Origin of the sequence: Lebetimonas sp. JH292 (genome assembly GCF_000523275.1) — a bacterium.
Taxonomy (GTDB): domain Bacteria; phylum Campylobacterota; class Campylobacteria; order Campylobacterales; family Nautiliaceae; genus Lebetimonas.
In genome coordinates this window covers 707,064-821,888 of the sequence record NZ_ATHQ01000001.1, presented here as the reverse complement: position 1 = coordinate 821,888, position 114,825 = coordinate 707,064, and the positions used below count along the sequence as shown (strand labels likewise).

Annotated in this window: 132 protein-coding genes and 17 pseudogenes (2 of these 149 running past the window's edge); 17 read left to right on the top strand and 132 right to left on the bottom strand. The window is 30.0% G+C overall.

Annotated features, from left to right (window positions below; all coding sequences use genetic code 11):
* The 39 genes and pseudogenes from rpsJ to DZ64_RS10715 form a co-directional block, all read right to left on the bottom strand.
* Positions 1–226: the 5' portion of a 30S ribosomal protein S10 gene (gene rpsJ / locus DZ64_RS0105165; RefSeq protein ID WP_024787530.1), read on the bottom strand. Its footprint begins 83 nt before the window's first position; the window shows 226 of its 309 coding nt (coding positions 1–226); it begins with the start codon at positions 224–226; its stop codon lies beyond the left edge, outside the window.
* Between the two features lie 311 nt (positions 227–537).
* On the bottom strand, positions 538–1,194 hold the full coding sequence (locus tag DZ64_RS0105160; RefSeq protein ID WP_024789694.1) for a TIGR00730 family Rossman fold protein: 657 nt from the start codon (positions 1,192–1,194) through the stop codon (positions 538–540).
* Positions 1,195–1,250: 56 nt separating this feature from the next.
* Positions 1,251–2,330, bottom strand: coding sequence for an ABC transporter permease (locus DZ64_RS0105155; protein ID WP_024789693.1), 1,080 nt, complete (start codon positions 2,328–2,330; stop codon positions 1,251–1,253).
* On the bottom strand, positions 2,327–3,433 hold the full coding sequence (locus DZ64_RS0105150) for an ABC transporter permease (protein WP_024789692.1): 1,107 nt from the start codon (positions 3,431–3,433) through the stop codon (positions 2,327–2,329). Before DZ64_RS0105150 ends, DZ64_RS0105155 begins: the two co-directional genes overlap by 4 nt.
* A gap of 53 nt (positions 3,434–3,486) precedes the next feature.
* Positions 3,487–5,154 (bottom strand): ATP-binding cassette domain-containing protein, encoded by a 1,668-nt coding sequence (locus tag DZ64_RS0105140; RefSeq protein ID WP_084029341.1) that lies wholly within the window; start codon positions 5,152–5,154, stop codon positions 3,487–3,489.
* Positions 5,155–5,174: 20 nt separating this feature from the next.
* The gene (locus DZ64_RS12740) at positions 5,175–5,678 is read right to left on the bottom strand and encodes an HlyD family secretion protein (RefSeq protein WP_201768473.1); all 504 of its coding nucleotides are present in this window, start codon (positions 5,676–5,678) and stop codon (positions 5,175–5,177) included.
* Between the two features lie 19 nt (positions 5,679–5,697).
* Positions 5,698–6,129 carry a biotin/lipoyl-binding protein gene (locus DZ64_RS12735; RefSeq protein ID WP_051429996.1) on the bottom strand — a complete coding sequence of 144 codons (432 nt, stop codon included), beginning with the start codon at positions 6,127–6,129 and terminating at the stop codon, positions 5,698–5,700.
* Between the two features lie 48 nt (positions 6,130–6,177).
* Positions 6,178–7,458 carry a TolC family protein gene (locus DZ64_RS0105130; protein ID WP_024789690.1) on the bottom strand — a complete coding sequence of 427 codons (1,281 nt, stop codon included), beginning with the start codon at positions 7,456–7,458 and terminating at the stop codon, positions 6,178–6,180.
* Between the two features lie 29 nt (positions 7,459–7,487).
* Positions 7,488–7,700: a hypothetical protein gene (locus DZ64_RS13230; RefSeq protein WP_236618657.1), complete on the bottom strand. Its 213-nt coding sequence runs from the start codon at positions 7,698–7,700 to the stop codon at positions 7,488–7,490.
* Between the two features lie 15 nt (positions 7,701–7,715).
* Positions 7,716–8,954, bottom strand: coding sequence for a DHA2 family efflux MFS transporter permease subunit (locus DZ64_RS10735; RefSeq protein WP_255327547.1), 1,239 nt, complete (start codon positions 8,952–8,954; stop codon positions 7,716–7,718).
* A gap of 19 nt (positions 8,955–8,973) precedes the next feature.
* Positions 8,974–10,095: an HlyD family secretion protein gene (locus DZ64_RS0105120; RefSeq protein ID WP_024789689.1), complete on the bottom strand. Its 1,122-nt coding sequence runs from the start codon at positions 10,093–10,095 to the stop codon at positions 8,974–8,976.
* 53 nt (positions 10,096–10,148) lie between these two features.
* Positions 10,149–11,621 carry a nucleoside-diphosphate sugar epimerase/dehydratase gene (locus DZ64_RS0105115; RefSeq protein ID WP_304412270.1) on the bottom strand — a complete coding sequence of 491 codons (1,473 nt, stop codon included), beginning with the start codon at positions 11,619–11,621 and terminating at the stop codon, positions 10,149–10,151.
* A 369-nt stretch (positions 11,622–11,990) separates the two neighbouring features.
* The gene (locus tag DZ64_RS12340; RefSeq protein ID WP_156922624.1) at positions 11,991–12,128 is read right to left on the bottom strand and encodes a hypothetical protein; all 138 of its coding nucleotides are present in this window, start codon (positions 12,126–12,128) and stop codon (positions 11,991–11,993) included.
* Positions 12,129–12,330: 202 nt separating this feature from the next.
* Positions 12,331–13,395, bottom strand: a pseudogene (locus tag DZ64_RS10730) (DegT/DnrJ/EryC1/StrS family aminotransferase).
* Between the two features lie 554 nt (positions 13,396–13,949).
* Positions 13,950–14,300 carry an ATP-grasp domain-containing protein gene (locus tag DZ64_RS0105095; protein WP_162147535.1) on the bottom strand — a complete coding sequence of 117 codons (351 nt, stop codon included), beginning with the start codon at positions 14,298–14,300 and terminating at the stop codon, positions 13,950–13,952.
* Positions 14,278–14,514, bottom strand: a complete 237-nt coding sequence (locus tag DZ64_RS0105090) for a hypothetical protein (protein WP_024789686.1) — start codon at positions 14,512–14,514, stop codon at positions 14,278–14,280. The genes DZ64_RS0105095 and DZ64_RS0105090 overlap by 23 nt, the downstream gene beginning before the upstream one ends.
* Before the next feature lie 111 nt (positions 14,515–14,625).
* Positions 14,626–14,736 carry a sugar transferase gene (locus DZ64_RS14110; protein WP_156922623.1) on the bottom strand — a complete coding sequence of 37 codons (111 nt, stop codon included), beginning with the start codon at positions 14,734–14,736 and terminating at the stop codon, positions 14,626–14,628.
* A gap of 8 nt (positions 14,737–14,744) precedes the next feature.
* Positions 14,745–14,822, bottom strand: coding sequence for a hypothetical protein (locus DZ64_RS14105; protein ID WP_369792115.1), 78 nt, complete (start codon positions 14,820–14,822; stop codon positions 14,745–14,747).
* Positions 14,823–14,978: 156 nt separating this feature from the next.
* A pseudogene (locus DZ64_RS12325) lies at positions 14,979–15,700 on the bottom strand (glycosyltransferase); the annotation flags it as partial.
* A gap of 61 nt (positions 15,701–15,761) precedes the next feature.
* A pseudogene (locus DZ64_RS14100) lies at positions 15,762–15,941 on the bottom strand (asparagine synthase-related protein); the annotation flags it as partial.
* 44 nt (positions 15,942–15,985) lie between these two features.
* Positions 15,986–16,147: a hypothetical protein gene (locus DZ64_RS12315; protein WP_156922622.1), complete on the bottom strand. Its 162-nt coding sequence runs from the start codon at positions 16,145–16,147 to the stop codon at positions 15,986–15,988.
* Between the two features lie 65 nt (positions 16,148–16,212).
* Positions 16,213–16,350, bottom strand: a complete 138-nt coding sequence (locus tag DZ64_RS12310) for a hypothetical protein (RefSeq protein ID WP_156922621.1) — start codon at positions 16,348–16,350, stop codon at positions 16,213–16,215.
* Positions 16,351–16,398, bottom strand: a pseudogene (locus DZ64_RS14095) (hypothetical protein); the annotation flags it as partial.
* Complete coding sequence (locus tag DZ64_RS12305; protein ID WP_236618726.1) at positions 16,395–16,499, bottom strand: asparagine synthase-related protein; 105 nt, start codon at positions 16,497–16,499, stop codon at positions 16,395–16,397. The gene DZ64_RS12305 and the pseudogene DZ64_RS14095, both read right to left, overlap by 4 nt.
* 86 nt (positions 16,500–16,585) lie before the next feature.
* Positions 16,586–16,798, bottom strand: a complete 213-nt coding sequence (locus tag DZ64_RS0105040; protein WP_369792114.1) for a hypothetical protein — start codon at positions 16,796–16,798, stop codon at positions 16,586–16,588.
* 453 nt (positions 16,799–17,251) lie between these two features.
* Positions 17,252–17,521, bottom strand: a complete 270-nt coding sequence (locus DZ64_RS0105030; protein WP_024789682.1) for a hypothetical protein — start codon at positions 17,519–17,521, stop codon at positions 17,252–17,254.
* On the bottom strand, positions 17,496–17,855 hold the full coding sequence (locus DZ64_RS0105025) for a hypothetical protein (RefSeq protein ID WP_024789681.1): 360 nt from the start codon (positions 17,853–17,855) through the stop codon (positions 17,496–17,498). Before DZ64_RS0105025 ends, DZ64_RS0105030 begins: the two co-directional genes overlap by 26 nt.
* Positions 17,856–17,981: 126 nt before the next feature.
* Entirely contained in the window at positions 17,982–18,716 is a 735-nt protein-coding gene (locus tag DZ64_RS0105020; protein ID WP_024789680.1) for an STT3 domain-containing protein, read from the bottom strand.
* A gap of 162 nt (positions 18,717–18,878) precedes the next feature.
* Positions 18,879–19,022: a hypothetical protein gene (locus DZ64_RS12300; RefSeq protein ID WP_156922619.1), complete on the bottom strand. Its 144-nt coding sequence runs from the start codon at positions 19,020–19,022 to the stop codon at positions 18,879–18,881.
* A 157-nt stretch (positions 19,023–19,179) separates the two neighbouring features.
* Positions 19,180–19,344 (bottom strand): asparagine synthase-related protein, encoded by a 165-nt coding sequence (locus tag DZ64_RS14090; RefSeq protein ID WP_369792113.1) that lies wholly within the window; start codon positions 19,342–19,344, stop codon positions 19,180–19,182.
* Between the two features lie 19 nt (positions 19,345–19,363).
* Positions 19,364–19,567, bottom strand: a complete 204-nt coding sequence (locus tag DZ64_RS12725) for an asparagine synthase-related protein (protein ID WP_024789678.1) — start codon at positions 19,565–19,567, stop codon at positions 19,364–19,366.
* A gap of 166 nt (positions 19,568–19,733) precedes the next feature.
* Positions 19,734–20,390: an asparagine synthetase B gene (locus tag DZ64_RS10720; protein ID WP_255327546.1), complete on the bottom strand. Its 657-nt coding sequence runs from the start codon at positions 20,388–20,390 to the stop codon at positions 19,734–19,736.
* 184 nt (positions 20,391–20,574) lie between these two features.
* Positions 20,575–20,763 carry a hypothetical protein gene (locus DZ64_RS0104985; RefSeq protein WP_024789676.1) on the bottom strand — a complete coding sequence of 63 codons (189 nt, stop codon included), beginning with the start codon at positions 20,761–20,763 and terminating at the stop codon, positions 20,575–20,577.
* 100 nt (positions 20,764–20,863) lie between these two features.
* Positions 20,864–21,360: pseudogene (locus tag DZ64_RS14085) on the bottom strand (glycosyltransferase).
* A 1,039-nt stretch (positions 21,361–22,399) separates the two neighbouring features.
* Complete coding sequence (locus DZ64_RS0104975; RefSeq protein WP_236618655.1) at positions 22,400–22,627, bottom strand: hypothetical protein; 228 nt, start codon at positions 22,625–22,627, stop codon at positions 22,400–22,402.
* 284 nt (positions 22,628–22,911) lie between these two features.
* Positions 22,912–23,145: an ATP-binding cassette domain-containing protein gene (locus tag DZ64_RS0104970; protein ID WP_024789673.1), complete on the bottom strand. Its 234-nt coding sequence runs from the start codon at positions 23,143–23,145 to the stop codon at positions 22,912–22,914.
* Positions 23,146–23,244: 99 nt separating this feature from the next.
* A complete protein-coding gene (locus DZ64_RS0104965; protein WP_162147533.1) occupies positions 23,245–23,436 on the bottom strand; it encodes a hypothetical protein in 192 nt (63 codons plus the stop codon).
* A gap of 50 nt (positions 23,437–23,486) precedes the next feature.
* Positions 23,487–23,696 (bottom strand): hypothetical protein, encoded by a 210-nt coding sequence (locus DZ64_RS0104960; protein WP_024789671.1) that lies wholly within the window; start codon positions 23,694–23,696, stop codon positions 23,487–23,489.
* Positions 23,650–24,923, bottom strand: a pseudogene (locus DZ64_RS10715) (nucleotide sugar dehydrogenase). Before DZ64_RS10715 ends, DZ64_RS0104960 begins: the two are co-directional and overlap by 47 nt.
* A gap of 46 nt (positions 24,924–24,969) precedes the next feature.
* Between DZ64_RS10715 and DZ64_RS0104950 the strand changes: the two are divergent.
* The 3 genes from DZ64_RS0104950 to DZ64_RS14080 all read left to right on the top strand — a co-directional run bounded on the left by DZ64_RS0104950 (position 24,970) and on the right by DZ64_RS14080 (position 25,992).
* Positions 24,970–25,302, top strand: a complete 333-nt coding sequence (locus tag DZ64_RS0104950) for a Wzz/FepE/Etk N-terminal domain-containing protein (RefSeq protein ID WP_024789670.1) — start codon at positions 24,970–24,972, stop codon at positions 25,300–25,302.
* Between the two features lie 437 nt (positions 25,303–25,739).
* Entirely contained in the window at positions 25,740–25,904 is a 165-nt protein-coding gene (locus tag DZ64_RS12720; protein WP_201768472.1) for a hypothetical protein, read from the top strand.
* A 1-nt stretch (position 25,905) separates the two neighbouring features.
* Positions 25,906–25,992 (top strand): hypothetical protein, encoded by an 87-nt coding sequence (locus tag DZ64_RS14080; protein WP_369792112.1) that lies wholly within the window; start codon positions 25,906–25,908, stop codon positions 25,990–25,992.
* A gap of 1,207 nt (positions 25,993–27,199) precedes the next feature.
* Here the strand turns inward: DZ64_RS14080 and DZ64_RS14075 are convergent.
* The 54 genes and pseudogenes from DZ64_RS14075 to flgB form a co-directional block, all read right to left on the bottom strand.
* Complete coding sequence (locus tag DZ64_RS14075) at positions 27,200–27,397, bottom strand: helix-turn-helix domain-containing protein (protein ID WP_369792111.1); 198 nt, start codon at positions 27,395–27,397, stop codon at positions 27,200–27,202.
* A gap of 102 nt (positions 27,398–27,499) precedes the next feature.
* Positions 27,500–27,712, bottom strand: a complete 213-nt coding sequence (locus DZ64_RS11820; RefSeq protein ID WP_255327545.1) for a HipA domain-containing protein — start codon at positions 27,710–27,712, stop codon at positions 27,500–27,502.
* A gap of 225 nt (positions 27,713–27,937) precedes the next feature.
* Positions 27,938–28,228 carry a HipA N-terminal domain-containing protein gene (locus DZ64_RS0104915; RefSeq protein ID WP_024789669.1) on the bottom strand — a complete coding sequence of 97 codons (291 nt, stop codon included), beginning with the start codon at positions 28,226–28,228 and terminating at the stop codon, positions 27,938–27,940.
* A 249-nt stretch (positions 28,229–28,477) separates the two neighbouring features.
* On the bottom strand, positions 28,478–28,603 hold the full coding sequence (locus tag DZ64_RS12710; RefSeq protein WP_201768471.1) for a hypothetical protein: 126 nt from the start codon (positions 28,601–28,603) through the stop codon (positions 28,478–28,480).
* Between the two features lie 122 nt (positions 28,604–28,725).
* The gene (locus DZ64_RS14070) at positions 28,726–28,896 is read right to left on the bottom strand and encodes a WecB/TagA/CpsF family glycosyltransferase (protein WP_369792110.1); all 171 of its coding nucleotides are present in this window, start codon (positions 28,894–28,896) and stop codon (positions 28,726–28,728) included.
* A 1-nt stretch (position 28,897) separates the two neighbouring features.
* Complete coding sequence (locus DZ64_RS14065; protein WP_369792109.1) at positions 28,898–29,038, bottom strand: hypothetical protein; 141 nt, start codon at positions 29,036–29,038, stop codon at positions 28,898–28,900.
* 171 nt (positions 29,039–29,209) lie between these two features.
* Positions 29,210–29,665, bottom strand: a complete 456-nt coding sequence (locus DZ64_RS0104900; RefSeq protein WP_024789666.1) for a glycosyltransferase family 4 protein — start codon at positions 29,663–29,665, stop codon at positions 29,210–29,212.
* A 1,720-nt stretch (positions 29,666–31,385) separates the two neighbouring features.
* A pseudogene (locus DZ64_RS14060) lies at positions 31,386–31,690 on the bottom strand (UDP-galactopyranose mutase); the annotation flags it as partial.
* 281 nt (positions 31,691–31,971) lie between these two features.
* A complete protein-coding gene (locus tag DZ64_RS14055) occupies positions 31,972–32,190 on the bottom strand; it encodes a hypothetical protein (protein WP_369792108.1) in 219 nt (72 codons plus the stop codon).
* Between the two features lie 162 nt (positions 32,191–32,352).
* Positions 32,353–33,038, bottom strand: a pseudogene (locus DZ64_RS10710) (3'(2'),5'-bisphosphate nucleotidase CysQ).
* Positions 32,993–33,458 (bottom strand): annotated as a pseudogene (locus DZ64_RS14050) (adenylyl-sulfate kinase). The pseudogenes DZ64_RS10710 and DZ64_RS14050 overlap by 46 nt, the downstream one beginning before the upstream one ends.
* 86 nt (positions 33,459–33,544) lie before the next feature.
* Complete coding sequence (gene cysC, locus DZ64_RS0104845) at positions 33,545–34,270, bottom strand: adenylyl-sulfate kinase (RefSeq protein ID WP_024789659.1); 726 nt, start codon at positions 34,268–34,270, stop codon at positions 33,545–33,547.
* A 184-nt stretch (positions 34,271–34,454) separates the two neighbouring features.
* A pseudogene (locus tag DZ64_RS14045) lies at positions 34,455–35,545 on the bottom strand (sulfate adenylyltransferase subunit 1); the annotation flags it as partial.
* 36 nt (positions 35,546–35,581) lie between these two features.
* Positions 35,582–36,493 carry a sulfate adenylyltransferase subunit CysD gene (gene cysD / locus DZ64_RS0104830; protein WP_024789658.1) on the bottom strand — a complete coding sequence of 304 codons (912 nt, stop codon included), beginning with the start codon at positions 36,491–36,493 and terminating at the stop codon, positions 35,582–35,584.
* Positions 36,483–36,923 (bottom strand): annotated as a pseudogene (locus DZ64_RS14040) (hypothetical protein); the annotation flags it as partial. The gene cysD and the pseudogene DZ64_RS14040, both read right to left, overlap by 11 nt.
* A gap of 81 nt (positions 36,924–37,004) precedes the next feature.
* The gene (locus DZ64_RS0104815) at positions 37,005–37,235 is read right to left on the bottom strand and encodes a DUF1016 domain-containing protein (RefSeq protein WP_236618653.1); all 231 of its coding nucleotides are present in this window, start codon (positions 37,233–37,235) and stop codon (positions 37,005–37,007) included.
* Between the two features lie 117 nt (positions 37,236–37,352).
* Positions 37,353–37,565, bottom strand: a complete 213-nt coding sequence (locus DZ64_RS11785) for a hypothetical protein (protein ID WP_024789655.1) — start codon at positions 37,563–37,565, stop codon at positions 37,353–37,355.
* 40 nt (positions 37,566–37,605) lie between these two features.
* Positions 37,606–38,394: pseudogene (locus tag DZ64_RS14035) on the bottom strand (GDP-mannose 4,6-dehydratase); the annotation flags it as partial.
* Positions 38,395–38,441: 47 nt separating this feature from the next.
* Positions 38,442–38,624, bottom strand: a pseudogene (locus tag DZ64_RS0104790) (four helix bundle protein); the annotation flags it as partial.
* Between the two features lie 17 nt (positions 38,625–38,641).
* Positions 38,642–39,706 (bottom strand): annotated as a pseudogene (locus tag DZ64_RS14030) (sugar phosphate nucleotidyltransferase).
* A 20-nt stretch (positions 39,707–39,726) separates the two neighbouring features.
* A pseudogene (gene glmS, locus DZ64_RS14025) lies at positions 39,727–41,444 on the bottom strand (glutamine--fructose-6-phosphate transaminase (isomerizing)).
* 1 nt (position 41,445) lies between these two features.
* Positions 41,446–42,258, bottom strand: a complete 813-nt coding sequence (gene galU, locus DZ64_RS0104765) for a UTP--glucose-1-phosphate uridylyltransferase GalU (RefSeq protein WP_024789648.1) — start codon at positions 42,256–42,258, stop codon at positions 41,446–41,448.
* 355 nt (positions 42,259–42,613) lie between these two features.
* Positions 42,614–43,681 carry a UDP-glucose 4-epimerase GalE gene (galE, locus tag DZ64_RS0104755; RefSeq protein WP_051429992.1) on the bottom strand — a complete coding sequence of 356 codons (1,068 nt, stop codon included), beginning with the start codon at positions 43,679–43,681 and terminating at the stop codon, positions 42,614–42,616.
* A gap of 1 nt (position 43,682) precedes the next feature.
* Positions 43,683–43,916, bottom strand: a complete 234-nt coding sequence (locus DZ64_RS10675; RefSeq protein ID WP_201768469.1) for a four helix bundle protein — start codon at positions 43,914–43,916, stop codon at positions 43,683–43,685.
* Between the two features lie 140 nt (positions 43,917–44,056).
* On the bottom strand, positions 44,057–45,097 hold the full coding sequence (locus tag DZ64_RS0104745) for an NAD-dependent epimerase (protein ID WP_024789646.1): 1,041 nt from the start codon (positions 45,095–45,097) through the stop codon (positions 44,057–44,059).
* A 78-nt stretch (positions 45,098–45,175) separates the two neighbouring features.
* Entirely contained in the window at positions 45,176–46,342 is a 1,167-nt protein-coding gene (locus DZ64_RS0104740) for a nucleotide sugar dehydrogenase (protein WP_024789645.1), read from the bottom strand.
* Positions 46,339–46,812: a hypothetical protein gene (locus DZ64_RS0104735; protein ID WP_024789644.1), complete on the bottom strand. Its 474-nt coding sequence runs from the start codon at positions 46,810–46,812 to the stop codon at positions 46,339–46,341. The genes DZ64_RS0104740 and DZ64_RS0104735 overlap by 4 nt, the downstream gene beginning before the upstream one ends.
* 13 nt (positions 46,813–46,825) lie before the next feature.
* Positions 46,826–47,266 carry a Sua5/YciO/YrdC/YwlC family protein gene (locus DZ64_RS0104730; protein WP_024789643.1) on the bottom strand — a complete coding sequence of 147 codons (441 nt, stop codon included), beginning with the start codon at positions 47,264–47,266 and terminating at the stop codon, positions 46,826–46,828.
* A complete protein-coding gene (locus tag DZ64_RS0104725) occupies positions 47,263–47,664 on the bottom strand; it encodes a flagellar export protein FliJ (RefSeq protein ID WP_024789642.1) in 402 nt (133 codons plus the stop codon). The genes DZ64_RS0104730 and DZ64_RS0104725 overlap by 4 nt, the downstream gene beginning before the upstream one ends.
* A 159-nt stretch (positions 47,665–47,823) precedes the next feature.
* A complete protein-coding gene (locus DZ64_RS0104715; RefSeq protein ID WP_024789641.1) occupies positions 47,824–49,065 on the bottom strand; it encodes an adenylosuccinate synthase in 1,242 nt (413 codons plus the stop codon).
* Positions 49,058–49,867 (bottom strand): ATP phosphoribosyltransferase regulatory subunit, encoded by an 810-nt coding sequence (locus tag DZ64_RS0104710; protein WP_024789640.1) that lies wholly within the window; start codon positions 49,865–49,867, stop codon positions 49,058–49,060. The genes DZ64_RS0104715 and DZ64_RS0104710 overlap by 8 nt, the downstream gene beginning before the upstream one ends.
* On the bottom strand, positions 49,868–50,965 hold the full coding sequence (locus DZ64_RS0104705; RefSeq protein ID WP_024789639.1) for an alanine--glyoxylate aminotransferase family protein: 1,098 nt from the start codon (positions 50,963–50,965) through the stop codon (positions 49,868–49,870). It abuts the gene before it with no gap.
* A complete protein-coding gene (gene tkt, locus DZ64_RS0104700) occupies positions 50,962–52,821 on the bottom strand; it encodes a transketolase (protein WP_024789638.1) in 1,860 nt (619 codons plus the stop codon). Before tkt ends, DZ64_RS0104705 begins: the two co-directional genes overlap by 4 nt.
* A 328-nt stretch (positions 52,822–53,149) precedes the next feature.
* The gene (locus DZ64_RS0104690) at positions 53,150–53,998 is read right to left on the bottom strand and encodes a polyprenyl synthetase family protein (protein WP_024789637.1); all 849 of its coding nucleotides are present in this window, start codon (positions 53,996–53,998) and stop codon (positions 53,150–53,152) included.
* Positions 53,999–54,001: 3 nt separating this feature from the next.
* Complete coding sequence (locus DZ64_RS0104685; RefSeq protein WP_024789636.1) at positions 54,002–54,892, bottom strand: hypothetical protein; 891 nt, start codon at positions 54,890–54,892, stop codon at positions 54,002–54,004.
* On the bottom strand, positions 54,889–55,176 hold the full coding sequence (locus tag DZ64_RS0104680) for a YbaB/EbfC family nucleoid-associated protein (protein WP_024789635.1): 288 nt from the start codon (positions 55,174–55,176) through the stop codon (positions 54,889–54,891). The genes DZ64_RS0104685 and DZ64_RS0104680 overlap by 4 nt, the downstream gene beginning before the upstream one ends.
* Positions 55,177–55,456: 280 nt before the next feature.
* Positions 55,457–55,831: an aspartate 1-decarboxylase gene (gene panD, locus DZ64_RS0104675; protein ID WP_024789634.1), complete on the bottom strand. Its 375-nt coding sequence runs from the start codon at positions 55,829–55,831 to the stop codon at positions 55,457–55,459.
* Positions 55,832–55,955: 124 nt separating this feature from the next.
* Positions 55,956–57,158, bottom strand: a complete 1,203-nt coding sequence (locus tag DZ64_RS0104670) for a UDP-N-acetylmuramoyl-L-alanyl-D-glutamate--2,6-diaminopimelate ligase (RefSeq protein ID WP_024789633.1) — start codon at positions 57,156–57,158, stop codon at positions 55,956–55,958.
* The gene (locus tag DZ64_RS10670) at positions 57,155–57,520 is read right to left on the bottom strand and encodes a hypothetical protein (RefSeq protein WP_024789632.1); all 366 of its coding nucleotides are present in this window, start codon (positions 57,518–57,520) and stop codon (positions 57,155–57,157) included. The genes DZ64_RS0104670 and DZ64_RS10670 overlap by 4 nt, the downstream gene beginning before the upstream one ends.
* Positions 57,495–57,791, bottom strand: coding sequence for a NifU family protein (locus tag DZ64_RS0104660; RefSeq protein ID WP_035003127.1), 297 nt, complete (start codon positions 57,789–57,791; stop codon positions 57,495–57,497). The genes DZ64_RS10670 and DZ64_RS0104660 overlap by 26 nt, the downstream gene beginning before the upstream one ends.
* A 68-nt stretch (positions 57,792–57,859) precedes the next feature.
* Positions 57,860–58,228 carry a 50S ribosomal protein L17 gene (gene rplQ / locus DZ64_RS0104655; protein WP_024789630.1) on the bottom strand — a complete coding sequence of 123 codons (369 nt, stop codon included), beginning with the start codon at positions 58,226–58,228 and terminating at the stop codon, positions 57,860–57,862.
* Positions 58,228–59,220: a DNA-directed RNA polymerase subunit alpha gene (locus DZ64_RS0104650; protein WP_024789629.1), complete on the bottom strand. Its 993-nt coding sequence runs from the start codon at positions 59,218–59,220 to the stop codon at positions 58,228–58,230. The genes rplQ and DZ64_RS0104650 overlap by 1 nt, the downstream gene beginning before the upstream one ends.
* 13 nt (positions 59,221–59,233) lie before the next feature.
* Positions 59,234–59,860 (bottom strand): 30S ribosomal protein S4, encoded by a 627-nt coding sequence (rpsD, locus tag DZ64_RS0104645; protein WP_024789628.1) that lies wholly within the window; start codon positions 59,858–59,860, stop codon positions 59,234–59,236.
* A 2-nt stretch (positions 59,861–59,862) separates the two neighbouring features.
* Positions 59,863–60,255 (bottom strand): 30S ribosomal protein S11, encoded by a 393-nt coding sequence (gene rpsK, locus DZ64_RS0104640; protein ID WP_024789627.1) that lies wholly within the window; start codon positions 60,253–60,255, stop codon positions 59,863–59,865.
* A gap of 10 nt (positions 60,256–60,265) precedes the next feature.
* A complete protein-coding gene (gene rpsM / locus DZ64_RS0104635; RefSeq protein ID WP_024789626.1) occupies positions 60,266–60,634 on the bottom strand; it encodes a 30S ribosomal protein S13 in 369 nt (122 codons plus the stop codon).
* Positions 60,635–60,637: 3 nt separating this feature from the next.
* Positions 60,638–60,751, bottom strand: coding sequence for a 50S ribosomal protein L36 (gene rpmJ, locus DZ64_RS0104630; protein WP_024787455.1), 114 nt, complete (start codon positions 60,749–60,751; stop codon positions 60,638–60,640).
* A 258-nt stretch (positions 60,752–61,009) separates the two neighbouring features.
* Positions 61,010–62,296: an NCS2 family permease gene (locus tag DZ64_RS0104620; protein WP_024789625.1), complete on the bottom strand. Its 1,287-nt coding sequence runs from the start codon at positions 62,294–62,296 to the stop codon at positions 61,010–61,012.
* 153 nt (positions 62,297–62,449) lie between these two features.
* Complete coding sequence (locus DZ64_RS0104615) at positions 62,450–62,872, bottom strand: Hsp20/alpha crystallin family protein (RefSeq protein ID WP_024789624.1); 423 nt, start codon at positions 62,870–62,872, stop codon at positions 62,450–62,452.
* A gap of 80 nt (positions 62,873–62,952) precedes the next feature.
* Complete coding sequence (locus DZ64_RS0104610) at positions 62,953–64,206, bottom strand: hypothetical protein (RefSeq protein ID WP_024789623.1); 1,254 nt, start codon at positions 64,204–64,206, stop codon at positions 62,953–62,955.
* 44 nt (positions 64,207–64,250) lie between these two features.
* Complete coding sequence (locus DZ64_RS0104605) at positions 64,251–65,321, bottom strand: mechanosensitive ion channel family protein (protein ID WP_236618650.1); 1,071 nt, start codon at positions 65,319–65,321, stop codon at positions 64,251–64,253.
* The gene (locus tag DZ64_RS0104600; RefSeq protein ID WP_024789621.1) at positions 65,305–67,035 is read right to left on the bottom strand and encodes a penicillin-binding protein 2; all 1,731 of its coding nucleotides are present in this window, start codon (positions 67,033–67,035) and stop codon (positions 65,305–65,307) included. The genes DZ64_RS0104605 and DZ64_RS0104600 overlap by 17 nt, the downstream gene beginning before the upstream one ends.
* Positions 67,035–67,325: a flagellar hook-basal body complex protein FliE gene (fliE, locus tag DZ64_RS0104595; protein WP_024789620.1), complete on the bottom strand. Its 291-nt coding sequence runs from the start codon at positions 67,323–67,325 to the stop codon at positions 67,035–67,037. The genes DZ64_RS0104600 and fliE overlap by 1 nt, the downstream gene beginning before the upstream one ends.
* 10 nt (positions 67,326–67,335) lie before the next feature.
* Positions 67,336–67,833 (bottom strand): flagellar basal body rod protein FlgC, encoded by a 498-nt coding sequence (gene flgC, locus DZ64_RS0104590; RefSeq protein WP_024787448.1) that lies wholly within the window; start codon positions 67,831–67,833, stop codon positions 67,336–67,338.
* A gap of 78 nt (positions 67,834–67,911) precedes the next feature.
* The gene (gene flgB / locus DZ64_RS0104585; RefSeq protein ID WP_024789619.1) at positions 67,912–68,319 is read right to left on the bottom strand and encodes a flagellar basal body rod protein FlgB; all 408 of its coding nucleotides are present in this window, start codon (positions 68,317–68,319) and stop codon (positions 67,912–67,914) included.
* A 185-nt stretch (positions 68,320–68,504) separates the two neighbouring features.
* On the opposite strand from flgB, the gene DZ64_RS0104580 reads away from it, so the two are divergent.
* Both DZ64_RS0104580 and murG read left to right on the top strand, forming a co-directional pair.
* On the top strand, positions 68,505–69,644 hold the full coding sequence (locus tag DZ64_RS0104580) for an FtsW/RodA/SpoVE family cell cycle protein (protein ID WP_024789618.1): 1,140 nt from the start codon (positions 68,505–68,507) through the stop codon (positions 69,642–69,644).
* 48 nt (positions 69,645–69,692) lie between these two features.
* Positions 69,693–70,715 (top strand): annotated as a pseudogene (gene murG / locus DZ64_RS14020) (undecaprenyldiphospho-muramoylpentapeptide beta-N-acetylglucosaminyltransferase).
* On the opposite strand, the gene gmhA reads toward murG, so the two are convergent.
* From gmhA to DZ64_RS0104440, 20 genes and pseudogenes are all read right to left on the bottom strand, one after another.
* A complete protein-coding gene (gene gmhA / locus DZ64_RS0104565; protein WP_024789616.1) occupies positions 70,693–71,226 on the bottom strand; it encodes a D-sedoheptulose 7-phosphate isomerase in 534 nt (177 codons plus the stop codon). The pseudogene murG and the gene gmhA sit on opposite strands and share 23 nt — an antisense overlap.
* Before the next feature lie 165 nt (positions 71,227–71,391).
* Positions 71,392–72,765, bottom strand: coding sequence for a D-glycero-beta-D-manno-heptose-7-phosphate kinase (rfaE1, locus tag DZ64_RS0104560; protein WP_024789615.1), 1,374 nt, complete (start codon positions 72,763–72,765; stop codon positions 71,392–71,394).
* Positions 72,762–73,757 carry an ADP-glyceromanno-heptose 6-epimerase gene (gene rfaD / locus DZ64_RS0104555; protein WP_024789614.1) on the bottom strand — a complete coding sequence of 332 codons (996 nt, stop codon included), beginning with the start codon at positions 73,755–73,757 and terminating at the stop codon, positions 72,762–72,764. Before rfaD ends, rfaE1 begins: the two co-directional genes overlap by 4 nt.
* Positions 73,754–74,196: pseudogene (locus DZ64_RS14015) on the bottom strand (D-glycero-alpha-D-manno-heptose-1,7-bisphosphate 7-phosphatase). The gene rfaD and the pseudogene DZ64_RS14015 overlap by 4 nt, the downstream one beginning before the upstream one ends.
* Before the next feature lie 84 nt (positions 74,197–74,280).
* On the bottom strand, positions 74,281–75,174 hold the full coding sequence (gene waaF / locus DZ64_RS0104545; RefSeq protein ID WP_024789613.1) for a lipopolysaccharide heptosyltransferase II: 894 nt from the start codon (positions 75,172–75,174) through the stop codon (positions 74,281–74,283).
* Complete coding sequence (locus DZ64_RS0104540; RefSeq protein ID WP_236618649.1) at positions 75,158–76,234, bottom strand: glycosyltransferase family 4 protein; 1,077 nt, start codon at positions 76,232–76,234, stop codon at positions 75,158–75,160. Before DZ64_RS0104540 ends, waaF begins: the two co-directional genes overlap by 17 nt.
* A 1,179-nt stretch (positions 76,235–77,413) precedes the next feature.
* Positions 77,414–77,500, bottom strand: a complete 87-nt coding sequence (locus DZ64_RS14010; protein WP_369792107.1) for a hypothetical protein — start codon at positions 77,498–77,500, stop codon at positions 77,414–77,416.
* Positions 77,501–77,929: 429 nt separating this feature from the next.
* Entirely contained in the window at positions 77,930–78,409 is a 480-nt protein-coding gene (locus DZ64_RS0104515) for a glycosyltransferase family 9 protein (protein ID WP_024789609.1), read from the bottom strand.
* A 41-nt stretch (positions 78,410–78,450) separates the two neighbouring features.
* Positions 78,451–78,717, bottom strand: coding sequence for a hypothetical protein (locus DZ64_RS0104510; protein ID WP_156922615.1), 267 nt, complete (start codon positions 78,715–78,717; stop codon positions 78,451–78,453).
* Between the two features lie 2 nt (positions 78,718–78,719).
* Positions 78,720–79,034: a glycosyltransferase family 9 protein gene (locus DZ64_RS12675; RefSeq protein WP_024789607.1), complete on the bottom strand. Its 315-nt coding sequence runs from the start codon at positions 79,032–79,034 to the stop codon at positions 78,720–78,722.
* On the bottom strand, positions 79,024–79,179 hold the full coding sequence (locus DZ64_RS12670; RefSeq protein ID WP_201768466.1) for a hypothetical protein: 156 nt from the start codon (positions 79,177–79,179) through the stop codon (positions 79,024–79,026). Before DZ64_RS12670 ends, DZ64_RS12675 begins: the two co-directional genes overlap by 11 nt.
* Before the next feature lie 543 nt (positions 79,180–79,722).
* Positions 79,723–79,869 (bottom strand): hypothetical protein, encoded by a 147-nt coding sequence (locus DZ64_RS12525; protein WP_173391329.1) that lies wholly within the window; start codon positions 79,867–79,869, stop codon positions 79,723–79,725.
* Positions 79,862–80,236 (bottom strand): glycosyltransferase, encoded by a 375-nt coding sequence (locus DZ64_RS11415; protein WP_255327539.1) that lies wholly within the window; start codon positions 80,234–80,236, stop codon positions 79,862–79,864. The genes DZ64_RS12525 and DZ64_RS11415 overlap by 8 nt, the downstream gene beginning before the upstream one ends.
* Before the next feature lie 347 nt (positions 80,237–80,583).
* The gene (locus DZ64_RS12665; RefSeq protein WP_024789605.1) at positions 80,584–80,778 is read right to left on the bottom strand and encodes a hypothetical protein; all 195 of its coding nucleotides are present in this window, start codon (positions 80,776–80,778) and stop codon (positions 80,584–80,586) included.
* A 339-nt stretch (positions 80,779–81,117) separates the two neighbouring features.
* Positions 81,118–81,354: a glycosyltransferase family 9 protein gene (locus tag DZ64_RS12660; RefSeq protein ID WP_024789604.1), complete on the bottom strand. Its 237-nt coding sequence runs from the start codon at positions 81,352–81,354 to the stop codon at positions 81,118–81,120.
* The gene (locus DZ64_RS12655; protein ID WP_236618648.1) at positions 81,348–81,497 is read right to left on the bottom strand and encodes a glycosyltransferase family 9 protein; all 150 of its coding nucleotides are present in this window, start codon (positions 81,495–81,497) and stop codon (positions 81,348–81,350) included. The genes DZ64_RS12660 and DZ64_RS12655 overlap by 7 nt, the downstream gene beginning before the upstream one ends.
* 2 nt (positions 81,498–81,499) lie before the next feature.
* Entirely contained in the window at positions 81,500–82,258 is a 759-nt protein-coding gene (locus DZ64_RS0104460; RefSeq protein ID WP_051430034.1) for a glycosyltransferase family 2 protein, read from the bottom strand.
* Between the two features lies 1 nt (position 82,259).
* On the bottom strand, positions 82,260–82,766 hold the full coding sequence (locus DZ64_RS0104455; protein WP_084029321.1) for a lysophospholipid acyltransferase family protein: 507 nt from the start codon (positions 82,764–82,766) through the stop codon (positions 82,260–82,262).
* A 50-nt stretch (positions 82,767–82,816) separates the two neighbouring features.
* Complete coding sequence (locus tag DZ64_RS12265) at positions 82,817–82,975, bottom strand: hypothetical protein (RefSeq protein ID WP_156922614.1); 159 nt, start codon at positions 82,973–82,975, stop codon at positions 82,817–82,819.
* Positions 82,976–83,073: 98 nt separating this feature from the next.
* Positions 83,074–83,991, bottom strand: coding sequence for a glycosyltransferase family 9 protein (locus DZ64_RS0104440; RefSeq protein ID WP_024789601.1), 918 nt, complete (start codon positions 83,989–83,991; stop codon positions 83,074–83,076).
* Positions 83,992–84,038: 47 nt separating this feature from the next.
* Between DZ64_RS0104440 and DZ64_RS0104435 the strand changes: the two genes are divergently transcribed.
* Positions 84,039–85,736 (top strand): ABC transporter ATP-binding protein, encoded by a 1,698-nt coding sequence (locus tag DZ64_RS0104435; protein ID WP_024789600.1) that lies wholly within the window; start codon positions 84,039–84,041, stop codon positions 85,734–85,736.
* On the opposite strand, the gene DZ64_RS0104430 is transcribed toward DZ64_RS0104435, so the two are convergent.
* From DZ64_RS0104430 to tig, 8 genes are all read right to left on the bottom strand, one after another.
* Complete coding sequence (locus DZ64_RS0104430) at positions 85,726–87,108, bottom strand: bifunctional ADP-dependent NAD(P)H-hydrate dehydratase/NAD(P)H-hydrate epimerase (protein ID WP_024789599.1); 1,383 nt, start codon at positions 87,106–87,108, stop codon at positions 85,726–85,728. The two genes, DZ64_RS0104435 and DZ64_RS0104430, sit on opposite strands and share 11 nt — an antisense overlap.
* Positions 87,108–87,716, bottom strand: coding sequence for a tyrosine-protein phosphatase (locus DZ64_RS0104425; RefSeq protein WP_024789598.1), 609 nt, complete (start codon positions 87,714–87,716; stop codon positions 87,108–87,110). The genes DZ64_RS0104430 and DZ64_RS0104425 overlap by 1 nt, the downstream gene beginning before the upstream one ends.
* On the bottom strand, positions 87,713–88,951 hold the full coding sequence (locus DZ64_RS0104420) for a YifB family Mg chelatase-like AAA ATPase (protein ID WP_255327538.1): 1,239 nt from the start codon (positions 88,949–88,951) through the stop codon (positions 87,713–87,715). Before DZ64_RS0104420 ends, DZ64_RS0104425 begins: the two co-directional genes overlap by 4 nt.
* A gap of 1,913 nt (positions 88,952–90,864) precedes the next feature.
* The gene (locus tag DZ64_RS11400; RefSeq protein WP_024789596.1) at positions 90,865–91,185 is read right to left on the bottom strand and encodes a magnesium chelatase domain-containing protein; all 321 of its coding nucleotides are present in this window, start codon (positions 91,183–91,185) and stop codon (positions 90,865–90,867) included.
* Entirely contained in the window at positions 91,149–91,673 is a 525-nt protein-coding gene (def, locus tag DZ64_RS0104395) for a peptide deformylase (RefSeq protein WP_024789595.1), read from the bottom strand. The genes DZ64_RS11400 and def overlap by 37 nt, the downstream gene beginning before the upstream one ends.
* Positions 91,673–92,677 (bottom strand): diguanylate cyclase domain-containing protein, encoded by a 1,005-nt coding sequence (locus DZ64_RS0104390; RefSeq protein WP_024789594.1) that lies wholly within the window; start codon positions 92,675–92,677, stop codon positions 91,673–91,675. Before DZ64_RS0104390 ends, def begins: the two co-directional genes overlap by 1 nt.
* Positions 92,677–93,264, bottom strand: coding sequence for an ATP-dependent Clp endopeptidase proteolytic subunit ClpP (clpP, locus tag DZ64_RS0104385; RefSeq protein WP_024789593.1), 588 nt, complete (start codon positions 93,262–93,264; stop codon positions 92,677–92,679). The genes DZ64_RS0104390 and clpP overlap by 1 nt, the downstream gene beginning before the upstream one ends.
* Before the next feature lie 3 nt (positions 93,265–93,267).
* Positions 93,268–94,548 (bottom strand): trigger factor, encoded by a 1,281-nt coding sequence (gene tig, locus DZ64_RS0104380; protein ID WP_024789592.1) that lies wholly within the window; start codon positions 94,546–94,548, stop codon positions 93,268–93,270.
* Positions 94,549–94,607: 59 nt separating this feature from the next.
* Between tig and fliI the strand changes: the two genes are divergently transcribed.
* Positions 94,608–95,906: a flagellar protein export ATPase FliI gene (gene fliI, locus DZ64_RS0104375; RefSeq protein WP_024789591.1), complete on the top strand. Its 1,299-nt coding sequence runs from the start codon at positions 94,608–94,610 to the stop codon at positions 95,904–95,906.
* Between the two features lie 965 nt (positions 95,907–96,871).
* The gene (locus tag DZ64_RS0104365) at positions 96,872–97,660 is read left to right on the top strand and encodes an EAL domain-containing protein (protein ID WP_024789590.1); all 789 of its coding nucleotides are present in this window, start codon (positions 96,872–96,874) and stop codon (positions 97,658–97,660) included.
* A 214-nt stretch (positions 97,661–97,874) separates the two neighbouring features.
* On the opposite strand, the gene DZ64_RS0104360 is transcribed toward DZ64_RS0104365, so the two are convergent.
* Positions 97,875–98,771: an RluA family pseudouridine synthase gene (locus DZ64_RS0104360; protein WP_024789589.1), complete on the bottom strand. Its 897-nt coding sequence runs from the start codon at positions 98,769–98,771 to the stop codon at positions 97,875–97,877.
* Between the two features lie 2 nt (positions 98,772–98,773).
* Positions 98,774–99,220, bottom strand: a complete 447-nt coding sequence (gene tatB, locus DZ64_RS10635; protein ID WP_236618647.1) for a Sec-independent protein translocase protein TatB — start codon at positions 99,218–99,220, stop codon at positions 98,774–98,776.
* Between the two features lie 125 nt (positions 99,221–99,345).
* On the opposite strand from tatB, the gene purB reads away from it, so the two are divergent.
* From purB to DZ64_RS0104320, 7 genes are read left to right on the top strand one after another with little or no spacing between them, the layout of a single operon-like run.
* A complete protein-coding gene (purB, locus tag DZ64_RS0104350; protein ID WP_024789587.1) occupies positions 99,346–100,683 on the top strand; it encodes an adenylosuccinate lyase in 1,338 nt (445 codons plus the stop codon).
* The gene (locus DZ64_RS0104345; protein ID WP_024789586.1) at positions 100,667–101,359 is read left to right on the top strand and encodes a carbon-nitrogen hydrolase family protein; all 693 of its coding nucleotides are present in this window, start codon (positions 100,667–100,669) and stop codon (positions 101,357–101,359) included. The genes purB and DZ64_RS0104345 overlap by 17 nt, the downstream gene beginning before the upstream one ends.
* Positions 101,356–101,964 (top strand): protein-L-isoaspartate(D-aspartate) O-methyltransferase, encoded by a 609-nt coding sequence (locus DZ64_RS0104340; RefSeq protein ID WP_024789585.1) that lies wholly within the window; start codon positions 101,356–101,358, stop codon positions 101,962–101,964. Before DZ64_RS0104345 ends, DZ64_RS0104340 begins: the two co-directional genes overlap by 4 nt.
* 37 nt (positions 101,965–102,001) lie before the next feature.
* On the top strand, positions 102,002–102,394 hold the full coding sequence (locus DZ64_RS0104335) for a Fur family transcriptional regulator (protein WP_024789584.1): 393 nt from the start codon (positions 102,002–102,004) through the stop codon (positions 102,392–102,394).
* The gene (locus tag DZ64_RS0104330) at positions 102,363–103,166 is read left to right on the top strand and encodes a metal ABC transporter solute-binding protein, Zn/Mn family (protein WP_024787395.1); all 804 of its coding nucleotides are present in this window, start codon (positions 102,363–102,365) and stop codon (positions 103,164–103,166) included. The genes DZ64_RS0104335 and DZ64_RS0104330 overlap by 32 nt, the downstream gene beginning before the upstream one ends.
* Positions 103,163–103,891, top strand: a complete 729-nt coding sequence (locus DZ64_RS0104325) for a metal ABC transporter ATP-binding protein (protein ID WP_024787394.1) — start codon at positions 103,163–103,165, stop codon at positions 103,889–103,891. The genes DZ64_RS0104330 and DZ64_RS0104325 overlap by 4 nt, the downstream gene beginning before the upstream one ends.
* Positions 103,872–104,651, top strand: a complete 780-nt coding sequence (locus DZ64_RS0104320; RefSeq protein WP_024789583.1) for a metal ABC transporter permease — start codon at positions 103,872–103,874, stop codon at positions 104,649–104,651. Before DZ64_RS0104325 ends, DZ64_RS0104320 begins: the two co-directional genes overlap by 20 nt.
* On the opposite strand, the gene DZ64_RS0104315 is transcribed toward DZ64_RS0104320, so the two are convergent.
* The 4 genes from DZ64_RS0104315 to DZ64_RS0104300 form a co-directional block, all read right to left on the bottom strand.
* Positions 104,638–105,369, bottom strand: coding sequence for a patatin-like phospholipase family protein (locus tag DZ64_RS0104315; RefSeq protein WP_024787392.1), 732 nt, complete (start codon positions 105,367–105,369; stop codon positions 104,638–104,640). The two genes, DZ64_RS0104320 and DZ64_RS0104315, sit on opposite strands and share 14 nt — an antisense overlap.
* Positions 105,359–106,102, bottom strand: coding sequence for a UDP-2,3-diacylglucosamine diphosphatase (locus DZ64_RS0104310; RefSeq protein ID WP_024787391.1), 744 nt, complete (start codon positions 106,100–106,102; stop codon positions 105,359–105,361). The genes DZ64_RS0104315 and DZ64_RS0104310 overlap by 11 nt, the downstream gene beginning before the upstream one ends.
* Positions 106,103–106,142: 40 nt before the next feature.
* The gene (locus tag DZ64_RS0104305) at positions 106,143–108,806 is read right to left on the bottom strand and encodes a bifunctional YncE family protein/alkaline phosphatase family protein (protein ID WP_024789582.1); all 2,664 of its coding nucleotides are present in this window, start codon (positions 108,804–108,806) and stop codon (positions 106,143–106,145) included.
* Between the two features lie 62 nt (positions 108,807–108,868).
* Positions 108,869–110,566: a lysophospholipid acyltransferase family protein gene (locus tag DZ64_RS0104300; protein WP_024789581.1), complete on the bottom strand. Its 1,698-nt coding sequence runs from the start codon at positions 110,564–110,566 to the stop codon at positions 108,869–108,871.
* Positions 110,567–110,631: 65 nt separating this feature from the next.
* On the opposite strand from DZ64_RS0104300, the gene DZ64_RS0104295 reads away from it, so the two are divergent.
* On the top strand, positions 110,632–111,267 hold the full coding sequence (locus DZ64_RS0104295) for a TrmH family RNA methyltransferase (RefSeq protein WP_024789580.1): 636 nt from the start codon (positions 110,632–110,634) through the stop codon (positions 111,265–111,267).
* On the opposite strand, the gene DZ64_RS0104290 is transcribed toward DZ64_RS0104295, so the two are convergent.
* The 3 genes from DZ64_RS0104290 to DZ64_RS0104280 are packed head-to-tail and all read right to left on the bottom strand — an operon-like array spanning position 111,254 to position 112,884.
* A complete protein-coding gene (locus DZ64_RS0104290; RefSeq protein ID WP_024789579.1) occupies positions 111,254–111,949 on the bottom strand; it encodes an MBL fold metallo-hydrolase in 696 nt (231 codons plus the stop codon). The two genes, DZ64_RS0104295 and DZ64_RS0104290, sit on opposite strands and share 14 nt — an antisense overlap.
* The gene (locus DZ64_RS0104285; RefSeq protein ID WP_024789578.1) at positions 111,946–112,551 is read right to left on the bottom strand and encodes a methyltransferase domain-containing protein; all 606 of its coding nucleotides are present in this window, start codon (positions 112,549–112,551) and stop codon (positions 111,946–111,948) included. Before DZ64_RS0104285 ends, DZ64_RS0104290 begins: the two co-directional genes overlap by 4 nt.
* A gap of 3 nt (positions 112,552–112,554) precedes the next feature.
* Entirely contained in the window at positions 112,555–112,884 is a 330-nt protein-coding gene (locus DZ64_RS0104280) for a helix-turn-helix transcriptional regulator (RefSeq protein ID WP_024789577.1), read from the bottom strand.
* Positions 112,885–112,977: 93 nt separating this feature from the next.
* Between DZ64_RS0104280 and DZ64_RS0104275 the strand changes: the two genes are divergently transcribed.
* Positions 112,978–113,340, top strand: coding sequence for a DsrE/DsrF/TusD sulfur relay family protein (locus DZ64_RS0104275; protein WP_035003118.1), 363 nt, complete (start codon positions 112,978–112,980; stop codon positions 113,338–113,340).
* Positions 113,341–113,358: 18 nt separating this feature from the next.
* Here the strand turns inward: DZ64_RS0104275 and DZ64_RS0104270 are convergent, their stop codons facing one another.
* The gene (locus DZ64_RS0104270; RefSeq protein ID WP_024789575.1) at positions 113,359–114,156 is read right to left on the bottom strand and encodes a sulfite exporter TauE/SafE family protein; all 798 of its coding nucleotides are present in this window, start codon (positions 114,154–114,156) and stop codon (positions 113,359–113,361) included.
* A gap of 32 nt (positions 114,157–114,188) precedes the next feature.
* On the bottom strand, positions 114,189–114,825 hold the 3' portion of the coding sequence (locus tag DZ64_RS0104265; RefSeq protein WP_024789574.1) for an anaerobic ribonucleoside-triphosphate reductase activating protein. It continues 41 nt past the right edge of the window; only the last 637 of its 678 coding nucleotides appear in the window; the start codon falls outside the window, past its right edge — the gene reads right to left on this strand; it ends in the stop codon at positions 114,189–114,191.

Genomic DNA, 114,825 nt, shown 5'->3' with positions numbered 1-114,825 from the left:
TCACAACATCAACAAGTCTTCTGTGAATTCTAATTTCAAATTGCTCTCTAGAATCTTTATTGACATGAGGTGATCTTAATACTGTATATCTTCTGATTTTTGTAGGTAACGGTATTGGTCCCTTTACTTCAGCTCCAGTTCTTTTAATAGCGTCAGTAATTATTCCAACGGCTTTATCAAGCACTCTGTGATCATATGCTTGAAGTTTAATTCTGATTTTTTCCATTTTCTTCCTTTTTAAAGATCTCGTGGTTTTTCCACGCATTTTGGAATGAAATTATAAACGATTTTATGGGATTTTACAAGATAAAAATAGGTTAATTTTTCCTTTTTTAAAGGAAAAGTCGGTATAGGTTCTAGTTCAATAATAAAAAAACATAAAATTTATTTTGAATTTTTACTTTCCATCATGGCCGCTTTTCAAGCAGCCAGATGAGCAGGGCTCATTTTTAACTCTTCACTTGGTCAGTTGGGCTCTTGACAACTCACTACTCACTACTCACTTTAATACTAAAAGCTTGTCCACTTGGAACGTGGCTACTTAACATTAGGCTTTATAGCATTATTATATATATATTCAACCGCCTCGTCTACATCATCTGTAACAATAAATAAGTCTAAATCTTTTTTATCAATATGTTTATATTCAAGCATCTTATCAAAAAAATCCAAAAGTGGCTTATAATATTCAGTGCCGAAAAAAACAATTGGAATCTGGCTCATTCTGCCTGTTTGCGCAAGTGTTAAAACTTCGCTTAATTCATCCAAAGTCCCATAACCTCCCGGCATCATAACAGTACCTACACTATATTTTAAAAATGTCACTTTTCTTGTAAAAAAATATCTGAATTTAAGAGGTATTTTTACATAAGGATTGGTAACTTGTTCGTGAGGCAAAAGAATATTAAGCCCAACACTTATTTTTGCTCCCTTATTTGCAGCTTCCATAATACCAGGACCGCCTCCTGTAATTATCGCATATCCTAAACCGCTCAGTTTCTTTGATATTTCAGTAGCTTTTTCATAATAATAACTACCTGGTTTTTCCCTTGCACTACCAAATATAGAAATTCCGGGAGGCAGATCGTCAAGTTCTTCAAAGGCATCTGTAAAATCACTTATTACCCTGAACATCCTCCACAAATCTTTTGTAGGATTACGGTTATCCAGAAACTCTTTTTGTATATCTTTCATTTTTTACCTTCTCACAATATTTATCATTTTTCACTTTCAACTTTACACTTTTAATTTTAAAACAGTCTTCCCATTTTTCTGTACCCGTATATAAATAAAATAATACCCAAAAATGTAAGCGCCGCATAAAATTGCCATAAATGAATCATATCAGCGCCTCTAAACATTATACTTTCACTTCCCTCGATATAATACCTTAAAGGAGAAAACAAAGATAAAAACTGCAATATTGGATGCATAGCATAAATAGGTGTCCATGCACCGCTCAAGAAAATAAGAGGCATCATTATGAGCATGGAATACTGCCCCACCTGCAAAGCGCTTTCGCTGATTGCAGCGATAAAAAGCCCGAGTCCCGCCGCCGTTATGGAATAAAGAAGAGTTAATATTAAAAAATCAAAAAAACTTCCGTTCATCGGTGCGTTAAAAACGCCAAAAATTACAAAACCAAATGCTAAAATAACACCTCCAAGCAAAATAACAACTTGAGAAAATATTTTTGCAAAAATAATAAGTTTGGAACTAACCGGCATTAAAAGCATAATATCCCATGTACCGTCTTCTTTTTCCTTTACAAAAACCATTGCGCTTAATATCACCCCAAGCAATGTAATTACGGATAAAAGCTCGGTAAAAGCCATAAACCATTTTGAATTACTGTTTTGGTTAAAAAGTTTATGTATGGCCAAATCAACGGGTAATTTTATATTGCTCATATTTAAAATTATATTTTGAAGGTAACTAAGCGTTACATAAGCCTGGCTTGCCGCAGTGGAATCAATTAATACATTTATTTTAGCAGTCCTGCTTTTATAAATATTTTTTTCGAAATTATTATCAAACACAATTCCGACCATTATTTTTTTGTTAAAAATCGCATCACTTAACTCTTTTTGAGATTTAAAAATAACCGGTGTTTTAAATTCCGGTTTATGCAGATGTGAGAGAATTTTTTTAGAAACAACACCTCCCGAATAATCCACATATCCTATAGATACATTTCTCGGTTTTACCTGAATTCCGTTTCCCGCAATATAAATATCAAAGGTAAAAGAATACAAAACCACCGCCACAAGCCCTACATTTCTTAAAAAGCTTAAAATTTCCTTACTGAAGATACTCAAAAACTGTTTCATTTCAGACCTTTTTTCAAAAACAATCTTCCAAGAATCAGTAAAACAACAGCATAAACAATTAAGATACAAAAATAGAATATGTTTTTAAAAGAACCGAAACCCTGACCTATCAAAAATGTATCATAAACCAGATGGTTATAATACATTACCGGAAACAGATGGGCTTCAATATACGACTCCCCTTTCATAGAGGAGATGGGCATAAGCATTCCGGAATATAAAAATCCTGGAATTATGGTAATAATAATGGTAAGAACAAGAGCCACAATCTGTCTTGAAGAGACTATACTTACCAAAAGCCCTATTCCCAGAGATATTAAAATATATATTTCGCTTGAAAAAAAATAAATTAAAAAATTGCCTTTAAAAGGAACTTTAAAAATATAAACAGCCACTAAAAAAAGATTAAATATATTAAATGAATGCAAAAAAAACACAGACGTTAATTTTGCTATTAAAAAATCTATTTTCCCTACAGGAGATGAATAAAAATTAAAAATAGTCCCTTCTTCTTTTTCCTTTACAATCAAAAGTGCAGCCAAAATTGCAGGCGCAACCAATAAAATAAGCCCTATTAACCCCGGGACTATTGCATTTGCGTCTTTTAGAGACTGGTTAAAAAGCATTCTTTGATTAATAGTTATTAAATTTTTTAAATTAGGATTTAAACTTTTAGCTGTGTCGAAAATCAACCCCTCGGCATAACTTTGCATAGTGAGAGCCCTCATAGGATATGCACCGTCTATAAAAACCCCGATCCCAGTTTTTTGGTTTTTCAAAATATTTTTTTCAAATGAGGGGGGAATAATAAAAATCATATCAATTTTTCCTATTTTCATTTGTTTTAGAGCTTCTTTTTCACTCATTTTCGGTAATAGTTTAAAATACTGGGAATTTTTCATTTTTGAAATAAGCTCAAGTGAAATTTTACTTTTATCATAGTCAACCACCACACTTCGCGCATGTTTTACATTCATTTTAATGCCGTAACCGAACAAAATAAGTATCATCAAAGGCACCAAATAAACCATAAATATCATTTTGCTTCTTATTAAATCTTTGAACTCATTTAATATGTAAGCCCTAATTACCCCTATATTCATTAACTTCCTTCAATATTACACTTTTCATTTTACACTTTTCACTTTTCACTTTTTCACTTTTCACTTTCATAAAACCTTACAAATATATCTTCAAAACTCTCAGCCTCAGGAAATTTTTGATGCAGATTCTTTACTGTGTCATCCACTATTTTTTTGCCTCTTTTCAATACCACTACCCTGTCGCAGTATTCCGCTTCGCTCATATAATGTGTCGTAATAATTATAGAAATTCCCCATTTAACTTTAAGCTGATGCAAAATATCCCAAAACTGGGCTCTTGCAATTGTATCCACCCCGCTTGTAGGCTCATCCAGAAACAAAACAACAGGCTCATGCATAATAGCTGCCGTTAATGAAAACCTCTGATTTATACCAAGAGGCAAATCTTTTGGAAAAGAGCTTAAATATTCTTCAAAACCGAGAGACTTTGCATATTCTTTTATTAAATTATAGGTTTTAAGTAAATCAATTTTATGCATATTCGCAAAATACAAAAGATTTTCCCTTACCGTCATATCTTTGTAAAGGGCAAAAAGCTGGGACATATATCCGATTTGACTTTTTAAAGATATTCTGTCTTCATACGATTTAATCTTTTTACCAAGCAAAATAAGCTCCCCCTCATCAATGGGATAAAGCCCCAGAAGCATTTTAATAAGAGTTGTTTTCCCCGCCCCGTTTGCCCCGAGAAGCCCTAAAATTTCTCCTTTTTTAAGCTCTAAATCAATATGGTCATCCGCTGTAAAATTCCCGAATCTTTTAGTCATTCCCCTTGCTTTAAGCACCACATCCGGCAACGTTTTTTTATTTTCTTTAATAATCATTTTCGGAGGTATTTTACCCCTTTTAAGTGCATTTACAAAAAAGAGCCCCTCCAATGCAGGCTCTTTATGCGAAGCATTTAAAGATTTTAATGAATAAGTGGTTTTATTAAATGTTATACATTCACTGCACTCAGTCTCTTCATAAACATATTCTTTTATTGAATTAATCAGTTCTTTCGGTTTTCCGCCGGCGATAATTTTACCCTCGTCAAAAAGATATACCCTGTCCATCAAAGCGGCCTCATTCATATAAGCGGTACTCACAATCGTAAGACCGCTTCTGGTTTCATCCAGTATTTTCCAAAGCTCCCTGCGGCTTAGAGGGTCAACCCCGGTAGTTGGCTCATCAAGTATTAAAAGTTTTGGCTTATGAATAAGCGTGCAAATTAATGAAAGCTTTTGTTTCATTCCTCCGCTTAAATTTTTGGCAAGCCTATTTTGAAATTCATAAAGCCCAGCCATTTTAAGAAGTCTATTTCTATATTCATAATATTCGTCATCTTTTTTTACATTTCTTATATCGCTGAAAAAATCAAGATGTTCTTTTACACTTAGATTTTTATAGAGAACTAGCCCTAAACCCTGAGGCATAAAACCGATATTTTGTTTTAATTTCTCAGCCTCTTTTATATTTTTATAAGCAAAATTATAAAAGCTGATTTCCCCCTCAAAATCTTTAACCCCGCTTATGGCATACATAAAAGAGCTCTTTCCCGCCCCGTCAGCCCCGATAAATCCTATTATCTCTTTTTCATATCCTTCAATAGAAGCTTTTTCAATGGCAGTTTTGTTTTTATATTTTACAGTTACGTTTTTAACTTCAAATATTAACTTTTCATCGTGGCCGCTTTTCAAGCAGCCAGGTGAGTTTAATTCGATTTGCTCATTTACACTCATTTTCCATTATACATTTTAACTTACAGTTTTGGCAGTTCATCCAAACTCTTCGGTAACCTGCCCCCTATACTTATAACCCCAATTCCCGGAAGCCCGAATTTAATTAATGGATTAGGATTTACCGGTTTTATATCAACCTCATAAACCCTTTGAATCCTGTCTTCCCTCACCTCAACCTCTTTTGGAGTAAATTCGGCTCTTTGGGCAATTTTGATTACTCTTGCCTTAATAGGTTTGTTTGGATAAGCATCCAAAAATATAACCGCCCGCTCCCCTATTTCTATTTTTCCGTTATTAATTTCGTCAACATACATTTTTAAATAAAGTTTTTGGGAATCTATTGCAGTGGCCACGCTCATACCAGCACCCAAAACTTCCCCTATATTTGCTACTTTGTCTACAATATGCCCGTTTATAGGAGATTTTATTGTAAGTTCATTGATTACACTCTGTATTTCATCTTTTTGTACTTTTAAAGCCGAAACGGCATTTTTAAGAGCTTTAATGTTAGCTCTCGCTGCCATGGCCGTATTTAAATTTTCTTTAGTTTTTATCCTGAGCAATTACCGCTTTTAAGATTTCTATATTTTTTTCCAATGCATTTAATTCATCTTTTTTACCCCCGTAAGCCAGTTCGGCCTGTTTTATACCGTTTTTTATTTTAGCGGCTGTAAAATTTAATTCATTTTCTTTAGCCTTAATCTCAGCTTCAATAGCTTTTAATTTGTCTTTATACTCATCGCTGTCAAGAACGGCAATAATACCGCCTTTTTTAATATTGCTACCGTCATCAACATTGATTTTTACAATCCTTCCCGGATATTTTGTATTTATGTTTATCAAATCACCATCAAAATTTCCAACCCCTGCAATAATTCCAGGAGGCATTTTTTTCGCATTCAAGGCTTTGTAAATTAAAACTCCTCCAACTGCCACTAATATAATTAAAACTATTCCTACAATATTTTTTTTCATTTTATACCTTTTATATGAAAAATTTCATTATCCATTTTCCATTTTCCATTAAAAACTGTTTCCCCCATCTAAATTGGCTTTTATTGTATAAAAGAAAATTTGGGATTTTACATCTTCTTTTTTAGCCCTAGCAGCAGCCAATTTGGCAATGGCGTCCGTCAAATCGGCTGAATCCGCCAAGCCTTCTTCAAATTTAGCATTAATATATTCATAATAACTAAGCCTTGCACTGACTTCTTTTTTTGCAGAAACCAACATACCATTCAAAGCCTTAAGTGTTAATAAATCGTTCTTATATTCTGTTTTTGCGGTATTCAAATAGTTTTTATAATAAATAAGACTTTGCAGTTTTGCTATTTTGGCTTCTTCTATATTGGCCTTATCGGCGCCTCCGTCAAAAATATTATAATTTAATTCAACAGCTCCGTAAGATTTATCTCTGTTTTGATAATAGTTTTTATCCAGTCCGAATGTGTTTGCTTCCTTTTTTAATCCTATTTCAATACCGATTTGAGGATAAAATTTTGATTTCGCTAAATTTATCATTGTTTCGCTTAAATTAAGATTTTCTTTTATGGCTAAAATATCTGCTCTTTGGGAAATATTTTCTTTTTTTAAAGAAGAAACATTTAAACCGTCAATTTTTTTAATTTTTTTATTGACAAGATTTGAGAAAATATTTAAAAGTGCTTTTTTTTGCGAAATGGCACTGTCTATTTTCGCATTTATTTCATAATATTTCGCATTAATTTCATTTGCCTCTGATTTATTCAAAAGCCCTTCTTTATAAAACGAAAAAGCCTTTTCTTTTGCACTCGTTACAGCCGTCTTAGCTTTGTTTAGTGCGTCAATTTTCGCGTTTAGGGCATAAATATTTGAATATAATTTTGCGGCATTTAATAATAAAACCCTTTTGGTGTTTTTAAGTTCCAGCTTTTTTTGCATCAATTCTATTTTTGATTTTTTAATTAAATTAGTTATAGCAAAACCTGTAAAGAGTGGATATGAATATTTCAAAATCCCCGTAAAATTATTTTTTCTTCCTGCCTGAATTTCAGTGTTCACATTTTGATAAATCAGTGGATAAACCGGGGCACTTCCCGCGTTTTGCGCTCCAACGGCTACATCTGTGTTCATTTTCATAACAGGATTTTGATGAAGCCTAACATAAGCATAACTTAAATCAACACTCCCGTAATTCTTTGCTTCGCTGAGTTTTAATTTTTTTTCATAAATTTCCACCTGTTTTTTTGCAAGTTTATAATTCAAAGAATTTGTTATAGATTTTGCAATATCGTTAAAACTCTCGGCACTAAGTATTAGAGGCAATAAGCAAGCCTTTTCATTTTTATCCTTTTTTATTTGAAATATTTTATCAGAGAAATATTGATGCTGTCAGGCAGCAAAAACACAAATACACTACCTAACAGTCCCCAGAAAGCGGCATTTAGCCAGACATACTTAAACCCGTAATTCATAGCCATAAACTCCTGTAGGTTTCTTAAAATAACTTCACCTGTTTCACCGAAAACATATTTCATTTTTTCAAAAATATCACTGACCATGGTCATAATTTTGCAGGGTTACTATCCCTCGTACTCTTTTGCCTGGTAATAAAACATAGAATTTGTAGCAATTGCGGTACCGAAACTCCCTCCCACAAACCTCACATAATCCATAACCACAATTGCCTGTTCACCTTTGTTTTTAGCGGCATTCATAATAAGCACCGTGACAGGCGCAAAAAACATTCCCATAGATATTCCAAAAGGCATTGTCCTTAAAACCGCTTCGCTAAAACTCATATAGTAATTAATCGGCGGAAAAAGATAAAAAGATGTTATCAGATAAATTATAACCGCAACCGTAAGCACAGGAATGGGACCGGTTTTGTCGCTTACATTCCCCGCAATTATACTCACAATCCCTATCCATATTCCAAATCCCAAAACCCCTAGCCCTGCCTGAATGGAACTAAGCCCTTTTATATGCTCGTAAAATACAGGTATCATATAAAAATACTGATACATCGAAAAACCGAGTAAAACAAAATAGATTAAAATTCCCAGTGTATAAAAGGGGTTTTTAAATAACGAATAATCAAACAGTTTATTTTTTGAAAAATATTCGCTGATTAAAAAAAATAAAAAAGCCATCCAGGAAGCAAATGCCAAATAAACTATAAAAGAAGAATTAAACCATCCATACTGCTGGCCTTTACTAAGCATTATCAAAAGAGCCACGGTAGAAATTGAAAGAAAAGCAAAAGAGATTATATTTAGCGGATAATTTTCTTTTTCCCCAATATCCGGTAAAAGCAGACTGCCGAAAATAACCAAAACTATACCTATAGGCACATTTACAAAAAATACGGCCCTCCAGCTAAACCATTCGGTCAGATACCCGCCGAGCGTCGGACCAACTGCCGGGGCAAAAGCCACGCCTAAAGCAAAAATACCCATTGCCACACCTTTTTTATCAGCAGGAAAAAGAGAAAAAATCATCATATGGCTTGTAACCATAATAAGAGCCTCTGCAAATCCCTGAACTACCCTTGCACTTATAATAAACCCGAGTGAATTTGAAATTCCGCAAAGAAAAGAAGCCAGACTAAAAAGTCCAACCCCTACTATATAAACCCATTTGTTCCCGTATCTTTTAATAAGCCACTCTACCACCAAAAGTCCGGCCGCAGCAGCCGTCATATATGCCGTAATCACCCATTGAACCCCGTACATATCGGTTGATAGCGGTCCTTTTAAGCGAGGCACCACAATATCCACTATCGTGGTATCCAAAACAGCCATAAAAGCACCGGTAATGATTAAAATGTAAAGTGTAAAGTTAAAAGTGAAAAGTTGCTATTTCAACTTCCCCGCTCATCCCAACAAGCACATCATCTGGAATTTTTTTAAATTTAATCCTTACATAAAACCTCTGGGCTAATTTTGTAAACTCTCCGCTGCTTATGTCTCTTGGGACGAGCGCAAATGTAGCAGCACTTGCCGGCAAAATTTTATTTACATATCCGTTATAATCCTTGCCCGTTGCATCTATATGGATTTTTGCATAGTTTCCTTTTTTTATACCTTTTAATTTAGTCTCTTCAAGCAAAACCAATACATACAAATCCTCTGGATTTACAATACTTAAAATCTTACTTCCGGAATTTACAACTTCATCGGGGTTTTCAAATTTTTTGGCTATTTCCCCGTTAAAAGGAGCATATATAAAACTCTCTTTTATATGCTGGTTTACAAAAGAGAGTTTATCATTCAAAGCTCTTAACTGAGATTTCATTGAATCAGTTAACTTAGCTAATCTAATTACTTCTTTTTTGTTATTCTCTGCAATATTTAATTTTATAAACAATGCATTTTTATCTTCATTCATACTTTCCAAAATTTTTTTATCCGCATTTATTTCATTTTGCAAAGCAAAAAAAGCTGTTTTTACATTTTCATATTTTTCATATGAAATTTTTCTGTTTTTATATAGTCTGCTAAATCTTTTATAATCATTTGCAAGTTTTTGAAGTTTGCTTTCTTTTGCCTTAATTTCATACTTTTTTGCTTCAATCAGTTTATCAAGCTTCTTAATCTGAGTATTTATTAAATTTATATTTTCATCTATATCTTTACTTAATTTATCTTTTTGGATAATACTTGCCTGAATTTTTTGCTTTAAAGCGTTTATCTGATTAATAAGCCCGTTTTTTTGAATTTCCAAATCTTTTGTATCAAGTTTCGCCAGCAATTTCCCTTTTTTTACACTATCACCCTCTTTTACATAAATATTTTCTATTTTCCCGGGAATTTTAAAAGAAAGATTTGTAAGAGAATCGGTTTTTACAAACACGGCATTTGAAGTGGCATAATTATGTGAAAATATAATATATTTAATCAGTAAAAAAACTGAAACTGCCAATAGTATTCCAAAAACAATTAAAGCTATTCTTTTTTTCATTTATTCCCCTGTTTTTTAGAAATTTTATCACAGGAGAATTGATATGTCAAATATTAATCCCTATGTTCAAATTCGGGGACTATTTCTTTTAACTTTTTAACAATCTCTTTTTTATTATTTAATTTTATTAATTCATCAATTTTTTTCATTAAATAATTAATATCAATAAAAGTAGGTTTTGCCACAAAAATATCTTTATATTTAGTTTTTTTATCAGCTTCATCTATTAAAAGTTCTTCATAAAGTTTTTCGCCGGGCCTGAGACCTACAAACTCAATACTGTTTTCATCTTTTCCGTAAAGTCTAAGCATTTTTTTAGCTAAATCTACAATTTTTACCGGCTCTCCCATATCCAAAATAAATATTTCACCCCTTTTTGCCATACTTCCGGCCTGCAATACCAGCTGACAGGCTTCCGGAATTAACATAAAATAACGGGTAATTTCCGGGTGGGTGACGGTAAGAGGCTTATTATATTCAATCAGTTTTTTAAACTTTGGCACAACACTTCCGCTGCTGCCCAACACATTTCCAAACCTTACGGCAGAGATTTTTGTATCTTTACTGTCAATATTCTGTGCATACAGCTCACATATTCTTTTGGTCGCACCCATTGTATTAGTCGGTCTGACGGCTTTGTCGGTTGAAATTAAAATAAAATCTTTTACACTATATTTTATAGACAAATCAATTACGTTTTTTGTTCCCATGATATTATTGATAACAGCACTTTTCGGATTATATTCACACATAGGCACATGCTTGTATGCCGCCGCATGGATTACAATTTGAGGCTTTTCGTTTTTAAATATTTCTTCCAAATCGTTTCTTTTGGTTACATCCGTTAAATAAAGCTTTCTTTTTATATTCAGCTCTTCATTAATCGAATATAAGTTAAATTCGCTGTTATCCACCAAAACAAGCTCACTTGAGCCGTATTTCTCACACTGTCTCGCTATTTCACTTCCTATACTGCCACCCGCACCGGTGATTAGGATTTTTTTATTCTTTACAAATTGTTCAATAGCGTTTTTGTCCAAATCTTTCGGTTTTCTAGCCAATAAATCTTCAATAGAGACATCTTTTATTCTATTTTCAAAAGGATTGTATATTTTAATTTCTTCAATCCCTCTATTTTGCAAAAATCCTACCAGCCCGTCAAGTTCTTTTTGACTCATCTCCTTTGTAATAATTGCCGTTTTAATATTGCCGTCAATTTCTGAAATATCTCCAACCTTATATCCGTAAAGATATGTCCCCACTATATTTTTTTCATTATCATAAATTTCCAAAACTGAATAAGGAATATTTTGTTTTAGAAGAGAAACACTCTTTTCATTAGCCCCTATTATGATAGCCGGTTTTTTATCGGTTGAGAGTTTTTCTATTAAAAGCCTTTTGGAAATTCTGAAAAATCCTATAAAAAGAATTGAGAGAAAATAATCGATTATAATTACACTTCTTGGAAAAGGAATAAAATAATACCTAAAAACAAGTAAAACACTCCCTCCTGCCAAATAAGCCAAAGTGGTGGCAAATAGCAGAGATTTAAGCTCCTTAAGAGAAAAAAACCTCCAGCTTACAAAATAGAGTTTAAAAAAATAATAAAAAAGTACTTTACAAAAAATAAAAACTAATGCAATTTCAAAAAAATTGTTTAAATACTCTTTTGGTATGGAAAAATTAAACCTCAAAAGATACGCTAAAAAAAGAGTAAATATAGAAATTAAAATATCACCCGCTAAAAAAAACAGAGCTCTTTTTAATTTTGTGGGCTTAAGAAGATTTTGATAAATAGTTTGAAAGTAATTGGAAATAAATTAATCCATTCATCAGCTTCAATTATTTCTAATTTTTCTAAAATATCTAAAACATCCCTAAAAGGAATAGCAAAACTATCTATTTCCTGAAGATCTTCTATTTTCCACATCCTCTAAAAAATCCGAATCAATTTCTTTTTGAAGTAAAGCATTATAATCAATTAAAGCATAAATGTATTTATCGCTATACGCTAACTCTTTTAATTCTTCCATAATAATATACCTTTTTTTGCATTTTTCTCAATAAGCCCTTTTTTATTTATTACTACATCAATTTTTCTATCACCTATTAACTTTTTTAGATGAAGCTAAAAATTCTGTCTTTTTCTAAATTAGCGTTTGAAGAAACAATATACAAATCTATATCACCGCCTTTTAAATTATCATCTACTCTACTGCAGATAAAATCTCTTTTTCACTTAACCTCATTTATTACCTCACAAATATATTTGACATCATCTTTTGTTAAAGTAGTCCCGCTCGGAAGACAAAGCCCTTTTTTAAATAACTCTTCACTTTTTCCGTTCAAATAACTTTTAGCACCTTTAAATAGAGGTTGAAGATGCATTGGATTCCAAAGAGGTCTGCTTTCAATATTATTTTCTCTTAATTTTTTCATAACCTCCCATGGATTTTTATTTTTAAAAATCACAGTTGTAAGCCATCTTGTGCCTCTGGTATCCGGAAGTTCAGGCATAAACTCTTCATCTAAAAATTCCCTGTACCATTCAAAAACTTTCCTTTTTTTAGCAATCCTCTCTTCAATTACTTCCATCTGCCCTACTCCAATAGCTGCTAATACATTACTCATTCTATAATTAAACCCTACTTCTTTATGCATATACTCTATAAATTCACTCTCTTTTGCCTGAGTTGAGAGAAATCTCGCTTTTTTTATAAGTTCTTCATTATTACTAACTAATACTCCTCCGCTGCTTGTAGTTAAGAGTTTGTTTCCGTTAAAGCTATATACCCCAAAGACCCCTATTGTCCCACTATGCACAATTTTCCATTCTCCATTTCCCTAATACGCACCAAGGCTCTCAGCCGCATCCTCTATTAAATAAATACCATTTTTTTCGCATAATTCTTTTATTGGCTCAATGTCGGCAACCTGTCCGTAAATATGAGGTAAAATTACCGCTTTTATATCATTTTCTTTGATTCCCTTTTCTAAAAGCTCTGCATCCATATGCCAATATTCATCAACATCTATAAAAACAGGTTCATTTCTTTCATACAAAATCGGATTAACCGAACCTATAAAAGTAAAAGTTGGCACCGCCACTTTAGAATCTTTTATTCCAAGTACCCTTAAAGCCAGATGAAGTGCACTCGTGGCATTGCATAAAGCCAGGGCGGCTTTTGCACCGGTATAATTTTTTACTGATTCTTCAAATTTATTCACAAATTCTCCAAGAGGCGCTATATAATTGCTTTCAAACACTTTTTTTACATACTCTATTTCTTTTCCACTCATATGAGGAGGTGAGAGATAAATTTTATTGACATTTTTATTTGTTTGTGGTATACTTTTATCACTTATACGCCCTAAAAATGTAGTTTTTGACAATTTTTTATATACTAAAACAGATTTATCTCTTTATTATTTAATTGTTTTTTTAATTTTTAATTTTTCTTCAAACTCTTTTGTTGGTCTGATATATATACATATTGTTTATTAGGAAATTTTTCCATAACCATTTTAAAAGGTTTTAATTCGTTTTTTAGTATGATAAAAATCTGTAAAAATGGGATATTTTATATATTTATCTAAATTTAAAGCTAAAAATTTATTCTGCTGCATCATATAATATCCATCGCTAATTAAAGCTTTATAATACTTTAAATTCTAAAATTTCTTTATATTTGGTTTATGAAATCTATAAATTTCTATTAGTTTTTTTACATCAGTATCAATATTAAAAGTTTTTATTAACTTATCAAAAATTTTACCGCTTCCTCATTGTCATATCTTAACATTATTATTTCAGTTCTTTTCCTAGATAATCATCTATCAAAAATTTAGCATAATCAGCGCGCTTGCCAACTCAAAGGATATCCACCTCCAAAGCGGGGATTAATTTCTATAAAAGATATTTTATTATCTTTTGTAAAAAGTTGAATAGTCAATACGCCATATGCTTCGTTTAATTTATTACATAATCTTTTAACTTCACTGATAATTAAACTGTCTTTTTTGGTTCTTCCTTTATTAATTTCCCCGCATCTGACTTCTATTCGCTCTCTTGGCACAATTGAAATAACCGCTCCTTTTTTATTTATAAAAACATCTACTGTAAACTCTGTTGCATCTATATATCCTTTAAATACATAATTTTTATTTTTACTTAACAATATTTTAGCTTCTTCTATTGAATGCAAAAAGAGGATATTTTGCAGTTTCAATATCATCTACAATTTCAGGAGTCAAAAAACCGTTTTCTTTAAAAAATTTATAAGTAGAAGATTTTAAGGCAAATCCTTCTTTTTTATAATCTTCTTTATTTTTAGCTGAAATTTCGTTTTTATCGGTAACTCTTGGAACCTTAAAAAAATAATCACTAACCTGGCAAGCCGCACTCAAACTTGGATTCATATCACAAGTATATACATTTGCATATACTCCATTGTGGCATGTCCTTGTTGGGATATTCCCTCTTGTTTTAAAACTTTTATAATTTTTTTACAAATTATATAAAACATCAAATTAAAAATTTTTTCTCCAGCTTATTGCATTTCTTCCTTTAACCTGAGCAAGTCCAGTAATTCCGGGTAAAACATCGTGTCTTTTTTTCTGTTCTTCATTATATAAAGGCAAATATTCAACTAAAAGAGGCCGTGGGTCCTAAATTTATATATTTTAAAAATTCTTCCTTTATATCCGGGACGCTCTTGCATAAAGATAACAGGTCTTCCATCCCACAGGTATATTGCAATTGCCGTTACATAATAGGTGAAAATAAATTAATTAAAATTAAAGCCAAAACTTTATCCGTCAAAGGTTTAAAAACTTTTTTATACATTTAAAACCTCATAAACTTTTAAATTTTCTGTTTTGTCTGTTTTATAGTCTCTAACAGACACTAAAAATCCGTTTTTATTATCTTCTACAACTTCCCTGCATCCAGGAGCATTTGTTGTAACAATCGGTTTTGACATAGAAGCGGCTTCAAGAAGTGTTCTTGGTACTCCTTCTCTGTAACTAGGCAAAACAAAAATATCACAAATGGAAATTAATTCTTTTATATCTCTTCTAAATCCTAAAAATTTTACATTTTTCCAATCAGGTAAAAATGTATTCTTATTTCCCTTGTCTCAGCTTTTATATATTCTTCTACACCTTTGTCTTTAATTACCCTTGCAATCATCAAAACAGTCGGTTTATCCTTTTTTATCCCCAAATCCTCAATCCTAAATATTCTAAATCATCACTGTTTTGAAAAATTACTTTTTTTTAAAAAAACTGCCAAGACCTGTTATAGTATTTATTGTATTTTTATGAAAAACCAAATTTCCGTAAATATTCGGTTTATGCATAAAAGGTTTTATACTTTTAATTACTTTTTTTATGTTTCTTATTGTCTCAATTTCCTTAAAAGGATTTAGACTACCTCTATCAATTTTATATTCAACCGCATTCACTCCGTAATCTTTAAATTCATCAAACACATTACCTTTTGGACATACAGCATAAACTTTCCTCTTTTTATAAGTTCTTTCATAATAGGTAGTCTAAAAAAATATAAAATTAAATCAAAATGACTAAGAAACGCTATTTTCATTAGCCCTCCAAACTTCCAGACTGAAAAGCAGATATCTTAGCCCTTTTTTCTTCCGGAATATTTAGTTTTCTATTAAATATGTTTTTAATAAAATTTTCATCATAATATCTTTGAGCTCATTGTTTACCCAATCAGTTAAAGGAATTTCAAATCCCTTTTTTTTAGCATTAACTAACTCTTGTGGTAGATACTTTTTAGCTAAAAACCTTAGGGCATATTTGGTAGTTAAAAAAATTAGTTTATATTTAGACTTTAGTAATGGAGCATATTATAAAAAAGATTTGCTCAAAAATGGGCTTCTTTAATTTCCTCCAAATTATTAAATTTTACATTTTTTATAAATTTATCTAAATCATCTATTTTTTTACTTTTAAATTCATAAATATCTTCAAATAAATCATTCAATAAAACATTATACGAAGCCCTGATTAACCTATATAAAAACATTTTAACTCCTCTACTATTAGGAGAAAGAAAAGGTAATAAAAATTTAAAATTTTTAGCAACATTATCTAATCCGCTAATGGCACATATCTTCTATAACCGACAGCTTTTACATATTTTCTTGCTTCCCTGCTAACAAAATAACTTGGAATTGCACCTATTAAATAATGTTCCGTTCCGTATTTTTTAGCAACTAATCCTGCCAAATTACTTTCATCAAAACTTCCTTCAAACCTGACAGTAAAAGTTTTTATTTTTCACTTATCTTTGCCACCACAAGTCCACTGTCAATCCCTCCGCTTAAAAACGCTCCGACTTCCACATCACTTGCTAATAATCTGTCTTTTACCATCATAAATAGCAAAATAATTTTCTATTTTCATATCTAAATTATCTAAATTAACATACGCAAAACTTCCGGCAGGAAATTCTTTGGTTTTTTTATAAGGAGTTGAGCTCATCAATATCTAAATCTAAAAACTTAAATACATTAAGCTTACTGCCATATCCAAATTTTTCATTTTTTTTATAATAAAAAAGAGGTTTTTTACCGGCTCTGTCTCTTGCTAAAAATAAAGTATTTTTTTTTATATTCAAAATAGCAAAAGCAAACATCCCATCTATTTTTTCAAACATTTTTTCTTTATACTTAATAAAAAGATAAAGATTTTAAAATTAAAGTCTTTAAAATTTTAAATGATTATAAAAAGAAAAATTATTTACCTCTGTGGTGTAAAGAGTTAAAAATATAATTTTCATCTACTTCAAAATTAAACCCGGTAATACCGCACATTAATGTTTAACCACCTTGTAAATTTTAACATAAGGAGTAATAATTATAGGTTTATATAAATTCTTATAATAATTTTCAAATATAAACATCTGAATATAAGTAGAGTTATAAAAAAAGTCATCTAAAATTAATCCTTCACCGTAACTCTGCATGATAATTAAATTTAATCCACTCTTTCTCAGTCTCTCTTTTCTCACTGAAAGCTTACCGCCGTATACGCAACTAAATCTATCTCTTTAACCGGTATAGTTCTTTGATTTAAAATAAGGATTTGTCCAAGCAATAAATATCTTCCCTGTTTTTTTAATCTGGCTTTATAGAAAAAGTGGTTTTGATTTTCCCGTTTTTATATCTATGGAACCAAACACAGAAACAGTAGGAAAAATATCCACTTTATAATAATTTTGTATATCTCTTATAAAATCAAATTTTTTCTTATCAATAAAATGTTTTTCAGTAAAATATACATCTAAAATTGCACTATTATATGAAGGAAGCTCCGACCTTGTCAAGGCAAAACTTACTGGAAAATCGACATCCCCGCTGTGTTTTCCTCCGTCATTTAACAAGTGTTTCAATTTCATTTTTATTCATTGCAGCAGGTGTAATATACTGTTTATAATTTGGATAAATAAACCCCAACATTAATAAAACTATATACTTAGAATAAAAAGAAATTTTTTCATTAATCAATGCTTTTGAAATTAATTTTGCTATTAAATAAACTATATAAGCATCCCCTAACGCAAAAAAAGGAACTGCATAAACAGTAAATCTAAGACCGCCTCTCTCTGCAAAAAGTCCTAATACAACCATTGGAAGAGAAATTATCATTTGAGGATATCTGAGAATTAACAATAAATAACCCAATGCTCCTGCAAAAAATCCTGCATAACTTCCGCTTATTCTGTGAACCAATGTGTCAAAACTGATATGACTTGCTTCTCTTACGGTGTTAACATAAAATTTAAATCCATCACCATTTATCCAAGGAATTCCTATAACAATTATATAAATTCCTAAAACAATTAAATAAAAGATTTTTTAGAAGTTTAAATTGATTTTATTTTTTATATAAGAGACAGATATTTGTAGAAATATTAAAACAGCTATTTTAATTTTTATATCTATTGGTAAAAGAGGTACTATCAAAAACAGTAAAAACAGACTCTCAATAAAAATATTTTCTTTTTTTACAAATTTCAAATATAATAAATATACAAAACTCATTATAAAAATACCGTTTGCTACATTATAAAGTTCAATTAAAGGGGTTAAAAAGAAATATTTTACATTTTTATTTTTTAAACTCCACAGCACCCCCCATATTGCAAATGTGGGGAGTACGACCGTCAACATATCTGTATCATAATATCCAAACATCGTCCTGTGATAATAACTCCAAACCATAGGCGCCATAAGAGCTGCCAAAAATCCTAAAAACGCGCCCCCTATTGCTTCACCAATCAGAATTAAAGGTAGAGCAAGCAAACTTCCGATAATTCCTGGTAAATAAAAAATTACTTTATCCAGAGGAATATGAAAAAATTCACTCACAAGCGCAGTAAAATCTGAAGTAACATTATAAATAGGAGAGAGGTCGTTTTTTTGGTGAAATCCGTTTATAAAATCCCTTGCACCCTCTGCATAATAAAACCCATCCGGATTATTTATAATATAAGTGCCGTTAAACTGCCAGACAGGGATTTGAGAAATTATATCCACATATATAAACCTAACCCATATATTAAAAATATAAGCTACTAATATATAAAACAACAAAGTCTTGTAATACTTTTTTTTGCTTTTTGGACAGCTCCAACAGGTACTAAAATTCCGTATTCAGCTAATTCTATTTCTTTAGTCTGCTTTGTAAAGGTAGTATCCGGTGCTAAAATTTCTCTTGGACCGCTTTTACAATCTGTAGAAATTACAGGTAAATTACAAAGCTTCAAGTAAAACTATTGGAAATAAAAATCTAAAAACATCTTTTTGACGACCTAATAATTTTACCTTATCTTTAAGCCCTAAATCCTTAATCATAAACTCTAAATCATCTCTTAAATATCCATCTCCTATAATCAATAATTTTTAAATTTTTCTTCTTTTTTACAATTAATATTGAAATTTTGTATTTTACCCTGTATTTCATCTTTATGCTGAAGAGATGGCATAGCCCTTTCACAACTCGTATATTTTTTTCTTTTAAGATTTTTTTATATTTCCAAAATATTAAACTGTCTCAAAACTGTTTTGTAAATCTTATAATATCATCTTCATTAAAATATTTTTTAAACAATTCTTTTAAATCACTTCTAAACCACTCAAAAACAGGAATTCCAAAACCTTGTTTTTTTCTATAGATAAGTTCTTTTGGAAGATATTTTTCTAAAACTTTTTTTAATATATATTTACTTTCACCATTTTTATAGAATTGTTGCTGAATATTCTATAATTTTATTATCAAGTAAAGGTTCTCTTCCTTCAATTGAATTTGCCATAGTTGCTCTATCTACTTTAACTAAAATATCATCAGGTAAATAATTGTAAAAATCCCAAAGCATCATTTTAATAACTCTATTTTCTTTTAATCCCAAATTTTTTATATCATCCCTATAATTCTTTATCATTGTTTCATAAATAAATTGCCAGTCATTTTCTTTTAAAATATTTTTTAAAAAACCAAGTTTTTTTGATAAGAATATTTATTAAGCTCATCTCCTCCATATTCCACTGCTATCTCCAAATGGTTCATCATAAATATCACTAAATTTATTTAATAAAATTTCTTTTGCTTCATTTATGCCTAAAATATATTCCATCAACATCACTAACCATTCTGTATTTAATACCTTCAATTAATATTTCTTCTAATTCATCAATAATATCTTCTTCTTTTTTTGCAGAAACATTAAAATAATTTTTAAATTTCCAATATTGTTTTAAATTAATTTTTTTAGTTTCTAAATGAAATTCTAAAAAATAAGCAGGAAGTAATTTTTTAACTCCTTCAAAAATACTTCTATCTCTACTAATATATCCATACTCAAAAAACTGAGCCAAAGAAATTTTGTCTATTTCAAATTTTTTATATTTTCTAATAGCTTTTAATTCACTTGCAAAAATAAAATTTTTACCGTCAAAATAGTAATAAAGAGGCTTAACTCCAACTCTATCTCTACAAAGAGTAAGTTTTTTATTTAATTTATCATATACAGCAAAAGCAAACATTCCTCTAAATCTATCTATACTTTCCTTACCCCATTTATGAAAAGCTTTTAATAAAACTTCACTATCGCTATTAGAAAAAAATCTATACCCTTCTTTTTCAAGCTCTTTTTTAATTTCTTGATAATTATAAATCTCTCCATTATAAACTAAAACCAAATTTTCAAACTCCATTGGCTGATGACCATGCGTAGTTAAATCAAGAATAGAAAGTCTCTTATCTATAAATTCTCCTCTGTCATCAGGACATTTTTTGTCTCCTTTTTTTAGTCTATTCCTTGATATAAATCCTCCACACTATTTGGCTTAACAACTATTCCACAATCTCCAACTATTAAAGCACTATCCCTACTACACAAGGAGCCTCACAGCTCGCTAAATCCCTCTCCAAAAGAAGAAGAAGAAGAAGCTATATCAAATCCACTGTAAAAATCTTCCACATTTGTCTTTTTCCCCAACCAGATGAATTTTGTATTATTATAATCCCTAGTATCTCTTCACACTCTTTTTTTATATTTACATTCCCACCACCAATAGCAAAAATTTTTACATTTTTATAATTTTCCAATATTTTTTTTGCAGCTTTGCTAAAAACCATTTTTGATTAATATATATTTTTTTTAAATTCTTTTTTTTTATTCATAAAAAATCCCTCTTGTTTATGAAACTCAATACTTGCATAAGAATTTGCAATAATCTTATCTACTTTTCCTGAAAACTTTTTTTGTAACCAAAATAGAAGCTGCTCTAAATCCCCAAATAAGTTTTGTTTGTTTAGGTTTACACCATAAAGAAAAAAGATTCATTTCACCTAAAAAAGAATAAATAGGATTAATTTCATTTAATAATTTTTTATACTTAAAATAAAAACTAAAATCATATCTTCCTTTTTTTTCTAAATTAATAGCTTTTATTTCAAATTCTGAAAAATATTCTTCTCTTTTAATTTTTAATTTTATAAATATTTTGATAAAAAATAGTTTTTTTCTTAAATTTTCGTCATCTATTAACTTTTGTATAGAAAAAGCTAATTTTTCGATATTTTGATTTTCTACTAAAATTCCATTTACTCCATTTTCTATAATCTCATTAGGTCCATAAGGGCAATCAAAGCTAACAACTTTTTATACCATTCAAAAATATCTTTTCTTTTTCCTAGAAGTATTACTTTTTCTTCTAAATTAAAATTTTTTATTAATTTTTCTAAATTTTTTCTTTCATTACCTTCTCCAGCAATGTATAGAAACTATATTTTGTTTTTTTATATTTGTGTCAAAACTTTCAGGGATTATAGATTACATAAGAATGCTTTAAAAAACTATAATTTTTAAGATCTGCATAAGTTTGCGTTATAAAAGCATTTACAATAGCTTTTATTGTATAAATTATTCATAGCACTTTGGAAAATATTATTTGAAATTTTTAATAGATCAAGTTTAATATGTTTAATATTTTTATGCAAAGGATAGAAAGAGTCAGTTTTTGCCATTGTAACAATTACAACTTCTCTCGTTTCAACAAATTTATTAGCAAGAATTGACATTACTCTTTCTGCGCCACCGGAAGAGATATGAAATATTATGAGGAGAAATATTTTTAGAATCAAAAGGTATTTTAGTTAGTTTGTAAAGGTAATATATAGGTTTTCCTGGTATCGCTAACAACTTACGAAGTATATTTTATTTAGTAACTTTTTGCCTTGTATGAGCAATACTATCTTCAATATTTTCAAAATGTTCAAATACTCCAAAAGAAGTTAATATATCATATTTGTCTGTCTCCTCTATTGAAAAAAAACGATGAAAAATATTAGCTTTATAACAGCGTCTACTTCATAATCAAATCCATTAATTTGATAACCAAAATATTTATTAAAATATAAAAGATTTGCAGATAATGCACAACCAATCTCATCAAATTTAAAATATTTTTGATATAGGTTATGAAGAAGTCTATTTGTATAATAATTAATATCTATCTCATCTATAACCTATTTTTCCTTCCAAACTGAATTCCAATAATTTTCTCCTGCTTTATCTTGCTCCATTCCTAACCTTCCACGAAAAATAGATTAACTTAATAATATGCTTTAAATAGACTTTTGGATATCGCCAAGCAATTTTCAAATACTTTGTTAGATATTTTTGTCTAATATTATTGCTAATATTATCATCTTCTTTTTTATAATAAGTCCGTAGAACTATATGAATCACAAATAAAAGCTAATAATTTCATTATTCTGGAATAACAAAATATTTTTTTAAATTTTTAGAATTTATAGCAGCCCAAGTTTCACCTAATGGTAAATTTTTCCATTTAAATACACTCTCTTTAAGAAGGACAACCCCTTCTTTAGGAAAATTACATCCAACTCTATTTCCAAACTGGTCTTTACATAAAACTTCAATAATATATTTATCATCACTTTTTTTTAATGTTTGATTATTTATACTATTAAACACTCTATGAAGTTTATTAGCTCTATTAAAAGTAGGAGTAACTACTGATAAACTCAATTTCTTTCACCATTTACTATTTTAATTATCCCATCAAGGGTTGAAAGTCTATGGGCTACTATTATCATAGTTTTATTTTCTCCTACTTTATATATTATGTTTTTCTAAAAAATATAATTTATTGCTTAAAGCTTCTTTTACTTTTTGTTCATCAATCTTTTCTAAATGAGGAATATATCCTATTTTTTGCCTCCAAGATTTTATATTTTTTTCATTAAGCAGATTTTCATCTATAAATATTTTACCGTATTTTGGACGATAAAGTCAGATTTTCCACTGCCGCTCTCACCTACAATTCCTATCTTTTCACCTTTTTTTATTACTAAATTTATATCTTTTAAAACCTCTTTTTCTCCATAAGAAAAACCGACATTATCTAATTTTATCTCTTTTTTAAACTCTATCTTTTCATCCCCTAACTCTTCAGGCTCTTGAATAAAAAACAATCTGATTATAAGAATCAAACACCCTGTTAACACTCGGATGACAGTCTATAAAGGAATCCAACCATTTCTAAAAAAAGTCTTGGAAATTGAGCAAGGGTTTGATTTTTAATATTAGCATTAGCAAAGCAAAAGAAAATTTATCGTTTTAAGTTTTATTATTTTAAAATTTCCAAAAGAGCTATTTAATATTTCATAAAATTTTGCCTGAAAAGTATCCCTTTCAATTCCGGCTTTTTTTATTTTTTTACCAACAAATATTTTAAGAATAGCCACATTGATTAAAAGATATAGAGTTAAAAGCAAAGTCATTTTCCAGTTTACATATACAAGCATTGCATAAATAAGATAAGAATTTTTATTTATAAATTCTTCGTAACCATATAATTTTCAAAAAGCCTGTATGCTACCAAATGGTATCTTCCAAAAGAAAATCTGTTAAGCAAATAAAAATAAAATGAATGAATCTCTTTAAAATCACTTGCAACACTAATAAAAGGCATAATAATACCGATTCCTATTGTTTCAATTAAAGAAACAAAAATAGAAAAAAAAAAGAAAAAGTTTATCATCTACTAAATTTTTATCAAAAAATCCTTTAATATCGTAAACTGTGAGTTTTGTTGTTCTAATTGTTTCTCTAATTGTTTAAACTCATTATGTGCTACTGCTGTCATACTCTGTTTTACCTCTTTTGTATCAGCCCAAGGGTCATATACATCTACATTTATTCCAAAATCTTGAAGCTCTCTTATTACATCTATAACTCTACTATTTCTTATATCTGGACAATTCTCTTTAAATGTTATTCCAAGGATTAATACTTTGCTGCCTTTAATAGTATGTCCTTTTTGTATCATTAGCTTAATCACTTTATTCGCTACAAATATTCCCATATTATCATTCGTTCTTCTACCAGCTAAAATAATTTCTGGATGATATCCTATCTCTTTTGCTTTAAAGGCTAAATAGTATGGGTCAACTCCTATGCAATGTCCTCCAACTAATCCTGGTTTAAACTTTAAAAAGTTCCATTTAGTTCCTGCTGCTTCTAATACATCAAGTGTATCTATATTTAATTTATCAAAAATTAATGCAAGTTCATTTACAAAAGCTATATTTATATCTCTTTGTGAATTTTCTATTACTTTTGCCGCTTCTGCTACTTTAATACTTGAGGCAAGATGAGTACCTGCTTCAATTATACTTGCATATAAATTATCTATTTCTTTTGCTATCTCTGGAGTTGAACCGCTAGTTACTTTTTTTATTTTTGTTACAGTATGCTCTTTATCTCCTGGATTTATTCTTTCAGGTGAATATCCAACAAAAAAACATTCTTTGTGAGTTGTGAGTTGTGAGTTGTGAGTTTGAAAAAAACATTTTAAACCACTCTCTTTTTCAAGCTCTGGCACACAAACTTCTTCGGTACATCCTGGATATACTGTAGATTCATATATTACAATATCTCTTTTTTTTAATACTCTTCCTACACTTCTGCTGGCCATTATTAAAGGAGTTAAATCTGGATTTTTATGTTTATCTATTGGAGTTGGAACTGTTACAATATAAATATTTGCTTTTTTTATCTCTTCTAAATTGCTTGTAAATTCTAAACCTCTTTTTATTGCTTCTTTTAGCTCTTCTTCACTGACTTCAAGGGTTCTATCTATTCCTTTTTTAAGCTCTTCTATTCTTATATGATTTATATCAAAACCTATTACCTTATATTTCTTGCTAAATGCTACTGCAAGTGGCAACCCTACATACCCTAGGCCTATAATTGAAATTGTTTTCATACATTAGCCTTTTTATTTAGTATGATACCATAAAAAAAGGCAAAGAATGGAAAAAAAAGAACCTCAGATAATACCAGTTCAATATATCCCTGTTAATCAATGCGAAGAAGATGAAATAGACTTAAAAGAGCTTATTAAAACAATCTTAAAATACAAAAAATTTATAATTATTTTTACTTTTATAGTTACTTTTTTAGCAGGATTATATGTATTTTTAAAAACTCCTATTTGGGAAATTCAAAGCTCTATTCTTATAGGACAGATAAATTCAAAACCAATAATATCACCTGAAAATTTAAGAGAATATTTAAGTTCAATTTACAAAGTTGAACTTGAAAAAAAATTCAAAAAAATGCCTAACGCTTATTTAATTAAATGAAATTTCAAATAGTATACACAACGGTTTTAAAGATAAAATAGAAAAATATAAACTGCAAAACCAACATGAAATTCAAAACATCAAATTTAAAAGTCAAAAATTTAAAAATAAAATTTTTACAAAACAACAAATTGAAAATTTGCAAAATAAAATCGATAATTTAAATAAATCTTTAAAATTTGATATCCCTCAACCCTCTAATGTTTGACCATCCTGTGAAAGCAATGAATAAAATAAAAAATAATATTAGCTTTTATTACAGGATTTATACGTATTTCTTAAAGAATTCCTAAAAAAATTTAGATGAATTTAGAAAAAAATTAGCAAATGAATTAAAAAAAGAAAAATATAAATTCCAAAAGAGATAAACGAAAGAATTAAATCTTTTTCACTACCAATTATGATTTATTCTGCTTATAGAATAAAAAAAGAATCAATTGAAAAAAACAAAAAACCTTTTACCTGCTATAAATTTCGCTATGAGAACAGATATTGATTTTTTTAACCATTATACACAAAAAAACGATCCGAGAATTTTCCCGTGGGGTGCCTTTATGAGAAAAAGCAGGACTTCCTCAGCTCTGGAATGTCCTAAAAGGTGATATGCATCTTTTAGGACCAAGAGCCGAATGGGATGAACTTGTTAAAAAATATGAAAAGAGTGGTCTTATTACCATATACGCCATATAAACGCCCCGGGAATAACCGGCTGGGCTCAAGTAAATTATCCATATGGCAAGAATCTTGAAGACACTTACCAAAAACTTATATTATATCAAAAACTGGTCTTTGTGGCTTGAAATTAAAACTATTTTTAAGATTATAAAATGATTGGGAAGAAGGGGTTATAATTTTTTTAAAGACAATTTTTAATTAAACTTAACTTTTTCAATTTTTTCGCTTTTAACTTCTTTAAAAATTTCTATCATTTCAAAAATTATATCATATTTTTTCAATTTTAAATTAATCAAAAAGTAAAGTCCCGACCCTATATACTTGACTTTTAAAAACAGATTTGCCCTTATAAAAGATATCTTTTTAAAAAAGTCGATTTTAGTGAAAAATTAATTGGAATTACAGGCGCAACCTTCAATTAAAAACTTTATATAAACGCAGAATTTATTTGAAGAAATAGGTGGAGAAGTTTTAGTGATTGATGAAGTTTATAAATATCCTTATTATGAAAAAGACTTAAAATTAATTTATGACACCCGGACCTTAGCAGAAGAGCGGTAGTTTACAAAATGAACAATTTATCTTTCAGAGAATTTTTAGAATTAAAAACAAATCATACTTTTGAGAGTTATCCGAAAATCTTGCATCTGAAATAACTAAAAAAATAAAACCTTTAAAATATTTTGATGAATATTTAAAATATGGGGCATATCCTTTTTTTCTTGACCTATAAACTTAATCAAACTAAAAAAACTGATTTATCTGATTTGTGTTTCTGAACCGTTTGAACTTAATATCACAAAATTATCAAAAAAATAGAAATAAGCTTAAATTAAGTATATATATTATTTAGATAAAGGGGATATTTTTAATATTTTAAACTCCAAAACAAGAGGAGATGCAATTTTTGTAAAACCTCAAAAAATTTACCTTACAAATACAGATTTAAACACTTAGAGAAACATTCTTTGCTAATCAATTATATGAACACAAGTTAACCTATCCTAAAAATGGTGATTTTTTGGTAGATGAGAGGTATACTTTTGAAATTGGAGGGAAAAATAAATCATTCTCCCAAATTAAAGATGTAAAAAATTCTTTCATAGTTGTGGACGGTGTTGAAATAGGTCATCAAAACAAAATTCCACTTTGGTTATTTGTTATAAAAATAAAAATATTGAAATTAATTTAACATTCAACATTTAAAATTTAACATTTATAACTAATCACTCATTTCAGTTAAAAAGTAAACTCCTGACCCTATAGTTTTTATCTTTTTACAACTTATTTTAGTTAAATTTCCGTTTTCAAGTTTAGAGAGTGTCGCACGGGAAATATTAGCCTTTTTTGCCAATTCTTCTTGTGATAAATTTTTTTCTTTTCTTAATTTTTTAATTATTTTTCCAAGATCTGATAATATTATATTCTTTTAAAAAAGAAATCCCTTTTTTTAAAGCTTCTTTACATTCTAAATAAAGCTCTTTTGCGTTATTTAAAAAACAGTATTTTTCTCCAAATTCAATTAATTCTTCATCAGGGCAGGTTTGTCTTTAAAAATATAAGCAGTTGTAGTTACAACATCATAAGCAGGAGCAAGCCATATTCTACTAAAATCATCGCTAAAAAAAAGCCCAAAATTTTTAAGATGAGCATCTCCGTTTTTTAAAAAATAATTCATTACAACCATTTTAAAAAAAATCTCAACATGTTCGTAGCTTCCTGTATATTTAAAAATTTTTGTTTTTTGCCATAAGAGAAATTACTTCTTCAAATCCTATATTTTCACTGTCAAATCTTTTTTATTTTTAGAAAGAATCTCTTTAATATATTCATTCTCAGCCAAATACTCAAATTCATCTCCCCAGGTTTTAATTATATAATTTTTAAATACAAAATTTTTATCATTTTCTAAAATATAATCTAATTCAAAATTTACACCAAAATCATTTGTTTGCCCAAATTAAATCCTCCCCTCTATATTCGGGGCCAAAATTGAGAAGAGTAAATAATCGTCTATATATCCATAATTTTTTGTTAAATAATTTTTAAAAACTTCAAACAAATACCCCTCTGGCAAAAAAATATCAAAATAAGGGATTATTTCATATTCGTTTTTATAATATTTTTGAGTGTTTGGGAGAGAAAGAGAAATTGAATTTTCAATATCAAAGTTTTTATATTCTAAAATATACTTTTTATCTTCTTTATCAAAAGTTGCAATATGTTGTTTATGATGAAATATATCACTCATCACTCATTTCAATTAAAATGTAAAATTTTTACCCTTTCATTTAAAATTCACAATTTACCACTCATAATTCAACATTCATAACTCATAATTCAACATTCATAACTCATAACTAATCAATAAGCCCCTTTTCCTGTAATCAGAAAATTTAATTGTTTTTAAAAAAATTTTTAAGTCATATAAGAAAGACTTATTTTCAATATATTCTAAATCTTGATCATTATATAAGGCCTAGGTCCCACTACACTCATATCACCGAGAAGTTTTCCTTAAAAATCTGCCTATGGGAGTAACTCTTGGATATTTTTGCCACTCTTCTTTTGCCTGAGACTTTTTTTCTAAAAATTCTTTCAAAATTTTATCATTATTTTCATACATAGTTTTAAATTTTTTGAATAAAAAAAAATTTGATGATTATAGCTATTGGAATAGTGACAGGCAAAGTAACTACAATAGTAAAAATAGAAAACGCAATGTCAAAAATTCTTTTTATAAATTTATTAGATCTTTAGAATTTTATATTTCAAACATTGTTTTAATATAAAAAAAAGTAAATTAGTATATAAATATCTTTTCCAAAGTCTCTTTGGATCTTGAATCAATCTATATAACCATTCTAAAGAATATTTTTGCATCCAGTTGGGAGCTCTTTTTTTTACTCCTGCATACACTTCAAATGCTCCACCAAATCCTATCAATATTACGATATTTTTTCTTTGCTTTTTTTTCTATTTTTTCTAAAATTTCCCTTGTTGAGCCATATAAAAATATCTTTTTTTTTAATTTTGCACATTCTCTTATTAAATCCGGCATTAAATCCATACCTGCAATTCTGTCTTGATCTTGCAATAGGCATACCATCAGGAATAACAATGTCAGCATTATCTACTACTTCTTTAAATTTTTTATCCAAATATGCTTCTATTAACATATGAACATTTGTTACACATACATAACTAGAAATTTATTTTACAATAATATAAATTATATTTTTTGAAAAATTTTATATATATCTATTAATTTTTTATAATTTTTTTCAGGAGTATATTTTTCCAAATACTCATCTCTTGCATTTTGATAAAAAGTCTTATCTTTTTTTTCAAAAAACTCTGTAATTTTACTTCTTAAGTCTATAAAATCTCCTGCAATAAAATGCAAACCTAAATAATTATCTTTCACTATCTCTGCTTGACTACCAATATCTGATGTAATTATAGGTGTGCCTGTTGACAAAGTCTCAACTAATACCATTGGAAATCCCTCATACCATTCTGATGGAAATATTAAAGAAATACTTTTTTTGAGTAAATTTATAATCTCTTTCTTGGATTTAAATCCTAAATATTTTATATTTTTATTTTTTAAAACCTCATTTTTTAAAGGCCCTTCACCCACTACATATAGATTATATTTAGTATTTTCAAAAGCTATAAAAAACAAGTTTTTCTCTTTTTATATCCTTCAGAAATATTCATATTAGAAGATAAAAATTTATTTTTTTGAAAATTCGTTAATGTTATAAATTTATCAACTTTGCTATGCCATGTTTTTATATATTTATGAATATTTGTTACCAAAGAAAGAGACAAAGTTTGCATAAATGAATTTCTATAACATTTATGTATAATACCTGAATATGGAAATATCCATACATTTTTCACATATATTTTCATTTCCAAATAAAATACATTTGGACATATTAATCTATAATTATGTAAAGTTAAAACCACAGGTATTTTAAATTTTTTTGCTACCCAAATATATAGAAGGAGAAACAAAAGGCAAAGAATTATAAAATTACTTTTTCTTCCTTATCCATTAATATTTTCATTTTATAGTACATTCTTCCATAATTTTTTCATATATTTTAAAAGCCTTTCTTTTTTTTAGAAATTCAAATCCTATTTTTATAGACACATTCTCTCTTAGAAAAAACGAAATAACAGCATCTTGTGGATTTCTAATTAATATAACTATGGGTTTAAGGGTTTGAATGAAGTATATCACCATTGTTATTAATTATTTTAACAAAATTTAAAAAACTTTGCATATATGATAGGTTTTCTTTATTCATATTTGTAAATCTCCTTCTTTGATGGTAATTTTAATAAACAAAAATAAAAAACAAAAAAAGCTTGAAAATATTCGTAATAATTATCTAAGTATTAAAAATATTAAAATAAATAGATAAGATATTTTTGCTTTTTATTTGTTAAAAAATATTATAAAAACATTAACTAGACCTAATTCAGCAATAAAAGAAAATATTGAACCATAAGGAATTAAAAGCACCTTGTAACCAATGAGGAGAATGTAATAACTCTTGCCATAAATTATATGTGTTATGATACATATATTCTGATATATTTTTAAAAGGAAAAGCAATATTCTCCTGTAAAAAATAAAGCCGCTCTACTGGAATAGGTACCTCCTCCCATTCCAATAAACAAAAAATTAATTGTAAAATCTTTTTTAAAATTAACTTTTAAAAGATAAAAATGTATTACTCTTTTAATTATCATAAAAAAATTATCAGGTTGCAAAAGTTTATATAATATTAATACAAAAATAAAAAATAGTACAAATTTAAATAAAGATTTATAACAAAAATTTAATAAAGATATAAAAAACAAAATCAACATCAAAATTAATTTTTAAAATAGTTATCAATAAAAAAATAATAGGAAAAATTATAAAAAAAAGAAATGAATTTAAAAAGTATTTAAATTTCCTATAATAAGTAGTTTTTTTCTTTTCCCCATATATTAAAAACACCATGATAAAACGCTTTATTAAATAAAAACAATAATCTTTTAAATTATTATTATACAATTTTTAAATTTATATTTTTAATTCTATTAAAAATCTCTATTAATTAGTGTTCCATTGAATAAAGTAATATAATTATAATAAATATCATTATTTAAATCTTCTATAGAATAAAATTCTTTTTTATGAAAAAAGATTATTAGAATGCCAAATCCTCCTCCTGTGTTTTCATTCATTCTAACATAATGAACTTTTATAATGTCTCCATTAGTTAAATTTTTAATTTCAAATTCTTTTTCCCAAGGTTCATTTAACTTCTAAACCTCTTTTTATTTTGATTTATTAAATAGTTCTGTCTGTTTTATTAGTTTCAACCGGATGAATATATTTAAATTCGGTTATTGTCATAATTGTTTGGATAATTAACAGTTGCTACTTCTTGATAATATTCTTTTTCTAGAGTTTCAAATTTCATTCTCACACTTATCTTGATCTATTTTAATAACTTCTTTAAAATCCGTATTTAACATTATTTTTATATTTCTTGTATATCCTTCTTTTGGTATTCCTTGATACTTATCATTAAAATATCTGTCATCTTCTATCAATCTCTTCTGGTTTTTTATCCCATTGTTTTGCTGTATAATGGACAAATATTTTTTCATAAACAAAATCAGCTAAAAATTTTAAATCTTTATCATTTGTTTTCATTTAATTTATTTACTACATAGTAATTGTTATGAATAATTCTACAACTAATACTGAAATTGCTGAACCTATTTCTTGAAATAAGGGCACTATTATTAAGGATAAAATAATATTTAAAATACTTCCACTTATTAAAATTTTACTAAAAGCTTTTTTTCTATTAAAATTAAGCATTGTCTGAATGCCAGAAATATTGCTTAATTCAATAATCAAAAATATAAATTTCCTAATGATATTTTATCCTTCTAATTTATAATATTATGCTATAATTATATTATATTGCGATATTTGATATGAATATTAAAATAAGTTTTAAGTGTTTTTAAAGTTTGCAATCTAAATTTTATATTAAAATCTTTTTGAATAATATATAAAGCTATTAACCCTGCACTTATAAATCCTAAAGAATTAATCAGTGGCACCTTCCAATAATCACTCTCTTGATGAATAAAAACAAATATTGCTATTGTAAATATAACCTTAGATATTTTATTATCTGAATCAATAATAAAAAAGAAACAATGATTGAAATAAATTTAATTTTTCATTGAGTCTTTCTTAAATACATAATCAGTTGATATATTTGTAATATAGCTAATGAAATAAAATTTGACAATAATCTTTTGTGCTTTATTTTTTTATTTTGTTTATCATCTTACTACGAACCAAGGATTTAAAAGATTTTCTTTATTATAAACTAATAGTCGATAGTCGTTAATTGGTACCATTGTTGGAGCAAGTCTTGGATAAATATCAGCTTTTCCTTCTGCCACAAGACACAGTTTTAAGCTACTGCCAATAGAGATAAAATCATAGTCGATAGTTGATAGTCGATAGTCGATAGTCAAGGATTTAATAAATTTTTTTGTTTCATCATTTAAATGACTTATCTTTTGTTTCTATGGGAAGTTATATTAGTATATCTTTTTCTAAAATAAATCCAATCTAAAACTGGTGCATATACCACTCCAAATATTGGTTTATTTTTATGAATTAAAGCTATATTTATAGTAAATTCCCCGTTTTTTTTAATAAATTCTTTTGTTCCGTCAATAGGGTCAATCATCCAAAAATATTCCCAGTCTTTTCTTTCTTCATAAGGGATATTTTTCCCCTCCTCGCTTAATACAGGTAAATTATATTTTTTTAAACCTTCAGCAATTATTTCATGAGATTTTTTATCAGCTTCAGTTAAAGGAGATTTATCATCTTTATATTCAACAGAAAAATCTTTTTGATAAATATTCATTATCTCTTTTCCTGCTTCCCAGGCTATTTTTAAAACATCATCTATATTAAAAGAAAATTTTTCAATATTAAAAACTTTTTTATACATTTAAAAATCCTTCTCTTTTTATTTTTTAAATAATTTATTATAAAACTTAATGAAGAAATATCATAAGGAGAATCAAGTCCTGTAAAATTTTTAATCTCTCCATATAAAGCTTTTTTATAAAGACCTTTTGGGTCTCTTTTTCCTATAATTTCTCTGCCGTCTCTCTGTCTTTTAGCTACTTCACTTATTCTTCTTATATTTTCTTTTCTATCTTCTTCACTAAATCCCAAATATATTATCTCCATCAAGTAAATATGTATGATATCTCATTTTATTCAGCTCATATTCTAATTCATTTGCAATAGTGCTCTTACCACTTCCACTTAACCCTGTAAACCAAAGGACACAGCCTTTTTGATTTTTAATTTTTTCCCTGTCATTTATACAATGTTTTTCATAAAAATCCTTTCCAGTATCCAGACTATAGACTCAAGCAATGCTTTGCCGTGCTGTTTTTTAAATTTTTAACATCTTTAAAAATACTATCGACTATCGTCTATTGACTATTATTTGACATAATGTTTCTTTACATACTTTACTATTATATCAGCTGCTTCATCAGGAGATATTTTTTCTGTATCAATTACTATTTCTGCGTGTTGTGGTTCTTCATATACATCACTAATTCCTGTAAAGTTTCTTATCTCATTTTTTAGAGCTTTTTCATAAACTCCCTTATAATCTCTTTTTTTACAGATTTCCATAGAAGCTTTAACATATACCACAATATTGTTTTTTACCATTTCTCTAATCATTTTTCTAGATTCTCTATACGGACTTACAAAACTGCAAACTGTAGAAACTGAATTTTTTTGAAGAGTTTGGATTAAGTGTCCTATTCTTTTAATATGCCTGTTTCTCTCTTCCCTGCTAAATCCCGCATTAGGAAACATTTCTCTTACATCTTTAGAATCTATTCTTTCAAGAGGTATATCAAGTTTTTTTAATTTTTCATATACTTTATCAGCAATAGTTGTTTTACCACTTAGAGGAAGTCCTGTAAACCATAAATTAAAAGGCTCAATTCTTTTTCTTCCCCATCTGATTCTCTGCCAAACTTTCTCATGCCCCCAATATAACCCAACTTTTGCTATTGTTTCCAATAATCCCGTTGCAACCGCAAGTTCTACATTTCCAAAAAAAACATAAACAATACTCATTGTAGTACCGGTAGCTATAAAACGCCAGCTAATCCCTTTTACAATTGAACGAATATTTGTCTCTTTATACAAACCTCTTCCTTGATTTTATCATCTTTGAGATACCTTATAACTCTTTTAACATTAAAAGTTTTTTTATTTGTTAAATAGTATATATCTACTACTAAACTTTTTGATTTTTGCCAAACATTTAATTCTCTAAAATTACCCATTTATCACCTTTTCACCTAGAACCTAACACCAAATACCCAATACCTCAATCACCTATTTTTCTACATTCCCACTCAGGAAAATGTTCTCTTATAAATTTATTAAGAGCTATTTCACTTGGAGTATATATTCTTTTATTCTTTCTTTTAGTAGCTTCTCCCACTATCATACCTGCTGCAACAGTATTATTTGTAATTTTATCTATTAATATAAAAGCTCCTGTTCCTTTATTCTCTTCATACAAATCAAATGCTATCTTTTCGCTCAAATCTATCTGAACCCTTGCTATATCATTTAATTTTAGTGTTTTAGCTTCTATTTTTTCCCATGTATTTACATCTTTTTTAAATAAAATTTTTGAAATAATAGCATTCGTCTCTTTAGTATAAAGTTTTAATATATATTCCCTGTTTTTTAAAGGTTCTTCATCCATCCAAACTACAAATGCTTCAAAACTGTCATTAAACTTAGGCTCTTTTTCCTCACTTTTTACTATCAAATCTCCTCTGCTTATATCTATTTCATCATTTAAAAATCCTCTAAAATCAAGATTAGGCCTGTTTACATATTGAACGGGAATACCAAGGAGTGTTTTTCGAATTATCAACTACATTATCACCTTTTAAAGCACTTACAGGAATAAAATCAATCTTAGCTTCCATACTCTTTATAAGGAAGAGAAAATCTTAATTTTTCAAACATTTTTTTATAATCTTTTACTATTTTATCAAATCCTTCTTTTGAATAATCCACTAAATCCATTTTATTAATAGCTACTACAACTAAGAATGTATGTCTTCTTGTTTGAGTTAAAACTCCCTTTCTTGCATCTATTAAAATTACAGCCAAATCAGCTGTGCTTGCGCCTGTTACCATATTTCTTGTATATTGTTCATGTCCTGGGGTATCTGCAATGATATATTTTCTTTTATCTGTACTAAAAAACCTATAAGCTACATCTATTGTTATTCCCTGTTCTCTTTCGCTTTGAAGTCCATCTATTAAAAGAGCAAAATCAATCTCTTCATTTGTTGTTCCGTATTTTTTACTTTCTTGTTTTGCCTGAGCAATTGGTCTTCATCCACAGCTTCCACATGTAATAAACCTGAGCATCTCTTTATTTTCATGCTGCTTTAACTATTAATTCTATCGATTCTATTGTTTCTATTATTTCTAAAAATATCCTTCAATTTTTTTCTTTTCCATACTGCCTTCCTGATCTTTATCTATAAGTCTTCCTTCTCTCTCACTTGTCCTGCTTAAAAGCATTTCTTCTATTATTTTAGGAAGAGTATCAGCATTTGAATTTATAGCCCCCGTTAAAGGATAACATCCAAGAGTTCTAAATCTTACTTTTTCCATTTTTGCTTTTTTTCTAAGTTCTTCTGGCATTCTATCATCATCTACCATTATTTTAGCACCTTCCCACTCTACTACCGGTCTTTCCTTTGCAAAATAAAGTGGAACTATAGGAATATTTTCTAAATAAATATATTGCCAAATATCAAGTTCTGTCCAGTTACTTAAAGGAAAAACCCTAACACTTTCACCCTTATTAATATGGGTATTATATAAATTCCAAAGTTCCGGTCTTTGATTTTTTGGATCCCACCTGTGATTTTTATCACGAAAGCTAAAAATTCTCTCTTTTGCACGAGACTTTTCTTCATCTCTTCTAGCTCCTCCTATTATTGCATCAAATCCGTATTTATTTAGTGCTTTTTTAAGAGCCTCTGTTTTCATTATATCTGTATGAACCTTACTCCCATGAACAAAAGGATTTATATTCATTTCAATCCCTTCAGGATTTGAATATACCAATAAATCTACACCCAACTCTTTTGCTCTTTTATCCCTAAATTCTATCATTTCTTTAAATTTCCATAATGTATCTACATGTAAAAGAGGAAAAGGAGGTTTTCCTGGATAAAATGCTTTCATAGCTAAATGAAGCATAACTGAGCTATCTTTTCCTATACTATACATCATAACCGGATTGCTAAAATTTGCAGCAACTTCTCTTAATATATATATACTCTCAGCTTCAAGTTGCTTTAAATGTGTTAATCTTTCATTATCTATCATGATAAATCCTTATACCATTCATAAACGTCGGTAGATTATTTTCTACTCGCTGCTCGCTCATTTCTACATACCATCTATATACCTTTTCAATTCCTTCTTTATAAGGTTTTTTTATACTGCCAACCTAAACTATGCAACTTACTAACATCTGTAACTTTTCTCATCGTTCCATCCGGTTTTTCTGTATTGAAATAAAAGTCTCCTTGAAAACCAATAATATCTTTAATCAAATATGCAAGGTCTTTTATTGAGATGTCTTTACCCGTTCCTATATTTATATGTGTATTGGTGTTATTTGTTTGTTTTCACCAATATACGAATTACTAATATACCCATCAACAATGTCTTTAAAATCTACATTTTCCATTAAAAATACACAAGCATCCGCCATATCGTCTGAATATAAAAATTCTCGCATTGGTTTGCCTGATTTTTCTAAATCAAATTTTGCTGCTGCTAAAAATACATATTCAGGTTTTTCATTTTTTAAAAACCCATTTAACTTTATCATTTAAAGGCTGTCTGTTTCTATAAGTACTGATGACATTTGTATGTCCCTTTTTTTTATATCTTCAATACTTGGAATTGTATCTTTTAATTTATCTGGAAGTTTTGTAGTTAATCTATATTCACTAACTCCTATTGGCTGTTTTAGATGATAAAACAATAAATCTATTCTAAATTCTTGATTTTCTATTTCTAATTTATACTGCCACAAATGCAAACCCCCTGTCAAATTCAATTAAAAAATCTTTTATATTTTCAATTAAATTATGTCCCCATGGGATTTGAAACAATAAGGAAACAAGTTGTTTCCCTTTTTCATTATCCCAAAAATTTACCCATTGTCTAATAAATTTTAAATTTCTATAAGAAAATCCTTTAATATATCATTACTTATATTTTTCAATAAATTTTTTACCAACATAACAATAAAATCACTGTTTAATTTTAAAAAAGATTTTATTTGGGCAGATTTAAATTTAAATTTTAAATCTTCTAAAATTTTTTTATAATCTTGTAAATTATCAACAAGCTCTTGATAGTTTTCTTTTAAATCACTCTCTACCATCTCTCTTCAAGAGTTATTTTTGACTCCCATCCAAGTTTTTTCCTAAAAGTAAATCAACTTCTGTCGGTCTAAAATATTTAGGGTCTACATTTACAATATCTTTTCCTATCAAATTTTTTACATGATCGATAATATATTGTGGATGTTGTTAAAAGGTTTTGAAGTATTTCCTTTACCTTCAAATGAAATTTCTAACCCAAGATATTTTCCTGTAAGTCTTACAAATTCTCTAATTTCTGTGGTTCTACCTGTCGCTATTACCCAATCTCTTTTTGCACTTAGATTCCCTAAATAAAGTTTTTTATCAAGTCCTAAAAGGATTCTTGCCATTCCTCTTGTTATTTTTCTTGTTACAAATGTTTCTCCACGTCTTGGACTTTCGTGATTAAAAAGTATTCCATTGCAAGCAAACATATTATACGCTTCTCTATAATTTACCGTAATCCAATACGCATAGAGTTTAGCTACTGCATAAGGACTTCTTGGATAAAATGGTGTTTTTTCACTTTGCGGTACTTCCTGAACTAATCCATATCAGATATATTCCGGTTCTTCAAAACTAACTGCTACATGTGATTGTGCTGCAAGGTTGTATATTTATATTCATACTGTCTGTCATATCTCCGTAATGTAAAAAGAAATTTACATTTTCTTCATGCGGGTCTTTATATAAATGGTCTATTCTTTTCGTATTAAAAAGGCTTGTTCTTCTTTTTATACCATGAACTTCATAACCTTTTTCAAGTAAAAATTCTGCTAAATAACTCCCATCTTGACCTTTTTTAGGTTTTAGATTTGAGTTTTGAAATTTAAGATTATTTTTTTTCATACTTTTCCTTTTTATGATATTTTGATAATCCTGTTAGCATTTTAGAAAAATCTAATCTGTTCTTTTAGAGATTCTTTTTCCAGTCCTTCTGCAATATTACTTGCTATAGATAATGCACTTCTAATTATTTGATCTTTAAAACCAAAATCTTTTAACTCTTTTAATTCTTTATATACATTAGCACACATTCTTGAAGATTTTTTCCAAAAATCTAACTTTTCACATTTCATATCTTAGCACCTATCACTTAGCACATACTTCTATTAAAATCATCTTCAAATCTTACAATATCATCCTCACCTAAATATTCGCCAACCTGTGCTTCAATTAATACCACAGGTATTTTACCTGGATTTGACAATCTGTGAATCTCTCCCATTTTTATGTATGTTGATTCATTTGGTCTTACTAAATATTTTTTATCTCCCACTTGAACTTCTGCTGTCCCGCTTACTACTACCCAATGTTCGCTTCTGTGAAAATGTTTTTGAAGGGAAAGTCTTTTTCCCGGTTTTACTATTATTCTTTTTATTTTATATCCGTTTTCATCAATTAAATTCTCAAATATTCCCCACGGTCTATGTACTGTGGTATGAAATTCTGTTAAGTCTTTATTTTCTTTTTTTAACCTTTTTACCACATCTTTTACTTTTTGTGTTTTGCCTTTTTTTGTTATGAGTAAAGCATCATTGGTATCTATTACAATAAAATCTTCAAGTCCTGTCAAAATCACCTAAATCTTTCCATTTAAAATCTGATTTAATTACTTTTATTTTATCACTATGTTCCATAACTGCATAATCTATGCTTTTTTCAGGAATTTTTGACATATCATCTAATCTTATTCTTAAAATATTTTTATCTTTTTTTGCATTTTTATAAGCTTCTAAACTTTTTTCATAAATTTCAGGAGCATATTTTTTAAGTTCTTCTAAAAACACTCCCGCTTTAAACATAAACATTCCGCTATTCCATCCGTATCCTGTATGAGCTTCACTTGGTTTTATTCCAAATGTTACTATATATCCTCTGTTGGGCTAATTCTTTTGCTTTTGTTATCGCTTCTTCATATTTTTTTTTCATTTTTTTTTAAATGATCGCTTGGAGTTATAAAAAGTATTTCATCTTCATTGCTTTGAAACGCTGCGAGGGCTAATTTATTTATCTCTTCTAATTGATCTAATGTTCTCTTTGCTGTAAGCTGAAAAAGTGATTTATTATCAAAAAGTTTTATAAACTGCTTTGGCATTAGTTTTCTGCTTAACGGCCATAGCCTTGTTCCACTCCCCCCGCAAAGAATTATATTTTTCAAAAACTTTCTCCTAAATTTTTTTATAATTTTAACAAAACCGTTACAGATTTTGCCAAGTTTCTTGGCATATCTACATCATTTCCAAGTCTAACAGCAACTTCTAGTGCTAAAAGTTGAGTGATTACCATCATTTCAAAAAATTCTACCATTGGATGATTTGCTAATGAAATTTTAACATAATCATCAGTTAATTCAATCTCTTCGCTTGAAATTGTTAAAACAGTAGCATCTCTTGCGACTAGTTCTTCAATATTTGATTTTGTTTTTTCAAAAAGTATATTTTTACTAAGAAGCGCTACTACAAAAAGCTCAGGGTCAGCTAATGCAATAGGGCCGTGTTTCATCTCGCCTGCCGGGTAGCCTTCTGCGTGAATATAGCTTATTTCTTTTAGTTTCAGTGCTCCCTCAAGTGCAAGAGGATAAAAAATATCTCTTCCTATAAAGAAAAATCCGTGTCCGTGAAGATATCTTTTTGAAAGCCTTTTAATTTTTTCGTGTAGTTTTGGATTTACTTTTGTGGATTCAATTGCTTGATTTATAATTTCATATTCGTTTTTATTTGCTAAATAATTGCTTAGCATCCATAAGGTCATAACTTGTGTAGCAAATGCTTTTGTAGAAGCTACTCCTTTTTCAATTCCAGCCCTAAGCAATATTGTCCTATCTGCAACTCTAACAATTGAAGAATTATCCACATTACATAAAGCAAGTGTTTTAAGCCCTGCTTTTTTTGCCATTTTAAGAGTTTCAAGGGTATCGGCTGTCTCTCCGCTTTGAGAAATTACTATAAAAAGAGTATCTTTACTAAGAAGCGGCTCTCTATATCTAAGCTCGCTTGCAACCTCTACATCTACTCTTATTTTTGCATCTCTTTCAATTAAATATTTCCCAACTAATCCTGCATGATAGCTAGTCCCGCATGCTGAAATAATTATATTATTAATCCCTTCAAAAAAGCTTTTGTCAAGCTCATCAAATATAATACCATCTTTTGTATTACGTCCTAGTGTATTTTCTTTTAAAACATCATATTGTTCATAAATCTCTTTTTCCATGTAAAATCTAAATCCACCTTTTTTGGCTGATTCTCTATTTGTAGGAAGAGGTTTAAAACTGAATTTCACTGTCAACATATCCGTATTCACCGTCTTCCAGATAATGTGCGCTGTTTGCATATCCCACAAGAGGCGCGTCGGATGAAGCAAAGAAAAATTTGTCTTCGTTTTTTGCTACAATTAAAGGACTTCCTTTTTTAGCAAAAAATATCTTTTGAGGCTCTTTCTTTTAGCTTTTCAAGTGTTTTTTTGAACGCTTCAAATGCATTGCCACTGTAAAAATGCTCAAAAAGTTTAACAATTACTTCTGTATCAGTTTGTGATATAAATGAAATATTCTCTTTTTCAAGCTCTTTTTTAATTTCTTGATAATTTTCAATAATTCCATTGTGAACAACCGCACTAAATTCTCCTATATGGGGGTGAGCATTAAGTTCAGTAGGTTTTCCGTGAGTTGCCCATCTGGTATGACCTATTCCAAGTTTCGGATTAATAAATTTTATATTTTTTAACTTAACTTCCAGGTTTTTCAGTCTTCCGACAGTTTTTATTACTTTAAGTTCCCCTTCGTCCATAACAGCGATTCCGGCACTGTCATATCCTCTGTATTCAAGTTCTTTAAGCCCTTCTATTAAAAACTCCTGTGGGTTTTTTATTCCTTTAACCCCTACTATTCCACACATATTAACCTTTCATATTTTCATACATGTAATTAGTAGCTTTTATAAATCCATCAATACTTCCGCAATCAAACCTTTTCCCTTTAAACTTATATGCTATTACCATTCCTTCATTTGCCTGCATTTTTATAGCGTCAGTCAGCTGAATTTCCCCGCCTTTTCCAGGTTTTATTTTTCTTAACAAATCAAAAATATCAGGAGTTAAAATATATCTTCCTATAATTGCTAAATTACTAGGGGCTTTGTCAACATCCGGTTTTTCAACCATATCGTCTACCATAATTACACCGTCTTCTATTTTTTTACCGGCTACGATTCCATATTTATTTACTTCGTTTTTATCCACTTCTTCCACAGCTATTATTGTGCATTTATATTTTTTGTAAAGTTTAACCATTTGAGATAAAACTTCCCCAACGCATAAATCATCTGCTAAAACAACTGCAAAAGGATTATTGCCAATAAGTGGCTCTCCAGTTAAAACCGCATGTCCAAGCCCTAACATCTCTTTTTGCCTTACATATGTAAAAGTGCATTTTTCTATCATTTCATTTGTTTCTTTAAGGAGTTTGGCTTTGCTTGAATCTTTTATTTTATCTTCAAGTTCAGGTGAAAAATCCAGATAATCCTCAATTGCTCTTTTATTTCTACCTGTTACAAATCCTATTTCAAAAATTCCCGCATTCATACACTCTTTAATACCATAATGAATTAAAGGTTTATTTACAACCGGCAGCATCTCTTTTGGAACTGATTTAGTTGCTGGTAAAAACCTTGTCCCATATCCTGCTGCCGGAAATAAAGCTTTTTTAATCATCTTTTCTCCTTATTCTAATAACATTAATCGTTTTTAGTTGGTCTTGGAGAATTTAAAACACATCCATATCCCAATCTAAACTATCATCAATTAAAAGTTTATCATCATTATTTTTGTGCATTTTTTTAAATGCTTCATCCCAACCTTTTCTGCTATTTATTGGATTATTGTTATTTTTTCATTTTCTTTCTACTTTTTCTGGATTTATTTTCTTTAGGTATTCTAATTGCCTGTGAATTCCCACTTATAAAAACTTTTGCTATTGCCTCCATATAAGAACCTTTTTTATTAAAAGTATATACAAATATACCATTCACAATTTACCACTCATAATTTACCACTCATAATTCAACATTCATAATTTATTTAGCTTTTTTTCCCACTCATACGCTGTTTTACAGATAAATTCCAAATTATCATATTTTGGCTGCCATTTCATTTTTTCTTTTATTTTTGTATTGTCTGAAATCAGCATTGCTGGATCTCCCGCCCTTCTCTTAGCATTTTCTACTTTAAAATCAACCCCGCTTACCTTTTTCATTGTATCAATTACCTCTTTTACACTAGCGCCCCTGCCGTATCCTACGTTAAAAATATCACTTTTTTCATTATCTAAATAATCAATTGCTTTAATATGAGCATCCGCTAAATCTACTACATGAATATAATCCCTTATGCAGGTTCCATCAGGTGTTGGATAATCATCCCCAAAAATATATATTTTATCTCTTTTCCCCACAGCACATTCGCTTGCCACTTTTATTAAATGGGTTGCATCTTTTGTTTTCTGCCCTATCATCAAATCGGGGCTCGCCCCCGCCACATTAAAATATCTAAAAATAACATATTTAAATTCAGGATTTGCTTTTGCTGCATCTTGAATTATTTTTTCGCTGAACAGTTTACTCTGTCCGTACGGATTTATCGGATTTGTAGGAAAATCTTCACTAATACCGACATTTTTTACTTTTAACTTTTCACTTTTCACTTTCATATCCGGTTCGCCGTATACCGCCGCAGTCGAAGAAAATATAAATTTTTTAGTACTATATTCATTGGCAAGTTTTACTAAATTTGCAGTATTTGCTGTATTGTTTAAATAATATTTTAAAGGCTTTTCTACACTCTCAGGCACAATCAGGCTTGCAGCAAAATGAATAATAACATCAAATTTTTTTGTTTTAAAAATACCTTTAATTTCTTTCCAATTACTCAAATCCGCTTGAATAAAATCAAAATTCCTTATAGTTTTTAATGTATCAATTGTATCTTTAAATCCTGTAACTAAACTGTCAATAACAGTCACATTATAATCACTGTTTTCTAAAAGCAGCTTTACAACATGACTTCCTATATATCCGGCCCCGCCGGTAACTAAGATAGATGTTAGATGTTTAATGTTAAATGTTGAATTTGTTTTCATTTTAGCCCTTTTTGATTTTTTGTAATGCTTTAATATTTTTAGTCAAAATATTGATTATTGAATCAATTTCTTTTAACAATTTTTTATTTTCTTCAAAATAACCACTATCATTTAATAATCTTAGCCAATATTTTGTTTCTCTTGCTTCTTTATTCACTATACTCATTTTTGAAACAAAATCTTTTTTAGTTATACCAGCTTGAGCTTCCTTTATATTTGCCAATTGAAGTTCCACATCTTAATAATTGTTTTGACATTATATATTCTTTTTTCACTTCAATTATATATTATTTTCTTTAATTTTTCCTTTCTTATTCATAATTTAACATCCAAAATTTCTCATTCATCATTTAACATTATATCATTCATCATTCATCATTTATAAAACCATCTATACCATTCCACAAACTTTTTAATTCCCTCTCTTACATCTGTATAAGGCTTATATCCTAAATCTTTTTGCAAATCAGTCGTATCGGCCCATGTGCTTGCAACATCCCCGGGCTGCATTGGAAGCAGGTTTTTTTTAGCTTTTTTACCAAGTACTTCTTCAATTGCCTCTATAAAATCCATAAGTCTAACCGGAGCGCCGTTTCCTATATTGTAAACTTTATACGGAGCCACACTCTCGCTCGTCCTTCCGTTCCACTGAGGATTTGGTTTTGGGGGATTGTCAATTACCCTTATCACCCCTTCGACAATATCGTCTATATATGTAAAATCCCTTTGCATATCGCCATAGTTATATACATCTATCGGTTTATCTAAGAGTATATTTTTTACAAATTTAAAAAGTGCCATATCAGGTCTTCCCCAAGGCCCGTAAACGGTAAAAAACCTCAGCCCTGTTGTAGGAATATTGTAAAGATATGAATATGTATGACTCATAAGCTCATCTGCTTTTTTTGTAGCGGCATACAGACTGACAGGATGGTCTACATTATCATCTGTTGAAAAAGGCTGTTTTTTATTTAGCCCGTATACGCTCGAGCTGCTTGCATACGAAAGAGCTTTTACTCCATTGTGTCTTATGGCCTCAAGTATGTTCATATGCCCTACAATATTTGAACTGATATAAGCATCCGGATTTTTAAGTGAATATCTAACCCCTGCCTGTGCCGCAAGGTGGCATACTTTATCGAATTTTTCTTTTTCAAAAAGCTTAAAAAGATTAAATTTATCTTCAAGGTTTAGTTTTATAAACCTGTAATTAGGATATTTATTAGATTCTACAATTTCGTTATATTCTATTTTTTCCTTGTCAATTCCAGCCTCATTTAACCTTGCATATTTTAAATTCACATCATAATAATCATTTATACAATCAAGCCCTACTACTTCATCTCCTCTTTTGGCAAGTCTGTTGGCCAAATGAAATCCTATAAATCCTGCTGTCCCTGTTACTAATATTTTCATATTCTTCCTTTTTCACTTATTTATTATTTATATTTATTCTTCCTTTTTCACTTTACATTTTTCATTTTTAACTTAAAATTAGTCTTTAGAATAAATATCCCTTGTGTAAACTTTATCTTTAATTGGCTCTAAATTTTCATCAATTCTGTTTGCTAAAATTACATCGCATTCTTTAAGTTCGCCCAAACTGTCGCTAAATTCAACATCCTCTATTTCATCCCCTTTTGCCTTTGGCTCATAAACTACTATTTTTACAAAAGGTTTTAACATTTCAACCACATCAAATATGGCGCTGCTTCTGAAATTATCGCTTCCCGCTTTCATAATGAGCCTATAAACACCGACTGTTTCCGGTTTTTTATCAAGTAATCTTTTTGCAATAAATTCTTTTCTTATTACATTGGATTCCACTATCGCATCAATAAGTCTCTGCGGAACGTTATCAAGCCTGTAATTTGCCAAAAGCTGTTTTGTGTCTTTTGGAAGACAGTATCCGCCGTATCCGAATGAAGGGTTGTTATAATGCATTCCGATTCTTGAGTCCAGACACACACCTTCAATTATTTCTTTTGTATTAAGGCCTTTTGATATGGCAAAATTGTCCAGTTCATTAAAAAATGAAACCCTCATGGCAAGATAGGTATTTGCAAAAAGTTTAACCGCCTCGGCTTCGGTATTGTTTGTAAAAACAAGCGGAATTGTCTCTTTATATGCGCCGTCTCTAAGTAAATTGGCAAATATCTCGGCTTTAGCGCTTTTTTCACCCACAATAATCCTGCTTGGATATAAGCTATCATATAAAGCCTTACCTTCTCTTAAAAATTCGGGAACAAAAAATATGTTTTTAAAATCAAATTCTTTTTTAATTCTTTCGGTATAACCTATCGGGATGGTTGAGCGGATTACTATTGTAGCTGATGGATTTATTTCTATTACATCTTTTATAACGCTTTCAATTGATTTGGTATTAAAATAATTGGTAACAGGGTCGTAATCCGTAGGAGTTGCTATTACCACATATTCAGCCCCCTCGTAAGCTTCTTTTTTATCAGTAGTGGCTTTTAGATTTAATTTTTTTGTCTGGAAAAACTCAGTTATTTCCTTATCTTCGATTGGAGATATTCTTTTATTTACCATTTCCACTTTCTCAGGGATTATGTCAAGAGCCACCACTTCGTTGTTTTGCGAAAGAAGTACCGCATTGCTTAGCCCTACATATCCTGTCCCGGCGATTGCTATTTTCATTTTATTTTCCTTATCATAATTAAAATTTTTTTCTTTTTATCTTTAAATAAAACTTTATTTTTTGTTACTAAATAATAAAACCTTAAATTTTTTTGCAAAAAACCGTTTTTTAATTTTATAATTTTACCCAAATTTTGAATAGGCTTTTTTTCTATTATTTTATCTATAAGATTTTTGGGGTACTCGGGAGAGAGTTTTTTGATAAATCTATTTTTTGAAACACATTTTTTATTTAAGCAAACACTGTTTTTGTAAATAGTAAATTCAACCGGAACACTGGCATCTTTATAAATTATAAGTTTTTTATAATTAAAGCCTTTTTCCAAAAATCCCTGATCAGCCGCTTTTACAAAAGGAGTGTCGATTACCGCATAAATCGTGGTTGTTTTTGTGGCACAACCAAAAATAAAAATGTAAAATGTAAAATGTAAAATGTAAAATGACTTTTTTAAACTAAATTTTTTGCCCATTGTCAATTTTCCATTATCTTATTTTTTTTATTTTATTTCTTGAAAGTTTATAAATCTTAGAAGGTTTTCCCTCAAAAAGGCCTCTTTTATTTTCCACTGTAACATCGGCTGTGTTTCTAGCCCACATTTCATCAAATTTTCTGCCGCTTTTATTGGCGGAAGTGGAATACATCCAGGAAAATTTTTTCAAAAACTCCAAATGTCTTTCATCTTTTACAATCCTGAAACTTTTTTTATTTGGATATATAAAAGTGGTTTTTTTACTTCTTCTTACCCTGTTTTTAAATTTATTGGGAACTCTTGCAAATTGTTTTAAAGTTTTTAAACTGTCCGCTTCTATTAAAACGGGCTGGTTTATAGGACGGTTTTTTATTTTATTTAATCTTTTTTTATCTCTAGACAAAAACCCAACGGTTGTATCTGTTTGAACTAAATATATTTTATTTGGATTCATTTTTTTATAGCAATTTCATCCATATCTTTAGCTTCTTTAAGTTTTGCTTTTTTTATTATTTTTTTAATTTCTTCGTTTTCTAAATATTTCATTTTTTCATATTCAATATTTGCTTTTTTAAGCTCATTCATAAGTTCATTTTTTCTGCTTTTTAAAAAAAGTATTTGGTTTTTAAATTTTTCAATTTCATTTCTTAAAAGATTCTGCTGTGTTTTAATTTGTGAAAAAAGAGAAAAATTTCCATTTTGAGGAGGAATTAAAGAAAAAAGAATATTTTGAAGTTCTTCTATTTTTTTATTAAGTTCGGTTATAGAATAATTTATTTTTTGTATATCTTTTTCAATTTTATCAACTTCTTGTTTTTTAACTTTTACAACTGCTGAAAATTTCGTTTTCAATTTTCACTTTCCATTTTTCCACCATAGCCGCTTTTGATAGCCAGGTGAGCGTAATTCGCTTTGCTCATTTTCGCTCATTTTCCATTTTCCATTTTTAACTTTACACTTTTCACTTGGCCTCTTGGAACTTGGCAACTCACAAATCACTACTCACCCCTTTCACCTAACTATTGTATCTTCCCTCTCGGCTCCCGTTGAAATATATTTTATTTTACAGCCTATTTTTTCTTCCAAAAATTCTATATATTTTTTGGCATTATCAGGTAAATCACTCCATTTTCTTGCCCCGCTGCTTCCGTCCCATCCAGGCAAAACCTCATAAACCGGTTTTACGTTATCCAAATCACTCGGAAAATAATCAAGTCTTTTTCCGTTTAATTCGTATCCCACACCCACTTTTATTTCTTTAAATCCGTCAAGCACGTCAAGCTTCATCAACGCCACTTCATCACAGCTATTAATAGTAATGGCGTATTTTGCCGCCACAACATCAAACCATCCGCATCTTCTAGGCCTTCCGGTGGTGGTACCGAATTCTGCTCCCTGTTTTCTTATTCTCTCTCCTTCTTCACCTAATTCCTCAGTAGGAAAAGGGCCGTTGCCAACCCGTGTTGTATACGCTTTTGCTATCCCTGTGACTTTATTCAGTTTTTTAGGGGGAATTCCGCTGCCGGTTAACGCTCCGGAAGCTATCGTGTTTGAGCTTGTAACATACGGATAAGTCCCGTGGTCTATATCAAGAAGTGTAGCCTGGGCACCTTCAAGAAGCATATTTTTACTTATGTTATCCCAAAGATATTTTGTAGTGTCTGTAATGTTTTCAAAAAGTTCCTCTTTATAAAAGATTAACTGTTTTTTAACATCGTCAATATCAGGAATTTTTACCCCGAGATATTCCAAATAGCCTTTGTTCATTTCATAATAATCACTCAGTTTTCCAATCAATTTGTCAATATCCTTAAGTTCACCCATCCTTACACCGGCTCTTGCAATCTTATCTGCATAGGCAGGGCCTATCCCCCTGCCTGTTGTACCTATTGCATTTTTACCCCTTAGTCTTTCGCGGGCCTTATCTATTGCTATGTGATGATCAAGTATCATATGAGCTTTATCTGAAATAAGCAGTCTATTTTTTATATTCTTATCAAATTCTTTTATTTCTTTTATAAGCTGGGGAGGATAAACCACAACCCCGTTGCCTATCACATTCACAGCGTTTGGATTAAGTACGCCGCTTGGCAGTAAATGAAGGGCGTATTTTTTACCGTCTAATACAACGGTGTGCCCCGCATTGTGCCCGCCCTGAGAGCGGATTACAACGTCATAGTTTTTTGCAACCAAATCTACTATTTTTCCTTTTCCCTCATCTCCCCATTGAAGCCCGACTATTAAATCAACCATTCATATCCTTTAAAAGATTATCCGTATAAACAGAAAAGCCTACACTTTCGATTCCGTCCACTTTGTATCTTCCGCCTTTTGCAAAAACAACATTATCTTTTATAAATCTGTAAAAAATTCCCGTATAATACCTTAAATTCGTTACATAAAGAGGGGCAATTATGTCTTCTTCGTTTGCAATATCTTTAATTTCTTTTAAGTATTTTTGGATTTCTTCCGGATAAACGCTTAAATCCTCCAAATCCTTTTTTGAATTTACAAAAAGAAGTTTTTGCAGCCAGGATTCGTTAAATTTATATATTCTCATTTTTTTTATATCTTCCAAATGAAGTCCCGTTAATTCACATACAATTCTTGGAATTTTAATATGTGAAATCTGAAGGGTGTAATTTTTGTTAAGCCTTTTAAAAATCTGTTTGTTTATATTTACAATTTCCTTTAAATCCCCTTCAAGCCATTCAGCACCTATTTGATATATTTCATGACTCGGATATCTGAAAACAGGCTGAATATAAAACCATTTTTTAGCTTCGGTTTTAAGCCTTTTAATAACAAGCCTTATTACATCGATGGAAGAATCGGCCCTCAGGGCCAAATTTCTATTTTGGGTATCGGTTAATTTTATAATATCTTTTTCACTTAATGCAATTTGCTGATGGTAGGAAAAATAGGGTGTGATTATTTCTTCGAACTCATTGGCATCAAAAACTTCACTTGCCACATTTTCTATTTCCCTTTTTATTTTAGCACTACTGCCGAAATAAAATCTGCTCCCGGACGGGATTTCATGTTTAAAAATCATCTATTTTCTCTCCTCGGTATATGTTCTGAGTGCACTGCCGTCATATTTTCTGATTCCAAGCTCATCTAAAGCAAGTTCAAGTGAATTAACAATATACTCCATTTTATTTTCTTCTATTATTCCCATATTGTTGATTCTAAAGAGTTTGCCTTTCATAAAATCCTGGCCTCCCGCAACATTGATTTCATATTTTTCTTTCAATATTTTTCTGATTTCCTCCACTTTTTCACTGTAAACCGCAGCCATTGAAGGTGCCGGCACCTGAGGAAAAACAGTAAGTCCTATTTCTTCAATAGCCGCAAGCAGTGCACTGTGTCTTTTAGCCGTTGTTTCATAATGCTTCTCAAACCCTATTTTCTCTAATTTTTTAAGCACTTCATTCAATGCAATAACCAGACTTGTTGCTGGTGTAAAAGATGTTGAGCCCTCACGCTGTTTTTTTATTTCATTTGCAAGGTTAAAATAAAATCCTTTTCCGCTTCCTATCCTTTCAACGGCTTTTTCACTGAAACCTAACATTGCAAGCCCCGGAGGAAGCATAAACGCCTTTTGGCTTCCGCCTACCAAAACATCGATATTTGCGGTATCTATATCTTCAACCCCCATAGCGGTGATAGCATCTGCCACTATTATGATATCGGGGTTTATCAGTTTAACTTCGGCCGCAATTTCTTCAACCGGATGCCTGAGCCCTCCCGCACTCTCACAAATCTGAATAAATATTGAATCTATTTCTTCATCTTCCTCGACAGCTGCAACAATATCATCTGCCGCAGCAGGGGTATCCCAGTCATATTTTATTTCCCTGAAAGGGATATTAAACGCATTGCAGATTTTTCCCCATCTTTCACCGAATTTTCCGGCATTTACTGTTAGGGCTTTTTGTTTTACAATGTTTGTTACAGCCGCCTCCATAGCCCCGCTTCCGGAACTTGTTAAAAATACGGCTTCGGGCAGATGGGTCACTTTTTTGAATCTTTCAAGAGTATCAAGCAGAATCTGTTTAAATTCAGGCGTTCTGTGGTGTATTGTCTCTTTTAAAAAAGTTTCCCTTACAAAATAAGGGATTTCAACAGGTCCCGGTGTTGCTAAAATCATTTGTTATCCTTTATTTTATTTATAATTTTTTCAGCGTCAAATCCGAAATATTTATAAACTTCACTTCCCTTTCCACTTGCGCCAAAACTTTCCATTCCAATCACCATATCGGCATATTTATACCATTCAAGCCCCCGTGCGGCTTCAATGGCAATAACTTTTCCTTTTAAGAGCCCTTTTTTAAATTCCTGTGTCTGTTTATCAAACAGATCAAAACAAGGCACACTTACAACCCTTGCATCAATTTCCTCAGCAACTTCCATTGCTAAATTCACTTCACTTCCGCTTGCAAGGAGTGTAACCCCGTCACCTTCTTTTAAAACATAAGCCCCCATGCTTAAATCAACATCTTTTGGAGTAATGTTTTTAAGCCCCTGACGGCTAAGGGCAAAAGCAACCGGTGCGTCGATATTAAGTGCCGTCTTCCAACAGTTTACATTTTCATTCGCATCTGCGGGTCTGAAAACATAAAGATTAGGAACAGCCCTAAGCGCCGTTAAATGCTCAACCGGCTGATGGGTCGGCCCGTCTTCCCCGAGTGCAATGGAATCATGTGTGAATATCCAGTAATTTTTATGTGAACTTAGCGCCGATATTCTAAGCGCTCCTCTTAAATAATCGCTAAATACCAAAAATGTGGCAGCGTAAGGCAAAAACCCGTATGCGCTAAAGGCATTGTTTATAGCCCCCATTGCGTGTTCCCTGATACCGAAATGTAAATTTCTCCCGTGAGGAAAATCATCTTCATCTTTTAAATGGGTGTTGTTTGACGGGGCCAAATCCGCACTTCCGCCAAGAAAAGACGGAACTGCCTTTGCAATTGCATTTAAAATTTCTCCGTTGCTTTTTCTTGTGGCAAGGCTGACATTTTTTTCAAATTCAGGCCATTTAATTTTACTAAAATCCCTGTTAAAAAATTCTTCAATTTCCTGGGTATTTGCTTTTTTTCTCCATTCGGCTTCTAATAATTCACCTTTTTCTTTTACACATCTGAACCTGACCAGTACATCATCAGGCACAAAAAAAGTTTTATCATCAGGAAATCCGGCTGCTTTTTTACTTTTCTTTATAACATCTTCACCAAGAGGCGCGCCGTGTGTTTTTTCGCTTCCTTCAAGCCCGACAGCACCCCTTGCGATAATTGTCTTTGCTATTATAATAGTAGGTCTTCCGTCCGTTTGAAGTGCTTTTTTAAGTGTTTTGGCAATATCTTCATAATCATGCCCATTCATTTCAAGCACTCTGAAATTTTGGGAAGCAAACCTTTTTTTAATATCGTCTTTAAATACTTTGCTGACCTCGCCTTCAATAGAAATATTATTACTGTCGTATATTAAAATCAAATCTTCAAGCCCTTCGCTTCCGGCAATTGAACAGGCTTCATAACTTATGCCCTCTTCCAAATCCCCGTCACCGCACAGACACCACACTTTATGGCTAATTTCCGGAAATTTTTTATGTAAAAATTTTTTGGCCATTGCAAAGCCTACGGCATTTGCCACGCCTTGACCAAGAGGTCCAGTTGTCACTTCAATCCCAGGAGTATGCCCGAATTCTGGATGACCCGGGGTAATGCTGCCAAGCTGCCTGAAATTTTTCAAATCATCCATTGTAATATCATATCCCCATAAATAAAGCATTGAATAAATAAGCGGCGTTGCATGCCCGCCTGAAAACACCAGTCTGTCCCTGTTTATAAAATGAGGGTTATGCGGGGTCAGATTGATAACTTCACTGAGCTCCACCATTATATCAGCTAGGCCCAAAGCGGCCCCGGGATGCCCCGAATTCGCCTTTTGCACCATATCAGCCGCCAAAAACCTTATTGTATCTGCCATTTTTTTNTTGCTATTTATTTTATCCTCCTTTATAAGAGACAGTATTTCTAAATATCTTAAGTATTCTCATAAGCTTCTTTAAAAGCTTAATCTATATAAACAACATAACTTTCAATAGCATTAACAGATTCTAATATGTCATCTAAAAAAAGAGATTTATCTCTATGCATTAATAATATCCTCTCTTATCATCTCTTTTGTAGCTAAATCAATTTTTCTTTTAAATTTATCTTCTAATTTATACTTTAAATCGAAATAGTTATCAAAAGTATGAAATTTATCTGATATAAACAATATCAATATCACTGTTTTTAGTATCTTCTCCCCTTGCAACACTTCCAAATCTTTATTTTCTTTTAATAACTCTATGCCTATTTAAATATTTACTTAAAATTTTTTCAAGCTCATTTTTTAAATTTTCATCAAAATTTTTTATTTCTTTTTCTATTTCACCTGCTAAATTATCCGCCTTTTTTCTTGCTTCTTCTTCTCCCAAAACAGTAACGAATGTATTTTTATTTTCATCCACGCCCGTTGTTTTCCCTGTTTTTGATGAATCAAGCAAATCAAGTAAATCATCTTGAATTTGAAATAAAAGCCCAAGTTTAAGTCCAAAATCATAAAGCCTATCGGCCAAATTAGGTTTATTTACAATAATAGCCCCCATTTTAAGAGATGCAGCTATCATTTTTGCAGTTTTATTTATATGTAAAAATTTAAGCTCATCCAAATTAAGCTTTTTATTTTCAAAATAACAGTCAACCGCCTGGCCTAAAACCATTCCGTTCGGACCTGCCGCATTTGAGAGGATTTTAATAAGTTCTATTTTTATATCATTATGCAACGGGGCTTTGCTTAAAACCTCAAAAGCATATGTATTTAAGGCATCTCCGACCAAAATAGCGGTTGTTTCATCATAAGTTGTATGAAGGGTTGGATGGTTCCGTCTGAGAGCCGCATTGTCCATTGCGGGCAAATCATCGTGAATTAAAGAATATGTATGAATAAGTTCAATTGCAAAAGCCGCATATTTAGCATTATCCGCTAAAAGCGGATTATATGCGTTTACCACCGCCAAAAGAAGTTTCGGTCTAAATCTTTTTCCTCCGGCTATTAGCATTTCGTTTAACGCTTTTTCAAAAAAGGGATGAAAGCTTTTGGCGCTAATTAAATTTTTTTTTATAAAGTCTTCCATTACTTACCTTAAGGGAATATTTAATATTATACCTTGAAAATTCAATGTAATTGTAACATTTTTATAAGTGGAAAGCACCTTTTTAAGCTCATTGAAAGAAGAAATTTTTTTGTTGTTTATTTTTATCAGTTTTGCTCCTTCTTTAATATAATATTTTTCTTTCAGATTATCCGGAAGTTTTATAACTGTTAAATTTTTATCTACAACAATTCCTAAATGCATTAGAGGTGTAAAACCGTATTCTTTTTTTCTAATCCTGATTTTATATATATGTTTGGCAGTTTTAATCTTTACAATATTTCCCGGTTTTCCAAGCAAAATATATTTTGAAAAAATCTGCGGAGTTGCCGGACGGGCATTTATTGAAATTATTTTTTCTCCCAGCCTGAGCCCTTTTACATAAAAAGGGTCAAAAGAGATGATTTTCATATTTTCATCAGTATCAATTCCCACATCCCCCCAACAGCCGTACTTTATAAAATGTTTAATATATTCACTTTTTATAAATCCGTCTGCCCTGCCTATCCCATAAGCCCTGCAGAACATATCTGAGATAACAGAATTTTTAAGTGTTTTTACACTGAGTTTTGCGGGGGTTAAGAAGTTCATATCCTCGGCAAAATTTCCCACATAAATTTTATTTTTTTTAATTGATGCCATCCACCATGCAAGCTTTGGATTATCATAAAATTTAATCGTTTTTTTATTCTTTTCTTTAATCAGGCACATTCCTGTAAAAGGGTCGTATTTTATGCAGTTTTTATTATCAAAAACTATACTTGAATTTTTAGAAACAGGTATTGACATTTCAATAAAAGAATATTTTTTAAGGCAGGGAGAAAAATCTATAAAAGCAAACAAAAAAAGGGGGATTATAAATATTATTTTTTTCATTGTCCCAAATTAAGCCCGCCGAACATATTGAGAGCCTGTGTTTTTTTATCTTCCAAAGCCATTTTAACAGCATCATTCACAGCACTCATAATTAAAATCTGCATTGATTCTTTGTCATCAAGCAGGGAATCATCTATTTTCAAATCTATTATTTCAAATTTTCCGTTTGCGGTTGCTTCAACCATTCCCCCTCCCGCCGCAGCGGTATATGTTTTAGTGTCAGCCTCAGCCATACTTTCCTGAAGTTTTTTCATCATTTCGTTTAAATCCATATTTCCAAACATTTTACTCCTTTAATAAAGATAACAGATACTGTTCTTTTAGAAGAAGAATTTTTTATTCTTAATTTATAAAAAGAATCTCCTAATTCTATCCCGTTTTAAAGATACTTACTAAGTCCTTTAAATCTTCTTTTATATTTTTATATTTTTTTGTTAATTTTTTAATTTCTTGTTTTAGCAGTTTCTAAAATCCTAACTTCATATTTCATTTAAGGCTTAATTTTTTTGTTTTTTAATTAATTTACTAAATAGGTATTGTTTATTTTTATTTCAATAGTTTTCATCACTCAGCCTTTAAATTATCTGTAATTTCAATTATTTCATTATTGTCATTTACAATTATAACAGACGGTTTAAATTTTTTTGCTTCTTCAAGCTCCATAGACGCATAAGCAATAATAATAATTTTATCCCCTACATGCACTTTTCTTGCCGCCGCACCGTTTAAACACACTTCGCCGCTGCCTTTTTTTCCTTTAATTACATAAGTGGAAAATCTCTCCCCGTTATTGATATTTACAATATCCACTTTTTGACCTACAAGCATTTTTGCTTTTTCAATCAGTTCTTCATCAATAGTAATGGAGCCCACATAATTTAAATTGGCATCTGTTACGGTTGCCCTGTGAATTTTGCTGTAAAGCATTTTTATATTCATTTAATCTCCTTAAACCCAGAATTCCACTCAATTAAATATTCTTTTTTTGGTATTTGCATTTATATATCTTTATATTATTATATCACATTCGCATTATATATTAAAACATTAATATAATATTAATTTAGTGCAAATATTTTAATATTTCTTTTTTGTCACTAAAAGGGATTTTTTTATTGCAAAATTCCATATATTTTTCATCTCCTTTTCCTAAAATCAGAACTGCATCAAAATTTTTTGAAATTTCAACAGCCCTTTTTATAGCCTCTTTTCTATTTACGATTATTTCAAAAGGCGTTTTTTTAATTCCTTTTTTTATATCTTCTATTATATTAACAGGATTTTCACACCTTGGATTATCGTTTGTAAGAATTATATATTCAGCCAGTTCGTCTGCAACTGCCCCCATCTTTGCTCTTTTTTCCCTGTCCCTGTTTCCTCCTGCACCGAAAACCACTAATTTTTTACCTTTAACAGAACTTATTACTTTTTGCATTCCGTCGGGAGTATGGGCAAAATCTACAATTATCAGAGGATTAATAGATACTATTTCCATTCTGCCGGGAACACCTCTAAAAAGTGAATAGTGAGTAGTGAGTAGTGAATAGTTAGTTAATAATTCAGCTGTTTTAATTGCAAGAGAAAAATTCATTTTGTTAAATTCTCCAGCCATTGGAATATTTTCAATTATAGGTTTTTCTAAAACATACAAATTTTTGCAATTTACATTAAAATCATATCCGCCTACTTCTACTTTACACTTTTCACTTTTAACTTTTAACTTGCCATTAATTATTTTGACAGCTTCGTCCTGAAAAAAACTTTCTTTAACTTTTTTATATTCCTGCATTGATTTATGATAGTCTAAATGGTCCTGAGAAAACGAAGTTAATATTTTTGCCGAGTATTCTATTCCTTCAATTCTGTTTTGTGCAATTGCGTGTGAGCTTACTTCCATAATAAAAAAATCTGGTTTATATCTGTAAGCCCTTTTTATTGTAGTAAATATTGAAGGGGTTGTAAGCGTTTTTTCTTCAACTTTTTTTCCGTTTACAAAAAGCCCATCTGTGCCTTGAACAGCCACATTGTATCCTAAATTTTTCAGCAGATACCCAAGTACAAAAGCGGTGGTTGTTTTTCCGTTGGTACCGGTTATTCCTATAAATTTTGTTTTAATGTTTTTTAATAAATCTTCCGGGGTTAAAAAAGAGTTTATATGTTTTGAATATTTGGCGTTTTGAAAAGTTTTTAAAAAAAATTTATTTTTATTTAATTCTTCTGTATTATCTGTAATTAAATTTTTATTTATTAATTTTTCATAATTCATTGTTTTAAAAGTGTATTAAATCCTTCTATTAAATCCAAATCATCTATATTAAATATCAAATCTTCAAAATAATTAATAGCGTTTTCCCTGAATCCGTACTTTAATAAAAGTTCAAAAAATTCAAGCACTTCTTCTTTTTTTTCAAAAATTACTTTTGTTGAAAGAATTATATTTTCCAAATCCTCTTTTGTTTTAATAATTTCTTTTACATCTTTAAACAAAATACCGTTCATTGCTTCAGGATTTATATCATTTTCCAAAAACAGGGAATTTATTATTTTCATAACTTTTTTATAATCTTTTTTCTCAATCGCCTCTTTTAAAATAGCTTTTATTTCAGAATGAATATTTGAGTAACTCATCTAATTTATCCTCATATCCGTGCGGCACATTCATTACTGCCAAATCCGGATAAATCTTTTCTTTAAGGGCTTTTTCAATACCGTATTTAAGCGTGGCCCCGGCACTTGCACATCCTACACATCCGCCCTGAAGCTGAACAAATACAACAGGTTTTTGAACATCTATCAATGTAACATCGCCCCCGTCCATCTGAAGCATAGGACGAAGCTCTTCAATTACACCGGCTACAGCCTCTTTAAGCTCTTCATTGGAAAATGGAATTTCAGCCATATTTATCCTTTTTTGCTAAATATAACAAATTAAATTAATTAAATCAATAGGGGAAAAGAAAAAGAGGGTTAATCCTGAATAAATTCAATTGTACATAATTCAGCCGCATCGCCGATTCTGAATCTTGTTTTAATAATTCTGGTATATCCACCGTTTCTTTCTTTAAATTTAGGAGCAATAATATCAATTAATTTTTGAGTCGCCGCTTTTGCTCTTTTGTTGCTTCCAAGTTTTGAATATATGAATCTGTGCGTATTAAAATCAGCATTTTTTGCACGAGTTACTAATCTTTCAATATATCTTCTAAGCTCTTTCGCCTTAGGAACGGTTGTTTCAATTTTTTCATGCTCAATCAAATCGCATGCCAAGTTTCTAAGAAGTGCGGCTCTGTGCTCGCTGTCTCTTCCCAGTTTTCTGTATCCGTGTCTGTGTCTCATTAATTCTCCTTAAGTTTTGATAATTTTTCTTCAATAACTTTTTTAATTTCAAGCGGCAGTGTTTTATTGATAGAAAATCCTATTTCATCTAATTTATCAAATATTTCTTCAAGTGATTTTGCCCCTAAATTTTTAATATTGGCTATTTTTTCTTTACCCATTAAAACAAGTTCACCAACATATTTGATTCCGGCCCTATCAAGCGCATTAAAACTTCTACTTCTGAGATTTAAGCCCTCTATCGGTTCGAATAATATATCGTAAGTATCATCCAAAATTACATTTTTGGCTGTTTTTGTTTCAATGTTAAATTCTTTTGTAAATATACTGAATTGTTTCAAATACGCATCTATTGCATTTTTAAACGCCTCTATAGGAGAAATTTGTCCGTCTGTTTCAATTTCGAAAATAACTTTTTCAAAATTAGGGTCGTCTTCAACCAATATGTTTTCTATATTATAAACAACTTTTTTAATCGGGCTGAAATATGCATCAAGTCCTATAAATCCTTCAGGAAGAGAATCTCTGAAATTTTCAACGGCTACAAATCCCATCCCTTTTTTTATAATTAATGTAAGTTTAAGCTCGCCTTCTTCATTAAGCGTGGCTATATAATTCTCAGGTGTAACAATTTCTATTTTATCATTTTCCAAGTCGGCCCCTTTAATTTCTTTGGGACCTACAAAATGATAATCTACTACTGCCTCGTCACCTTCTTTTAATTTAAATCTGATGTTTTTAATATTAATAATAAAGCTTGCAACATCTTCAAGCATACCTTTTAGTGAATCAAACTCGTGTTTTACCCCTTCTATTTTCATAGCAACGGGAGCAAAACCGGGAGTGGAAGCAATAAGAACCCTTCTTATGGGATGGGCTACGCTTACCCCAAACCCAGCTTCAAAAGGATAAATTTCAATATTTGCTTTATTTTCTTCTTCTTTATATGAAACTTCACTTGGGACAATAACTTCTGTTTTAATTTTATTCATTTTTTAACCCCTATTATTTAGAGTACAACTCAACTACTAATCTTTCTTCTACTGGAATGTTTACTTCACTTCTATCAGGAATTCTTTGGAATACGCCTACTTTTTTATCCATATCTACATCAACCCAAGGGGCTATTCCAGTTTGTTTAGATAATTCTAAAGCTCTTTGAATTTGAGTATTATTTTTAGTTTTTTCTTTAATTTCTATTCTGTCACCTTCTTTTACCAAATATGAAGGAATATTGACTTTTTTACCGTTAACCAAAATATGTCCGTGCGTTACAAGCTGTCTTGCAAATCTTCTAGTAGATGCAAATCCCATTCTGTAAACAACATTGTCAAGTCTTCTCTCAAGTAATTTAATTAAGTTTTCCCCTGTTGAGCCCTCTTGTCTGTTTGCTTCTTGGAAAAATTTTCTAAATTGTTTTTCAAGTACACCGTAATAATATTTAATTTTTTGTTTTTCTCTAAGCTGTAATCCGTATTCTGAAATTTTTGTTCTTCTTTGTCCATGTTGACCCGGTGCGTATGGTCTTTTATCAAGTGCAGATTTACCAGCTAATCTTCTTTCACCTTTAAGCTCTAAACTTACTCCAAGTCTTCTTTCGATTCTTTCAACCGGTCCTGTATATCTTGCCATCGTTACACCCTTCTTCTTTTTCTTGGTCTACAACCGTTATGTGGCAGAGGAGTAATGTCTTTCATCCAAAGTACTTTAATTCCTTCAATTGCACCGACAGTTTTAACTGCTGTCTCTCTACCGCCACCTGGTCCTTGTACTTTAATTCCTACTTCTTTAATTCCATATTCTTTTGCTTTAGCCATAGCATCTTCAACTGCCTGCTGTGCAGCAAACGGAGTGGATTTTTTACTTCCTTTAAATCCCAAATGCCCTGAAGAGCTCCAGCATAAAGCATTACCCATTTCATCAGTAACAGTAATCATTGTATTATTGAATGTAGCTGAAATATAAACTATTCCACGTCCTACTTGTTTTTTAATTTTTTTCTTTTTAACTACTTTTCTTTTTGCCATCATTCACCCTTTATTTTGCTTTTGCACCAACAGTTTTTTTCTTACCTTTTCTGGTTCTTGCATTAGTTTTTGTTCTTTGTCCTCTTACAGGAAGGCCACGTCTGTGTCTTAAACCTCTATAACACCCTAAATCCATAAGTTCTTTGATATTAAGCTGAACTATTTTTCTAAGTTCACCTTCAACTATGTAATTATTTTGAATTTCTTTGTTTAATGTTGAAACTTCTTCTTCGCTTAGTTCATAAACTCTTTTGTTTGGATCAATCCCAGTGTCTTTTAGAATTTTTCTACTAAGAGTTAATCCAATTCCGTAAATATACGGAAGCGCATATTCTACTTTTTTGTTTTTTGGTAAGTCCACACCTGCAATTCTTGCCATATTTTATCCTTGTCTTTGTTTATGTCTTGGATTTTCACAAATTACCCTGACAACGCCTTTTCTTTTAACGATTTTGCATTTCGGGCAAATTTTTTTAACTGAAGCTCTTACTTTCATAATATCCCCTTATTTTAAGTTCCTGATGTGTAAAGTGAAAAAGAAATTCACTCTTCATTTTTAACTTTTCACTTATTTTTATCTCCCCTTAGGTCAATAGACCAGCCCTTGCAACTGTTTTTTAACAGATGCAAAGCCTCTATTTTGTTCAGGGGGATGGAATTATACCATAAATAATTTTAGTGGGTGGTGAGCGGTTGGTGGTGAGTGGTGAGAAAAAAAGAAAAATTTTGTATGATATTTCCTTAAAAGAAGGAATTAATGAAAAATAAACGCAAGTAATCCTATTAATGCAAGAGTTACAGTTCCGACATTTATTTTATCAAATTCTCTTTTTAACAAAGCCAAAATTAAATAAATGACAAAACCCGCACTGATACCTATAGTAATAGAATAAGTAAGAGGCATTAAAACAGCTGTAATAAAACTTGTAACAGCTACGGTTCCGTCTGAAAAATCGATATTTTTAAGCTCACTAAACATTAAAACCCCAACCATTACCAAAATAGGATAAATGGCATTGTCAGGTATCGCTTTATATAAAGGAAGAAAAAACAGTGTTGTGATAAACAAAAGCCCAGTAACCACAGCGGTAAGCCCAGTTCTTCCCCCTTCTTCAACTCCGGCGGCACTTTCAATAAACGATGTTGTGGTAGAAGTACCAAGACTGGCTCCTATTACGGTAGCGGCAGCATCTGCTTCAAGGGTTTTTTGAAGTTCACGGCTGCCTTTTTTAAATAAACCGGCCCTCATACCAATTCCGGCAAGTGTACCGATGGTATCAAACATATCTGTAATTAAAAATGTCATAATAACAGGTAAAAGTGCCAGTGTAAGCACACTTTTTATATCAAAATGAAATGCTATATCTCCTATTCCAGAAGGCATAGACACAATCCCTTTTGGAAGCTCACCTAAACCCAGTATCCAAGCTACTATTGAAGTGATTATAATAGCTATTATAAAAGCCCCTTTTATTCTGTATGCAAAAAGTACAGCAGCCACTATAAATCCGAAAACACCGAGTAAAACTTTAGGATCGTGAAAATTTCCAAGACTTACAAGTGTAGCTGGATTATCCACAATAACACCCATTCCCTTAAGCCCTATAAACGCTATAAACATTCCGATACCTGCACTTATAGCTCTTCTTACATCAATAGGCACCGATTCCAAAACCCAAACCCTGAATTTTGTAAATGAAAGAGCTAAAAATATAAGTCCGGAAATCATTACAATACCAAGGGCGCTCTGCCATGGAATATGCATTCCTTTAACCAAACCAAAAGTAAAATATGCATTAAGCCCCATTCCTACACTCATAGCTACAGGAGTATTAGACCAGATACCGTTTAATATGGTGGAAATCATAGTTACGATTGCAGTTGCCGTAATAAGCTCATCAAACGGCATTCCCGTCAGACTCATAATGGAAGCGTTTACAGGCACTATATACATCATAGCTAAAAATGTAGTTAATCCTGCTCTCACCTCTGTAGAAACATTTGTGTTTTTTTCTGAAAGTTTAAATATTTTTTCCAACATTTTTGCCCTTTTTGGGGCAAATTATATCATAATTATTAAAATAGAATTAACTTTTTAAAAGGTAGGACTGATTAAAAATTTAATAATTTATACAAATAAACAATTATAAGTGTCTGTCACTTATAAATTAATAATTAAATAAGGGAAAACCCCTTATTTAATTTCTATTTTTTTACCTTCGGCTTTAGGTTTTCTTGGAATAAACACTTTTAACACCCCATCTTCAAATTTTGCTTCAATTTTTTCAGCGTCTGCATCTGAAGGCAATTTAAAGCTTCTTTCAAATCTTCCAAAAAAGCTTTCAATTCTTGTATAATTTTCTTTTTCTTCTTTTTTCTCAAGTTTTCTTTCACCTGAGATACTCAAAATTCCTTCATTTACGCTGATATTAATATCTTCTTTTTTAACGCCGGGCAAATCGACTTCGACATAATAGCCGTTTTCATCTGCCTTTTCATTTACAGCAGGTGTAAAAGCTTCCACTTTTTGAACAGGTTTGTTTGCTCCAAGAACTGCTCCCAATCTTCTTTCTATATCTTGTAATTCTTTAAACGGATCAAATACTGTTGGCCACATCATCCCCTCCTTTAAAAGAATTTTATTTATTTACAGTGAAATTATATCAAATTTTATATTCTTTGTCAAGAAAGTTTATACTAAAAGACTAATATTTGATTATTTTCATTATTAAGATTTTCTTTCTTTAACAATTTAAGCCTGTTATTTTTAAATTTATATATATATAAATCTTTCCCGTCATTTACATTTAAAACAAACACCGGTATTATTTTATCTCCCTTAATTAATAATTTTCCCTTTTTAATACTAATAGTCAAATCGTTTTTATCGCATAATAAATCAAAAACTACCTCTTTTTTATTAAATGTCCCTTTGACAAAAATTTTTTCAAATTCATCGTATTTTATATTGAGTTTTTTTAAAATATCCTCTTTTAATCCGGCATTTTGAATTAAAAAATTAAAACTGCCTTTATCGGACACAACAATTCTACCGGTTATTTTTCCATAATCAAAAATATCGGGTAAATTTATATAATTGAAAAACATATCTGAGGGCATATCAAAAACTATATTTGTAATATTTTGGTCATAAAATCCGCTGAAATTATTTCCTTTAAATTTTATTATTCCATACTCCGGATTATTCTCCGCTTTTAAGCTTACCTCGCCTTTAAACGGATACATCAAAGGAAAAAGTTTTAAATCAAGTTTATCCAGATCAACAATATATTTAATGTTGTTTTTATTATCTACTGTGGCTTTAAAATTTCCTTCTAAAATTTTACTCTTTATTTTACCGTTTATATTTATATTGTTAAACGAATTGAAAAAAACATTTATATTTGAATTAAATGGAATTTTTTGATAAAAACCTTTTATTAAAGCGTAAATATTGTAATTATAATTATTCGAAGAGAGATTAATTTTCACTTTGCCATTAAGATTTTTCGGAATTTTGACAGACAGTTTATTTAAAACATACCCTAAATCTATATCACCGGTTTTAAAATTTATATCTTTTGTGCTTTTATTCAGTTTTATTTTCAAAAAACCTATATTATTATCAAAATAAACCGTACTGTTTATAAGGTATCCTGTAATTTTTTTTACAACGTTTCCGCTTATTGTTGCATTTTCTTTTATTTTTTTATTTGCCAAATCTATATATTTTAGCCTGCCATCTATAATCGCATCAAAAGGGAATATTTCCCCGTATAATTTATAAATATTATCGTTTTGATTTAATAAAACGGAAAAAGTATTATAATTAATTATAAGTTTTTCTATTTTTATATTGTTAAAATAATGATTAATTTCTTTTTGAAGATAAAATTTAATTATATTTTTTCCTATAGCCGTATTAAATATTATCCAGACTATAAACTTCAATAATGTAAAAATACTTAAAATTATTATTATTAATTTTTTATATTTTATCGTTCTACCTTTATAGGTGTTTCAAAATATACACTGTTTGACGGAAATGCAAATGATGAATATTTTTCAACGGTTTTTTTAATTTCCAGATTTATTTCCTCTTTTATTTCCAGATATTTTTCCCAGTCCGCAGTTTTGGTAAAAAAATAGCAAAATATATTAAGGGAACTGTCTGCGTATTCATCAAAATATATTAAAAGGGGCTCTTTATGAATTAAAGAATGATTTTTTAAATAACTTCTTATTTCATTTAACAGTTTGTTTAAATTTTCCACACTTGTAGAATATGTAAGGCCTATTTTCATCATAACCCTTCTTCTGTCACGCCTTGAAAAATTTTCTACATTTGAAACTGCAATTACCGAATTCGGAACAACTATCAGTCTTTTGTCAAAAGCCCTTATTTTTGTTGTTCTCATTCCTATATCTTCCACAATTCCCTCGGCATTTCCTATTTTCACCCATTCTCCGACTTTAAAAATATTGTCGGTCAGTATTGCAATCCCGCCGAAAAGATTTGCAGCCGTATCTTTTGCCGCCAAGGCAAACGCCAAACCGCCAAGACCGAGTGAAGCGATAAATCCTGTAACATTAATTCCAAATTCCTGAAGCATTGCCACAATACCGATAATAACAACAAAAGCTTTAGTGATTTTTATAAGAAAAGAAGCCAATTCCCTCGAAGCTTTTCCGTATTTTCCAAGCAGATGATATACCCAGTCTTCGAATTCACATACAAAATTATACATTACCCAAAAAATATCAAAAATTAAAAGTCCTCTTATTGCATGGTTTAAAAATTCGCCTTTAAGATTCAGAAAATAAAAAAACCCCCAAATACCGGCTATAACAAATAAAAATCTCAATGGATTTTTAAATGCGGCAAAAAATTTGTCGTCTATATCGGTTTTGGTTTTTGAAGAGAGTTTTTGGAAAAACGAAAGAACAAAAAGTGTAAAAATTTTTCTGAAAACCAAAAATATAAATAAAACAATAAAAGCCAGAATTATTTTATATAAAGGCGTATTTAAAAAAGTAGTGTTTAAAATTTCAATTATTCCCCTCATCCTTTCCCCCAAATATTTTTTCATCTTTCATAATTATAACAATTTTTTTAAAAATTGGCACAGCTGTGGCTGATGCAAAATAATACGGGAAAGGTGCTTTTACATGGAAGAATGTAACACCTATGGTATATTTTTTACCGTTTGCATCGGCAAATCCGAAAAAAGAGGAATTATAAACTTTCTGATAAGCCCCGTTTTGGGTTATATGGGCGGTTCCTGTTTTCCCTGCGGTAAATATATTATCCATTAAAGCAGCCTTTGCCGTCCCTTTTAAAACAACTTTTCTTAGAATATTTAGCATTTCATTCGCCGTTAAGGTCTTAATAACCTTTTTTTTATCCGTAGGAACATCGGCAATTTTAGGAGTTACCATAACACCGTTATTGTTAAATACATTATAGGCTTTTAAAAGTTCCATAAAATTGACAACTATTCCGTATCCGTAAGCTGAAGTTGATTTGTAAACAGGATAATTATAAAGTTTTAAAGGTTGAAGTCTACCTTTTAATTCGTAAGGTAAATCGATTCTGCTTATTTTATCAAGTCCAAATTTTCTGTAACCGTAAAACTGCTCTTTTGCAGAGAGCTTAAGCGCCAGCTGGGACATGACAATATTACTTGAATACACAATTGCGTTTTCGGCACTCAGCCATTTAAACGGCTTATCATCTATAATAGGAGTTTTTCTCCAATCGGGTTTCCATTTGCCGTTGTATGCATTCAATACTTCATAAGGATTTACTTTATTATGTTCAAGTAAAATGGCAAATGTTATCGGTTTCATAACTGAGCCGGGTTCAAAAAGCTCCCTTACGGCTGATATTTTCATATTGGGAATATCTTTTTTTGTTATATGGTTTGGGTTAAACCTGTTTGAAGAAGCCAATGCTACAATTTTTCCGCTTTTACTTTCCATTACTGCGGCTATTACCTCATCCGCTTTATATTTTTCTTTTGCCTCATCCAAAATATTTTCTATTCTTTTTTGTAAAACAATGTTTATGTTAAGCTTTAATGTTTTTCCGTTTTTAGGATATTTGACAACGGCATTTTTATCGTAGATAATATTTCCCCCGACATCCCTGTATCCCGTTATAATTCCGTTTTCCCCAGGACTTAAAACATTATTATAATATTCTTCTATCCCGTTGTTTCCTTTTTGTGTTTCTTTTGAATAACTTCCGAGATACGGCTCAAACGTATCATTATACGGATATACCCTTTTAAAAAGAGGTGAAAGGACTATATTTCCGTCTATATTTTTAGGAGCCACGCTTTCAATGTCATATCCTCTTCTTATACCATTAACACTTATGAAAACACGGTATTTATCGAGAATACGTCTCAAATAAATTAACTGCTGTTTTGTTTTTTTGTCTATAACGGCCAGCAGAATTCTTTTATGAGTTTTTAATTTCTTTGAAATTTCTTTTTTCTTTATACCTGTATAAATACTGAATAAATCCACAAACAGTTTTTTTTTAAAAAACGATATATAATCAGGGTCTATATAAACAGCATAGATTCTCTCACTCTTGGCCAAGGTGAAATTACCAGCGACAATATTCCCTCTGAGCGCACTTTCGATTTTTTTAATATAAGGATTGAAATATGATTTCGGTCTATAAATCGAAAAAAACAAAAAAGCGCCGAATATAACTGAAAAAAGAATAAAAAAAAGAATATAAACTAAAGGTATTTTAATATTTTTCATTAAATTTGAGTTTTAAGTAGCTCTTTATAGGCACTTATAGCCTTGTTTCTGACTTCAAGCATCATTTTCATTTTAAGTTCCGCTTTTTGAATAGTTATACTTGCTTTTGCCAAATCTTTAACATCTCCGGTTGCTATATCGGTTTCGGCTTTTTTGGCGCTTTGTAGTAAATTATTTGTCTCATTTAACTCTTTTTTTAAAATTTCTTCAAAATTATCATCATTTGATTTGTTTTTATTTTGTATATTTCCGATATTTATATTTGAATCTATTTTATTAATAAAAGCCATTCTTTATTCCTTAGCTTTGTAATATGTTTATGGCACTGTTCGCCATTGTTTTTGCACTCTGAAATGCCGCCACGTTAGCCTGATACGCCCTTGTTGCTTCCAATAAATCGGCCATTTCAATTACAGGATTAATATTTGGATACGCTACATAACCTTTGGCATTTGCATCAGGGTTTGTCGGGTCATATTTTAAAATCGGTTTTGAATCATCCCTTACCACTTTATCCACCATTACAGTTTCAATAGGGGGTTTCGCCTTTGCACCGTCTTCCCCCTCTTCATCCAAAGGATTTTCATATCCTGCAAAAGAAGCATTGTTTTCAAGTTCTTTGTTAAGCGTTTTTTCAAAAGGCACAGCTTTAAAAACAACCTCTTTTCTTCTGTACGGCCCGCCTTCATCGGTTCTTGTGGTATTTGCGTTTGCAATATTTTCTGAAATGATATTTATTCTGAATCTCTGGGCTGAAAGTCCGTATCCGGATATATCAAAACTGTTTAAAAAACCCATTTTTTTCCTTTTATTTAAAACTTGTCACTTGGCTACTCACTACTCACAACTCACTACTCACAACTCACTACTCACTATCTATATATTCTTGCTTGAATCAATTACCAGCTTAAACAAATCTATTCTTTTTTTTACTGCAGCCACTTCGGCGTTATACATAAGGGCATTTTTTGCCATTTCCGTAGTTTCTACATCTATATCAACGCTGTTTCCGTCATTTCTTGCCAAATGACCATCTCTGAAAAACACAACAGGCTCATTTTTATCTTCTACATTTTTAGGCTCCAAATGCATAGCATTAGTTTTTGCAAGCTCTAATTTTTTATTATTTTTGTGTTCTATTTCATTTCTTAGGGTATCTTCAAATCTTATATCTCTCGGTCTGTAATAAGGAGTATCGGCGTTTGCAATATTGCTTGCAATTAAATCTTGCCTGATTTTTCTGTATTCAAGTGATTTTTCCAAAAAATTAATTGTTTTAAACAAACCAAAACTCCTTTTTTATTCTCAAGCAATTTTTATTCCCTTTACCTACAACCTCTCAGCTTTCACTTTTCACTTTCCATTTTTCACTTTAAACTTGGCAACTTGTCTAGTCACAACTCACAACTCACCACTCACTATTTTATATGCTAAAATTCTATATCAATTATACACTATAAAGGTTAATTTTGCAAAAAGTCGATGCGTTAATTTTTATTATAGTTGCCATATTTTTACTGATAGGTTCCCTTTTTTCGTATTCTCTGCCTGTTTTTTTAGAAACTTCAAAAAATCTGGGGGAATATCATTTTGTAAGCAGATATCTTTTTTTTGGTTTTTTAGGTTTTGCAATCATGACGATTCTTTCATTTCTGAATCCTGATATATGGTTTAACAGGCTTGGATGGCTGATTTTTATAATTTCTTCCATTTTGGTAATATTAATGCCTTTTTTACCCGAAAGTATTGCCCCTGTAATTAATGGCGCAAGAAGATGGATAAAAATAGGGGCGTTTAAATTTTCCCCCGTTGAATTCTTCAAAATCGGAGTAATATTTTTTTTATCATGGTCTTTTACAAGAAAAGTAAAAAACATCAATTCCCTAAAAGAAGAGGTAAAACTTATTTTACCCTATCTTATAATACTGGGAGGTTTTTGGTATCTGATACTTGCTTTTCAATCAGATTTGGGACAGGTTATGGTAATGGCTTTAGTTTTTGCTTTTATGTTATTAATTGCAGGTGGCAGATTTCAAACATTCACTTTAATTATTTCAGGCGGTATTTTTGTATTTATTTTAGCCGTTTTTTCATCTAAATACCGCCTTTTAAGGTTTAAAGCATGGTTGGCCCTTATGTCATCAAATTTTTTCCCACATCCGATAGTTGACACTTCCCCAGCAAGTTACGGACAGGTCCAGGAAGCTTTGAATGCAATTCACAACGGTGGAATTTTGGGAAAAGGCATAGGAAACGGTGTATTCAAACTCGGATTTTTAAGCGATGTTCATACCGATTTTGTATTGGCCGGTATTGCGGAAGAAACAGGTATAATAGGAATCAGCTTAATTATAATTTTATTCAGCGCCTTAATTTACAGAATATTCAGAATTGCAAACAGGAGCGAAAAAAAAGAATATCAGCTTTTTGCCTTTGGAATAGGGACTTTAATTTCACTTCAGTTTATTTTAAACGGACTTGGAGTAACTTCACTTATCCCAATTAAAGGTTTAACAGTCCCATTTTTAAGCTATGGAGGAAGTTCACTTCTTGCTTTTTTAACAGCAATTGGAATGGTTTTGATGGTTAGTAAAAGAGCTAAGTTATAATAAATGGTGAAAATTGTGAGTAGTGAAAATGGTGAAATTGGAGAATAAATGGAAAATTTAAATATTGCAATTACTGGCGGAGGGACAGGGGGACACCTAAAAATAGCAAAAATTATAAAAGAAGAATTAAAAAAAAGAGAATTAAATCCAATTTATATAGGTTCATCTTTTGGAGCAGAAATAGATTGGTTTTTTAAAGATGAAGGATTTAAAAAAGATATTTTTTGTCATCGTATGGAGTTGTTAATAAAAAGGATTAAATAAAATAGTTTCACTTACAAACATAATAAAACTTTCAATTAAAGCTAAAAAAATTTTAAAAGAAAATAATATAAAAGCAGTTTTTAGCGTAGGGGGATATTCTGCAGCCCCAGCAGCTTTTGCCGCTATAACAAGCAATATTCCCCTTTTTATCCATGAACAAAACGCCCATATCGGCTCATTAACAAACTTTTAAAACCTTTTAGCAAACGCTTTTTTTCAACATTTTTAAACAATAACCCTTATCCTGTTGAAGATATTTTTTTTGAAAAAAATAGAATTAGGAAAGAGCTAAAAACTGTTATTTTTTTAGGAGGAAGCCAGGGGGCGATTGCAATAAACAATTTAGCTATATCTATTGCTCCTATTTTAAAAGAAAAAAATATACAAATTATTCATCAAACAGGAAAAAGAGATTTTGAAAGGGTAAAAAATTTTTATGAAAAAAATAATATTAAAGCTGATATTTTTGATTTTTCAAAAAATTTAGTAGAAAAAATCGCAAAAGCTGATTTTGCAATCAGCAGAGCAGGAGCTTCAACTCTGTTTGAACTTGTTGCAAACCAGATCCCTACAGTTTTTATTCCCTACCCTTATGCAGCCGGTGACCACCAATATTATAATGCAAAATTTTTAGAAGACAAAAAAGCCGGATTTGTAATAAGGGAAAATGAAATAGATAAAAAAATTTTAGATATTTTATTTAATTCAAATTTAGAAGAAATTTCTAAAAATTTAAAAAATTTAAATCAAAAAAACGGAGCTGAATTTATTGTTGATGAAATTCTTAAAACTCTTCATCAATCATAGCGCAAATCATATGCCCTACCATTATATGCATTTCTTGAATTCTTGGAGTATCATTACTAGGAATTATAATATTTACATCTCCTAAATCTTTCATCTCCCCGCCGTCTTTTCCTGTAAGAGTTATAACTTTACCCCCTATTTTTTTTGCACTTTTTATTGCATTTATCACATTTTTTGAATTTCCGCTTGTTGAAATAGCTATTAGTGTATCTTCTTCATTTGCTAAAGCTTCAACCTGTCTTGAAAAAACAAATTCATATCCGTAATCATTTCCTATTGCACTTAATGCTGAAGTATCAGTTGTTAGTGCAATTCCAGCAAGAGCCTTTCTTTCTTTTTTAAATCTTCCGCTAAGCTCTGCTGCAATATGCTGAGAATCAGCGGCACTTCCTCCATTTCCGCAAAGAAGTATTTTACCTCCGTTTTTTAAAGAAACCAAACAAAGCTCAGCCGCACTTACAACAAGAGGCAGTAATTTTCCCATTTTTTTAGCTGTTTCTATATGCTTCATTTAAACATTTATTTAACATTTTTTTCCTTTTTTTTACTTTTCATCATGGCCGCTTTTCAAGCAGCCAGATGAGCGTAATTCGCTTTGCTCATTTTCGCTTATTTTCCATTATCCATTTTCCATTGTCAATTGGTATAACTTGGCAACTTAGCTACTCACAACTCACTACTCACCATTTTTCACTTTTTTTATTATCTTTGTAGTACTTTTCCCTTCAACAAAATCAATTAACTTAACTTCTTTTGCAATATTACTTCCTACAACCTCTTTTCCTTTATAATCAGCACCTTTTACTAAAATATCAGGTTTTACTTTTTTTATAAGCTCATAAGGAGTATCTTCATCAAAAATTACCACATAATCCACAACTTCAAGAGAAGCTAATAAATAGGCTCTATCATATTCATCATTTACCTGTCTCTTAGGGCCTTTTAGTCTTCTTACTGATTCATTTGAATTAACACCGACTATCAATTTATCACCAAGAGCCTTAGCTTTTTGAAGATATTTAACATGTCCAATATGCAATATATCAAAACATCCGTTTGTAAAAACTATTTTTTTATTTTCACTTCTTAAATCATTTGCTATTTTTTCAATTGTATTAAAATCTACAATTTTATAATCTACATTATTATCTATTCTTTTTTCTGTCTCTTTTATCTCTTCACTTCCAAGCTTTCCAACAACCACAGCTGCTGCTGCATTTGCAAAATGCATAGCTTTTATTAAATCATTGCTTTTACTTAAATAATATCCCAAACTAGCTAAAACTGTATCTCCGGCTCCCGTTACATCATAAACTTCTTTTGCAAGAGTTGGTACTTCTACAAATTTATCAGCAAAAAGCGCCATCCCATCTTCACTAAGAGTTACTAAAAGATAATCTAAATTTAGTTCTTTTTTAACTTTCCATCCAGCTTTTATTAAATCATCTTTATTTTTTATTTTCATACCAGCAGCAGTTTCAAGCTCTTTTTTATTAGGTTTAATCATCCATGCGTTTATATATTTTGAAAAATCTTTTTTGGGGTCAATTATAAGCTTTTTATTAAATCTATTTGCAAGTTTGATTATTTTTTGTGTGAGACTCTTGGTCAAAACTCCTTTTTCATAATCGCTTAAAAGAATTATTTCAATATTTTCAATATTGTTATTTAAAAATTCAATTATTTTTTCTTCATATTCCTCACTGATTGGTTCAATACTTTCTTTATCATACCTGATTACCTGCTGATGGGACGCTATTACCCTGCTTTTTATAATAGTCTCACGGGATTTATCTATAAAAATTCCGTTTGTATCAACATTTTTTTCCTCTAATAGTTTTAACATTCTTTTTGAATTTTTTCCAATAACACTTGAAACAATTACCTCAGCACCTAGGATTATTAAATTATTTACAACATTTCCAGCCCCACCAAGTCTATCTTCTTCTTTTTCAACTTCCACTACCGGCACAGGCGCTTCTGGTGAAATTCTATTGCTTTTTCCCCATAAATAATGGTCTATCATAAAATCACCAATTACAGCTATCATTTTACTTCTTCTTCATAAATTCTAATAATTTCAGGAAGATATGCTTTTATCCCTTCTTCTAGGCTGAATCTTGGATTATAATCTAGATATTTTTTAGTATCCTCAATATCAGCTTCGGTAAAAAATTGATATTGTTTTTTATATGGATTTGGAATATATGTATCTTCTCTTTCTATATTAAGCTCTTTTTTTAATATATCCACGATATCCTGAAAACTTCTTGCCTTTCCAGTCCCTACATTATAAACTCCGTTTTTTTCAGCCTCACAAGATTTTATATTTGCCTGAATTACATCTTCTACATATATAAAATCCCTTTTTATTTTATCACTTCCCTCAAACAGTTTTGCACTCTCACCTTTAAGCAGTTGAAGTCCAAACTGCAAAATCATTGAAGCTGTTTTATTCTTAAAATATTCCCTCGGTCCGTATACATTAAAATATCTAAGCCCCACTAATCTTAATTTATCATAATACTCTTTTGCTAAATTATCCATCATTAATTTACTAAACCCATAAACATTATTTGGATTTTCATGCCCTACTTTAAAAACTTTTGAATTTCCATAAGTCGCCGCAGAGCTTGCATAAATCATAGAAGCATCTTTTTTAACTGCAAGGTCCAATAAATCCTTAAAAGCATTTACATTTGTATCTATCATTATTTTCTGATCTAAAACAGTCGTATCAGAAATTGCGGCTTCATGGAAAATATAATCAATATCATAAACTTCAAGTCTTTTTAAATCCTCTTTTTTTGTAATATCCCCGCTTATTACAATTCCTTTAAATCCAAGCAAGTTTTTAAAATGACCAAATGATTTTAAATTTCCATTTGAAAAAGTCTCTTCCGTTCTAAATTTATCAAAAACTATTACTTTTACTTGAGGATAATTTTCCTGAAAATAAAAAGCTAAATTGCTTCCTATAAATCCAGCGCCTCCTGTAATTAAAATAGTTTTATTGTTAAAATCAATATCAACATACTTCATGAAAAATCCTTTTTGATTTTTTCAATTATATCAAATAACGAATCTTTAACTAAATAAGTTTTTCCAACTCCTGCATTTTTCCCGGCTTTAATATCACTTATTTTATCGCCTATCATTATGGAATCTTTTAAAGAAATATTATATTTTTTAGCTAAATTAAGTATCATCCCCGGTTTTGGTTTTCTGCATTCACACCCTTCATCTGGATGATGAGGGCAAAAAGCAACCTCTTTTATTTCAATACCTCTTTTTTTAAGTTCATTTAGCATATATTGAGTTAATTTTTGAAAATCCTCTTCCCTGTAATATCTTTTAAAAGTTCAAAAATTCCCTCTTTAAATTCAAAATCTTCTATTTTATGAACATAATTTTTATCTATATTTATAACCCCGTCCCTGTCTAAAAATGCCGCTTTTATTTGTTTACTTTTATTTTTCACTTTTCATCTTTCTCTTTTCAAGCAGACAGATGATTTTAATCTATTTTGCTAATTTTCGCTCATTTTCCATTAATTTTTAACTCTTCACTTTTCATTTTTAATTAGCAACTCTTTTGCCGCTTCAATCACCTCATCGGCTTTTATACTTTTCATACATTCATGCGTTTTAATAGGGCACTCCCTTTTTTTACAAGGAGCACACTCTAAATTTTTGGTAACTATTTTATAATTTTTGCTCCATGGAGATGTTTCTTTATAATCTGTTGGCCCAAAAATAGCTACAATTGGCACATTATAAACCGCCGCTATATGCATTGGGCCAGAATCGTTTGTAATAAAAAGCTTAAGCCCTCCAATGTACTCACAAAGCTCTTTTATACTAAGCCTTCCGCAAAGATTTAAAAAATCGGGATGGTTTAAATTTTTTTCTATATCTTTTGCTATTTCTTCTTCCCCCGGACCTCCAAAAATTATCAGTTTATAATCTTTAAAATAATTTCCAACTTCAGCAAATTTCTCTGGATACCATCTTTTTGCACTCCCGTATGTGGCTCCAGGATTAATACCAATTGTTGGCTTCACAAATTCAAAGGGCTTAAAATCAAGTTTTGGAGGATAAATTTTATTTTCTTTTATAATTTTATTTACATATTTTGAATACTTTTCAACCATATGACCAGAATATTTATTGTCAAATGTAAAACCCCTCCTTGCTTTAAGTTTAATAACTTTTGAATACAAACTTCCCCTAAAACTTATAAATAAATCAACTTTTGGTAATTTAAAAAATTGCTTAAATCTATGCCTTCTATCATCAACAATAACTTCATCAAATTTTTCTTTAAATAGCTCAGTTGATACAAAACTACCAAAAAGAATAGATTTTTCAGGTTTAAAATATTCAAGAAGCTTCTCTATTGCTCCACTTGCCATTACTGCATCGCCAAGCCATGTTGGAGATTCAATTAAGAGTTTCATTTATAACCTTAAGTGTTTTTTTTACATTTTCTTCTATACTAAATTTTTTTGAAATTTCTTTCATTTGCTGTTTTTTTTCATTTAATATTTTATCATTTTCTAAAAGCATATTTATTTTATCAATTACACTTAAATCATTCGAATTTTCCATTACATTAAATTCAGGCAAAATTTCACTAACCCCGTTTTGTTTTGTAGTAAATACAACACATTCAAAATTCATTGCCTCTAATATTACATTACTAAAAGGCTCATATTTCGTAGGAAAAAGAAAAATATCAGCCATTGAATAAAATTTATCCACATCACTTCTAGCACCTGTAAAAATTACCTTTTTTTCAACGTCTAATTGTTTTGTATAATTTTTATAAAAATCTATTTTTTTCTCTTTTCCAATAACAATAAATTTAAAATCTCTTTTTACTTTTGCAATAATTTCAAGCGCTTCTTTCACACCTTTTCTTTCAAACCCGCTCCCAACATAAAGAATAATTTTTTCATTTTTTAAATTAAACTCTTTTTTAACATCACTAAAATCAACTTTTTCTTTTAAAGGAATACCGTTATAAATTACTTCAATTTTATTTTTATCAATTCCATAATATTTAATTATTTGATTTTTTACCATATTAGAATTTGCAATAATCTTTTTAGCATTTTTAAACATTCTTTTTTCTATAAAAAGATAAATAAAATGAAGTGGATTAATTGATTTTTTAGTTTCTAAAAAAGCCTTATGCACCCCATCTCCAGCCCTATAAATATCAGGACATGTAACTCTTTCCAGTGAGAAATAAAACTTATTTTTTTTATTTAAGCAAACCTGCAGGTTATACCACAGAGCCTTTAAAAAGCTAGGCATTAATTTAGGACAATTACAATAAATTATTTCATAATCAATATTTTGTTTTTTAAGCTCATTACTAAGTCTTTCTAAATACCTCTCAGCCCCGCCAAAGAGGTTTTTTTTAAGACGAAGGAGGGTTAGTTTTTTCATCGCCCTGTTTTCCCAAGTAAACTGTTTTCCTGTTTCATAAGCATTTTTATAAAATTTTTCCAATTTTCTTTTGGCAAAGATAATATATTTTATCACCTGCTTTAACTGGCCAAAACAATATTAGAAGTCATTAAATATTCATAAAGTTTGATAGGTGTAGAAAATTTATTATAATGAGAACTAATATCAGAGTTTTTTAAAACCTAAAAATTCAATATTGTTAGCAGCTTTATTTAGCAATTCTTTTTTTCTATTTCCATCTCCTATCATTTTAAGTACAATAAAAATTTATTTAATTAAAATCTTTCTTTTTATATTCAAAAAATGTAATTTTGAAACATTTAAAATAGTTTTAAATTTCTTATCTTCATAAGCAATTTTCTCTATTTCTCCTTTTTTTTAAAATAATCATATTTTTTTATTTCTTTTTTTTTTAAATTAAAAATTTTATTACTTCTTATAATAAATTTTGTTCATAAAAATCTAAAACATTATTCTCACTTTTTTCATAAATTAAAGTAGTATCAACAATTTTAGATAATTCACAAGCTGTATTAACAACAGAAATAGCCCTTGCTTTTTTAGATGGCAATTTTTCAGGATATACGATATAAAAGAAATCATAAAATAAAAAATCAAATCAAAGTAAATAAATTTAAATTTTTAAATAGTTTGCTAAAAAAGCAATTAATCCCAAAATACCTTCTTTATAAAAAATTTGAAGTAAAAAAGGTTCATCAGACCAATAATGAAAGTTATTTCCTTATTATATAAGAATTTTTATAAATTAAAAATAATTCAAATAATCCAAATAAAAAAATTATACTTAATAAAAGTTTAAAGATTATATATTTTATTAAAAACAAAGAAATAAACACAAAAGGAATCAATATATCAAAATATGCACATATTGTAGCAATAAACAATATATTTTTTAATAGTTCTTTTGTTTCTACACTTAATGAAACTAACATAAACAAAAATATATTTAAAAACTCAACTCTCCATGATGGCAAAGAATTAGAAAAAGAAAAAATAATAGAAATAATAATTGAAATTAAAATAAAACTAAAAAGAATAAAAAGAGTTTTTTCATCTTGGTAATACTCAATATAAATTTTTTTTATTTTATCAAAATTTAAAAACAAATCTATCATAAGAAAATAAAACAGCCCCTGATAAACCAATATTAAAAAAAATATTTTTATATATTCTAATTTATAGCTTTTAAAATTCTTTTTTTTAATTCTTCTTTTTGTTTATTTCAAATAAAAATCCGTTTTCTCCATTTTTTACTATTTCTTTCATACCCCCATTATTGCTTGCAATTACAGGTACTCCAATAAATATATCAGCTATATTGATAAATTTATAAAGCTCTTTATTTTCAATAAATAAAACTTTATTTTCTTCATCTAATTCTTTAAATTTTCTAACCTATTAAAACATATATAAAATTTTCTGGTAATTCAGGCAATATTTCAACTATATGTAAAACTTCTAATTCCAACACTTAATCAAATTTTTTTAATTTATTCTATATCAACACCATTATATAAAACTTTCACTTTTCTTTTGTATCTGTTTTCAATATTTTTTTTTATTTGATTTATATGAATTAAAAAAATATACCCTTTCCCACCATTTCCTAAATCTGTTTCCTAAATCAATAATTTTATCTCTTGGAATAAAATCAAACATTTTCAAAGGAATTTCAACATATTTTATATTTTTTATTGTTTTAGCTATTACAAAATTTCATTTTCTGCTCTTTAAATAATTATTTAATTCCTCATATTTTTCAAAAACCTCATTTACATCAATTAATTGCATTGCAGAATTGTCTCTTTGTTTTTTAGGCAATTTTTGGACAAAACTGCCATTTTTTTGAATAACTTTATGAAGTTCTAAATCCTGATAAGGTCCTATAGTTTTTGAATCTGTAGCTGAAAAAAGTGAAACCGTAGGAGTTTTAAGTGCAATCGCCAAATGCATTGTGCCTGTATCCATATTTACAATATTTTTATTGCCAACATTTTGTATTATTTTATCTCCCAATTTTTTTTCGTTTTGAGTGCCTAATATTACAATTTTTTCATTATTTTTTAATAATTTTTCAGCCAATTTACTAAATCTTTCAATCGGCCACATCTTATAAACATCAGCAGCCCCTACTTGAAAACCAATATAATTCTTAAATTGTAAATATTCTTTATTTAAAACATTTCCTATTTTCATCTCTTTTTCAATTATTTTTCCACCTATTTTTTTGATTAAATCTAATCATCTTCTATAGCATGTTGGTTTTTTTTTATAAATATTTTTTTAAATAATATATATTCACTGCCACTTAAAACAGCTATTAAAACTGCAATAATTTTATTATTTGGAAAAGATTTTTTAAGTGATTTTATAGCAGGAGTTGATAGTAATGTATCTCCTAATGCGGTATTTGATATAACTACAAAATTATCATTATCATTAATTTTTAAATATTCTATAGATTTTGCAGGAGATAAAAACAGATTAATTATTTTTTCAAACAAACTCAAATATTTTCATCCTGAGTTACCAAATCTTTATATCCCCAAGGATACCATTTATTCATATTTGTTTTGCCACTAATTGCAATTGTTTTAACTCCAAGAGCAGGTCCTATATGCATAGCCCCGCCATCAAGACTAACAAATAATTTTACATTGCTGATTAACCCGGCTAAATCTAAAAGACTTTCAGTTTTTATCCATTTAGCTTTACTGTTTTCTTCAAGCCATTTTGCATTTTCAAAATCACTTGGTTCTGCTGTAATTATAATATTTTCATCTAATTTATCAATAACAAATATAATTTTTTTAATCTTCATATTTTTTCTTAAAATTCTCAGGCATATAAAAAAACATTTTTTCATCACCTTGTTTAATTCTCAAAGGTTCTAAACCAGCCGAACTTGAATATCCGCTTCTAAAAACAACTGCCGCGTCATATTTTTCAAAAAAAATTTCACTCATAATTTTTATCTTACCGCCTAATGCTTTAATTTTATCAGATAAATTTTTTTTATGCTTTGGTTTTATGTAAACATAAATTGAGCATCAGGATATTTTTTTCTTAAAGCTTCAATAGCAGGAGTTGTGCAAATTAAATCTCCAATATTATCATTTCTAACAAGCAAAATTTTCATTCAGGTTTTACCTTTGAATATAAATATCCAAAAATTGGATTAGAAAAAATTTTTATCTGTTTTTTTAGCGCATAAATGTTTTGAATCAACACCAAGCCTATTTTTTAAAATTTCTTTTGATTTTTCAAACTCTTCTTCCATCCCTATGCGAATGAGTATGTGAGTGAAAATCTAAAACATCACTCATTTTTTCTATTTCATTCCAATTTAAAATAACTGATGAAGGATTAATCTGGACTTCTTTTTTAGCCTCATTATGTTTTAGAGGTTTAAATTCTGATTTTTTTTCACTTGCTTTTTCAATCCATTCAGTTACTAAAAATATGCTTTTAAATTGTATTTTTTTAAAACAGGATATGCAAAATAGTAATTATCCCTCCATCCTAATAAAAACCGCTATTTTAAAATTATTTTCTGCTAAAAACTTCATCTGTTTTTCAAAATTTTCTATGCTACTTGCAATAAAACTATCTTTTTCTAAAATATGATGATACATTAAAACCGGCACACTATTCATTTATAATTCTTTTATACAAATTTTCGGTATCTTTAACCATTTTTTGAGTTGAAAAATTATTTTCTATCCATTCTATTGCATTTTTTGAAAATTCATATCTTAAGTTTTTATTCTCTATTAACTTGATTAACTTTTCTCCTAATTCATTTACATTTTCTTTTTCAAACAAAAACCCTGTCTTACCTTCACTCACACACTCTGGAATTCCACCAACCCTGCTTGCCACAACAGGCACACCGCAAGACTGAGCTTCTAAAAGAGCGGTCCCAAGAGCTTCAAGATTTGAAGGCAATACAAAAATATCAAAATTAGGTAAAATTTTATCTATATCTTCTCTATGACCAAGCATCAAAACTTTATTTTCTATCTTTTATAAAATTTTTAATATTCATCTCCTGCGGACCATTCCCAACTATTACAATTTTTATATTTTCTAAAGGTTTTATAGCCTCTAATAAATCTATATGTCTTTTTGCCCTATAATTACAGTATCATTATTAATATTATATTCACCTCTTAATAACCGCTAAAAGGTTTAAACTTATCTGTATCAATACCTGTATAAATAACCTCTAATTTCTCTTTTTTAACCCCTACACTTTCTAAATATTCTTTTACTTGTCTGCTAAGGAGTTAAAAGATGTCTTGTGCGAATTACCTTTACACCGCATAATTATAAATCTTATTTAATTTAAAAATCAAAAAATTCCCCTCTTATTTCTTCTTGTCTTTTAAATAAAACGCTATCTTTCTCCACTCCCCAAAAAACTTCAAATCAAAATCAAGTCCGCTTATTAAACATTCGCTTATCTTGCTTCCATTACATCCATCCTGCCCACAATCTACCTGAATAACTCTATGTTTTCCCATTTTTTGAAATCCGTTTTTTTTATTATATCCACTCTCCATTAAATTATTATCCCAAGGCCCCCAATTAAAAGCCCCGCTCGGTCCAAAAAATGCAATTACAGGGAGTCTGTTTTAAGCTAAGTTTTCTCACATAACTCACTTGAATTTGTTTTACATAAAGATTTAATATTTTCTATTTTTTTAATTTCTGCTTCAACAGGAGCTGCCGTTAAAACTACCCTTAAATTTAGCTCCTCTTGAATAAAATCAATAATTTTTGCTGAAATTGTATCATCTATACATTTAAAAAGCCATCTGCTCGCCGGATGAAAATGAACAAATTTTTTAGGTAAATTAAAACTGTCAATAAACTCATCATCTTTTTTATCCCAAAAAATTTTAACTCTTTAAAAAGATATTTTTTTTTGGAGAAAATCCTATTTTTATTTTTGCCCTGCTAAATTTTGCAATAAAAGCCCCTCTATCGCCTTCTGTTGTATTTATTATTATATCATAATTTCTAAAACTATTTAAAAATTTAAATTCTTCTATTATTCTTTTTAGTTTTGGAAGGGATTTAAAATAACTTTTATCATAAGTAAAAATATTATTAATATTTGGATTTAGTGTTAGCATCTTTCTGTGCCTTTATTTACTACACAATCAATTTGTGAATCAGGGTAATTTAGTTTTAAATTTTTAATTAAAGGTGTTGTAAGTAAAACATCTCCAATGTTTCTAAATTTAACTACCAATATTTTTAATTTTTCATTTTCCATTTTCAATTATCCATTTTTTTAACGTATTTCCAAAAAGTATATTCACTATAAAGTTTAGCAATTACAAAGCCACTCCATCCATCAAGAAAACCTAACTTTAAAAAATAAATTTTAAAAAAAGTCCAATATGGAGAAAAAATAGCTTTTAATTTATTAGGTTTAGCACCAAGGCTTGAGTATCTGTTTTGCTTGTCAATAAATTCTTCAACACTCTCATATGCATAGTGCAGAAAATAGTTTTTAAGCTCTCCTACCCTTTCATATTCCACACTTTCATGCACTATTCTTTTATTAAAAAAACATTTTTCCTTGTTAAATAGTCTTATACTAAAATCAGGAAAAAGCCCGCAGTGTCTAATCCATTTACCAAAAAAGTTATTAAGCCTTGCCACTTTATATGCATCATACTTCGGATTTTTAATAACTTCTAAAACCTCATTTTTAAGATTTTCAGTAAAAACCTCATCGCTATCTAATACAAATATCCATTTATTAGATGCTTTATTTACAGCTTTTTGTTTTTGTCTGCCAAACCCTTCCCACTTATTATCTATAAAAATTTTGGTATTTTCAAACTTTTTAGAAATTTCTAATGTATTATCTTCACTTCCATTATCATAAATAATTACCTCATCAGCAAATTCTACACTTTTTAATACTTTTTCTAAATATTTTTCACTATTTTTTGTCAAAATTACTATACTTATTTTTTCATCGTGACCGCTTTTTAAGCAGCCAGATGAGTAAAATACACTTTTCATTTTACACTTTACATTTTTTATTGTATTCATTTTCATAAAAATGTTTAAATTTTTTATGAAACCAATACCAAAGTTCTGGATATTGTTTCACCTCTTCTTCAATAATTTTTGATTGTTTATCCACTGAAGATTGAATATCATTGGTATAAAAAATTTCTTTAAAATCTATAATCCATTTATCCTTTACTCTTTCAACCAAATCCATAACAATTGGGATTTTAAATTTTTTACTAAGCAAACAGGCTGATGGTGTATGTAAAACTTTTTTGCCAAAAAAAACTGTTTCCACCCCTTCATTTTCAGCCGTATTCTGATCTACCAAAATTCCAATACTTTTATTGTCCTTCAAATCTTTCATCAAATGCTTAAGAGCCCCTTTTTTATTATAAATTCTAACTCCGAATTTTTCCCTTGTTCTTTTTATTTTTTCATTAAGCTTAGAATTTTCTATATTTCTTACAACTGCGCTTATAGGCGTCACAAAAGCACCTATTGCAGATGTAGCTATTTCCCAGTTACAGGCCCTTTATATTAAACTCTTCTTTTATTTTATCTAAATTATTTAAACTCAATTCTCTTTCTGAGTTCTTCTTTTGAAATAAATGAAAGTTCGATAAATTCAAAGAGATTATTTATAAAATTCTCATTAACTTTTTTTGTAATTTCTTCTTTTTTTTCTTTACTTAATGTCCATATGCCAAATTTAAATTTATGCAAATTACTTTTTTCCTTTTATTGTCCAAATGATACACACTAAACAGAGGGTATATTTAATTATAAATTCTAACATATTAAATCCGTAATAACTTAAATTTTTAAAATTCATCAATTTTCTTTAAAATTTGATTTAAATCCATTTTATCCATTACCATTAAGCCTTTTTTTATGCTTTTTTGCATTTCTACACTTTTAGAAAACTTGTTTTCATAAATTTTGTTATTATATGTACAGCCGTATAAAATCACATTGTTAATATTGTTTGCCCACGCTATAAAGCTAGGACCAGTATCGTTTCCAATAAGTAAATCACACTTATCAATTAATGCTTTTAAAGCATTTAGATTTAAGCTAATCGGCAAAATGTTTGAATTATTTTCAGCCAAAAAAAATGCATCTTTTTTTTCGCTTTCCCCATAATAAGGAATAATTATATTTTCATTTTTAAAATGTTTTGCCAGTTTATCCCATATTTTTAAAGGCGTTTTTTTACACTCCCAGCTTGCCCCTATTATAAAAACTATGTTTTTTTTAGTTTTGCTTAAAAATTCAAACTCTTTATCTTTATAAAACAAAAGTTTTGGATGATTTTTTAAATACTGAGTATCATCAAAGCCGAAAAGATTGATATATCTTCTAATAGCAATTTCGCCTAAAACATCTTTTTTTTCATCATAAAAAAACCTGGCTATTTTCTCCCTTGGATTTTTAAAACCAACCACTATATCACCGACAAGTCTTGCCAAAAGAGCACTTTTAATCAGCCCCTGCAGGTCATATACCCTCTCATACGCATCCATTGATTTAAGTCTTACAAATTCTTTAATATATAAACTTTTTTGTTTTTTTGCTTGTCTTAATTTAACCGGCACAATATTTTCAATAAAAGGATTATATTCTAAAATTTCTTTAAAAACATTATCCACAAAAAAATCAACTTTTTTATTAAGTTTAGGCAAAACAATAAGTGAATGAATTATATCTCCAAGAGAACTGAGTTTTATTATTGCTTCCATTATTTCCTTTTGGTAAAATATGTAAAATTATAACAAAAAGGAAATAAGTGTTTAAATTTTTAAAAGAGTATATGCCTTATTACAAACATTATAAAAAACAGATTTTCTTATCCGTAATAGGAATGATTTTGGTTTCTCTTGCAACTGCCGCAACCGCATATTTAGTAAAACCGGTACTTGATAAAATATTTATAGAAAAAAACATCCGTTTATTATATTTATTACCGTTTGCAATTGTACTTGCCTATTTTTTAAAAGGTGTGGGCTCGGTTTTGCAGCAGTATTATGTAAGCTTCATAGGAGAAGATATTGTAAGGCAAATCAGAGATAAATTTTTAAAGCATATTTTAAGTTTTGACCTGCTCTATTTTAAAAAAACCCACTCAGGAGAGCTGGTCAGCAGAACAATAAATGATATAAACAGAATCCAAGGAGCGGTTAGCCATTCTTTGGCCAATTTACTTAGAGATATATTAATGGCTGTTTTTCTTTTGGCGGTGGTAATATATCAAAACCCGAAATTGGCTTTTTTTGCACTGATTATTTTGCCTTTTATTATTTACCCTGTTAGCATTATTTCTAAAAAACTGAAAAAATTATCCAAAGAAGCTCAGAATCAAACCGCAAAATTAAATAAACACCTAAGTGAAATTTTTAAGAACATAGAAACAATAAAAGCATTTAACGCAAAAAAATATGAAATAAAAAAATTTGAAGAGCTGAATCTCAAATATTTAAAAATAAATCTTAAAACCATACGGACACAGGCTGTTTTGATTCCGGTGTTGGAAACCCTTACCGCGGCAATAGGCGCAATTGTAATTATTATCGGAGGAAAAGAGGTAATTGAAAATCAAATGAGTGTCGGAGCGTTTTTTTCTTTTATGACGGCACTTTTTATGATGACAGACCCGATTAGAAGAATAGCAAACACATATTCAAGATTCCAGGATGCAATTGCCGCAAATGAAAGATTAAAAGAAATATTTAATCTAAAACCTGAAATCATTTCGGGCAATAAAAAATTAAGCTCTATTGAAAAAATAGAATTTAAAAATGTAAATTTAAAATACGGAAACAAAAAAGCTTTACAAAACATAAACTATGAAACAAAAAAACCCAAAATTATAGGTCTTGTAGGGGACAGCGGAGGGGGGAAAAGTTCTTTTGTATCAATGCTTGAAAGATTTTATGATGCAAACAGCGGCGAAATTTTAATAAATGAAAAAAATATAAAAAAATATAATATTTTTGATTTAAGGGGCAAAATTGCCTATATTCCGCAGAATGTTCACATTTTTAACGACACAATTGCCGCAAACATCTCCTACGGAAGAGAAATTAACGAAGAAAAAATAATCGAAGCACTTAAAAAAGCAAATTTATGGGATTATGTAAAAAGTTTGGAAAATGGTATATACACCGTTTTGAACGAAGGAGGAAGCAATCTAAGCGGAGGGCAAAAACAAAGAATAGCAATAGCAAGGGCTTTATATAAAAACCCGGATGTTTTAATTTTAGACGAAGCAACAAGCGCACTGGACAATAAAAGCGAAAAAGTAATAATGGATAGTATTTTAAAACTTAAAGACAAACTTGTTTTTATAGTGGCACACAGATTAAATACCATTGAAAATGCAGATGAAATTTTAGTTTTTAAAAATGGACAGATTGTATGTAAAGGAAAAAAAGAAGAATTATTAAAAAACTGTGAAGAATTTAAAAAACTATACGCTAAATATTAATTTCTTCAAGTCTTTTTATAAGTTTTATAGGGGTCAAGGCATAATTCGGTTCATAATTTCCTGCAACCGAGTGGGCCAAACTTGCATTAATTGTAGCATCAAGCAAACTTTCTCCCTGAGCCAATAAACTTCCTATCATTCCGGCCAAAACATCTCCGCTCCCGCCTTTTGCCAATGCAACGTTTCCAAGAGGGTCAATAAAAAGTTTTTTATTATGCACAATTATTTTGTTTGCGCCTTTAAGAAGCAATACAACTCCGGGATATTTTTTACTGAATTCCAATGCCAAATCAAACCTGTTTTTTTGAATTTCTTTTACGCTGTATTCTCCAATACCGGTTAATTTAAGAAGTGATGAAAACTCTTTTGGATGAGGGGTTAAAACAACATCTTTTTTTAAAAATTTTAAAATCTCTTTTTTATAAAACATATCCGCATCTATTATCATCGGTATATCAAGTTTTGCAATTTCTTCAAGCTCATCATCAAAATAATTGCCAAGCCCCATACCAAATGCAAGTGCTGAGAAATTTTCAATATGGTGTGTCTGCATAATTTCATAAGGGGCATTAACCTCTTTATGAGTGACTAAACTAACAAGTCCGCACCCGAAATTAAATGCGGCCATACCCGCCATTATTGAAGCGCCTTTTTTCTCTCCGCATAAAATACCTAAATGGCCATAACTTCTTTTGTGAGTATTTTGTTTATTTCTAAAAGGAAGTTTTAAGTCATTTTTTTCCAAAACAAAAAAACTGCTTTTTTCAATATAGTTTGAAAAAGAAACACCCAAATTTGCTATTTTAATCTCACCCACATAATCTTTTGCCATGTCTGAATATAAAGCTAATTTTTCAGCACCCATTGTAACGGTCACATCTGCCCTGAAAGACACAGGTCTTAAATTCCCTTTATCATCAATTCCGGTTGGGATATCACAGGCTATTTTAAAAGAATCCATTTCATTCATATTTTCAACTACATCCGCTATCCCGTCATCTAAATCCCTTTTTAACCCGCTTCCAAAAATTGCATCCACCAAAACATCAGCTTTTTTTATCTTTTTACTGACTTTCCCGCCAATTCTTAAAAACCTTTCAAGCTGGAGTTTTGCCATGGCGGATTTTGCATTTAGGGGTAAAAACAGATTAACCTTATAATCCCCTAAAAGGATTCTTGCAAGTGTTATCCCGTCTGCCCCGTTGTTTCCGGGACCAGAAATTATAGTTACACTGCTTCCTTTCTCAAATCTTTTATATATTTCAAGAGCCATTTCGTAAGCTGCGTGTTCCATTAAAATATCTTCTCTCAAGTTATATTTTTCATAACATTTTTTATCCAAAAAATAGACATTCTCAAACACTTCTCTCATCACTCTCTCCTTAAAATTTTCTCATATATAAAATCGACAAAAGGGTTTTCACTGAATTCCGATTGAATTTTATCCCTGTTTTTTTCAGCCCAAGCCATAAAATCATTTTTACCGTCATATTTTGAAAAAAATTCCTTAATTCTTCCGGCTTTACTTAAACTTATAAAGCCGTATTGCAATTTAAGTTCTTTTTTGAGAGCCTCTTTTGGAGATTCGCCTTTAAGTATTCTATAAAATGTTGCAACAAACCCGCTCCTGTCAGCCCCAGCCTTGCAGTGAAAAAGAAGGGGTTTTTTGTTTTTATTCATTAAAATATCTTTTAATTTTTCCATCTCTTCTATTTTGGGAAGTGTTCTTGATGAAATTGGAAGCTCTATATATTCAACCCCTAATTTATCGCATATTTCTTTTTCTTTTTTATATAAATAATTATCGCTGCCTCTTAGATTTATTACAGTTTTTATATTATATTTTTTAATTATTTTTTTAAGCCTCCAGGGAAGTATCTGGGCGCTTCTGTAAACGCCTTCGTCAATTTTGTGAAAATTATTCCAAAACAGATTTATAAAATTATGTTCTTCTGTTAAAATTTTGATAATTTCTTTCATCTTTTCCTATACTTTAACGCTTTTAATAAATCAACTTTTTTTATTTTATCTCTTTTATCTAAATTTGCAATGGTTTTTGCCACCTTTAATAAATTAAATTCGCTTCTTTTAGAGAGTGCAAAATTTCTTTTGGCTTTATTTAAAATATCATAAGCTTCGTTTTCTAAGTCAAATTGATAATTTTCTTCTAAATTGGCATTAAATTTACCTTTTTGCATTTCAAATGCAGTTAAAACCTTCTCAAACATCTCTTTGCTTGAAATTGTATCTTTTGAGTCGTCTTCAATCATCTGATGATATATTTCAATCCTGTCATAAAGAGGCTCGCTTATCCTGTTTTTATACCTTCTGATTTCAAGGTCCGTGCATCTGCATTCTTTAAGAGGACTTAACAAATTTCCGCAGGGGCATGGATTCATAGCCGCCGCAAATAAAATATCCGTTTCATACTCTATTTTTGAATTTACCCTGCTGATTAACACTTTTTTATCCTGCAGTGGAAGGCGCAGATTTTCCAAAACATCTTTTTGAAAATAAGGAAGCTCGTCAAAAAACAAAATCCCCTTGTTCGCAAATGCAATTTCCCCAATTTTAGCCCCCCTGCTTCCGCCTCCGAATATTGCTGCTTTTGTAGATGAATAATGCGGCGCTCTATAAGGCCTGACAGGCTTAAATGTAACTTCTTTCCCCTCAAGTGAATTATATTTTTCAACTTCAAGTATCTCTTCCAGACTCATAGGAGGCAGAATATATTTCATTCTGTTTATTATCATAGATTTACCGACTCCCGGACTTCCCTCAAACAAAATATTATGAAACCCAGCCGCTGAAATCAAAGCCGCTTCTTTTGCCTCGTTTTGACCTATTACATCTTTAAAATCCTCTTTAAATTCATTTAAATAGTAATATTTTTTACCGTTAATATTTATCGAGTCATAATTTAATTCACTTTTTTCACTTTTTTTTGGAGCAAATTCTTCAAACTCTTTTATATGCGAAAAAGCATATATTTCAATTCCTGGGATTTTAGACACTTTACCTGCACTCTCAAGCGGAATTATCACTTTTTTAGGCTTTAAAGATAAAATTATAGGAAAAATTGTATTTGTATCTTTAAGTTTACCGTCAAGCCCAAGCTCGCCCAAAACCAAAAATTCTCTCAAATCAATATCTTTTTTATGATACAGAATACTTAAAGCTATCGGCAAATCAAAATGGCTTCCCTCTTTTTTCAGAATGAAACTAACTCATATAAATTTCCCAATAAATTTAAAAAAAAAGAAGTGGAAGAAGGTAATAAAGATTAAAGAAAGTATTTATGAATGTAATAAAATTTAAATAGAAAATAATAATATTATTTAAAGAAGAATTTTTAAAAAAATTTCATATGAATTAAAAATTTTAGATTAGAAATTATTTTAAAATTTTTATAAAACTTCTCTTTCTTTTAAATTAAGATTAATATCTTTATTAAATATATAAATAATTTATTTTCTTCATTTTCTGTAAATATATGTTTCTGTATTTATCAATTCTTTTAGATCTTTTAACGTTTCGATTACTTAATTTTTTCTGAAATAATATTCTTAAAATATTCTTATTTAATTCTTAAAAATCTTTTATAATATCTAAGTTTTTTCATATTTATCAATAATTTTTTTATTATTTTTCCAATTAGTTTTACTTTTATTTTTTTTATAAAATTTCACTTAATTCAATAACTTTAAATTTTTTAATTTCAAGGTTTGACAAACCTCCAAAAAGGTTTTTATTAACTTTTTTGTTTTATTTTTGCTTTTTGGATATTAAATTTATTTAACAATATCTAATAATTGCAAAATATTATTTATTTCCTCTCTCACTAAAAGTTAAATTTTTATTTTTTTCTTTAAACTTATTAACAAGATTCATACATTAATCTTTTCTCTTATTAACAAACAATAACTTCATCAAATTTTTAAAATAGTTTTAAATTTATCTAATGAATTTTTTTTAAAACTTTTTCTGTATTTTGTATATTTCTCATCTGATTTTTTAAAATAAAAAACAAACTTGCTATCATTTTTGCAGTTTTATTGAAGATAATTTTTTTGTAAAAGTTTTAAATATAATTATATTCATATTTTAAATCTAATTTTTTATACCACTCCCACAGGTTGGGTCAAAGATATTACAATTTTGTAAAATACTTACTATTTTTTTTTATATAAATTTAATTTTTTTAAAAAATATAAAATTTTGTTGAAAATACGGGACAATTTCTTTTTTATTAATTCATTTTTCAAAATTTTTTATCGCTTTTTCGTACTTTTTCATCACAAAAATTAAATTTATTCATTAAATTTATATAGGTCTTTAATCTCATCTTTTTTCAATAAGCTCTCTAATAGCTTAATACTTTTTTGTAATCAAACACTGCATTTGGAGTTTTCAAATTACAGGAATAACATATATCAAATGCTTTTTTATGCAATACTTTATCACATTGAACTTTTTCATTATTTTTTTTTTATCTTTAAAATCTCCTTTTGTTTTTCTACATTTATATTTAAACTTTATCATAAATATATTATTTTTTTTCACACCTTTTTTATCAGCAGTTGCTTTTATTTTTAAAACAGTTGATTTTGAACTTTTTCTTCTTTTATCCTCATTGCCCTGTAAATATGATTACAAGTCATTAAAAATTTCTAAACTATTTTTTCTACATAAGTTTCAAATTTTTTAATTTTTTTTCTTTTTAAATAAGGAATTACATATCCTACTGAATAAAATCTTTTTTAAATCGATAAAAATTAGATCTTCTTTTAATCTTTTATCTGTCTCTTATATTTGAAAAATCAATTTTAAATAATTAAATTAATTAGTTTTTAATGCTCTTTATTTGATAAAGTTGTCCTTTTCTTCTTTAATATTTAAATCTTTAATAATTATAATTTTAATTTTTAATTCTTCATTTTTAATCTGTTTCGTGTGGTTTTTGTTTATATTCTTTTAAATTTTTTTCTTTTAAAAGCTCTTTAATAGTTTCAAATGTCTTGGATTTCTCAAAAAAAAATCTGATGAATTAATAATGAATAATATTATTCTTCTCCTTTTTTAACAAAATGCTCTTTAATTGTAAGTTTTTTTAAATTTTCAACACTCACTATTTTTTCTTTTCTTTCAAACCCGTTTTTAACAACATCTCCAAATTAATCCAAACAGATAATCTTTTATTAAATATATTCAAATCCGCCGGAGAGAGCGAAATAGTGATTTTAAGAGGCGGAAATTCGAAATCGTTGTTAAGCAGGGCGGACTTTACCCTTTCTTTGCTTTCCTGAATTGACTGGCTTGTAAGCCCGACAATGGAAAATCCTGGAAGAGCTTTTGTAAAAGAGCTTTCGACTTCCACTTTTTGGGCACCAAATCCTTCAAGTGTGGCCGAATTTATTTTTTTCGTTTTTGTTTTAATAGTTTTTTCCACTCTTTTTCAAACTTCTTTCTTTTTATATAATCCAGTCTTTCTACAAACAGATATCCGTCCAGATGGTCTGTCTCATGCTGAAATGCAACGCTGAGTAGCCCCTCGGCATCCCTGATATGCTCTTTTCCGAATCTGTCAAAATATTTAACTTTAACATTTGCATATCTTTCAACTTCGTCAAAATAATCCGGAACGCTGAGGCAGCCTTCCGTATCTTTTTGGCTTCCTTCCCAAAGTAAAAATTCAGGATTTATTACTTCTATTTTAGAATTTTCACTCTGTTTTCCTTCTTCATCCCCGATATCAATTATTAACGCACGGATTGGAACCGCCACCTGAATAGCGGCAAGCCCGACACCGTTTTTAACAATCATAGTTTCATACATATCATCCAATAATTTATGAAGCTCGCCATCAAATCTTTCAACAGGTTTTGAAATCTGTTTTAAAACTTTATTCGGATATGTAACTATATCAAGCACTGCCATCAATCTACCTTTCCAATGGAATATAATTCTTTATTGCTTTCAGCTTCTTTTAGGGTATTTAACGCTTTAAATATAAATCTTTCCACATCCCTGTTTTCCTTAAGCTCTACTATACCGGCCACAATTTTAAGCGTAAGTTCTTCACCCTCTAAAAAAACAGAGGTATTTAACAACGTATCTGAAAGTCTTTCAACTGTTTTTTGCGCCCCTATCACATCGGTATGTTTAAGAAGCATTGAAAAAATATTTTCTTCGAATGTAGCCACAATATCTGTTCTTCTTGACGTTTTAAGCATTATTTTAGCCAGACTTCTGTTGATTAAGACACGCGATTTTTCAGAATTGAGTTTACTCAAAATATCATCTTGTATTTTAACCATTATAAGAGAACTGGTATGATGAAATTTATTTATTAAATTAAGTTCTTTCCTAACTTCATTTAAAAAATAATTTTTATTATATATACCATATCTCGCATCAAAAACAGAATTACTTTCGATATCTTTTAAAACCTCCACATTCTGGGAATATAAATTTTTAATCTCTTCAACTTCCCTGTTTAGACGCTCATCGATTATTTTTAAATTGTTTTGAAAACCGTTTATCAATTTTATTAAAGCCTTGTTGTTGGTTATGTGGGCTGTTTCTTTAAGCTGTAAACCAAGCAGTTCTTTTAATTTTTTAGTAATTTTATATGTTAGAGCAACATGGTTTAAAAGTTCTTTTGAATATTTAAAAGCATTTTTAAGTTTTATTTCAAATTCCAAATCTTTTTCTAAATCATTACTCTCTTCCAAAGATATTAATTCATAAACCTGTTTTCTGAACGCTTCATTTTCGTTATCCAGCTCATTAAAAAAATAAACTTTATAATAATACGGAATGGGGGGAACCCCGTCTGAGATAAGATTGTCAAATACTCTTTTTGCAAAATTTTCCAATGAATTATTAGAAGAATTTGAAACATTCTGGGTTACATATTTGTCTTCTTGTTGATTTAGCATTAATCTCTCTTTTTAAGCACTTTGTCAACAAGCCCGTATTTCATAGCCTCCTCGGCACCCATAAAGAAATCTCTTTCAGTGTCTTTTTCTATTCTTCTAAGGCTCTGCCCTGTATTTTCAGCCAAAATTCTATTAAGTTCTTTTTTCATTCTTAAAATTTCTTTTGCATGAATTTCTATATCCGTAGCCTGACCCTGGGCTCCTCCCAAAGGCTGATGTATCATAATTCTTGCATGAGGAAGCGCAAATCTTTTTCCCTTAGCACCGCTGCTGAGTAAAAACGCCCCCATGCTTGCCGCCTGCCCCATACAGATGGTTGCTACGTCAGGTTTTATATAATTCATGGTATCATATATTGCCATACCGCTTGTTACAACCCCTCCAGGTGAATTGACATATAAATAAATATCCTTTTCAGGATTCTCTGCTTCCAAAAACAAAAGCTGTGCCACTATTATACTTGAAACATGGTCATTAATTTCTCCCTGGAGCATAACAATTCTGTCTTTAAGTAAGCGAGAGTATATATCATAAGCTCTCTCGCCCCTTCCCGTTTTTTCAATTACTGTAGGTATTAATATACTCAATTTTTATCCTTCTAATTTATCTTCAAGCAGTTTATTTAATAACTTCTCTTCAATCATATTCATTTTTATTACCGGAAGCAGATTGTTTTCCTGATAATATTTTATTACATCCTGAGGATTTTGCCCCTGCATTAAAGCTTCATAATAAATTACCTGGGAGAGTTCCTGATCGCTAACATCAACATTTTCTTTTTTGGCTATGGCATCAACCAAAAATGTAAGTTTTACCCTCTCTTTTGCTTCAGGGAGCAGTTTTTCCCTCAGTTCTTTTACTTTTTCAGGATTTTCCTGAAGTTCTTTAATTTCAGCAGGGCTCATTTTTGAGGCTTCCTGATTAATCATTATTTCAAGTTCTTTTTCAACAACACTTTCAGGCAAATCTATTTCGTATTTTTTAACCAGACATTCAAGTATTTCGTCTTTTTTTGGTCCGAAAGCTTCGGCTTTTTTTCTGCTTAAAATAAGCTCTTTTACATGATTTTTAAGATCATCCAAAGTGGCGTCTTCTTTGTTTAAATATTTTTTAGCCAAATCGTCATTTATTTCGGCCGGAATTTTTTCCTGAATTTTTTTAAGTGTTACTTCAAATTCAGCCTCTTTACCCGCTAATTCTTTTGCTCCGTAATTTTCAGGGAAAGTCACTTTTATTTTTTTACTCTCTCCCACTTTCATTCCGGTAATCTGTTCTTCAAATCCCGGAATAAAAGAATTGCTTCCAAGCTCAAGAGGATAATCATTAGCACTTCCGTTTTCCATCTCTTTTCCGTCAATATAACCTTTAAAATCAATAACGGCTATATCGCCTTTTTCGGCTATTTCCTTATCAGAATCTTTCACCTCAGCCATGCTTTTTGCAATATTTTCAAGTTCTTCGTTAATTTCTTCTTCGCTTACTTCTATTTTTTCAATTTCAGGAACACATTCTTTGTAACCTTCTATTTCTGCTTCAGGCCTTGAATATACTTTAATTTCAACTTCTATTTTTTCTTCGCCTTTTTCAAATTTCACCACATCAGGCTCCGCAATCATATCTTTAATTCCGAGTTCTTTTAAACCTTCATTTAAAATATCTCTTACTGCTTCACTTATTGCATCATTTTCAATATCGCTTGCATACATTTTTTTAACAACTTTTACGGGAACTTTTCCCACTCTAAAACCTTGAACTTTAGCTTTTTTTGCAATTTGTTTGGCAATTTTGTCTTTTTTTGCTTCCAAATCTTGATTTTCTATGTTCGCTTTTATTATACTATTAGCAGAATCAATTTTTTTAGCTTCAACCATACATTATCCTTTTTTAAAGTGTATAATACCATAATTTTATAATTAATTGAAAGGAAACGATGCCGCTTAAAAATATCAAATCGAAAATTGGCTCTAAAAAATTATCCCTTCCGTTTGGAACGGTAAAAAAAATAAATTCCACCAATCTGATAGCCGTAGGGCTTAACCCTTCTATAGGGGATATTGTAAAAATTGTCTCATCCAATAAGGAAATGCTCGGGATGGTAACAAGCCTTGATGAAAAATCTTTTGTGGTAACGCCTTTTAGTTTTTTAGAAGGGTTTAAAATAGGAGATAAGGTGTATATTGACGAAAACGGAATGAAAATTCCTGTTGGGGAGAGACTGCTTGGAAGGGTGGTTGACCCGTTTATGAATCCGATTGACTCCCTCGGTAAAATAAATTTTGAAACAAAATATCCTATAATGAAAAAACCTATCTCTCCCCTTAAAAGAGGTATGATAAATGAAGTCTTCTCAACCGGTGTTAAAGCAATAGACGGTCTTTTAACCTGTGGAAAAGGCCAAAAAATGGGTATTTTTGCCGGAAGTGGGATTGGTAAGTCGACACTCATGAGTATGATTGTAAAAGGAAGTGATGCCCAGGTTAAAGTAATAGCCCTGATTGGCGAAAGGGGAAGGGAAATTCCGGAATTTATAGAACATAATTTAAAAGGCGATTTAACAAATACTGTAATTATAGCGGCAACAAGCGATGATTCCGCCCTTATGAGAAAATACGGGGCGTTTTCGGCCATGGCGGTGGCGGAATATTTTAAAGACCGTGGGAAAGACGTACTCTTTTTAATGGACAGTATAACACGTTTTGCCATGGCACAAAGGGAAATAGGCCTTGCCCAGGGAGAACCCCCTACAAGTAAAGGTTATCCTCCAAGCTCAATTATTCTTTTACCTCAACTGATGGAGAGGGCAGGAAAAGAAAAAGGGAAAGGCTCAATTACTGCATTTTTTACCGTATTGGTGGAAGGAGATGACACATCGGCCGACCCTATAGCGGACCAGGCCAGAAGCATACTCGACGGGCATATTATTTTAAACAGGGAACTTACAGACAGGGGGCTATATCCTCCAATAGACATTCTCTCTTCAGCCAGCAGGGTAATGCCAAATGTGGTAGATAAAGAGCATATAAATTTGGCGCAAAAATTTAAATATCTCTATTCAATGCTCAAAGAAAACGAAGTGTTAATAAGAATAGGCGCATATCAAAAAGGAGTTGATCCTGATTTGGATGGAGCCATAAACAAAAAAGAAGCCATGGAAAACTTTTTAAGACAAAATCCCGATGAATTATATAAATATGAAGAGATATTCAGTTTTTTAAAAATTCTGTTATAATTAAAAATATAATTTATTCAATTAAAAAATTTCACGAAGTTTTTAAAACATTACTCACCAAAATTAAATAAAAAAAAATATGAAATTTTAAATAATATCAAAGAAAGATTAAACGGAGAATTTTTTTCAAAAACATATGAAAGTTTGCAAGTTATAAATAAAAACAATGAATTTAAATTAGATATTACAGAAGAAAGTAACAAAAGAAAATTCGCTTGAAATTTTAAAAAATATAAATCAAATTATAATAAAAATCTTTTCCAAAAATGAGAATATATAAAAACGTTATGGAATCTTTTTAGCAAAGGAGATTATAAAAAAGAGTTTTTTGAGGATTTAGCAAAATATTCAGACAAATAATTTCCATATAAAAAATTACTAAAATGACAATAATTTTCATTCAGCATTATTTATACCATTTTCATAAAGTCTGTCTATAGATTACACTCTTCTTGATTTACTAAACGAAGCCTTTGACAAAACATACTCATGGGCGGTGATTACAGACGAAAATGCAAATATTTTATATGCAAATAAAAGTGTGGAAGAAATTAATAAACAAAAATAAAAACGGAGAGCTTTTTTATTTAAAAGACAAAATAATACCTGTTTTTTCACATGAAGGGAAAAAATAAGAAAATATTATAGAAAAAAAATTGAAAGAAGCTTTTTTACAGACAGGAATTTATATATCAGATTTCTAAAAAAATAAATAAAAAAGAGACATATGCCTTTATAATAATTGATTTAAAAGATTTTAAAATATTCAATCAGATAAACGGAAATTTGCTGAATTTTTAAAAACATTTTTATATAAGTCTTTAGACGAAATTCTTTCAATAATTAAAAATTTCAACAGAAACATATAAAATTTCGAAGAGTTTCAAAACAAAATTGCTGTCAATATAGGCATTGCTCTATATCCCTAGTAAAATTATTAGATAAAGCTTATTTAGCACTAGAGCTTGACAAAAGAAAAAGGAGAATTTACATACGAATTTTTTTCTTCACAAATCAACGAACAGATTTTAAAATATACACAAACCAAAAATCTTTTAAAAACTGCTTTAAAAAACAAAGAATTTATATATCATTTTCAACCGTATGTGGATTCAAAATCTTTAAAAATTGCAGGGGCGGAAACATTTCTTAGAATCAAACACAACAATAAAATAATTTATCCTAATAATTTTATAGATAATGCCGAAAACAGCGGATTTATAAAAACAATAGAAAAACAGATGTTCCCAAAATTTTTAGAATATCTGCAACAGATAAACATACCGCTTTCTTTTAATATTTCAGGCAAATCCTTAACAGATGAAGAGCATATTAAAAATTTATTTAAAAAAATACGCAATTTACCTATAAATATAGAATTAACTGAAAGAGAAATAGCGGGAGATATTGAATATACCAAGAAAATATTCAATTATTTTAAAAATAAAAAATTCAAACTTTCAATTGACGATTTTGGAACGGGTTATTCATCGTTTAGTTATTTAAAAGATTTGCCGGCTGATTATTTAAAAATAGATATATCTTTTGTAAGAAATATAGAAAATTCTAAAAAAGATTATGCCATTGTTGAAACGATTATTGATTTTGCCCATAAATTTGATTTAAAAACAATAGCCGAGGGTGTAGAAAACATTAACCAGTTAAAACTGCTCCAAAATGCCGAGTGTGATTATATTCAGGGATTTTATTTTTATAAGCCTATGCCTTTTAATGAATTTAAATCTCTTTTATAAGCCCGAAAGGGCTTAAAGAGGAGGTAATTATTAAAAACTTTTAAGGAGGGGAAATTGAATTAAAATTATAACACAAAAAACTTAATTTTCGCTTAATTTTTTCGGCACTGACTAAATAAAGCGAAACAATTGCAAATTTTAGCGAAATAAAGACGTTAAAAAAAGCATTTTGTTTGAGCGAAGCGAGTTAATGCTTTTTAGTCTTTATGAAGCGTTAAAAAATTTGCACTTTTTGTTGAGCGTATTTAGTCAGTAATTTATCACTTTTTATAATATATTTGTTATTCATAAATTCAAATTCCAGTTTATAAGAATGAAGCATAAGCCTTTTTGCCCCCGTTGTTTTAATTCTCTCTTCTTCGCTTATCTGTTTATTTAAATATCTGTCGGCAAATTCATTGTCCACCCCGTATAACGGATCCCCCACAACCGGATGGCCTATACTGAAAAGATGCACCCTTATCTGATGCTGGCGACCTGTTAACAAATCACATTCAACAAGTGTATTGTCTCCTATTTTTTTAACGGGCTTTATAATGGTTATTGATTCTTTACCCTCGGGATGAATCATTACTTTAACTTTTATATTTTCATCTCTGTTTGCCAAAATAGGTTTTTTAATAGTCATAATTTTATCCAAATGCCCCCTGATTAGGGCCAGATAACTTTTTTTTATTTCTTTGTTTTGAAAAGAGCGTTTTAAAACGCTTTCGGCAAATTTATTTTTACTTGCCATCACCAGCCCGCTCGTTTCTTTATCAAGCCTGTGGACCAAATTTGCATCTCTCCCCCATAATGCTCTTACATCATCCAGCAAGCTTTTTGTATTAGCCAGCTTTTTTGGGTGAATAGCAACTCCGCTTGGCTTATCAAACACAGCAAAATGGGTTGTTTCAAAAACAGGTTTTAGTCCGTAACCGTTGGGCTCGAACACTATGGCTTTAAGAATACCGCTGCCTCTTGCTGATTTTTCAGTAACTCTTTTTCCGTTTAAACTGACCCTGCCCCTGTCAATCGCCCTTTTTGCTTCACGCATACCAAATCCGAGTTCAATTAAAAAATCAAGTATTTTTTGATTTTTAATTTCAAATTCTTTAACTACAAAACCCATTTTTATCCTAATGTAAAATTGATAATGGAGAATGGATAATTATTTTTTTTTTTTTCATTTTTTTCTAATTTTTCATTATTTTTACCCTCATTTTCCATTTTACATTTTTCATTATCCATTTTTTTTTCATTGGAGCTTATCATATCTGAAAAATCCCTTGTATTTCCTGTTGCCGTAAGTTCATCAAGACTTGTCAGAGAGCTTTTTATATCATTTACTTCACCGCTTACTTTATTTTGAAGCTCCTGAAGCTGTTTTTTATATTCTTCCATTTCCGTTTTCATCTCTTCAAGTTCTAGCTCTCTTCTGATATCAGCCGTTGCATCCCTCCACATTTTTTTTATTTTTATAAAAAGTCTTCCCAAATCCCTCATGGCGTCCGGAAGCTTTTCCGGTCCCAAAACAATAATAGCAATAACTGCTACAAATAAAATTTCGCTAAAGCCCATATCCGGCACGACTTATCCTTTAATTATTACTACTCATAACCCCGCCGCTTTGCAAGCGGCCGGGCAAGCTCACTACTCACTATGTACTATAATTATTGTATAATTGTATCAAAAAAAGGATATATATGGTCGAAAGATATGCCAGGAGTGAAATGAAAAAACTGTGGAGCCAGGAAGCTAAATACGGGGCATGGCTGGAAGTTGAAAAAGCGGCGGTAAAAGCATGGAACAAACTGGGTTTAATTCCGGATGTTGATGCAAAAAAAATTATTGAAAATGCAAAATTTGATATTAAAAGAATTGAGACAATAGAAAAAGAAACAAAACACGATGTAATAGCATTTTTAACAAGCGTGGCTGAAAGCCTGGGAAATGAGAGCAGATGGGTCCATTATGCCCTCACCAGCTCAGACACTATTGACACGGCAACAGCCCTTCAAATGAGAAATTCTCTTAAAATAATTATTGATGATGTAAAAATGGTAATGGAAAGCATCAAAAAAAGGGCAATGGAGCATAAATATACGTTAATGGTTGGAAGAAGCCACGGAATTCACGGGGAGCCAATTACTTTCGGGCTTGTTTTATCCATCTGGTATGAAGAAATGAAAAGACACCTTAAAAATTTAAAAGAAACACTTGAAGTTATCAGTGTCGGAAAATTAAGCGGCGCTATGGGTAATTTTGCACACGCTCCGGTTGAGCTTGAAGAGCTTACATGTGAATTTTTAGGTCTTAAACCTGCCCCTATTTCAAATCAGGTAATCCAGAGAGACAGATATGCGCGCCTTGCTTCATCTTTGGGGCTGCTCGCAAGCACAGTGGAAAAAATAGCGGTAAATATAAGACATTTTCAAAGAACGGAAGTTTATGAAGCGGAAGAATATTTTTCAAAAGGTCAAAAAGGCTCATCTGCAATGCCGCATAAAAGAAACCCTGTTCTCAGTGAAAACATAACAGGTCTTGCAAGGGTTATCAGAAGCTATACTATTCCGGCAATGGAAGATGTCGCCCTTTGGCATGAAAGAGATATAAGCCACAGCTCGGTTGAGAGATTCTGGCTACCGGACGCATTTGTTACCACCGATTTTATGCTCCACAGACTAAATAATATTATTGCAAATCTTTTGGTATATCCGGAAAATATGATGAAAAACCTTAATTTAACGGGAGGGCTTGTATTTTCTCAAAGAGTTCTTTTAGAACTTCCCAAAAAAGGAATAAGCAGGGAAAACGCTTATAAAATAGTTCAAAGAAACGCAATGAAAGTATGGGAAGAGCTTCAAAAAGGGAAAAAACCAATCAATGACAAAGGTGAGAGTCTGTTTTTGGAAAACCTGCTAAAAGATGAGGATTTGAGAAAAGTTATGAAAGAGGATGAAATAAGAAGTCTTTTTGATTACAATTATTATACGAGAAATGTAGACAAAATTTATAAAAGAGTTTATGGAAGTGAAAAGTGAAAAGTTAAAAGTTGAATTAGTTAATTTTTATACAACCGATGATTATAAAAAAAATTTAGAAAAAGTTATTAATATAATAAAAAATTCCTCTTCCGATTTTCTTCTTTTTCCGGAAGTCTGCTTAACCGGATTTGATTATAAAAACTGGAAAAAAGCTAATGAATTCGGTGAATTTACAATAGATGAACTTTCAAAAATAAAAAAAGCTTTTGCCCTGAGTATTATTTTAGAAAACAAAAACTATTTTTGTTTTTTTGACAACGGACTAATTTATAAAAGAGCCAAATATAATCTTTTCGGATATGAAAAAAAATTTTTTGAAGTAGGCGGAAAACCGGATATTTTTAAATGGAGAGATTTAAAAATAACATCTTTAATCTGTTTTGAACTCAGATTTACCCAGTATTGGGAAAAATTTAAAGGCATTGATTTGATTTTAGCTCCTTCAAGATGGGGAAAAGAGAGAATGGAGCACTTTAAAACTCTTAATAAAGCCCTAGCTCTTTCCGCCCAGTCTCAGGTATTGGCGGTAAACAGCGCCAATGAAAAGGCTTACGGATGCAGTTTTGATGCGTGGGGGGAAGGTGTTGAATTTAATAATGAATTAGTTACTACTTTTATTGATTTGGAAAAAAACAAAAAAATCAGAAAAAAACTTGACATAGGAATAAAATGAATCATATATTAGCAGATAAATTAGCCGATTTTGTAAATTTTTCACCCGCTATTTACAAAGCATTCTGTGAAATTGACAGAAAATTTTTTGTGCCTGCCGGCTTGGAAAAACATACTTATGAAATTACCCCCCTCCCTCTTGATAACCAATCTACAATTTCATCCCCTTTAACCATTGCAAAAATGACCTGTCTGCTTGAATTGGACAGAACTGACAAAATTTTGGAAATAGGCAGCGGAAGCGGATATCAGGCGGCAATTTTGAGCAAAATTGTAAGACGCGTTTTTACAGTTGAAAGAATCTGCAGACTTGTTAAAGAAGCAAAAAAACGGTTTGAAGAAATGAGACTCTTTAATATAAATATAAAATGTGATGACGGAAGATTCGGATGGAGAGAATTTGCCCCTTATGAGAGAATACTTTTTTCTGTCGCAACAGAAGAGATACCGGAAGAATTATTCGCCCAGCTTGATAATAACGGTTTTATTTTAGCCCCAATTAATAAAGGTAATAAACAAATAATTACAAAATTTTATAAAAATGGAAAAAAAGAAGAAATTGAGTCCTGTGAATTTGTTCCTTTGAAAAAAGGGATAATAAAATAGTTTTGCAACCAAGTTGCATTTTTGATATAATTTCAACATGTGCGAAAAATTAGTTAATCTTAAAAAAACAGAGTTAAAAATAGCTAAATTGTTACAAAAAGGTATTTATTCTGCAAAAGAGTTGCAAAAAAATTTAAATGTAGATAAAGCAACTGTTTACAGAAACATACATTCCTTACTTAAAAAAAAGATAATAAGAGAAATAAAAAACAGCGAGGGCATTAGTTTTTATGAAATAAACTGTAAAATTCACAATCCTATTCATCCACATTTTGAATGCAAAATATGTAAAAAAATTTACTGCCTGAATGCTTTAAAGCCTGAAGATGTAATAAGTCTAACCAAATATACGGATTTTGAAATAGATTCAGTTGAAATTAAATTTAAAGGAATATGCAATGAATGCAAAAAAACAATGGAAAATGGATAATGGAAAATGGAAAATTTTAATTTTATTACTGCCTATTTTCAGTTTTGCTTTAAACATAAGTGTAACGGTTTTACCCCAAAAAGGCGTTGTTAAAGCTATTGCCGAAGAAAAGGCCAATGTTTATGTAATGGTACCTCCCGGAAGCAGCCCTGCAACCTATTCAATAAGTTTTAAAGAGCTTAAAAACATTAAAAATTCAGATGTTTATTTTACAATCGGAGTGCCTTTTGATAAAAAATATATAAACAAAATTAAAGAAACAAATCCAAATATAAAAGTGGTATATTTTGGAAAATATTTAAATAAAGAACCCAACCCGCATATATGGCTAAGCCCTGCTAAACTACAGCTTGAAGCAAAAGTTGTTTTAGATGAATTAATTAAAGCAGATCCAAAAAACAAAGAATTTTATTTAAATAATTATATAAAATATATTAATTCCTTAGCTGCTTTGGAAAAAGAAGGATTTTTAAATATAAATCAAAAATCATTTATTACATTCCACCCGGCATTTTATCATTTCAGCCAGGATTTTCACATAAAAGAAGTTGCTCTTGAAAAAGAAGGTAAAGAACCAAGCTTTTCATATCTTAATAAAGTGTTGAAAACAGCAAAAGAAAATCATATAAAAACAGTAATAATTTCACCGGAATTTCCTAAAAAATATGCCGAAATCATCGCTCAAAAAATAAATGCCAAAACTTATGTGATAAGTCCTTTGAATGAAGATCCGAGATATACCATTAAAGAACTCATTAAAGCCCTTAAATGAAAGCGGTTGAAATAAAAGAGCTTTTCTTTAAATATAATAGTGAATGGATATTGAAAAATATTAATTTAACTCTTGATGATAAAGAGTTTTTAGCTATTATCGGGCCAAACGGAGGTGGAAAAACCACCCTTTTAAAACTGATTTTAGGATTTTTAAAACCAGATAAAGGGGAAATTAAAATTTATAATAAATCCCCGCTTTCAGCCAGAAATTTAATAGGTTATGTTCCCCAATATACAACCTTTTCCCTTGATATTCCAATAACCGTTTTTGATATAGTGCTTCAGGGAAGAGTTAAAAAAGGTAAATTTTTTTATTCAAAAGAAGACAAGGAAAAAGCAGTAAATATCCTTAAAAAATTAAAAATAGAAAATCTTAAAAATAAAAAAATAAGCGATCTCTCAGGAGGCCAGAGGCAAAAAGTCTTAATTGCAAGGGCACTTGTCACCGAGCCTAAAATTTTAATAATGGATGAGCCTACAAGCGCAATAGACATAAACGGACAAAAAGAAATTCTTGATTTAATAGAAAATATTAAAATAACACGTATTGTTGTTAGTCACGATATTAAAATATTATTTAAAGAAGTTGATAAAATAGCTTATATTAATAAAACTGCCGTAATTCACGAAGGTCCAAAACTTAATATTCCAACAGACAAGCATTTTTGCGAAATTGAGCTTATGGATTTTTTAAAGGAAAAAAATGTGGGATTTAATAAGTAATTCAGTATATGCAGGAATTCTTCTTAGCATTGCAATTGGAATAATAGGCTCACTGATAGTTATAAACAAAGCTTCAGCAATTACCGGAAGTATTGCCCATGGAAGTTTTGGAGGAATAGGACTTGCAATTTTTCTTGGGAGTTCCGTACTTTTAACAACCACTGTTTTTGCCATTTTTTTAACACTGATTTTGGCATTTATTTCCATAAAATATCCCCATAGGCTTGACAGTTTTTTAGGTGTTATCTGGGCGCTTGGAATGAGTTTGGGAATTTTATTTTTATCCTTGGCTCCAGGGTATCATTCAGACGTGTTAAGTTATCTGTTTGGAAATATTCTACTTGTTGATTCAAATGATTTAAAATATATGATAGGAGTTGATTTTATTTTGTTAATTTCTATAATTTTTTTATATAACTATTTTCTTGCAATGAGTTATGACAGGGAATTTTTATATTTAAGGGGGATAAACGCAAATATTATTTATACACTGTTTTTAATTCTTACGACTCTTAGTATTGTAATGAGCGTAAGAGCCATTGGAATTATATTGGTTTTAGCTCTTTTTACAATTCCGCCTCTTATAGCCGAAAGATTTACAGATAAATTTTATAAAATGATTATTTTAAGTGCTGTTTTAGCCGCAGTTTTTACAACCGCCGGAATTTTTATAAGTGCAAAATACGACATCGCCCCAACCCCTGCTATTGTAATTATTGCAAGTATCGGACTTTTTTTGAGCCTTTTTAAAAAGAATTAAGAAACTCCTCTCCCCTCTCATACCCCATTTCAAACAAATCGTCAAAATTTTTAAATGAACAGAGCTTATAATCTGAAAGTCTTTCATCGGTTATATAAAAATTACACTTTTTAATGCTGCCCTCTGACGAAACCCTCCATGAAAGATAAAACATTCTTTTTAAAATTCCAAAAAAGCTTTTTTTAAACTCTTTTTTTAAAGGAAACAAATCAACCCCGACAATTATCCCCTCTTTAAAAACACCGACAGGCAGGTTTTCCTTAATCCCCCCGTCAACCAAAAAAAGATTATCCAGCTCAACCGGAGGGAAAAAAGGCATTATGGCACTTGAAGCCAAAACAGCCTTTTTTAAATCACCTTTTTCAAAGTAGATAATTTTTCCGCTGTTTAAATCGAGTGCATTTACATATGTTTTAATGTTAAGTTCTTCAAAAGTTGAAAGTGGAATAAATTTTTTGGCAATCTCTGAATTTATATCTATTTTAAAAAAGCCTTTAGTAAGAGAATTGAATTTAAAAACTTTTTTAAACGCTTTTGATTTTAAAAGTTCAAGCTGTTTTTGAGGTTTTACCCCGCATGCATAACTTGCACCGATTAATGCACCTATACTGCTGCCTGAAATTGCATTTATATCTATCTTTGAATCAATAGCTTCCAAAAACCCTAAATGAAAAGCCCCTCTGAAGGCTCCGCCTGAAAGTGCCAGATTAATTTTCATAATTTAACCATTCAATTATTTTCCATTCCCCCTCATACGTTTCAACCAAAGCAGTGCAGGATTCCACCCAGTCCCCGCAGTTCATATAATCAATATCCCCTATTTTTCTTATTTCAGCTTTATGAATATGCCCGCAGATTATACCATTATATTTATTTGTTTTTGCATACTGCGCCAATACATTTTCAAAATCGGTTATAAAATTGACAGAAGATTTGACATTGTCTTTCATATATTTTGAAAGTGACCAGTATCTGTTTATTCCACAGATTTTTCTGATTCTGTTAATCGGGTCGTTTAAATGAAGCAGAATTTCATAGCTGTAATCTCCAAGGATTGAGAGCCATTTTTTTGTCATAGTTATAGAATCAAAAAAATCACCGTGTGTAATATAATATTTTTTACCGTTAATTGCATCATATTCAGCCTCATTTAAAATATGGGTTCTCTCCCCCAATACCACTGGCAAAAAAGGCCTTAAAAAATCATCATGGTTTCCGGTGATATAATAAACTTCTGTTCCTTTTCTTGCTTTTCTTAAAAGTTTTTGAATAACATCTGAGTGGGACTGAGCCCATTTTATTTTTCTTTTTAATGCCCAACCATCAATTATATCACCAACAAGATAAAGATTTTCAGATTCATTTTTCCTCATAAATGAAAGAAGTTTTTCTGTCTTTGAATATTTTGTCCCTAAATGCACATCGGATATAAAAATTGATTTATATTTCATTGCTCATTCCCTGAAAATACACGGAAAATTTTCCGTGATTTTAATCGTCATCGTCTATATGGCTGCTTTTTATAACATATTTTGAAGGATAAGGCGTATTATAGCCTTTTGCAGAATACCAAATCATTTTATTGAGCAAATCATCATTTGCTGAATTATCCATTTTTGTATCCAATTTTGATGCTATTTGAGACCATTTACGAGCCAATCCACTTAACTCATCAGGTTTTGGATTCATATTATCAAGAGGTATCTGGTTTTTAACATGCGTATAAGGGGTGAAATCAGGTTTATTTGTAAAACAGCTGTACATAACAGGGGCAGTTGCGTCATTAATATTCATAGGAGGAATTCCTAAAATTCTTTCTATAGTATGCAAAACCGATAACTGTGTATAAAAAGTATGAATTACCTGGTGTTTTTTTGAATAAGGGCTGATAACCCATGCAGGACCTCTGTATGAAGAAACATGGTCCCAGCCGTCCTGGGTATCGTCTTCCAATACAAAAATTACAGTATCTTTCCATATAGGGCTGTGCGAAACGGCTTCTACAATTCTCCCCAAAGCCAAATCATTATCCGCAACCATTGACGCAGGTGTCGGATATCCAGGTTTTAGATGAGAAGTATGGTCAGCCGGAAGAGCCATTATGGTAAAATCAGGGAAATTACTGTCAGTTGCTTTTTTAATATCTTTAATAAATGCGTCCGCCCTTATCTCGTCAGGTATTCTGTGATGATCATATCCCGGATATGTATTTGAAGTATATTTTGCAATATTGTTTAAAGATACATAATTTTTAAACGGTATTGAAATTCCATTCTTATAATCAGTGTAAAACTGTTTCCATGTTGAATATTTTGGAACATCAGCCTGAACATTTTCACCGTAATTTTTAAAAGTATGTCCGTGGAAAAGAACATCATCCCAGATATATCCTGTTTTTGGTGAAACCATCGCATCCAAAATTACATGAGGATATCCCCTGAACCAGCCTCTTACATTTTTTTCCACATAATCATCCACAAATGCACTATCACTCCAAGGATGTCCTTCGGCCGAACATTTGCCTACATCATAAAAATTATCCAAAAGTCCGAATTCACGTGCTAATTTATGCATATTAGGAGTAACTTTTTTACCGAATACCGTTAAATAAGCTTCCCCGTTACCTTCTTTCATATCACCTAAAACCTGGTCATACGTTCTGTTTTCTTTTATAATATAAATAACATGCTTAAATACAGAAGGTTCCCCGAGTCTTTCAGGAACCGGAACAGGTTTAACATTTTTTCTCGGAGGAAGCATAGATTCTTCGATTGCTTTTTTAAGTTTTCTATATTGCATATTGGTCTTAACCTGATTTGTCCAGTATTGTAAATCCTCTTTTTCAAGCTCAGGCAATTTTATATCAGAAATATATGCAAATTCTCTGTGTGTATTGTAATACCCAGCAGTTGAAATGTTTTTTCTTCCTTTTTGAGGATAATTCAATTTGAAGTGTTTGTCATTTTTATTTTGAGTTGTAGCTCTTGAATAAAGCCCTTCCGTATCGGCTACATATAACTTTTCCCCGTCTTTTGAAACATCAAGCCCCCCAGGATACGCACCTGTTGGGATAAGTCCGATTACTTGATTATTACTTAAATCAATTACACTGACACAATTAAGGTTTCCATCCGCCACAAAAAGAAATTTTTCATCTGGGGACAGCGCCAGGGCATCAGGAGAAAATCCGTAAGGAACCCTGTTTGGTGAAACACCTATATTTTCAATTTTATAAGTTTTTGTGTCAATAACCGAAACAGTATCGGAGTTTGCATTTGCCACATAAACTTTGCTTCCTTCTTCGTTTGAAATAATGTCATTCGGATGAAGCCCCACGTTTAAGGTTTTTATTACATTGCCGTTTTCATCCATAACGCTTACAGTGCCGCTTGCCGCACTTTCACTCATGGAATCAACCTTTATAAATCCTGCTTTTTCATCATTCCATCCGCCTTTTGAAACAATGTCATTATACGGATTGGCTAATTTCCCTCCCCAGTTTGTAACAAAAATTTTCTTATTGGCAATTGCCAAGCCGTATGGGAAATTTCCTTTTGTCCCTTTTTCCCAAACCAATTCTTTTGTGGCCACATCTATTTTTGCTACTTTATCAGCACCGTTAAGTGTAACGTACATATATTTCCCGTCTTTTGAAAATTTTATATCGTTAGGAAGTGCGGGTCTGCCGTTTTCTTTATCAAAATGATAAAATTTACTTATTGCCGCATTTGTACCTGTTAAAGCGGCTTCCAGAATATCTCCCAAACTTGTTGTCCAGTAAATATGTTTTCCGTCTTTTGAAAAAGCAATTCCCGAATACATATTACCTGAATGTTTTTTAGATAAAAAAGATTTTTTAAGATTAATTTCATTTATAACTTTATCTGTTTTTGTATCAATCAATGTTAAATAAAACCTCCCCTCAACCGCAAGTATTTTCCCATCCGGCGAAAGCCTGCAGTCCATTGCATGCTGCTCTATGTCCGCAGTTCCGTATTTTATTAATTTGCCTGCGGGTGTTAACCTATCTCCGGTCGGTGCAAAATATTCATTTTGAACATTTTTTGATTGTCTGTCCAAATTCATATTGTTTGCACATCCGCTCATCATTATCAAACCAATTGATAACATCAAACCGTATTTTCTAATTTTCATTCCCTCTCCTTAAAAGTTTTTCAAAAGAAGTATAGGAAATTAAAATAACATTAAAATAACAATTAAAGATATCTTTTTTTCTTTTGCGGCTTAATGGTAGAAATATCAACCAATACAAAACTGTCAATACAATTGTTAAAATCCTCATCCACATTGTAATCTATAAAGCTGGCTCCTTCTCTTTCGCATAAATCAGTATATTGCTTATATAAAGTAGGAATAGAAGTATTATAGTAATTTAGATAGCTTCTTAAAATATTAAAATCTTCTTTTAAACCGCCTTTAAAAACAGAATTAAATTCTTCCAATGAATTTTTTGAAACAATAAAAGGATTTTTTGCTTTTACTAAATGTTTGTTTTTTCCATAATATTTATCAAAATAATAAATTATCATCTCCTGGGCAAAAAGAGGAATTTCAGTGCTTAAACTCACAGGCCCGAAAAGATATCTAATATTATTTTTACTTTTAATATAAGCACCTATTCCCTGCCAAAGTAAATCAAGCGCCCTGCTGCCCCAGTATTTTGGTACTACAAAACTTCTTCCAAGTTCTATTGCATTCGGTAAAATTTTTATAAACTCATCACCGAATTCATACAAAGTATTGGTATAAAACCCTTTTTCTTTAAATTTTTTATATATAAACTCTCCATTTCCTATTCTGTAAGAGCCCACTATTTCAAGTTCATCTTCATTCCATAAAATTATATGGTCATAATAATAATCATACTTGTCTTTATCTTTTCTTTTACCTGTCCCCTCGCCCACTTTTCTGAATGTATATTCCCTTAGCCTTGCAATCTCTTTTAAAATAACACTGTCTGGAGAATATTTATACAGATATATAATTTTTCCATCGGTTGTTTTTCCTAAAACTTCGCAGCGCTTTAATTCATCTTTAAGCTCTTTTTTATCAACAGGATGAATAATCGGTTTTTGAGTTTGGTAAACTTCCTTTTTATTTTTTCCAATTTTATAAAGATGTTTTTTAAAAAGTTTTACCTGATATTGTTCATCAATTTTATTATCAAAACTATCAAACGGGATTAATTCTCCAATTTTAAATTCAAGATGCGAATTTTTTTTCTTAAACATTTCATTAAATAAAAGAAGAGAAGATAAATTTTTATTAATCAAAGACATACTGTAAAATATTTTGGAATTTTTAGCTTTTATAAAAACAGGTAAAATCGGGGCTTTATTATGTTTTGCAAAATGTAAAAATCCTTTATGCCATTTGCCGTCCCTTATTCCTGTGGGAGTCGGCCTTGAAACTTCACCCGAAGGAAAAATTATTACAGCTTCCTCATTATGAAGGGACTTATTAATGTTTGATAACGAAGCTTTTGTAATTTTATTGTCAAAATTATCAACCCCTATTAGAATAGATTTTAACTGTTCAAGTAACAACAAATTATTTGCCATAACCTTTATATCTTTTCTGACCTTCTTTACCAAATCAATAAGACAAAATGTATCTAAAATACCCGTCGGATGATTCGCGATAATTATAATCCTGCCGTTTACGGGAATATTCTCTATCTCAGATACTGTATATTTATAAGAGAAATTTAACTTCTCAAGCGCTTCCTCAATGAAAGTAAAAGGCTCTTTTTGGGGAAATTCTTTTAAAAATTCGTCAATTTCATTTTTATGGACAATTTTGTTTATTGTTTTAATTACACCTTTAGAGACAGGTTTTGGAAGCTTTTTTAACTGAGGATATTTTTTTAAGACTGTTTTATTAATATTTAACATAAAACCTCCATTTTTTCATTATTTTAAAATGTTAAAATAACATTCAAATAACAAAAAGGAAAAAAGTGTATTTAGTTACTCAGGAAAGATTAGGTAAAATGAAACAAATTTTAAACACAAGACAGCGGGATTTAAGGGTTTTTATGGATTATATATATTCGTCTCATAACCTTTCAGCAATAGTTAGGACTTGTGATGCTGTAAATATAGGAAAACTTTATTACAGGCACCAGAAAAAAGTAAAATTAAATAATGAAATTACAATGGGTGCCCATAACTGGATATTTAATGAATATATTAACGATATAGAAAAATTTTATCAGGATATTAAAAAAGAAGGCTATCAGGTGGTAGTTACCATGCTTGATGAAACTTCTGTTGATTTTAGAGAAGTTGATTATACAAAACCTACTTTAATAGTTCTTGGCAACGAAGTTGATGGTGTAAGTGATATTTCAATTAAATATGCAGATAAAAAAGTGATTATTCCAATGTATGGAATGAGTCAGAGTCTTAATGTATCTGTGGCAAATGCAGTAATGCTGTATGAAGCCCAGCGCCAAAGAAAAAATAAAGGTATGTATGATAAACCTCAGCTGCCACCTGAAATTATAGAAAAAACCCTTAAAAAATGGGCATATGATGATATAATTGAAGAAAAATTAAGGAGGGTGAGACATAAAAAATCTAAAATTCAATAATTCTTCCAACTCCACCTGGAATATAATTTTCACTATACGCTTCTTTAAACATTTCAATTGCCAAATCACCGCTGCAATGAGTAGGAGTTACATATTCAACCCCTAAATTTTTAAGTTCATTAATTACCCTAGCAATTTCTTCTTCATTACTTCTAAACAAATGAAATCCTCCAAGTGCATAAAGCACCGGTTTATTTAGCATCTCAATTGCTCTTTTTACAATATTTACAACTCCAGGATGAGCGCAGCCTGTTATTACAATGGAAAATTCTCCTTCATCAATTACAAGGCTTTGTTCACCAATTGGATGCATAACTCCGGTTGAATAGAAATTATCGAATAGTTTCGTCGGATATTCATTTATGACTTTTACTTCCCTGCTGAGTTTTTTTAAATCCCTTATATATAAAGCCGAAAGAGAATCAGGCAAAAACATTGTTAAATTTCTATTTACATCAACAACTGAATCAATACCTCCTATATGGTCCCAATGAGGATGTGAAATAAAAAGATATTCAAGTTTTTTTATATCAAATCCCATTTTTGAAATATTCCTGATTAGCGCCCTTCCGTTAGAGCCTGTATCAAACAAAAAATTATCATTTATAATACATCCAAATCCCCAAAAACTCTCCAAATTTTCATTTGCCTTGTAATTATCAAAAACTATACTGAATCTCATTTTTTACCCCTTATAACCTTAAATGCCCCGCCGTTGCATCTGTTTATTTTAAAACTCAAATTATCTAAACTGTTTCCGTATAAATTTTCCACACATTCAAATTCACTAAATCCGGTTTTTTGAAGTAAATCAATTATATCATCTTTTGTAAAAAAGGTAGCCTCTTTATAAAATTTAGACTTAAATTTATTTTTTTCATAAAATCTGCCAAGAGGTGAGTTTAAATCCACAAAAGCCACAATTACAAATCCACCTTTTTTTAATGCTTTATATGTATTTTGAAGCGTTTTTAAAGGATCTTTTACAAAACAGATTGTTGTTACAATCAAAGCAAAATCAAACTCCTCCTCAAAATCCATCTCTTCAGCCGTAATATTAATTACTTCAATACCTCTTTTTTTGGCAATTTCACTCATTTGTCTGCTTGGTTCTATTCCAAATTTAATGCCAAGAGGCGCTGCAAACCTGCCGGTTCCAACACCTATTTCAATTCCTCTTCCAATATGCAAAAGTTTTTTAATTGTTTTGATTTCTTCTTCATAAATTTTTGGATGATTTTCAAACCATTCTTCGTAATTTCTAACTAAATTATCAAAAAGCATTTGTTATTCCTTCACCATAGAATTAAAGCATTCCTGCAATTCTTTTATAACTTCCATATTTGGTTCTAAAAAAATTCTGTTACCTATTTTTTCCATTTTTATTAAATTGGCTTCTTTTAATTCTTTTATATGTCTTGAAATAGTGGGCAGTGAATATTCAAACTGTTCGGCAATAACCCCTACACACAAAGCCTGGGAAATAATATCATCTTTTCTGGCTTTTTTGTTAATTCCACAAACATAAGGTTTTCTTAAAATATTTAAAAAAATTTCAAGCCTCGTCTTATGGCCCAGGGCTTTAAAAGCCTTGACTTTTTCTTCAAGCGTCAACATAAAAATCCTTGATTTTTTTTATAAAAGATTATACCATACGCTTTAATATTTAGCAAAAAAGCTAAATAGCTAAATTAGTAAAAAGGAGCGGATATGAATCAAAAAATTTTATTTATTTTCAACCATGAACCATATGACGGCAGTGATATTGCATGGAACGGGTTAAGACTTGCCAAAACATTGTTTGAAAACGGAAATGATATCAGAATTTTTTTAATGAACGATTCTGTGGATATGGCAAGGGAATGTTACAAAAAACCTGAAACTTATGATACGGATTTAGTTGCAATGCTTAAAGAGATGTATCAAAACGGAATAAAACTAAAAGTTTGCGGAACATGTCAGGCAAGATGCGGAATTTATAAAAACCAGCCATATTTTGAAGATACCATAAAAGCTACGATGCAAGACTTGGCAAAATGGGTGGAAGAATGCGACAAAGTAATAACTTTTTAATCTCTTCTTTTGCCAATTTTAATTCAAAAGGGAATGTAAACTTACAAAAAGCAAAAACAAAATAAATAAAATTCTAAGCCAGAGTTTTGGCATTTTATGAGACATCCATGCCCCTATATAAGTGGAAGTCATAGAAATTGGGGCCACAAACAAAACAGCCGGAAAATATACATATCCAAGCGTCCATTGAAAATGAACTTTATTAAAACCCAGAAAAATATACATTAACATTCCGATTATTCCAAGCGGCAGTATTAATGCAGAAGTAGTGGCTGTCGCTTTTTTAATGTCAATTCCGTATTTTAACAAAACAGGGGTTATAAAAGCCCCGCCGCCAATTCCGAACATTCCGGATTTTAATCCCATGACAATTCCTATAACCATTTTTACAACAAAAGGAATTTCTTTTTTTTCAAATTCTATCTTTAATTTATATTTTTTAAATGTATTTATAATCATATTGATACATAAAATTAATATAACCAGTCCGAAAAATTTTTCAAGTACCTTTGAAGGAAGATAGGTTGCTATAATAGCCCCTATAATATTAAAAGGCACAATAAAATATACCAATTCTTTAAACAGCTGCCAGTCTATTCTTTTTTGTTTTTGAAAAGAGAAAATATTTCCTACAACAGTTAAAGAAACAATTGCCAGAGAAGTGCCTGAGACAAAATGCATATACTCATTATGAAACAGTCCAAAATGTTTAAAAATCAGCAAAAGCCCGGGTACGATTACCAAACCCCCGCCGATTCCCAAGGTGCCTGCAAGTATACCTGTAATTATGCCTAATAATATATAAGATAAAATCATAAAAAGCCTTATTTACAAATTAGGTTATTATACTAAAAATTTCTAAATTCTACAGGAATGGAGGAAATTATTTGCGAACGGTCAAGTTTTCTTTTTTGAGGCCCGATATTTCCGATTGTTTCTTTATCGGTTTCAAAAAAATTCTGAAGATAATATTTGCCTTTATAGCTTTTATCTTTTAAAATTTTAATAATTTTATTTATATCGTTTTCATCCAGTAAATCAGTATGCACGGTAGTTCTTACTTCAAATTCAACATTACTGTTTATTAACATTTCAAGTGTTTTTTCAAATTTATCATAATGATTGTTTTTAGTAATTTCTTCAAATTTATAAGGAGGGGCTTTAAAATCAAGTGCTATATAATCCACTAAATTATTTTCAACCATTTCTTTAATTATTTCTGTATTAATACCGTTTGTATCGAGTTTGATTTCAAAGCCCATATCTTTTATTTTTTTAGCAAAATTTATTAAATTGGAATAAAGTGTGGGACATCCCCCGGTAAATGTCACTCCGTCAAGCAATCCTGTTCTTGTTTTTAAAAATCCGATTATTTCATCTTCTTCAATTATCTTTTTACCGAATACAACATCTTTATTATAACAATAAGGGCATCTCATATTACATCCGCTAAACCACAATATGGCACAAAGCCTTCCGGGAAAA

Excerpts from the sequence above, each read along its gene's own strand:
- waaF (WP_024789613.1), bottom strand. The coding sequence starts at position 75,174 with ATGAAACTCTTAATTGAATCTCCAACATGGCTTGGCGATGCAGTAATG.
- DZ64_RS0104680 (WP_024789635.1), bottom strand. The coding sequence starts at position 55,176 with ATGTTTGGAAATATGGATTTAAACGAAATGATGAAAAAACTTCAGGAA.
- DZ64_RS0105090 (WP_024789686.1), bottom strand. The coding sequence starts at position 14,514 with ATGAATCCAAGTTTGAGTGCGGCTTGCCAGGTTAGTGATTATTTTTTT.
- DZ64_RS0104690 (WP_024789637.1), bottom strand. The coding sequence starts at position 53,998 with ATGGAAGACTTTATAAAAAAAAATTTAATTAGCGCCAAAAGCTTTCAT.
- DZ64_RS0104425 (WP_024789598.1), bottom strand. The coding sequence starts at position 87,716 with ATGAAAGAAATTATCAAAATTTTAACAGAAGAACATAATTTTATAAAT.
- DZ64_RS0104615 (WP_024789624.1), bottom strand. The coding sequence starts at position 62,872 with ATGTGGCCAACAGTATTTGATCCGTTTAAAGAATTACAAGATATAGAA.
- DZ64_RS12340 (WP_156922624.1), bottom strand. The coding sequence starts at position 12,128 with ATGGAAGAATTAAAAGAGTTAGCGTATAGCGATAAATACATTTATGCT.
- DZ64_RS0104650 (WP_024789629.1), bottom strand. The coding sequence starts at position 59,220 with ATGAATAAAATTAAAACAGAAGTTATTGTCCCAAGTGAAGTTTCATAT.
- DZ64_RS0104335 (WP_024789584.1), top strand. The coding sequence starts at position 102,002 with ATGTGCGAAAAATTAGTTAATCTTAAAAAAACAGAGTTAAAAATAGCT.
- rpsD (WP_024789628.1), bottom strand. The coding sequence starts at position 59,860 with ATGGCAAGATATACAGGACCGGTTGAAAGAATCGAAAGAAGACTTGGA.
- DZ64_RS14080 (WP_369792112.1), top strand. The coding sequence starts at position 25,906 with ATGCATCTTTTAGGACCAAGAGCCGAATGGGATGAACTTGTTAAAAAA.
- panD (WP_024789634.1), bottom strand. The coding sequence starts at position 55,831 with ATGAATATAAAAATGCTTTACAGCAAAATTCACAGGGCAACCGTAACA.
- DZ64_RS0104390 (WP_024789594.1), bottom strand. The coding sequence starts at position 92,677 with ATGCTAAATCAACAAGAAGACAAATATGTAACCCAGAATGTTTCAAAT.
- DZ64_RS14065 (WP_369792109.1), bottom strand. The coding sequence starts at position 29,038 with ATGCCGGATTTAATAAGAGAATGTGCAAAATTAAAAAAAAAGATATTT.
- DZ64_RS12315 (WP_156922622.1), bottom strand. The coding sequence starts at position 16,147 with ATGTTTTTATATAGGTTAATCAGGGCTTCGTATAATGTTTTATTGAAT.
- rfaE1 (WP_024789615.1), bottom strand. The coding sequence starts at position 72,765 with ATGATAGCTGTAATTGGTGATTTTATGATAGACCATTATTTATGGGGA.
- rpsK (WP_024789627.1), bottom strand. The coding sequence starts at position 60,255 with ATGGCAAAAAGAAAAGTAGTTAAAAAGAAAAAAATTAAAAAACAAGTA.
- DZ64_RS0104330 (WP_024787395.1), top strand. The coding sequence starts at position 102,363 with ATGAATGCAAAAAAACAATGGAAAATGGATAATGGAAAATGGAAAATT.
- DZ64_RS0104740 (WP_024789645.1), bottom strand. The coding sequence starts at position 46,342 with ATGAAAATAGCAATCGCCGGGACAGGATATGTAGGGCTAAGCAATGCG.
- DZ64_RS0104270 (WP_024789575.1), bottom strand. The coding sequence starts at position 114,156 with ATGATTTTATCTTATATATTATTAGGCATAATTACAGGTATACTTGCA.
- DZ64_RS12655 (WP_236618648.1), bottom strand. The coding sequence starts at position 81,497 with ATGGAAAATGAAAAATTAAAAATATTGGTAGTTAAATTTAGAAACATT.
- DZ64_RS0104515 (WP_024789609.1), bottom strand. The coding sequence starts at position 78,409 with ATGAAAATAGGAAATGTTTTAAATAAAGAATATTTACAATTTAAGAAT.
- DZ64_RS13230 (WP_236618657.1), bottom strand. The coding sequence starts at position 7,700 with ATGACCATGGTCAGTGATATTTTTGAAAAAATGAAATATGTTTTCGGT.
- DZ64_RS0104285 (WP_024789578.1), bottom strand. The coding sequence starts at position 112,551 with ATGCTTTTTGATAATTTAGTTAGAAATTACGAAGAATGGTTTGAAAAT.
- DZ64_RS0104340 (WP_024789585.1), top strand. The coding sequence starts at position 101,356 with ATGAATCATATATTAGCAGATAAATTAGCCGATTTTGTAAATTTTTCA.
- DZ64_RS0104730 (WP_024789643.1), bottom strand. The coding sequence starts at position 47,266 with ATGAATCCAAATAAAATATATTTAGTTCAAACAGATACAACCGTTGGG.
- DZ64_RS0104960 (WP_024789671.1), bottom strand. The coding sequence starts at position 23,696 with ATGATAAACTTTTTCTTTTTTTTTTCTATTTTTGTTTCTTTAATTGAA.
- DZ64_RS0104705 (WP_024789639.1), bottom strand. The coding sequence starts at position 50,965 with ATGATTTTAGCAACACCGGGACCTGTTGAAATCCCTTATTTTGTAAGG.
- DZ64_RS0104950 (WP_024789670.1), top strand. The coding sequence starts at position 24,970 with ATGGAAAAAAAAGAACCTCAGATAATACCAGTTCAATATATCCCTGTT.
- DZ64_RS0104715 (WP_024789641.1), bottom strand. The coding sequence starts at position 49,065 with ATGGTTGATTTAATAGTCGGGCTTCAATGGGGAGATGAGGGAAAAGGA.
- DZ64_RS0104660 (WP_035003127.1), bottom strand. The coding sequence starts at position 57,791 with ATGGCTGAAATTCCATTTTCCAATGAAGAGCTTAAAGAGGCTGTAGCC.
- DZ64_RS0104315 (WP_024787392.1), bottom strand. The coding sequence starts at position 105,369 with ATGAAAATTAATCTGGCACTTTCAGGCGGAGCCTTCAGAGGGGCTTTT.
- rpsM (WP_024789626.1), bottom strand. The coding sequence starts at position 60,634 with ATGGCAAGAATTGCAGGTGTGGACTTACCAAAAAACAAAAAAGTAGAA.
- DZ64_RS0104915 (WP_024789669.1), bottom strand. The coding sequence starts at position 28,228 with ATGAGTGATATATTTCATCATAAACAACATATTGCAACTTTTGATAAA.
- flgC (WP_024787448.1), bottom strand. The coding sequence starts at position 67,833 with ATGGGTTTTTTAAACAGTTTTGATATATCCGGATACGGACTTTCAGCC.
- fliI (WP_024789591.1), top strand. The coding sequence starts at position 94,608 with ATGCCGCTTAAAAATATCAAATCGAAAATTGGCTCTAAAAAATTATCC.
- rplQ (WP_024789630.1), bottom strand. The coding sequence starts at position 58,228 with ATGAGACACAGACACGGATACAGAAAACTGGGAAGAGACAGCGAGCAC.
- DZ64_RS12725 (WP_024789678.1), bottom strand. The coding sequence starts at position 19,567 with ATGATAAAGAATTATAGGGATGATATAAAAAATTTGGGATTAAAAGAA.
- DZ64_RS12740 (WP_201768473.1), bottom strand. The coding sequence starts at position 5,678 with ATGGCAGCGAGAGCTAACATTAAAGCTCTTAAAAATGCCGTTTCGGCT.
- fliE (WP_024789620.1), bottom strand. The coding sequence starts at position 67,325 with ATGGCTTTTATTAATAAAATAGATTCAAATATAAATATCGGAAATATA.
- DZ64_RS0104605 (WP_236618650.1), bottom strand. The coding sequence starts at position 65,321 with ATGAGGGGAATAATTGAAATTTTAAACACTACTTTTTTAAATACGCCT.
- galE (WP_051429992.1), bottom strand. The coding sequence starts at position 43,681 with ATGAAAACAAATTCAACATTTAACATTAAACATCTAACATCTATCTTA.
- DZ64_RS12675 (WP_024789607.1), bottom strand. The coding sequence starts at position 79,034 with ATGAAGATTAAAAAAATTATATTTGTTATTGATAAATTAGATGAAAAT.
- DZ64_RS0104460 (WP_051430034.1), bottom strand. The coding sequence starts at position 82,258 with ATGAAAAGTGTATTTTACTCATCTGGCTGCTTAAAAAGCGGTCACGAT.
- DZ64_RS0105160 (WP_024789694.1), bottom strand. The coding sequence starts at position 1,194 with ATGAAAGATATACAAAAAGAGTTTCTGGATAACCGTAATCCTACAAAA.
- DZ64_RS0104440 (WP_024789601.1), bottom strand. The coding sequence starts at position 83,991 with ATGGAAGCAATAATAAAACTCAGTTCTCTTGGAGATATAATTCATTCA.
- DZ64_RS0104710 (WP_024789640.1), bottom strand. The coding sequence starts at position 49,867 with ATGATTTTTAAACATGAAATCCCGTCCGGGAGCAGATTTTATTTCGGC.
- DZ64_RS0104310 (WP_024787391.1), bottom strand. The coding sequence starts at position 106,102 with ATGAAATATAAATCAATTTTTATATCCGATGTGCATTTAGGGACAAAA.
- DZ64_RS0105140 (WP_084029341.1), bottom strand. The coding sequence starts at position 5,154 with ATGAGTGTAAATGAGCAAATCGAATTAAACTCACCTGGCTGCTTGAAA.
- DZ64_RS12735 (WP_051429996.1), bottom strand. The coding sequence starts at position 6,129 with ATGAAAAAAAATATTGTAGGAATAGTTTTAATTATATTAGTGGCAGTT.
- DZ64_RS12665 (WP_024789605.1), bottom strand. The coding sequence starts at position 80,778 with ATGGAGAGTGGATATAATAAAAAAAACGGATTTCAAAAAATGGGAAAA.
- DZ64_RS0104305 (WP_024789582.1), bottom strand. The coding sequence starts at position 108,806 with ATGAAAATTAGAAAATACGGTTTGATGTTATCAATTGGTTTGATAATG.
- DZ64_RS10670 (WP_024789632.1), bottom strand. The coding sequence starts at position 57,520 with ATGAGTTACTCAAATATTCATTCTGAAATAAAAGCTATTTTAAAAGAG.
- DZ64_RS0105155 (WP_024789693.1), bottom strand. The coding sequence starts at position 2,330 with ATGAAACAGTTTTTGAGTATCTTCAGTAAGGAAATTTTAAGCTTTTTA.
- DZ64_RS11785 (WP_024789655.1), bottom strand. The coding sequence starts at position 37,565 with ATGGTAGAGAGTGATTTAAAAGAAAACTATCAAGAGCTTGTTGATAAT.
- DZ64_RS0104300 (WP_024789581.1), bottom strand. The coding sequence starts at position 110,566 with ATGTTAAATATTAATAAAACAGTCTTAAAAAAATATCCTCAGTTAAAA.
- DZ64_RS0105030 (WP_024789682.1), bottom strand. The coding sequence starts at position 17,521 with ATGAAATTGAAACACTTGTTAAATGACGGAGGAAAACACAGCGGGGAT.
- DZ64_RS0104965 (WP_162147533.1), bottom strand. The coding sequence starts at position 23,436 with ATGACTTTGCTTTTAACTCTATATCTTTTAATCAATGTGGCTATTCTT.
- DZ64_RS0104620 (WP_024789625.1), bottom strand. The coding sequence starts at position 62,296 with ATGTTGGAAAAAATATTTAAACTTTCAGAAAAAAACACAAATGTTTCT.
- DZ64_RS0104320 (WP_024789583.1), top strand. The coding sequence starts at position 103,872 with ATGTGGGATTTAATAAGTAATTCAGTATATGCAGGAATTCTTCTTAGC.
- DZ64_RS0104430 (WP_024789599.1), bottom strand. The coding sequence starts at position 87,108 with ATGAGAGAAGTGTTTGAGAATGTCTATTTTTTGGATAAAAAATGTTAT.
- DZ64_RS0104275 (WP_035003118.1), top strand. The coding sequence starts at position 112,978 with ATGAATCAAAAAATTTTATTTATTTTCAACCATGAACCATATGACGGC.
- rfaD (WP_024789614.1), bottom strand. The coding sequence starts at position 73,757 with ATGAAGTATGTTGATATTGATTTTAACAATAAAACTATTTTAATTACA.
- DZ64_RS12660 (WP_024789604.1), bottom strand. The coding sequence starts at position 81,354 with ATGCTAACACTAAATCCAAATATTAATAATATTTTTACTTATGATAAA.
- DZ64_RS0104280 (WP_024789577.1), bottom strand. The coding sequence starts at position 112,884 with ATGTTGACGCTTGAAGAAAAAGTCAAGGCTTTTAAAGCCCTGGGCCAT.
- DZ64_RS0104345 (WP_024789586.1), top strand. The coding sequence starts at position 100,667 with ATGGAAGTGAAAAGTGAAAAGTTAAAAGTTGAATTAGTTAATTTTTAT.
- DZ64_RS12305 (WP_236618726.1), bottom strand. The coding sequence starts at position 16,499 with ATGATGGTAAAAGACAGATTATTAGCAAGTGATGTGGAAGTCGGAGCG.
- rpmJ (WP_024787455.1), bottom strand. The coding sequence starts at position 60,751 with ATGAAAGTAAGAGCTTCAGTTAAAAAAATTTGCCCGAAATGCAAAATC.
- DZ64_RS0104985 (WP_024789676.1), bottom strand. The coding sequence starts at position 20,763 with ATGGTTTTTAGCAAAGCTGCAAAAAAAATATTGGAAAATTATAAAAAT.
- purB (WP_024789587.1), top strand. The coding sequence starts at position 99,346 with ATGGTCGAAAGATATGCCAGGAGTGAAATGAAAAAACTGTGGAGCCAG.
- DZ64_RS0105150 (WP_024789692.1), bottom strand. The coding sequence starts at position 3,433 with ATGAATATAGGGGTAATTAGGGCTTACATATTAAATGAGTTCAAAGAT.
- DZ64_RS0104735 (WP_024789644.1), bottom strand. The coding sequence starts at position 46,812 with ATGGGCAAAAAATTTAGTTTAAAAAAGTCATTTTACATTTTACATTTT.
- gmhA (WP_024789616.1), bottom strand. The coding sequence starts at position 71,226 with ATGAAGCATATAGAAACAGCTAAAAAAATGGGAAAATTACTGCCTCTT.
- DZ64_RS0105120 (WP_024789689.1), bottom strand. The coding sequence starts at position 10,095 with ATGAAAAAAAGAATAGCTTTAATTGTTTTTGGAATACTATTGGCAGTT.
- tatB (WP_236618647.1), bottom strand. The coding sequence starts at position 99,220 with ATGGGCTTTAGCGAAATTTTATTTGTAGCAGTTATTGCTATTATTGTT.
- DZ64_RS12670 (WP_201768466.1), bottom strand. The coding sequence starts at position 79,179 with ATGAGTGAAATTTTTTTTGAAAAATATGACGCGGCAGTTGTTTTTAGA.
- DZ64_RS0104360 (WP_024789589.1), bottom strand. The coding sequence starts at position 98,771 with ATGGGTTTTGTAGTTAAAGAATTTGAAATTAAAAATCAAAAAATACTT.
- DZ64_RS0104670 (WP_024789633.1), bottom strand. The coding sequence starts at position 57,158 with ATGAATTATGAAAAATTAATAAATAAAAATTTAATTACAGATAATACA.
- DZ64_RS12710 (WP_201768471.1), bottom strand. The coding sequence starts at position 28,603 with ATGTATGAAAATAATGATAAAATTTTGAAAGAATTTTTAGAAAAAAAG.
- cysD (WP_024789658.1), bottom strand. The coding sequence starts at position 36,493 with ATGATAGATAATGAAAGATTAACACATTTAAAGCAACTTGAAGCTGAG.
- DZ64_RS0104290 (WP_024789579.1), bottom strand. The coding sequence starts at position 111,949 with ATGAGATTCAGTATAGTTTTTGATAATTACAAGGCAAATGAAAATTTG.
- DZ64_RS0104325 (WP_024787394.1), top strand. The coding sequence starts at position 103,163 with ATGAAAGCGGTTGAAATAAAAGAGCTTTTCTTTAAATATAATAGTGAA.
- DZ64_RS0104685 (WP_024789636.1), bottom strand. The coding sequence starts at position 54,892 with ATGAAAAAAATAATATTTATAATCCCCCTTTTTTTGTTTGCTTTTATA.
- def (WP_024789595.1), bottom strand. The coding sequence starts at position 91,673 with ATGGCAGTGCTTGATATAGTTACATATCCGAATAAAGTTTTAAAACAG.
- DZ64_RS12525 (WP_173391329.1), bottom strand. The coding sequence starts at position 79,869 with ATGAATAGTGTGCCGGTTTTAATGTATCATCATATTTTAGAAAAAGAT.
- tig (WP_024789592.1), bottom strand. The coding sequence starts at position 94,548 with ATGGTTGAAGCTAAAAAAATTGATTCTGCTAATAGTATAATAAAAGCG.
- DZ64_RS0104745 (WP_024789646.1), bottom strand. The coding sequence starts at position 45,097 with ATGAAAATATTAGTAACAGGGACAGCAGGATTTATAGGATTTCATTTG.
- DZ64_RS0104600 (WP_024789621.1), bottom strand. The coding sequence starts at position 67,035 with ATGAAAAATATTAAAATACCTTTAGTTTATATTCTTTTTTTTATTCTT.
- galU (WP_024789648.1), bottom strand. The coding sequence starts at position 42,258 with ATGATTAAAAAAGCTTTATTTCCGGCAGCAGGATATGGGACAAGGTTT.